Here is a 115,343-nt window from a genome sequence, read left to right on the forward strand (position 1 = left end):
CCTGGTCGCCATTATCTAACCCGGCCGACACATAGGCGTATTCTGAATCCTGAAATTGAATTTCGATATCTCGGATATTCAGTGAATCACCTTCCATCACCCAAATGCTTTCATTACTGCGAATATAATCGCGTTTCACTTTTACGACCTCATCAAGCGCTTTACCTTGTATTTTTGTTTCTACAAAAGACCCTATGATCAATCTTGGTAATTCTTCATTTCCGGGTTCTATAGCCATAGGGTCTTCAACTGCTACTAATACCCTTGCCATACGGGTTTGATCTTCAAGTGAGCCTAGCATTTTGAACAGACTCCCGTTCCTATATTCATCTTCTTCCCAGGCAGTTCTGCTTCTGACCTGAACCGGTGCGCCGTCTCCATTTTCTTCAAAATTAAGCCAACGCAGTTTATTTAAAGGAACCCCCGCTTCAACCCAATATGTGTCGACTCCTGCCAGTTGCCCTAAGTTTTCCCCCGGTGAAACCAATGATCCGGTATTTACATATTGATCCAGGATATAGGCATTGAAAGGAGCACGAATGGTAGTTCTTTCAAGGTTTAATTTTGTCTGATTGACAGTTGCCTGAGCCGACTCAACCTGTGCACGGGTTGCTAATAGCTGTGGCTGTCGTAATACCAGAGCACGGTTAGCCTCAGACAAAGTATCGTCCAGTAATGCATATTCTCTTTTAGCTGCTTCCTGTAACCCCATCTCACGCTGAAGGGCTGATCTTGCCTGCTGTAGCTGACTCCTTGCCTGCATGAGTTCATTCACATAATCAGTGGAATCGATCTGTAGTAAGATTTCCCCTTTCTTCACAAAACTGCCCGGTACAAAATTTGGGGATCGATAAATAACCTCACCTTCTACGCGGGCCCCTAACATAACCTCCTGTGAAGGCTGAATCGTACCTGTTGCTGTGATAGTTGGTTTAAACGTTCCCTTTTCAACTACTTCCACCTGAACCAGCATGGCACTTTCCTTTGCAATCCCAGATCGCTCAGCTTCAGGCTCTGTTGAAAAGATAAGCCCCAATATTGCACCCGACCCAATTAATATTGAAACAGAAATGATAAGTGTCTTTTTCCAACCCATAGAATTTTTGATTTTTCTTGGTATGCCTTTAAATAACTTGAGACCTTTCTAAAGCGTTCAGGAGAGCGTGTAAAATCCTTTAATCAACTATGAATCACAGGCGCTTACTTTCGATCCTGATTAATTTATCTTTCCTTCACATCCATAAAAGATATTCAACCACAAAAAATTTTCCGCTAACAAAAAAGCGCTTCCAATGATCGACAACATCAAGATTGCCCAGCAAGCTCCCATGAAACATATGCGCCATTTTATGGCTGAACTTGAACTGGATGAGGATAACTTCGAGTTCTATGGTAAATATACAGGCAAGATCCGCCTTAATGTCCTGGAGAAGTTCAAAGATCGTCCTGATGGCAAACTTATCCTTGTAACAGCTATTACTCCTACACCCGCAGGAGAGGGTAAAACACTCACCTCCATAGGGCTTAGTCAGGGGCTGCAAAAACTTGGAAAAAGATCATTGGTAGCATTACGAGAACCATCTCTTGGTCCTGTTTTCGGTATCAAGGGTGGAGCTGCCGGTGGGGGGTACTCACAGGTCATTCCAATGGAGCGCATAAATCTTCACTTTAATGGGGATATTCACGCAATCGGCACGGCCCATAACCTTCTTACCGCCATGCTCGATAATCACATATTCAAAGGAAATGAGTTGGATATTGATGTCACAAGCCCTCTCTGGAATAGAGCCATGGATATGAATGATCGTGCTCTCCGCCAGATCGTGGTTGGTTTGGGAGGTAGGGTTAACGGCATCCCAAGAGAATCAGCATTTATGATCACTGCTGCTTCTGAAGTTATGGCCATACTTTCATTGGCAACTTCCCGAAGTGATCTAAAAGAACGGTTAGGAAACATAGTAGTTGGATATAACAGAGCAGGAGAATCTGTTAAAGCTAAGGACCTCGGAGCACATGAAGCTATGGCAGTAGTTCTGAACGAAGCCATTATGCCTAACCTGGTTCAAACCCTCGAACATGTGCCGGCTCTTATCCATGGAGGACCATTTGCCAATATTGCTCATGGTACCAGCAGCATCATTGCTAATAAGATCGGTTTAAAACTTGCCGATTATGTGGTTACCGAGGCCGGTTTCGGGGCTGACCTTGGGGCCGAAAAATTCTTCGACATTGTAGCTCGCACCTCTGACATATGGCCATCTGCAGTAGTGCTGGTGGCTACCGTTAAAGCACTTAAATATCATGGGGGTGTTACCGTTGAAGAAGCCAAGGAAAGTGGAAAACACATCAAAGAAATCCGGAAAGGATTAGAGAATCTGGCTGTTCACGTCAAAAACATGAAAAAATTCAAAACTCCGGTCGTGGTTGGTATTAATAAATTCGTGGGCGATACTGCCGAGGAGATCAAAATCATCAAAGATTTCTGCGACAAGCTTGGTGTTGCATGTGAAGCACATAACGGATTCGAAAAAGGAGGTGATGGGGTCACAGTCCTTGCCAACGAAATCGTTAAACAAGCGGAACTTAACAAAGAACCTGAAAAAGTAATGTTATACGATACTCAGCAACCCATAGAAGAGAAAATTGAAACAATAGCGAAAGAGATCTATAACGCAGATGGCGTTTACTTTGAAAAGAAAGCCCTTAAGAATCTCGCCCATTTCAAGAAACTTGGATATGGAAAGCTCCCTGTTTGTATAGCAAAAACTCAATCATCCATTTCTGATAATCCACTCCTAAAAGGTGCCCCAAAAGGATTCACCCTTACTGTGACGGATATTCAACTTTCAGCCGGAGCCGGTTTTTTGGTTATCATTTGCGGAAACATGATGCTGATGCCCGGACTGCCTAAAATTCCAGCAGCGGTCAATATGACTGTAAATGACGAAGGAGTGATCTCAGGACTGTTTTAAAAACAAAAGGCCCCAAATAACTCCGGGGCCTTTTTCTATACCTATAATTATATATTCAGTTTTAACCGATCTCTAGATTACTGTGATCTCCTACATCCACCTTCCCTTTTACATTTTTCAGGTTTGTGTGTGCTCCTACAGTTGACTCGGATAACTCAGAGCTTGAAATGTTTGCATGATCACGAACAATGGAGTTCTCGACCCTGGAACCTTCGATCACTGTATCATTTTCTATACTTACTTTTGGTCCCACCGTACTGTTCCTGATCTGAACTCCTTTGCCTATGTAAACCGGGGGAATGATCGTTGAACCGGGGTATTTGCTCTCATCAATACCATTAAATTCTTTTTCAGTGATTATACCGGTCGTTTCAAGCCAGGCAGGCAGTGTTCCGCAATCCAGCCATTCATCAACCGTCGCGGTCTTAAAGACCTTGCCGTCTTTTATCATCTTATCGAGTGCATCGGTCAGGAAGTACTCACCGCCCGGACCTTTCATATCGTTATCAATAACCCATTCGATCTGCTTTTTAAAATAGCCTCCATCTTTAAAGTAATACACTCCGATGATCGCAAGATCAGAAATGAATTCCTTCGGTTTTTCAACAAAACCCGTGATGGTATCACCCTCATGGGTCGCCACTCCAAAACGGGAGGGATCTTCCACTTTTTTCAACCAGATCACGCTATCAGCATCTCCCAGGTCAAATGCTTTTTCACTGTCAAAGATAGTATCCGCAAAAGCGATGATCACTTCTCCATCCAAATGCTCCTTTGCACAGGCAACAGCATGAGCTGTCCCAAGGGCCTCTTCCTGTACTTCAAAAATAGCTTTCGCATTATGGCGCTTGCTCATATCACGAAGAGGTTGCTTGATATCTTCGCCAAAATCCGGCCCTAAAATATATACGATCTCACTAATGTCTCGATCTAAAGTGCGGTTAAAGGTTTCTACAATGCGCTCCACGATCATGGTGCCGGCAACTGGCAGCAGAGGTTTTGGAACGGTATGAGAATGTGGTCGGACTCTGGTACCCCGACCGGCCATTGGGATAATTAATTTCATATATTTCTCTTCGTTTTATTGAAACATTTACATTGAATGCGCGGTGAATATACCAAGCTTATAAACCGATTTCGAATATTGGTTTATTTCATAACTTGTACCAACATCACTCGGCTATTAATTTTAAAATAACCCACATACATTGAACTGGTATTACACCTCTCTTAATGTCGGCGCCCTAATTCTCTGTGCGATCTTTTTACGGTACATTATTTACAGAATGCAATTCTTTTTGCATGCCTACCAACAAGTTGGTTATAAGAACAATGAATTCTGGCAATGGATGAAAGACCATTGGGAGGAAAAAGTATTACCTCCTTCTCTTTCAATGCTAATGATCCTTCTATTTATCCTTGTTATTGGAGGAACCTGGCTGCTTGAATACCTTACTTACACTTCTGTATGCGTGATCGTTTTTGTGCTGACCCTCTTTTGGTTCGGTTCAATTAAAAACTATAAAGCTGAAAAAGTTAAGAAGCCACTGGTCTTCACTCCCCGCGTATACCGGTTAATGCTTCCCTTTCTGATCCTTACCATATTATTCCCTCTTTATTTTTCATACATGGCGTTTACTGGGCTAATGCCATTTACTCATCAAACGGTACCCGCATATTTTGCCGGTGTTCTTAATTTTGACCTGACTATCTTAGTTGCAGGATGGGCTTTTGGTGCAATGTTGGTTCCATTTTTTATCCTGTTGTCAGGTTTTTTTACCCGGCCTGTTGAAACGTACATCCAGAATGGATTTAAAAAGCTTGCCCGAAAAAAACTGGCATCCATGCCCGATCTAAAGGTCATCGCTATTACCGGCAGCTATGGAAAAACGAGTACAAAGTTCATGATCAGGGATCTTCTAAAGGAGCGATACAATGTTTGTTCTACTCCCGGAAGTTATAACACCCCCATGGGAATTTGTAAAGTGATCAACAATGACCTACAAGCCAATCATCAGATTCTGATCCTTGAAATGGGTGCCCGTTATCAGGGTAATATTCAGGAACTCTGTAATATTGCCAAACCTGATATATCAGTTGTTACTAATGTTGGGGTTGCACACCTGGAAACCTTCGGCTCACAAGATGTAATTGCAAAAGAAAAGGGCACATTAGTAGACAATTTGGGAGAAGAAGGTATCGCCGTTCTTAATGCTGATGACCCTCGTGTTTCAAAAATGGGCAGCAACAGGTCTGACATAAAAAGGATCATGGTTGGCTTGGATCATGGCCATATTAAAGCTACCGATATCCGATATAATACCTCAGGAATGACCTTTAATGTTTCATTGGGAGAAGAGACCGAATCATTCCAAACAAAACTTCTGGGAGCACATAATGCACAAAACCTGCTTTTAGCTATCGGGATCGGACATCATTTTGGCCTGAGATTAAAGACCATGGCTATAGCAACAAGTAAAATTGAACCTGTCGAACATCGCCTCGAGTTAAAACAAAACGGTGACCTTACAATTATTGACGACGCTTTCAATTCCAATCCTGTTGGTGCAAAAAATGCAGTTGAGATCCTTAGTCAATTTGACAGTGGTAAACGAATTATCATCACTCCGGGCATGATCGAGTTAGGTGATATCGAAGAGGAAGAAAACTTTAAATTCGGACAGGCTATAGGGAAAGCAAATCTCGACTTGGTGATTCTGGTAGGGGAAGTAAGGGTTAAACCCATTCAGGAAGGTATTAGATCTGAGGACTCAGCATCCCTGAACGTCAGGGTTGTGAATAGTCTTTTCGAGGCTAACGAACTCATTCGAAAAGTAGCCCAACCTGGAGATGTGATACTCTATGAAAATGATCTGCCTGACGTGTATAATGAATAATTAGTCAAACACTGCGTAACGATCGAACCTTATCACTCAAAACGGACGGCATCTGCCGGCTGTATCTGTGATGCTCGATGAGCCGGGTACCAACTTGCCAACACACTCAGCATTAAACTGACCGCCAGTACAAGAATTACATCCAGCGAATTGATCTGAACCGGATAGGCATCTATAATAAAAGCAGAGGACAGCTTAACTATTCCAAATTTCATCTGTAGCCAACTGATCAGCAATCCAACTGAGCCTCCAATTCCACAGCCTATCACTCCTATGTATAAGCCTTGTTTTCTAAAGATGGATTTGATGCCAGCCTTGCTATAGCCCATTGACATAAGGATACCAATATCCCGCTGTTTTTGTATGACGATCATTGTTAACGACCCAATGATATTTAAGACCGCCACTATCACAATTAGAATAAGGACCACAAAAGAACCCCATTTTTCCAAATACATTACATCATACAATGGCTTCTGAAGATCGTACCAGGTAGAGATCTTATACTCCGGACCTAACATCTCAGAAACCTTTGACTTAACAGCCTCCGCTTCTTCATTATCTGTTAGCTTGATATCCAGTCCGGATATCTCATTCCTGACTTTAAACAATCGTTTTGCTGCTTCAATATCTACAAAAACTTTGGGACCGCCGGCGATCTGCTGAAGATAGTATGCTCCCCGCAGGTCAAATCTATATGTTTGAGGAACAGTGATCTGAGTCAGTGCATTTTTCATACCCGCTGCACTAAGTAATGCCAGGTCATCACCAATGTTTATTCGAAGTCTATTCTTTAATTCTTCATGCACAATGATTCCCGGTGTCCGGTCACGAACACTGACATCAAAAACCCCTGTAGTTACACTGTTTTCAATATCTACCAACTGAAAAAATACATCCCTTTCCACCCCTTTAACATCCACCACCTCGTTTTGAACCCCATCCATGGCAAGCAATGCCTTACCTTCAACATAAGGCGAAATGATCCGTACTTCAGGGAGAGAACGGATCTCCTCCATCATTTCCTTGTTCTGTGCGAAGGTTGATGCTCCTGAAGCTTCAATCCTCAGATCAGGATCGTATGACAATAAAAAGCTTTTGATAACATCAAAAAAACCATTGAACACGGATAAAACCACGATCAGCAATGCCGTACCAATGGTAATTCCTGTAATACTGATAAACGTAAGGGTGGAGATCAGAGATATATGTTTACGAGAAAACAGATACCGCCTTGCTATAAATCCAGATTTATTCATGACCACAAAATATAGAAACAAGCAATTGAAAGCACTTTAAATGGGCTCATACATTTGATAAACTTTTAGTATCTTTTATGCCCTTTCAAATCCAATAACGGTGATGAGTTCAACACTTACAAAAGAAATTATTTCTTCTATATCAGACGGCTCTCATGGAGATCCGTTCTCGGTTTTAGGGTTACATGATGAAAAAATTGATGGTAAGAACAAGCTGGTGCTCCGTACATTCAGGCCTGAAGCAAAAACAGTAACGGCTCTCATTGGTAAAAAATCGTACGAATTGGATCGGGTGTCTGACGAGGGGCTTTTCGAGCGAGTTTTTTCCCGCCGAAAAAATCGCTTCAGTTATGATCTTAAGATCGACCCATATGAGGGTGAAACCTTTACAATTACTGATGCATATCAGTTTAATTCGTTGATCAGTGACTTCGACCTTCAACTTTGGGGTGAGGGCAATCACAACCAAGCCTACGAGTTTATGGGTTCTCATCCACGCACTATTGATGGTGTCAATGGAACTCATTTTGTTGTTACAGCGCCCAGTGCAACTCGTGTTAGCGTGATAGGGGAATTCAATAGCTGGGATGGTCGCGTTCATCGTATGAGAAAGTTTCATGACCAGGGCCTTTGGGAGATCTTTATCCCCCATGTCCAGGCCGGTGATTATTACAAATATGAAATTAAAAGCCCGGTTCAAGACCCACCACTCAAGAAGGCTGACCCTTTTGCTTTTTATTCGGAATTACGTCCGGGAACAGCCTCAATTGTCACAGAAATTGATAGCTATGAATGGAATGATGATGAGTGGCTAGAATCAAGGCCTGATCGACAGGCTCTTGATCAACCAATTTCTATCTATGAAATGCACCTTGGCTCCTGGAAACGTAAAGTTGGTGAAGACCCGGGCTTCCTAAATTATCGGGAAACAGCTGATCAACTGGTGCCTTACCTGAAAGATCTTGGTTATACCCATGTTGAGCTTATGCCGGTAGCTGAACACCCATATGACCCCTCCTGGGGATATCAGATCACTGGCTACTTTGCACCAACCAGTCGCTTTGGCAAACCTGAAGACTTTATGTATTTCGTGGACAAGTGTCATCAGGCAGGTATTGGTGTATTAGTTGACTGGGTTCCGGCTCATTTTGCAAAAGACGATCACGGACTTCGTCGCTTCGACGGTACCGGGCTTTTCGAGCATGATGATCCCAGGAAAGGTGAACATAAAGACTGGGGAACCTGTATTTTCAACTACGGTCGAACAGAAGTTCAAAACTTCTTAGTTTCCAACGCCGTTTATTGGTGTGATAAATTTCACATTGATGGGTTGCGTGTTGATGCCGTTGCCTCTATGCTTTATCTGGATTATTCAAAAGATGAAGGAGAGTGGGTTCCTAACAAATATGGTGGAAGGGAAAATATTGAAGCGATCAATTTTCTGAGAAAATTCAATGATACCGTTCATCATCACTTTCCGGGTGTTGTCACTTTTGCTGAGGAATCAACATCATGGGGTGGAGTGTCACGACCAACTGAGACCGGAGGTCTTGGTTTTGATTTCAAATGGAATATGGGATGGATGAATGACACCCTTACCTACATTGAAAAGGACCCTATCTTCCGAAAATACCATCAGGACCAACTGACCTTTTCATTGATCTATGCTTTTTCAGAGCACTTCACACTGCCATTTTCGCACGATGAAGTCGTTCACATGAAACAATCCATGCTCTCAAAAATGCCCGGAGACGACTGGCAAAAGTTTGCTAACCTGAGGTTGTTATATACTTATATGTACGCACACCCCGGAAAAAACCTTCTCTTTATGGGGTGTGAATTCGGACAATGGTCTGAATGGAGTGAATCACGTTCACTTGACTGGCATTTACTGGAATGGGAAAAGCATAAGGGATTACAACTACTTGTTAAGGACCTCAACAATTTAAATACAGCCGAAAAGCCCCTTCACGAATTGGACTTCGACTGGCGAGGCTTTGAGTGGATTGATGTCAGTGATGCAGATAACAGTATAATTTCATTCATAAGACGTGCTGAAGATCCGGATGACTTTCTTATCATCATTCTCAATTTTACCCCAACTGTACACTACGGTTATAAAGTGGGTGTGCCACATGCCGGAGAGTATGAGGTGCTCATCAATAGCGATTCTGAATTTTATGGTGGCAGTAATGCCGGGGATAATAAAATTCATGGTGAATGGGGTGAATGGCATGGTCAAAAAGCAAACATTTCAATTACAATACCACCTCTCGCAGGTGTAATTTTAAAACCAAAGAGTTAGATATTTCATGAGGTTTCCACGCTCTTGCGGAACATTGGTACACCCGACATCTTTTCCAGGAAAATATGGAATGGGTGATTTTGGATTTGAAGCCCGCACTTTCATTGATTTCTTAGAACGAACAGATCAAACCATCTGGCAGGTATTACCTTTAACCCCCACCGGTTACGGTAATTCTCCCTATGCCAGCTACTCAGCTTTTGCAGGTAATGTATACTTGATCAGCCCTGATCTGCTTCATAAAAAAGGACTCCTGACCAAAGAGGAGGTCAATGCGATCGAATTACCTTCCAGGACCGAAGCCGATTATGAAACTTCCTTCCAAAATAAGGACAAGGTTTATAAGCTTGCCTCGGATCGTTTTTATGAAAAGATGAGCAAAGTGGAAGAGAAAGCTTTTAATGCTTTTAAAAAACAAAACAAGCATTGGCTGGATGATTACGTTCTTTTCATGGCCTGCTCCCTTCACTATAATAAACAACCATGGAATACGTGGGATAAGGATATAGCCCAAAGAAAACCAAATGCCTTAAAAGCCTATCGTAAAAAATTCAAAGAACAAATAGATTTTCAGTTTTGGTTGCAGTACGAGTTCTACAACCAATGGATCGCGCTTAAAGAATATGCCAATAACCGAAATATCAGAGTTGTCGGTGATATTCCTATCTTTGTGGACCACAACAGTGCTGATGTATGGGCTAATCCTCAGTATTTTGAGGTGGACAAAAACGGAGATCGGCAATTGGTTGCCGGCGTTCCACCGGATTATTTCAGTAAAACCGGACAGCTATGGGGAAACCCTCTTTATAAATGGGATGAGCTTGAAAAGGATGGCTTTTCCTGGTGGGTAGATCGCTTTAAGCATATGTTTGAAGCCTGCGATGCTATCCGTGTAGACCATTTCCGGGGCTTTGATGCCTATTGGGAGGTAAAAGCCAGCGAAAAGACCGCTGAAAAAGGTGAATGGGTGAAAGGTCCCGGTGAAAAACTCTTTGATAAGATATTAGATAAATGTGGTGAACTGCCCATCATAGCTGAAGATCTTGGATTTGTTACCGAAGGAGTCGAGAAATTGAGGGATAAGTATAATTTCCCCGGCATGAAGATCATACAGTTCGCTTTCGATTCAGACTCAACTAACAGCTTCCTGCCACATAATTATTCTCAAAACAGCGTCGCTTATTCTGGCACTCACGATAACGATACTGCCATTGGGTGGTATAATTCTGCCGATGAGGCTGAACAGCATCGAGCGAGAACCTATACCCGCTCAGATGGCAAAAATATCCATTGGGAATTCATTCGGTTGGGCATGTTGTCTGTATCTGATCAGGCAATTTTTCCCCTTCAGGATTACATGGGGCTGGATGACACGCACCGCATGAATATTCCCGGTACATCTTCCGGTAATTGGCTTTGGAGATACACTCCTGACATGTTAGAGGCCGTTGATGAAGATCACATTCGGCATCTCATTGAGCTAAGTAACAGGAACATTAACCGAGATAAATAAGTATAGTATTGCCTGATTTCATATACAGGTAGTGTTTTTGTATATTTCAGGCTTACATATTTCAACTAATTTATGGCATTTACACTCAAAAATTTACCCTACAGAACTGAAAAACCCAGAATGAAAGGCCTTACACTGGCTCTTGATAAAGGTTATAGCGTAAGGCAAGCTGAAGATCTTGTTGAAACAAGTTCTAATTACATTGATGTAGTTAAACTTGGATGGGGAACATCATATGTAACCCAAAATCTAGAAGAAAAGATCGCTGTTTATCAAAATGCCGATATCCCGGTTTATTTTGGGGGCACACTTTTTGAAGCCTATTTGCTCAGAGACCAACTTGATGCTTATGTGAAGCTTATGGAAAGGTATAACATATCTCACGTTGAAGTCTCAAACGGCACCATCTGGCTTTCTGATGATAGAAAACAATCTATCATCCGGGAATTAAGTAAAGATTTTACGGTCTATTCAGAAGTTGGAAGTAAAAACCCTAATGAGATCATCCCTCCTTACAAATGGGTAAAAGTAATCAACGAAGAGTTGAATGCCGGAGCAGAAAAAGTAATTTGTGAAGCTCGCGAGAGTGGAACAGTGGGTGTTTTTCGGCCAAACGGGGAAGTTCGTTCAGGTTTGATCGAGGAGATCACAGATCAGATCTCTCAGGACAAGCTCATTTTTGAGGCTCCTCAAAAAGAACAACAAGTTTGGTTCATCCGTAAATTTGGAAGCAATGTTAACCTCGGAAATATCGTACCTGCTGATGTAATTGCAGTGGAAACATTACGACTCGGGTTACGAGGCGATACCCTTCTGGATTTCTATTCATTGGATGATGACGAAGGCTTAAACCAGGTAATAAAAGACAATAATACAATCTCTAACAAAGAGTAATCACTGAGAGTATATATTTATGAAAATTCTATACGTTGCAGCAGAAATTTCTCCATTTGCACGCATGACCTATACAGCAGACCTGCTTAGGTTCTTGCCTGCATCACTTCAAGACAAGGGATTTGAAATTCGGATCCTTCTCCCCAAATACGGTACTATCAATGACAGGAGAAACCGTCTGCATGAGGTGATCCGGCTTTCCGGTATTGAAGTTGAAGTAGGGGATAAAGTTGAAACCATGAAGATCAAAGTGGCCAGCATTCCAAATGCCAAGCTTCAGGTTTATTTCCTGGATAACGACACTTATTTCAAAAGAAAAGGGCTTTTCAGAAAACCCGATTCTGAAGAATTTTACGAAGATAATGATGAACGTCTGGCCTTCTACAATAAAGGAGTCCTGGAAACAGTTATTAAGCTCGGTTGGCAGCCGGATATCATCCACTGCCATGACTGGCCTGCAGGGTTGACTCCGTTGTTGGTAAAAACCCTGTACAAAGATGAAAAGATCTTCAAAGACACTAAGATCGTTTACAATCTGCATCATCCTATCAACGAAGGTGATTCAGATTCTGCGAGAGTTTTGGAACTTCTTGGATTACCGGCCGATACAGATATTGACAACCTGACTGAAGAAGGAAAGGTAGACCTATTAAAACTAGGCCTTAAATACAGCGATCATGTCGTAACCGGAAACTATCTGAAAGATGAGTTCGATGATGTCTTTAAAGAGCTTGGTATTAAACCGGAAAAAATTCAGGGATCTCCTGAAGATGTATCCGACAAGTTTGCTGAGTATTACCGCACGATTTCTGACGCAGAATAACAGAAAGAGAACTTTTTAAATATTTTCTTAATGACAACACACAATAAGGGTTTTGTTTCCTTATACATTTCGCTGTTAACCTTAATTTTAGTTTTTAACGGATGCGAAGACCCCGGCAGTGTAGGAAGTGGCTTTATTAATGAGCCCTCTATTGTAACAGATACACTGACACTAAACGATACCGCTACCGAAAATTTTGTAGGATACACCGGGAATTTTGGCTTGTTCAGCATTGGCAGCTATTCTGATCCATTATTTGGTGATCTTAGTACGGTTGGTTTAGTAAAACCAGTTCGAACGGTTGAGATTCCGGATAGTATTGATATTGTAGGTGACAATTTTTCTATGAAGCTTGAAATTCAGCTTGATAGCCTCAACACCTATGGTGATACGCTTTCCACGTCTGAGTTTTCTATTTATGAGATCTCGGATATATGGAGAGGAAATGAGATCAAAACAGATTCTGAAGTGGCATATAATTCAGCCTCACCAATTGGTTCATTCACCATAGGTCAGGAAAAGAATATAATTGTTGACCTGGATGAAACCTGGAAGGATCAGTATTACACTTATTTCAGTAGTACTGAAACGGATGCCGATTCAACCTATCGATACGAATTTCATGGATTGGCCATTGTACCTCAGAACAACACCAATAAGATCTCATTCGTTAGTTCCTCTGCCAGCCAGTTCCTCCTCCTTAGCCCGGATGAGTCAGATACGGTCAGCGTTGGTTTAAATAACTGGGCATACCTATTGGATAGAAATGGAGGATCATCCACTGTTGAAACAACATCGCTACATACTACGCTTGAGGAAGTCATGAGAATAGATCTTCCACTCCAAACACTGAAGGCCGAATACAGCAACAAAAATATTTTAAATGCCCGGTTGTTGATACAGGAAAATACCGACGAATTGAACAGCACCCTGGCCACCAATCATGACCGCCCGGATATTAATTTATTAAACCTGCATCTCGGTACTGAATTTGACGAATCGTATGAATATCAGCTTACACAGCCTGAATTCAATGCTTTCAGAGATTCTGTTGAAACCGACACTTACAATAGTAACATAACACTCTTCCTGAACAACGTTTTTTATGGCAGTGAAGACACTAACGAAATTTATGTCGGTATAGGCTCTCTGTCGGGCGTTATTCGGTCCACACAGGTTTACAACGGAAACGCCTCTGAAGCATTCCGCCCAAAACTAATTATCTCATACATAGTGAATGAATAAATTGAAATTACGCACATATTTCACTTCGATATTTGTATTACTGTTCGTTCTAAGCAGCAACACTTTTGCACAAAGTGATGAAAGCAGCATAAGCAAAAGCGGCTCCTTTTATTCTTTGTTTGGAATTGGGTTTCCTGTAGAAACAAACACATCACGTGAATTAAGCATGGGTATTTCAGGAATCTCCCTGGATAATACCCAATCCAATGGTCTGCATAACCCTGCCTTGTGGGGAACCAACACTTTTTCCACTGCCTCAACCGGTTTCAGTTTTTCAAAGATCCTGTCAAAAGACAATACTGCTGAAAGCAAGAATACTGCACTTCAGGCCGGTTATTTGCAGCTTACCTTTCCCATTTATCGGGAAAAGCTTGGTATTTCAGCCTCAATGTATCCGGTAACCCGATCAAACTACCGTTTTTTCAGTACCAGCAGCTTATTAAACGAGCAAAACCAAACCATAGATTATGCCTCTGATGCTTATGGCACGGGTGGTATAAATAAATTTGAAATAGGATTTGGATGGAGTATCAATAAAAATTTCTCCATTGGTTACGCTCCATCTCTCGTGTTTTTATCTCAAAATAATTCACGTGAACTCTTTTTTGATGATGGATCTTTTACGACCAATGTGATAGACTCCAAAATAACCGGGTCAGACTTTAGTCATAAATTTGGCCTTCTTGCTTCGATACCAACTATTTTTAGTTCCGAAGATAGATTGAGTTTCGGTGCTACTGCAATCCTTCCGGTAGAAATTGATACCGAAGAGGCTGTTTTAAGCACGAGACGGGTTAACAATCAGGTTCAGGAAGTTACTCTTGATGAGAATATCGGTGGCGGAGCTAAGTTGCCATTGGAACTGAACACAGGCTTTACTTACTACCCAAGTACTTTTGTAAATGTATCTTTAGAAGGTAAATTTCAGCAATGGAGTGAAACAGATTCAAATCTGAACACAACCAATGAGACCTTCGAACTTTCTGATCGTTACAAATTGGGGCTGGGCACCGAGTATCATGCCTATAGAACCAATTCAGATAGCTTTTTCTCTAATTTCAGATACAATGCAGGTGTAGCCTACGACTCAGGTCACCTCAAAACCGACCAAGAAAATATTAATACGCTTTGGTTTTCTGCCGGTTTAGGAATAATTTCACCGTTCTCTAATTCCACCATAGATCTAAGTGCCCGTTACGGTTTGAGAGGAACCACGGCTAATGATCTTATTCAGGAAAGAATTTGGTCTTTCAATATCTCTGTGAACCTGACTGAACTCATGTTTTTCAGACCTAAATTGAATTAATTATTCCTCTATTATAATAAATAAACACTCTGATTAGTTTTATTAACTAACAGCTTTAATTACAGTTAAGAAAAATGAAACAATTAATTACGCTTTTAGGGATTCTCTTTGTCAGTTCTCCTATCATTAATGCACAGGCTGAATGCCAGTCTGAACCACCAAGTGGTTTATCTCCCTTGGCAGCCTATTCTATCTTTTATGAAAATTATCGCGCCGGTGACTATGAGTTCGCTCTCGATTACGGTCGGTGGATGGCTTGTGCAAAACCCGAAACATTGGAGGGTAATCCTCGCTTCAGCCTGAAAACGCAGTACGAGCGTCTTGTCAAGATCTACGACGAGGTTGGAAGAAGCAAGGAAGATCCTACCATCAAGGCGGCTTATATTGACACAGCTGAAACCCTGTTGAATGAGAGTATCGAAATGTTTGGCGACAACCCGGAAGATAAGTTTGATCTTGTTTTTGACAGGGGGCGTTTCTATCAACAAAATTATAACATCATTGACGGGGGCCTTAAAAAAGCCTATAGCGACTATGAAATGCTATTTGAGATCGATCCCGAGAGAGCTGCTAAAATGGGTAATGGTTATTACCTGAGACAAGCGCTTAATTTTGTTGTTGATGAAGGACGTAAGGAAGATGCTCAAAACCTGATCGACACTGTAAAACCATTGGTAAGCGGCGAATTGGTCAGCTTCCTTGATGAAAAGCAGCAGGACATCCTGGGTTCACCACAGGAACAGGTTGCTTATTTTGAACCAATAGTTGAGGAGGATCCTAATAACCTGGATGCCTGGAAAGCACTTGAAGGAGCTTATGAAAGCCTGGATCAACGAGATAAGCTGAATGAAGTTAAAGTTAAGATTAATGAGCTGGAGCCTACATATGAAAGTGCTTACAGCCTTGCTGAATTCGACCGTAGTAATGCCAACTACTCTGAGGCGATCACGTTTTACGAGCAAGCTTTGGAAAGAGCTGAAACTGATGAACAACGTAAGGATGTTTACCTGAGACTCGCTGATATGAACATCAACATTGAAAATCTTCAGGCAGCTAAGCGTTATGTACAGCAAGCCCTTCAGATAGATCCTAACGATGGTAATTCTATCATTAAAATGGCCACAATTTACGGTGCTGCAGTTACTAAATGTACTCAGGGCAGAAAGCTTGAAGCCGCCGATAAGGTAGTTTACTGGGTGGTTATTGATTACCTGAATAAAGCGAAACGTGTAGATCCAACCGTTGCGGGCACTGTAAACCAACAGCTTTCAACCTATCAGGAAGTAACCCCAAACTCTGAAGACAAATTCTTTACACTCAACCTTGAGGACGGAGATACAATAAGGGTAGACGGTTCATTAATGGACTGCTATAGCTGGATCAATGAATCGACTACCGTTCGTTAATTTGGTATCATTAAAAACATTTGTATCTTTTCTCATCCACTAAGATTTTGGTGCGGATCATAAAATCCGCACCATTTTTTCTCTCCCTCCTATCTAATTATTAAAACAATTCTGGTTTTCACTTCGATATCGGGAGAAGTTCATAACAATTCGCATCAATTATATGGCACGGAAAAAGAATTATAAGAACCGTAACAAGAATCGTAATAACCGCGGTAATAAAAATAGTAATGTCTTTATTCCAAAGTTTAACTGGAAAAGTAACCAGGGGGTTGCTGGCAGATATGCGGGAGTATTAGAGATTAACTCTAAAGGCTGGGGTTTTATCCGTAAGCTTGATTACGAATTTACTTATCAGCCTCAGGATCCATTTTTGAAACCTGATGAGGTTAAAGAACTGGAATTACGTCCCGGCCTTGTGTTGGAAGGAGAGTTTGAAGAGGATAACAAAGGTCATAAACATGTTTCCTCTGTTGATGTTATTAATGGAAGGCCTGTAGAAGCCTGGAAAAAATCCAGTAGGTTTGAAAGGCAGATCCCGATCATGCCGGTCGATTGGATCAAATTAGGCTTTCAGCCTGACGACGTTGAAATGCGTGTGATCGATCTGGTTGCACCAATTGGAAAAGGTCAGCGCTCTTTGATAGTTGCCCCTCCAAGAACCGGTAAGACTGTGCTTCTTAAAAAGATCGCCAAATCACTTACCGACAACTATGACGATATTCATGTCAGTGTTCTATTAGTGGATGAACGGCCCGAGGAAGTTACTGACTTCATCAGGACTACACAGGCTGAAGTTTTTGCTTCCTCAAACGACAAGAATACTCAAAGCCACATACGTATTACGGAAATGGCTCTTGGTTATGCCAAAAGAAAAGCGGAGATGGGAGAGGATGCCGTTCTACTGATAGACTCCCTCACACGGCTTGGCCGAGCTTACAACGCCGTTCAAACAAACAGCGGAAGAACCTTATCAGGTGGACTCGATATCAGGGCACTTGAAATACCCAAGAAGATCTTTGGTTCAGCCCGAAAAATTGAAGGCGGTGGTTCACTCACTATTATTGCGACCTGTTTGATAGAGACCAACTCTAGAATGGATGACCTAATCTTTGAAGAGTTCAAAGGAACCGGTAACATGGAATTGGTTCTAGACCGTGAGCTTGCTAATGACCGTATTTACCCTGCGATCAATATTCAGGCATCTGGTACACGAAATGAACATAAGTTCATTACTGATTCACTTGAAGAGCGTAATATGGTGAGGCGTTACCTGCTCAAAAAGTCACCTAAAGAATCCATGTTGGGCTTGCTGAAAGTACTCAAGAATACTGACAGCAATCAGGAGCTGTTAAATCAAATTGCAGCTTTAGCCTGATCGAAATAGGTATCTTTCTAAATTACCGGGAGGGATGGGTCAATTTCTTTGGCCCAGCCCTTCATACCTCCTTTAAGGCTGATCACATTCTTAAAACCGGCATCTATAAGCTTTTTGCACGCATCCATGCTGGTATTTCCGGAGCGGCACATTACAATTAGTTCATCGTTTTTGTGATCACTTATCTCATTCAATCTATTATCCAGTTCATCATAGGGAATATGATGCCCACCAATATTTGATACCAGGTATTCGTGGTAATCTCTTACATCTAACAAGAAAAAAGAGTCACCATTTTCCTTCTTTTGGTTAAGATCTTGAACTGTGATCATTTTCATTGACATTATTCTGCTGTATATCGGTCTAATTTGAATTGTTGGCCTAAATATAATTTCTTTGCTTCCTCATCTTCGGCAAGAACATCAGCTGAACCTTCCATCAGTATCCTACCTTCAAACATAAGATATGCCCGGTCAGTGATCGCAAGAGTTTCATGTACGTTGTGATCAGTGATAAGAATCCCAATATTCTGATGTCTCAGTCCTGATACAATTTGCTGAATGTCCTCCACTGCGATCGGGTCAACTCCTGCAAAAGGCTCATCCAAAAGAATGAATTTTGGATCTGTTACAAGTGCTCTGGCGATTTCACATCTACGGCGTTCTCCACCTGAAAGGCTGTATCCTTTACTATTTACAACTTTATGAAGGCCAAATTCCTCAACCAACTTATCAACTTTTATGTCGATCTGTTTTTGAGGTATTGACAGAAATTGTAAGACAGATTCCAGATTCTCACGAACAGTGAGGTTTCTGAAAACACTTGCCTCCTGTGCCAGATATCCAATACCCATACGTGCCCTTTTATACATGGGCATTCTGGTAAGGTTTTTATCATTTAAAAAGATCTTGCCCCTGTTTGGCCTTACCAGCCCAACCATCATATAGAAGGTCGTTGTCTTGCCTGCACCATTTGGACCAAGCAGCCCAACCACCTCTCCCTGTTTCACCCTTATAGAGACCTCATCTACAACCGTGCGCTTCTTATAGCGCTTTACCAAGCCCTGGCTATGCAGTGTAAGTTCCGGTTGTGTATCTGTACTCATATGATAGATCTATGCAACAGAAAGTGAATTCAAAATAGATTCAAAGATCGGTTTTCCATCTTCTGAACCAAGCAGTTTTTCCATGGCACGTTCAGGATGTGGCATCATGCCCAGTACATTACGTTCTTTATTGACAATTCCGGCTATATGGTCAACGGAACCGTTGAAATTAGCATCTTTTGTCAATTCTCCATTTTCGTCACAATAACGAAATAGGATCTGGTCATTGTCCTGAAGTGATTTTAGTCCGTCTTGTTCAATAAAGTAATTTCCTTCTCCATGAGAGACCGGGATATCCAGAACCTGACCTTTTTGAAGCCCAGAGGTAAAAATGCTGTCTGTTGTTTCCGTGCGGATATATACGTTCTTGCAAACGAACTTGAGTTTTTCGTTATGCATCATTGCACCGGGGATCAGTCCTGCTTCAAGCAAGATCTGAAACCCATTACAGATACCCATAACAGGTCCCCCATTTTCAGCAAACTTGACGACCTCCTGCATAACAGGGGAGAATCTTGCTATAGCGCCGGATCGCAGATAATCACCGTATGAAAATCCTCCGGGTACGATCAGGAAGTCAATTCCGGATAGATCGGTATCTTTATGCCAAAGAAATTTAACATTAGAGTTCATCACGTGCTTCAGGGCATGATAGGCATCGTGATCACAGTTCGATCCGGGAAATACTAATACGCCAAATGTGGCCATTTTTCTATCCTTTTATTTCAGTAACTAGTTGAATTTCTTTTAGCACGCTGTCAATTTTAAGGCATTCTTCAAATTCACCTTCATGGACAGTTGCCTTGCCGTCATTATGTACTTTCCAGGTCATTTCTTCCGCTTTAGCTAAACCACATCCGGTGGCTTTCATAAGCTGTGAGATAACCTCATCAAAAGTATGAATGTCATCATCGTATAAAATGAGTCGCCATGGTGTGTTTATAGCTTCCTCAACATCGGTTTCTTCCTTTGTTTCAGCATCATAATCAACACCTTCTTCGCTCATCAAAATATCATTGATATGTTTTTGAGCAAGGAGATCCATGATCAGGATTCGATCGTAATTTCGAAATCTTCCATAACCTCATTTGCCAGTAACTGAGTGCAGGCCGATTCAACAATTTCCTTTGCCGTTGCTTCATCTTTGGCGTCCACATCAAGCTCTATGAATTTTCCTATACGAACCTGCTGGACTTCATTCAATCCAAGATTTTGCAGAGCGTGATGAGCGGCTTTTCCTTTAGGGTCTAAAATTGACGGACGGAGCGTCACATTTACTTTCGCTTTGTACATAGTTGGGCTTCGTTTTAAATGAGTTCCAAAGTTAACCTTTCTGTGACTTAGCTGCTAACTTGTCTTTTAGAATCTAGAACTCTGTATTTGAAAATTTCAACGAATTAATTTTGACGGTACTTCATTTTAATTTTTTTAAAATCACATCCTTCATTTCACGTGTACTCATCTCATCCGCATTCAACCAATGGATAAAACTCCAGCGCTTGTACCAGGTCATTTGTCGCTTGGCATATCTGCGGGTACTTGTCTTTATCTTTTCTATGGCTTTATCAAGTGACCATTCTCCTTCGATGTATTTTATGATCTCCTGATAGCCAACCGTATTCAACGACTGAAGATCTTTGGAATGTCCGGTTTTCAAAATGGATCTTACTTCCTCAACCAACCCCTTTTCGATCATTTGATCCACCCGACTATTGATCCGCTGATATATCTTTTGCCTCGGCCATTTCAACCCGAATACGATCGTATTCTCATCAGGTTTGATCTCACCCCGCTTATGAAAACTGGAAAATGGTTTTCCGGTTTGCATCCAGACATCTAGCGCCCGAATGATCCGTTGCCGATTCATGCCATCCATCTTTTTAAGATATTCAGGATCAATTTCCTTTAGCATATCATAAAGCGATTCGAGCCCCTCATTTTCAATTCTCTCATTCAATTTTGTGATGTTCTCCTGATCGGCTTCCGGCATTTCGTTAAAAGGCTGGATCAGGCTTTGAATATGAAGGGTGCTACCCCCAACAAAGATTACATGTTCAGCATCCTGAAGTACTTGCTGTTGCCAATTTTCAGCTCTTCGCTGAAAATCCATCGCATTGTCTTCCTCTTCCAGGTTTAAAAGCGAGATATTAAAATGCTTCACTCTTTGCAGCTCTTCAGAGTCAGGTTTTGCTGTTCCAATATCTATATGTTTATAACATTGTCTTGAATCAGCAGAAATAATTGACGTTCCTAATTCCTCAGCAAGCTGAATGGAAAGATCAGTTTTACCGGCTGCTGTAGGACCTAAAAGTATGATTCTCAAAATGAAGAAAAGTTAAAATGTAATCGTGAAAAACTGTTTTGGCATCATAAGGTAAAAACTAAAAGGCGGTTACACCATTCTGGTCTAGATCTGAACCAACCGTCAAAAATCATACCTTAAAGAAATGCGGTGGGTAAAACCCAGATCACTCGTGGAACCAGAAAAACTTGCAAAACCATAATCCAGCACAAAACGGGATACTTTCAAACCCATGCCAAGTGTTGGAGAAACTGAAAAACCTGAAACTGGATCAGTTATGAAATCCGTTAACCCGGCACGAAGCGCAATCAAGTTTTTATACGACAATTCGGCTCCGACATGTGGCTCGATACTCATTTTTCCAATATTGAAGTAATAAGCCTGTCTGTTCTCAAAATACAGGTCAGTATCTACTGCAGCAGTTAAAGTAAGATCCATTCCAACATCTATCGGCCTTGCTGCTCCAATAGTTAACGACGGTAGCACATATTCATTTTGTCCGGTAGGAAGGGTTGCACCAAGACTGTCAAATTGAGCTTCATAATCCCCAAAAGCCTTTTCATCAACATTCCACATTTTCTGCATAGTGGTTATATCTCTTAAAGAAACACCCAGGTCTGCTATTTTGGTTTTGTATTTGATTCCAACATCCAAACTATATCCCCAAGCCTGTGCAAAAGGACCTAACTGATGATGTATGATCTTGGCTGAAGTGCCAATTGACAAATTCTCTGTTCTTTGTATAGCATAAGAAAGAAAAAATGCCATATCTGCCGCGCTGAATCGGGTAATATGATCTTCAACATTGCCTCTCGGCTGATCCCGTTCACGGTCCCATGCATTCAATGTATTTGCAATGTTATCAACGCCCTGCCTAAAAAAACTAATGGAGATGACGCCCTCAGAATGCTTCAATGGTAAAGCTGCTGAGCCATAATCATATCCTACAATGCCACTGAATCGCTCAGCATGCATATACATGATCTGGGGTGATTCAATACCTGCTAAACCGGCCACATTCCAGTATGCTGCCGTCACATCCTCAGCTAAACCAACGTGTGCACTACCCATTCCCAATGCCCTGGCACCGCTCCCGGTAGACAAAAAATCGTTGCCGTACTTAGCCTGAGCCGTTTGTGCAAATACAACGGGCGATAAAAGCATGAACAAAAAGAGCCCTGAAAAAATGCGGTTCATAAATTGAGTGAGAATTAGGAAATTGCAGCCTTGCTAAAACGATAAAATCAGTGACTTGACGGAGGTGAAATTTGCACTTTCTGCGGTTGCAGAGAGAGTGAGTATTTCTTAGTATAAGCACACCTCAATGAAAGGGCAATATCGGATAAAAAAGGCCCTTAAACCACTTTAAAACTTGTGTATATGAAATTTTCCGTATCGAGTAATGAACTGAACAAAGGACTTTCGGCCGTTATTGGAGCCGTTCCTTCAAAAGCTACTTTGCCTATCCTTGAAACCATCCTTTTTGAGTGTGAAGACGGAAAGCTTAAACTTACCGCGACAGACTTAGAAATCTCTATCATTGAGTATATCAAAGCTGATATTGAAGAGGAGGGGGCTGTAGCCATTCCTGCAAGGCGATTGCTTGAAACCCTTCGTCAACTGCCAAATATTCCAGTCTTTTTTGAAGTTGATGACCGTAAGAATATCAACTTCCGCACCGACAAAGGTACCTATAAGCTGGTAGGGGATGATGCCGATGAATTCCCTGAAGTTCCAACCCTCGATGATGGAACTGTTATCAGTACCACCGCCGACCTAATGCACAACGCCATACACAAAACACTATTTGCCGTTTCAAGTGATGACCTCAGGCCGGCCATGATGGGGGTTTACTTCCAGATCGGAACTGATGAAAGCAAGTTTGTGGCAACTGACGGGCACCGACTGGTTAAATACACCAATCGGGATATTACTGCTGAAAAAGATGTTAATTTCATTGTCCCGGATAAGGCTTTAAGCCTCATTCAAAAAACCATAGAAGGGGATGACTGCGAGCTGACGGTAACTGAAGACCATGCGCGTTTCAAGAGTGGCAATACCATTGTCATCACTCGATTGATCAATGAGCAGTATCCTAATTACGATTCCGTTATACCCAGAGACAATGACAAGTTTCTGACGATCAGTAAAGATCAAATGCTTTCAACTGTAAAGCGTGTATCTATTTTCTCGAGCACTACAACCCGACAGATAAGGCTTCAGCTTGGGTCAGACAAACTGACCATCAGGGCCGAAGATCTTGATATGAGCAGTGAAGCCAAAGAGACTATTGAGTGTGAATATTCCAATGATGAAATGGAGATCGGTTTCAACGCAAAATATTTAGGAGATGTACTGAGCAACATAGATGATGAGGAAGTTACATTTGAGTTTTCTTCACCAAACCGCGCCGGTATCGTGAAGCCATCCGAAGAAAATGAGAACGAAGATATCCTAATGCTTGTGATGCCGGTTATGCTCAACAGCTATGCTTGATGAGTCAGATCATAACCCTTACAACTGATTTCGGTTTACAAGACCATTATGTGAGTGCCATGAAGGCCGTCATGCTCGGAATCGCTCCGGATGTACGTTTTGTTGATGTATCTCACGAAATCCCGCCACAAGACATTATGGCCGGAGCATGGGTGGTAAAAAACACGGCTTTTCTTTATCCTCCCGGAACCGTACATCTGGTTGTGGTAGATCCCGGTGTTGGTACCTCCCGGCATCCCATTGCCCTGAAGATCAAGGATCAATATTTTGTAGGCCCGGATAATGGCATCTTTTCATTACTATTCAAGGAATACGATTATGATGCCTACAAACTAAATAATTCATCCTTTTGGCGGCAAGGCGTCTCGAACACCTTTCATGGCCGAGATATTTTTGCTCCTGTTTCAGCGCATCTCAGCGCAGGCATACCATTAGATGAGATCGGCGAACCCATTGATGAACTTGTTACTTATCATTGGGCTGTTCCAATTGCCGATAAAGACGGTCTGCAGGGCTGGGTGGTTCATATTGATAGATTTGGAAATCTCATCACAAATATTTCTGAAAAACTGATCGATGACCATCTCAAAAGGAAAACCGTAAAGATCTATGTTGGAAACACCATGCTTAACAAGGTTGTATCTACCTTTGGTGATGTAGAAGAGGGAGAGCCTGCTGCTTTCATAGGCTCCTCCGGTATGTTGGAAATTGGGATCAACAAAGGAAATGCTGCGCGCATGCTAAGTGTTGACAAGGGGGCTCAGATCTCGATCGTGCTCCAAAAATAACCGTTATGTAATTTCAGTTTCATAGTGTTTTACAAAGCAACTGAAACACTATGAAGTCCTTAGCGTATCCTCAGTAAAAATCTCCTATTATGAAGTTAGAATTACGCTCACCCAAAGATGAACGCGCCAGTATTCACGTACCAGATGAAGCGGCTCAGCTATCTAAGCCATTCAATGGCACCATTGTATCTAAAGAAGGGGATGAATATAAGATCAAAAACAATATTATTGATCTGCTGGGTGAAGAACCGGAGTTTACCTCCATTGCTCAAAGTACCAACCATTGGAAACTAACGGCTGCTATTTATGAGGATATTTGGCGCAAACGATCCCTGTCATTGTTATCCGGTGAAGATTTTCCGATTGAAAAGGAACATGAACTTCTTATTGACTGGACAGCACCAAAAGAAGATGGCTGGTATCTCGACCTTGGTTGTTCCACAGCCCTTTATGGAAGAGCCCTGAAAGCTGCTCAGAAAAAGGCGAATATCGTAGCACTCGATTTTTCATACCAAATGCTGGAGGAAGCTCGACTAAAAGCGGAAGCTGATGAAACAGATATGTATTTTCTGCGTGCCGATGGTCGGGAATTACCCTTTTTCTCCAATACCTTTGATGGAATTGTTATGGGGGGAACCCTTAATGAACTCACTGAAGCCCTCAAGGTTCTATATGAAGCTAAACGTGTTTTAAAACAAGATGGGGTTTTCTTCATGATGCACCTCATAAGATCAGAAGCCTGGTACGGTCGTTTACTTCAAGAGTCCGCATCGCTTGGCGGTATTAAATTCTGGTCAGTGGATGAAAGTAACAAATTGTTCAATCAGGCAGGCTTTAAAGTGGAAGAGCAAATGATAAAAGGGATCGTTTGCTTTACAAAATTACAACCGGCATAGCGAAAGGTTGGTAATTAAATGTTGATAGTTAATTCGCTTATTATCGTATTCAACATGTAGTCATTATTTTGGAAATCTTAATCTTTTCAGATTTCCATTTCTCTTACATTATTACGGTACAAACCTTTATGGCGGGGTAAAAATAATTTTACTTCCGGGGATATATCAGCACATATAGTCATAACTAATTCCATTCGACATGAACGTTCAAGGGCAGGGGCAAAAATTTCCATATAAACTTTTCTTTTTTATCTATTCTGGACTTACTGTTTTTTTCATCATCATCTATTTTACCAGTCAGTTGATGGATATAGATATTGAGAAATTCACTGCAGATCCTATCACAACCTTCGATTCTCATCCCTTTGTTGGGGTCGTTTCTAATTTAGGCGCTCTTTTATGGTGTACGGCTGCTGTAGTATGCCTTTTTTCATACCTGATCCTAAGAAAAAAAATTAGCAGCAAGTCAGCTTCTTTCATGCTTTGGTCAGGCTTGTTAACTACCATGCTGCTATTTGATGATCTGTTCATGTTCCACGATTACCTGGCCATAACACACCTGAATATTGAACAAACCACAGTTTATATACTCTATCTTATCCTCGCGATCACCTGGTTTATCTACTTTTTTGATGAGATCAGATCTAACGACTTTTTGATATTACTGCTAGCCGGTTTTTTTCTTGGTTTATCAGTGGTTGGTGATTTCATTTTGCCTCAGGAAGGAATTGCTAATATGTTTGAAGATGCCAGTAAATTCTTTGGGATCGTAACATGGACTACTTACTTCATAAGAATATGCCGCTATAAATTCAATCAATTAGAGTACACAGTAGAATAAAATAGCACACCTTCAATTCCTTAAGACTTTCACCTTTTGAAAGGTATTCAGTAGTCCTGAATTACTTTGACTGGTATATAACGTATCTGTACCCCCAAAGGAAAACTTGATATCAGGGGTCTCTGTTTGTTCATTTAACACATTGCCATGTTTGTCTATAAGCATGACCACCAATGGGTTTTCTTTCATTTTGAGGTTTTGATAAAATTGAACCAATACAGACCCATTATTCAAACAATGCAGACCGGATAACCAGGAGGCTGAACCGTAGATCTCCATCATCTTTGTCGGATTAGATGACATTTTGTGCTTTTCCATTCCTGAAAACAGGTCTGTATCGATCCTAACCTCATTGAAATTATCTCCATTAAGGTCGAAGTAAAAAAGCTTTAGAAGCATGGCATGGCTCGCAACGATCTTATCCTGACAAACTACCGCATACGAAGACTCAGCTAATGTGAGCGGCTGCATACCATATTCTGATGGATCGACCGGTAGTTGAAAAAATGCTTTTTCCACTTCCATAGTTAACGGATCAAACAAGTGCAGTAAATAATGGTCATCGGGAGTGGTCATACCACCAATCAGCAATACCATTCCGTTTGGCAACATCTTTAAGCCATTTAAGCGCGGAATACCCGTATCTGTTACAGTTTGAACCTTTCCCGTAGCGTCAAACTTCGAGACTCTACCTTTGAATTCTGAAACGAGATATTCACCTGTTGATAATTTTACGACAGAGGTTGGTTTCTCGAGATCCCCCGGACCTCTTCCATATCTCCCAAAGTAGGTCAAAAGCTTTCCCTCTTTATCATAGACCAATACCCGGTGAGTTTCCTGATCTACGACCAATATTTCATTTCCACTTCTTTCCTGAAATCTTGGCAAGCCTAAGATCACCTCATTATTTTCCTCTAAGATGAGTGTATCAGTAATTTCAAAAAATTGCCCGTAAAGATCATTTAACGACAGTAAAAAAATTACTAATACCGTTAAGAACGCTCGGCTCATAGGTTTGGATACTTAGGGTTTTCAAAGAATCTAACCTGCATCCTTTATAAATCAAAATAGCAACCTGCCTGAAAGACAGGACCTCTTACATCTGATCCGGTGCCGATATGCCCAGAATGCCCAATCCATTTCTAAGCACCTGAGCAGTAGCTTTAGCTAATTCTGTTCGTGCATGAGCCAGCTCTTCGTCTTCACCTAATATTCTGCAATCATGATAGAAGGAGGTAAAGGCTGAGGCCAGTTCATTAAGGAATGTGATCACATGGTGTGGTTCACGAAGTCTGGCTGCATTGCCAATGGTCTCTGGAAACTTCAGCATAGTTTTAATAAGTGTTATTTCACTTGGGTGCTCCAGCAAGCTCAGATCAGCCTTCCCATCAAAGTCATATTCTTCCGTTACTTTTCTGAGAATACTTGAGATACGGGCATGAGCATATTGCAGATAAAACACCGGATTCTTTTCGCCGGCTTCCTTTGCCTGGGCAATATCGAATTCGAGGTGAGTATTTGGAGAGCGCATCAGGAAGAAAAAGCGGGTTACATCAGCTCCTACTTCATCCATGAGATCATCCAGAGTCACAAAATTAGCCTTTCTTGTACTCATCTTGAACGGCTTTCCATCTTTCACCAATGTAACAAACTGGTAGACGACCACGTCAACTTTATCAGGATCGTACCCTAGGGATTTTATCCCACTCAGAACATCCGGATAGGTGGCGATATGATCGGCACCAAACACATCCACACACAAGTCATAACCACGATCCAGTTTGTTAGCATGATATGCAATATCAGGGAGCCTGTAGGTAGGTTCACCTGAACTTTTAACCAAAACTGTGTCTTTATCCTTGCCAAAAGCTGTGGTCTTGAACCAAACAGCTCCGTCTTCATCGTAAGCCAGATCGAGATCTCTCAGCTTTTGAATGGTCTCTTCGATCTTACCATCCTCATACAAGCTGTGCTCATTGAAATACGAATCCATTTTGATATTCATTCGCTTCAGGGTAGCACTGATATCTGCAAATATCTCCTCTTCCGCTTTTTCCTTGAATGGTTTCTCATCTTCAGCATTAAGCAGTCCATCCCCCTTATCATCAAGCAGAGCTTTGGCAATATCCTTGATGTACTCTCCTTCATAACCCCCTTCCGGGAAATTAGATTCTTTACCCAAAAGCTCATAATATCGCGCACGAACGCTTTCTCCCAATACCCGCATTTGCCGTCCGGCATCGTTGAAGTAGTATTCCCGGTCCACATCAGCCCCAGTCCATTCAAGTAATCGCGCCACAGTATCACCAAGAACGGCATTACGTCCGTGGCCGACTGTCAATGGTCCGGTTGGGTTTGCACTCACAAATTCGATCAGAACTTTTTTCCCATCGTTGGAATCCGTTTTGCCAAAAGCCTTACCACTTTTCAAGATCTCGTTCAATTCATCAAACAGATAACCTTCTGAGTATCTGAAGTTGATGAAGCCCGGGCCGGCAATTTCAACCGCTGAGATCCTTTTATCATCATATTCCAGGGCATCCACGATCCGTTGCGCTATAGCCCTAGGATTGTTTCTAAGGGGTTTGGCAAGCATCATGGCTACATTTGAAGAAGCATCACCATGCTCAGGCTGATTTGGTGCCTCAATTCGAATTTCAGGTTTCTCTTTCAGGTCAAATTGTTTCAGGGACTTGCTGATGATATCAGCTAAATATTCTTTCATGGTAAATCAAGTTTCTAATTTGTTCAAAGATAAGGCAAAATCAGACTATGAATCAGCTTCCTTTAAAAACTTTGTGACATAAAAAAAGGGGCTACATTCCTGAAGCCCCTATAAATGCAAGATGACCGGATCAGTTCATGTGTTGATCCACGAGAGCTTTGAATTCTTCAAATGTGCGAGGATTCCTCTCAATTTTTTCGCCATTGATAAAATAAGTTGGGGTTGAATTCACATTAAGTCGCATACCTTGCCTTTTATCAGCCATAACAATTCGTTGCATATCGGCTGAATTCAAGTCTGCCCTGAATTTTTCAATATCAAGATCCAGACTGTTTGCATACCCAATGAACATTGATTCAGCATTTCCACGTGACCATTGTTCCTGACCGGCAAAGATCATGTCATGCATTTCCTGGTATTTACCCTGGGCTCGTGCCGCTTCTGCTGCCCGTGATGCCAGCTGCGCGTATTCATGCATATTAAGTGGAAAGTGCTTGGTGGTCAGCACCAATTCATCACCATAGGCCGCTTTCAGTTGTTCTTCAATAGGAACGTAATACTTACAGGCCGGGCATTGATAGTCACTGTATTTTACGATCTCAACTTTTGCTTCCGAACTATTGCTGTTTTGAGCCATCAGCGGCCCGCTAAACATCACTGCAAAAATGGTAAGTAAAAAAAGTCCTCTTTTCATGTCCTTATCCTTCTTTTCTATATAAATTTACTTTATCAAAATGTCGTTTCAAGATAACATTCATTTTCTCAATTATCTGTGGAATTTGATCAACATTGTTTCCTGTTCCAAAAGATAAACGTATGAACTCCCTCGCTTCTTGTTCACTTTTTCCCAAAGCCATCATAGTTCTATTTGGTCTTTCGGAACCGACCTGACAAGCACTACCTGTTGAAAGCGCCAAACCCGCCTGATTGCACTCCAACATTAAGTATTGCCCCTCTATACCGGGAAATCGTAACCCCAGGATATTGGGTACACTTTTGTTCCTGTCACCTGCAAACTTCACATCAAACTCCATTTTTTTCAGCTCATTGATCAGCTCATTTCTAAAGCTTTTTATGCGTTTCTGTTCCGATTCTTTATTTAAATGGATGAGTTTTGCTGCCGTCGCAAATGCGGCAATGGCAGGAACATCATCGGTTCCCTGCCTTATCACACCTGTTTTATCAGGATTTGGTATAACAGATTTACGGTCTGCAGTTGGATCGATCCAAACTGCACCCACACCTTTTGGGCCATAAATTTTATGAGAGGAAACAGTGATGGCATCAATATTTAACACCTGGATATCCAGATCCAGTCGGCCATAACTTTGTACGCAGTCACTATGAAAAAGAATATCATATTCATCCAATAAAGCGCCAATTTTTTTAATATCCTGAACGACTCCTATTTCTGAATTAACATGTTGGATGGAAACTAAAACTGTTTCTTCCCTGATCGACCTTTTAAGCTCTTCAATATCTATAATGCCTCTTTCATCAGTAGAAAGCCGGGTTACCTCATACCCATCTTCCTCTAATTTCAGATATACATTCTCAACCGAAGAATGTTCAACCTGAGTCGTGATAACATGACCACCTTTTGATGATGCCCTAAGCAGAGAGGAGATCGCAAGGTAATTACCTTCCGAAGCTCCTGATGTGAAGAAAATATCTTGCGGTCTCGCATTAATTGTTGAAGCAATGGTCTTAGCCGAAGCGTCCAGGATTTGTTTAGCTGCTGAACCTTCATCATGTAAACTGTTCGCGTTGCCAAAATAGTGTTTGGCTACATTCACATACACTTCCAACGCCTCGTCGCTGATCTGAGTTGTAGCCGCGTGGTCCAAATAGATCATCTATGATCGCTCTTGAGATTAAAATCAGGTATCTTCATCTACCTCAAAAATAGTCAAATAAAACGCCCTAATCATAACAATGAATAAACTTGAGCTCGCGAACATACTTAAAAAAGCCTTTATCGAAGATATTGGTATGGGGGATTTAACCTCGGAGTCGATCTTTTCTTCAGACGAAACAGGTACGGGTGTTTATACTGCAAAGTCGGAGGGCGTACTGTCAGGACTTCAGTCTATCGAGACAGGTTATGGGTTTTTAGACCAAAACATTAAGGCAACCTTATTCAAGTACGACGGAGATGTTGTAAAAAAGGGTGATAAGATCTGTGAGGTCAATGGATCCATCCGAAACCTTTTGACCGGTGAACGGGTGATATTAAATCTTATACAGCACCTTAGTGGTATTGCAACCTCAACAAATGAAGTGATCAGGCTTCTTGGTGATCCATCCATATCTGTCACTGATACACGCAAGACCCTGCCCGGGCTCAGAGCGCTACAGAAGTATGCCGTACGTTGTGGCGGGGGAAAGAACCACCGCTTCAGGTTAGACGATGGTGTGATCATAAAGGATAACCATATAAAAGCAGCAGGGTCTATAACAAAAGCAGTGCGATCTGTAAGAGATCATTGTGGCCACATGGTTCGGATTGAAGTGGAAACTGAAACTCGGTCACAGGTAGAAGAGGCCGTGGCCGCCCAGGCAGATGTTATCATGCTTGATAATCGCTCTCCGAATCAGGTAAAAGAATTAAGAAAGCTTATTCCTGATAATATCATAATTGAAGTTTCAGGTGGTATCACACCACAAAATATCGCTGGTTATAAAAACTGTGGTGCAAATGTGATCTCTCTTGGCTGGCTTACCCATTCGGTGAAAGCCCTCGATATCAGTTTTAATCTAGAGTAAAAGCCTGTTCACCTTAATCAAATTCAGCAAATATTTTTATACCTTTGTCCCTGATCAAAATTAAATTATTTGCGAAACACACGTTGTTTTCAAATATCTGAACATTTATGGAAGTATTAGACCTGTTAGAGATCGAATCAGAAGTTTCCCTGCCAAAGCGTTACAGTGAATTATCTGTAGCTGAAATGGAAATCAGGGTAAAAGAGATCAAAGCTAAATTCGGAGAGAAGCTGTTCATTCCCGGGCATCATTATCAGAAGGATGAAGTGATACAGTTCTCAGATGCCCGTGGCGATTCCCTGAAACTCGCTCGAATTTGCTCTACAATGGCAGATGCTGAATACATCGTCTTTTGCGGCGTACATTTCATGGCAGAAACGGCTGATATGCTTACACAGGCTGATCAAAAAGTGATCCTTCCGGACTTGCGCGCCGGTTGCTCTATGGCAGACATGGCAGATATTGATCAGACTGAAGCCGGATGGGTTAAAATGCAGGACATTTGGGGAGATTCAATCATACCCTTAACCTACGTTAACTCGACAGCTGCCATTAAAGGATTTGTTGGCAAACATGGTGGCGCCACGGTAACCTCTTCTAATGCAAAAAAAATGCTGGAATGGGCTTTCACTCAAAAAGAACGGATCCTTTTCTTACCAGATCAGCATCTTGGCAGAAATACCTCCTATGACCTCGGTATTCCATTGGATCAAATGGCCATTTATGATCCATTGACCAAATCTTTTGACTGTGAAGGAATTCTCGAGAATGTAAAGGTGATCCTATGGAAAGGTCATTGTTCGGTTCATGAAAAATTTAATGTGAAGCATATTGATAACCTTCGGAAACAAGATCCGGATTTTAAGGTCCTGGTTCACCCGGAATGTACTTTTGATGTTGTTCAGGCTTCAGACCTCAATGGCTCAACCAGCTTTATAATAAACACTATCAAAAAAGCCCCTGCCGGTTCCAAATGGGCTGTTGGAACTGAGATGAATCTGGTAAACCGACTGGCTCAGGAGCATCCAGATAAAAAGATCATTTCTCTGAATCCTTTTATGTGTCCTTGCCTGACCATGAACCGAATAGACCTTCAACATTTGTTATGGTCTTTGGAAAAACTGGAAGAGGGTGAGGTGGTAAATCACATAACCGTGCCAAATGAAATTACAGAATATGCTGTACTGGCTCTGAATCGTATGCTTGAGCGTTCTTAATGAAAGTGGTGAGATAGAGCTTTGCACTTTCTTTCCGGAACATCATATCATACTCACAGTACATCTTTTTCACTAGCTATGCCTTAAACCTTCTCTCAATTTTTAGTACATTCAGGAAACGCAATTCTATGATGAGTAAATCACTTACATTTTTTCTTTTTATTGCATCTTTATTACCGGCTATTTCCTTTGCACAAGACCGTCAGGTTGGTGCCGATAATTCATTGTTGCCGGAGATCAATCCTCAGGATATTGAGATACGCAGCGAGTTCAAGGCACGTTTCCCAGGATTAAGACGTCAGCCTATCCTTGGTTTTAACCCTAAACCGCGTGTATTTCAGATAGATCCTGATCGGATCCCATTTATTGAAACCCGAGAGGAGGCCGTCGCGGATATCTCTGTAACCCAACTAGGCAGGCCTGAGCCCCCTTTAAGAAACATTTTACTAGACCCCCAACGCATGAATGGCTATGTTCGTGCTGCAGTTGGCAGTTATCTATCGCCTGATGTGAATGCCTATGGTTATTACGCTCTTGATGAAAGCAGTGCGGTAAGTGGAAATATGAATATGCGAGGCTCAAAAGGACACCTTGATGGGCCTGAAAGTTCTTTCCGCTATCTTGATGCCAGTGCCGGTTATATCAACAAGCTGCAAAACGGTCTGAGGCTATCCGTGGATATTGGAGCCCTAAGCGACTTTAATGACCTCTATAATATCAGTGATCAAGCCATTCAGGGGCAGATCGGAGAAACGGCTTCTAAGGACTATCAGGGCTTCAATGGTCAGCTACGACTTCAAAAAATCAGAAATACATTGAATGGTTGGGAAATGACTTTAGGTGGGAATGTATTCAATACCACGCTTGATGCGGGTTCAACAACACTCGGTGGAGACACAGATGAGGCGATTGGTCACCTGTCATTTTCATATTACTGGCCCGGACAAAAGATCTACGAAACTTTTAAAATAACCGGAAACCTTGAGTCTGCCACTTATTCTTCTGACACCTTTGATTCTGAAACCTGGGTAAATGCTGAAGCAGCTCTCACCTACGAAAGGTTATTCAACTTCTCTACAAGGATCAAAGCCACGGGTGGGGTCAGTTACATTACGGATGCATTTGAAAGTAAGGTCTTGCTAAGTCCTGAAATTGAGATCAAGCATCATTTGAATGAGCGATTATCTGTAACAGGAACCGCTTTTGGGAGGCCTGATCTGAAAACTTTACAAGAACATCATCAGTACAACCGTTTTCTTTCTACAGATAATTTACTCAGGTATTCCTATGATATTGGAACAGGGGCTGAAGCAAACTTTCAGCTTTTTGGTGGTAATAGGATCTTCGGTGGTGTAAATTATACTCACACACAAAATTATGCTTACTACCAACACACACTTTTGCCCCCCAATGATACCCCCGGATTTTATTCTTTGAATTATGGGGACACGAACATATTCGAGATCTACGCCGGTGCAAATCAACAATTAGTGCCCGAAAAATTCTGGGCCAGTGCCAAAGTTTACGCGAGAAGTCCAAAACTATCAGCCGGTGGAAATATACCATATGAAGAAAAACTTGGCCTTGAAGGTGCTATATCCTTTAAACCGGTCAAAGAACTTACATTAAATGGATGGGCAGAATATCTTGGAGATCGCCAATCTCCTGAAACAGGCACTGAATTAAAAGCATTTGCATTACTTAACGCAGGTGCCGAATATCAGGTAAATGACAAAATTGGCGTTTTTGCCAAATTATTAAATATCACAGGACAAGAATACGAAGTTTGGAACGGCTATCAGGAACGCCCTTTTCAGATCTTTGGAGGTATAACCATAAAACTTTAATCTCTTATGACGGATAAATTTTTAGAGGCATTGGGCATTGTAATACGGGATCAGATAATAATGAAGAACTCTGTTGAGATAGATGGGCTGGGTACATTCAAACCGGTTCACCATAATCAAAAGCAGGAAAAGCGGGCTGATGGATCTAACGTTATGCTGCCTCCAAAAGATACTGTTGAATTCACATCCGCTAAGAAGGGGTAAGCTATGCATATAGATCATTCAAAACTTATAGAGCTGCTAGTTGAAACTTCCGGCATCGAGAAAGAGAAAGTTGAGGATCAGCTTGCTGATCTTGTAGAAGAGATCAACGAAGCTATTGAAGAAGGTGAAGCTTATGAAGTGGATGGCTTTGGTGTATTCAGTGCCATCGGAAATAATGTAGTATTTATACCTGCTGATGAACTAGCCACAGAGATAAACTATAAATATGTGGGAATGGAAGCCATCGAAATGGATGATGCAACCGATTCTGTGGATGAACCCGATGCCCAAGACGAGGACGATCCATTTGCCGGTTTGCTTGAAGAGGAACCTGTTGGTGCCTCAACCGTAGAGCAGGAACCCGAAAATGATGAAACGGATCCTCCCTTTAGTATTGAAGATGGGGATCAGAATGAACCGGAAGAAGAACCGGAAGAAAAACCCGGTCCTGATAAATGGGGTATCGATACCTATAAAGGTGAAGGAGATGAAGGAATGTTCTCCGGTTTACTTGGTGATGCTCCCAAAGAAGAAAGTGAACAGGAAGAAGAACATTTTAAAGCCGTCTTTGATCAGGAAGATGATGGCGATGAGGACCTGGAACGTATTTCAGAGATCGAACGCGAACTTTCCGGGGATATCAATGAGGAAGATGAGTCAAAAGCAGATGAAGATGATGTCGATCCTTTTGCTGCACTTGCTGAAGAAGAGGGTGAGGAAAAAGAAGATGAAAAAGATCTCGAAAAAGCCCTTGGGTCTGCAATTTCAGATGACGATGAAGACGAAGACCTGGAAGAAGCTCTTTCTTCATCAATAAGTGAAGATTCAGGTGAGGATGAGGACGAACCCGTACCGGTGATCAAGAACATAACATCTGAGACACCTGAGAAGAAAAAAGAACCTAAAGATGAAAAGGAAAAGAAACGCAAACCCTTCAAGCGCCCTCAAAAGGCAAATGAAACCGGCTCTCAATCAGCTGCACTTCTTATCATCATTATAATTACTGTTCTTGGCGGTGGGATCTATGGCCTGGGATACTTTGGATTCGTCAACATTCCGGGAATTACTCCGGCAGAAATTCCTGCAACCACTCAAACAACACCACCTGCTCCCGGCCCTGAAGTTACAGAATCATTGCAGGATCAAAATGAGTCAGCCCAAGATCCAAATACTGATACAGCCTTAAATGAACCTTCTCAGAACGATTCACCGAATCAGGATCAGGGTACTGAGCAAACAATGACGGAAACGGAACAAGGATCCGAAACTCAAGTATCAGAAACACAAGAGGTTGTTGAACAGATCCCTGCCGGAGAAACCTCCTATGGATTAACCGGCTCGGTCAATGATGGCGCAAACAATGGTTATACGATCGTTCTATACTCACTGACCAATGAAGATAATGCCCGCGCCAAGGTCTCTGAACTTTCAGACCAGGGTTATCGTGTTCTACTGGCCTCAATACCACACCAACAATATGGAATGCTTTGGAGAGTTAGCATAGGACAATTTGAGACCATGCGTGATGCAGCTCTTGCAGCTCAGGATCTCGGCGATCCTTACACAGACAACTATTTCGTAACCCAAATTCAATAAATCAAAAGATCATCTACATGCACCCTTTATTGATATTTTTGCAGGATACCACTGCAGTTGACTCCCTGATGGCTATGCAGGAAGAAACTACCTCATTTTTCGAGCTCCTTGTTGAAGGTGGCGTTTTAATGATCCCTATTGCCATTCTTTTTATGATCGGCATGTATGTTATTGTTGAACGATGGCGAGCCTTAAATCGCTCACATGTGGACCCGGATAAGTTTTTGGGGACCATCGAAAATATGCTCAAATCCGGCAAAGGTGGGGCGAAGAATGCTATGGATTATTGTGATGAATTCAACAAGCCTATTTCCCGAATTATTAAAGCCGGTATTCGCCGCCTCGGCAGACCCATTCGCGATATTGAAGATGCTATTGACAATGCCGGAAAGAAAGAGATCTTTTTCCTGGAAAAACGCATGAACTGGCTCGCAACTATAGCCGGTGTAGCCCCGCTTCTTGGTTTTACAGGAACTGTTACAGGTATGATCGAAGCTTTTATGGATATTCAATCACTTCAGGGTAACGTTAACCCGAGTGCGCTTGCAGGTGGTATCTGGGAAGCCTTGATCACTACTGCAGCAGGGCTTATTGTAGGGTTGATCGCCTATGGTTTTTATAATTTCCTTTTGGGCAAGATCAACCGGTCAATATTTGAACTGGAAAATGCATCGGCAGACTTTCTGGATCTACTGCAATCACCGGCCAAAAAAGAAAATAACTGATCATGTCACGCGATTTCAGAAGAGGAGATAAACGCTTACCACCCCTGTCATTGTTCTCACAATCGTCATTGACAGATATTGTGTTATTACTGCTTATTTTCTTCCTTTTAACATCTTCTTTTGTGACCAATTTCGGGATACGTGTTGAGGTGCCAAAAGCTGAAAGCAGTGCGGCTACTGAAACACAATTTATATCCGTAGCTGTAACCAAGAATGGTGAATTCTATGTGGATGGTAGTTTAACCGCACGAGGCTCTCTTGCTACTGCTATCAGAAACGCACGAAATAATAAGCCACAGGGAACCGTTGTACTAAGAGCTGACAAGGATGCTAAAGTTGATGACGCCGTGAGGGTGATGAATATCAGCAAGGCATTGAATCTCAAGATTATTATGGCTACCGAACAAGGATCCTGACCATTATGGGCCGCTACAAATTCACCGAAGATGATCGTTTTGCCTTAAGGGTAACCCTTGGGGTAAATGCTATCCTTCTGATATTCTCTTTAATCTATACTTTTGATATGAATGCCAATGTTCGGCCTTCGTACATTGAGGTAGAATTTGGGGAATTCAGAACAGGTCAGCTTGCCGAATATTCTGAAGTGCAAAACGAAGAAGTGGCTCAGCGACCAAACCCTTCAGAAGTAGAGCCCGATGAACCGGTTGAAGAAGTTGTAGAGCCGGAAGTTACCCCACAGACAACCACTGAAGAAGATACGAAGCCTGTTGATCTGCCTGACCAGGTTGAGGAGGTTGTAGAGGAGGAGGTAACCACCCCGGACACTGAGAAGATCGACCCCACCCAACAAGAAACACAACCACAGGAAGAAGAAGTAGAAATCCCACCGGTTGCTCAGGAAAATGAAACTACCACAGAGGGTGCCGATCAAAGCGGTGATGTGGATGGTGCCACCGGAGACATGCAGTCCGATCAGGGAATTGGCAATGATGAGGAAAAATCCTCACCCTACGAATTAAGCTGGGAAGGTGAAATTGACCGTTCCCCCATGGTTCAGCCACTTCCTGAAAACTCAACCAATTCTGAGGCAGTCATTACCGTTAGATTTGAGGTACGCCCTGACGGTACCGTAGGTCGTATAATCCCACTTCGTAAAATGAACCCTGAATTGGAACGTGAAGTAATGAGTACCCTCCGATCATGGAGATTTTCAAGACTCCCCGGAGGAGTCCCTCAACAAACGCAATGGGGAACCATCACTTTCCGTTTCGTGGTCCAATAATCCTATATCGTTATGAAGCGTTCGATCTTAATATTGCCTGCCTTGATCCTTTTAAGTGTCGCGTGTACAACCGGACAATCCATTGATGAAGCTGATTATATTACGGTTTTACCCGATCAAGTTGAGGTGATGAACAAAACATCAAACTCGGTGACCCTAAAGATGTTAAATTCCTGTGGCTCTGCCTGCTGGGACAATCTTCAGGAATTAATTGAGCAGAATGAAAACACCTTTGAGATCAAGACCATTGCCGAGGTAACCTCAGAAATTTGCACCGAGCAATGTGTTCCTTATGAAAGGGAATACACGATAGAAATTCCTGTTCCCGGTGATTACACCTTCCAATTCATTCACCGTGACAGCGTATATGAGACACAGACCCTCAGCTTTCCTTAAGGCTCAGTGTTATACTATTTATTCTTTGCTATCCGTTTTTGAGTCCTCTGAACCATGATCGACATCTTTACTACCGTTATTTAAGCCTGAGCGAACATGCAGATCGCGCTGTGGGAATGGGATCTCAATATCATATTCAGCAAACTTTCGTACGATAGCTTGATTTAAAGCATTTTGCACTGAATATCTTTTCTTGACATCCGGTATCCAGACCAACAACTTCATATCCCAGGCAGAATCCCCAAAGCTCCGTAAATGAACATCATGTTCAGGGTACTTTAGCACATCCTCACTTTCTTCAGCTACTTCATTCAAGGCTTTTAGCACCTTATCGAGATCAGATGAATAGGATACACCTACATCAATACTTAATCGATAGGTAGTATCTCCATGTGAAAAATTTATGACGTCCTTGGAAACAAATTCTGAATTTGGGACAATGATAGAGATATTATCAAGTGTTTTTACTTTGGTTGAACGGATATTGATCTCTTGAATATCACCCTCAATATTATTTACCGAAACACGATCTCCTACGCTGATCGGCCTCTCAAATAAAACGATCAGGCCTGAAATAAAATTTGAGGTGATATTTTGAAGTCCAAAACCGATACCAACTGACAGAAAACCAAAGATCACTGCCAGGCCCGTCATATTAATGCCAAGGAACTGGAAGGAGATAAAGACCCCGATCACTACCACAACATATTGTGACATTCGGGATAAGGTATATCTAAGCCCACTATCCTTTACAAACTTGGGCAGGATCCTGTTATTAAGCATTCTTTTTACAAAAGAAGCCAAAAAAGAAAACCCGATCAGAAGCAGAATGAATACGATCAGCTTCAAGAAAGTGACTGGGGTATTTTGAATAGTAAATAATTGCACCTGCAGCAGATCCCAGACATAATCAAACGTATCACCAATAGAGTAATCGGATGGGTTTGGTATGTTGAGTGCCGAATCTGCGGAAATGATATCATTGGCACTGTCAGCCGTCAGTGAATCGACCTGTGGTGTTGAAGTAGGCAATTGAAAATTATTCATGTAACCAAGATAACAGTTTTGTAAGGATTATCGAACAGGACCTCTTTTTAAAAAATATCCATGACGTTTTTGGAATATTAAAATAAAATTATTTATATCTGCTTATAAATCGAGGTACAAAATAAAGAGTCATGAGAAATATATTAATAGTTGCTGCTATCACTATGCTTATGTTTACGGGTTGCAGGATCTTTCAACCCAAACCTATTTCCATTAGCCAATCTGATCTGAAGAGTTATCCTAACCTTATTCAGGCCTCGCCAGATTACTATCTTGAGTTCATTGGGCTAAAAAATTTCACAGCACAGCAGATCGTGGATACGATGAGGGTACGCCAAGGGGATTCAATTACCGGTGCTCGCGTATTGAATGCTTGCAGTGCAGTTATGCAACATGACCTTGGGTTCGAATACTCATCAACAACCTACGTTCGTCCTAATTATGGCTATATCACATTGATAGAAAACAAGACAGATTATGGAATCATTGAAAAAGAACTTCCGGTTGATTCAATGGATACCATAAGTGAATGGAATATTCCGGGAAAGGACCTTCACGACTTTGCCAATCAGAATGCTTTAGCTTTTTATCTGCAATTCTTACGTACTGATGGACGCAAACTGTCTATGAAGTATAAAATGGTTTATAATAAATTCGCAGATGATGATGAAAAAACATTTACTGACGGATTGCTCGATCATATCAATGGCTTAGATATGGATTCTGCTTTACCTCGAGCAAGAAATATATTAAGTAAAGATGCCAACCTGGTTAATAGATATTGGGCCCTATTAATTTTAATGCGAACTGAACCTACCGATGAGGATTTAAAATTAATTTTTGATCAATATTACTATGACAATAACAGTCTAAAGAATTTCACCTCTTACGTATTACGAGAAACACTGAAATTACGACCGGATTTCGACTGGAAATATGTTACTGAACCGGTTAAAAACCTGATAAGTGGTTCTGCTATTTGGGATTATGATACCATCCTTCAATACCTGACTGATTTTAATTTCCCCTCAAATCTGAGTCATGAGATCCTTGATCACCGGTCTCCCATACTACATGATTATTTGAATGCACATGAGTCTGACATGAGTAAACGCGCGTTTAATTTTTTGCAAAATATCAGTGAAGAAGATCTGAGTAATAAAAAAGAGGCCAACCAATGGCTGACCTCTCAATATCTTTCAGCTCAATAATTAATTAACTGTATTAGCTAACTAACCCTGATCGGTTCCGACGCGGAGCGTACGGAACCAGGTCGGTCTTCGTTTTATCACTCAGGTTTGAGCGATTTTTTTTTGTTATACCTAAGCCCAATACCTGTAGACCTGATTGTCTAATATTCAGTTTACAGCTGTTATGAAGTAGAGTTACCACACACTCTGTGGGGAACCAACCCTAACCGAAACTACTTCAGGCTCTCTTTGGGTGCCTGCCAGATCTCATTGTTGTAGTCATTGATAGTTCGGTCACTGGAGAATTTACCGATATTGGCCGTATTGATAATAGCCTTACGGTTCCACTCTTCCTGGTCCTTGAAAGCTTCAGATACTTCATCCTGCTTTTGAACATACGCTTCATAATCAGCCATCACCATAAAGTAATCGCCCTCATGGAGCAGAGCATTAATGATCGGCTCAAACAGAGCTTTGTCTCCGTTACTGAAGAACCCATCACGGATCTGATCAACGGCTTGCTTCAGTTCAGGATTGGCATTGTAATAATCCCAAGGATTATAACCTTCTCTTCTAACTTGTTCGATCTCTTCTTCCTCCAAACCAAAGATGAATATATTATCATCTCCAACTTCTTCCCTGATCTCAACATTGGCACCGTCAAGAGTACCAATCGTGAGGGCTCCATTCAGGGCAAACTTCATATTACCGGTACCTGAAGCTTCCATACCGGCGGTTGAGATCTGCTCTGATAAGTTAGCTGCCGGTATCAATTTCTCAGCCAGTGTTACGCTATAATTTTGCAGGAATACGCACTTCAGCTTTTTATTGACATCCGGGTCGTTGTTCACAACCTCAGCAATACTGTTAATGAGCTTGATGTGCAGTTTTGCCATTGTATATCCGGGAGCGGCTTTACCGGCGAATATGACCGTTCTGGGTGATATGTCCGTATCCGGATTTTCCTTAAGGCGATTATACATGGTGATCACATGAAGGGCTGCCATCAGCTGGCGCTTGTATTCATGTATCCGCTTGATCTGAATGTCGAACATAGAATTAGGGTCGACGTCCAGGTCATTATTTTCCTTTATATAATCAGCCAGTCGCTTTTTGTTTTCAAGTTTTATCTCGGCAAATTGCTTGCGGAATTTTTCATCCTCAGCATATTCATTGATCTTTTTGAGCTCATCTAGATCCGTAACCCAGTCTTCCCCGATCTTTTCAGAGATCAAACCTGAGAGCGCCGGGTTACATTGCTTCAACCATCTTCGTGGTGTGATACCGTTGGTCTTATTGGTGAATTTATCCGGGTACATCTCTGCAAAATCCTTGAACATCGATTGTTTTAACAAGCGAGAGTGCATAGCTGCTACCCCGTTTACTTTTCTTGCCCCCACAATACCAAGGTGAGCCATATGTACTACAGGGTGCTCTCCTTCACTTACAATACTCATTCGGTTCTGAAGGTTCTTATCATCTCCCAATTTGACTTTTACATCATCCAGAAACCGTCGATTGATCTCATAAATAATATTAAGATGACGTGGCAACAGATTCCTGACCAGTGACACCGGCCACTTTTCCAGGGCTTCCGGTAATAAGGTATGGTTGGTATAGGCCATTGAGCGAACTGTTATATCCCAAGCTTTTTCCCAGTCCATATGTTCCTCATCAAGCAAATGGCGCATTAATTCAGGAATAGCCAGGTTTGGATGCGTATCGTTACACTGAATGGACACCTTGTCCGGAAACTTAGTAAAATCATTATACTGTTTTTTGAACCTACGGATGATATCCTGCATCGATGCTGAAACAAGGAAATATTCCTGCTTCAATCTGAGCTCTTGACCTACAAATACCTTATCGTTTGGATACAACACCCTTGATATGTTTTGCTCTAACTGGTTATCCCGAACCGCATCAATATATTGGCCTTGATTAAAACTCTTAAGGTCAATGGCTGAAGATGACTCAGCTTTCCAAAGTCGCAGATAATTAACGATCCCATTATCATAGCCGGGTATAGGTGTATCATAAGCAACGGCTTTCACTCGATGTGTATTTTCCCAGTTGTAATGGGTTTTCCCATTGCTGGATTTTACCATGCCCTGATTTCCGTAGAACTCCACCGGATATTGAACCTTAGGGCGAACCGTATCCCAGGGGTTTCCATATTTCAACCAAAGGTCAGGACGTTCAACTTGATAACCGTCCTGAATTTTTTGATAAAAGATGCCATAGTCATAGCGAATTCCATGGCCAATAGCCGGAATTCCCAAGGTTGCCATGGAATCAAGAAAACAGGCGGCAAGGCGGCCAAGGCCTCCGTTCCCAAGGCCTGCGTCCCATTCTTGATCACGGATGTCTTCATAAGACAGGTCTAGCTCATCCAGGGCTTCAGCTACCAGATCACGGACATTCAGGTTTACCAACATATTGTCCAGGAGCCGGCCTATCAGATATTCCATTGATAGATAGTACACCCGCTTCGCATCTGTCTTATAATAGTGCTGCTGGGTTTTAAGGAGCCGGTCATTCAACCGATCCATGATGGTTAGGGTTACACTCTTATAGCGATCCCAGTTGGTCGTAGAATATTCATCCTTCGCCAATGTATGGCGGAGATGTAGTTTGATATCTTCACGAAGGGAATCCTTATCCATTCCCGAGCGAGTATTAATGCTAGTTGATTCTTTCTTACTCATAATTTCTAGTGTGATCTAAATATTCCTTTTTAATAATCGAAAGTTGATGAATGAGCCTGTCTATTCAGTTATATCAGTTCTATAAGACAGAGTCCGATTTTTCTGTAACAACAACTTTCAGATGTCATCCTTCCTTTAAATAAATTCCTTGGTCCGGCTCAAATTTTGGTCTGGTTATATTAGCCGGAAAACCGAGCTTATGAAACGATTCGTACGCATTAATTGCAACAAAATCCTGTTCAAAAACCCCAAAAACACTGGAACCGCTTCCACTCATACTGGCATACTCGGCGCCGAATTCATAGAATTGATCTTTTATATTTCCAACGAGATGTAATCGGGGGAATACGACTTTTTCAAGTTCATTCATCAGAAGATATCGCCACTCTTCAGGCTGCTCTTCCAAAAGTACATTCTTCAATGAGAATTCCGGTTCAGGGTTTGGTTCACAAAATTGATAGGCTTGCTCCGTGTTGCTCTCAATATTTGGATATACGGTAACTATATAGGCATCCGGTTGAATATCAAGTGGCTCGATCTCATCTCCCAAACCGGTAGCAAAGCCGGCTTTACCCTTAATAAAAAAAGGTACATCCGCCCCGATCTGCTTACCAAGCCTGATGAGGTCATCCTGAGTAAGCCCAAGATTTGCGATCTTGTTCATCATTCGTAAAGTCGTGGCTGCATTACTGCTACCGCCTCCAAGGCCGGCACCCGTAGGTATGTTCTTTTCCACTTTGATATTGTACTCATCCTTTAATCCTGCTTCCTGCTGCAGTAGTTTAACTGCTTTTACGATCAGATTTGAATCATCCACGGGAATTTTTGGATCACTCATTTCCAAATGCATACGACCGGGCTTAACCTCAAAACGATCGTTCCACTCTATGAAGCAAAATCCCGTTTCAATTGCATGATATCCATTTTCAAGTTTCTCAAGTACGTTCAATCCAAGATTGATCTTACCGTACGAATTAGAGATCCAAAGTTCAGCCATTCTTTAAAAAATCGTTTTTATGTTTCATCATATAATTAAAAGCAGCATCATGGTCATTTGGAATATCTCCGTTCAGTATGGCCTCTTTTACGGCATCTTTTACATCACCCACGGTCCTGCTTGGTTCAATATTTAAGGCCTCCATGATCTCCTCACCGGATAATGGGTTCTTCCATTTTCTTATGCGATCTTTTTCTTCGACTTCTTTGATCCGCCTTTCTACAAAGTCGAAATTCTGTTGATACTTCTCCTGCTTGTATTCATTTTTAGTGGTGATGTCTGCCCGACATAATTTCATAAGGTCATCAATATCATCACCGGCCTCATAAATTAACCTGCGTATAGCGGAATCCGAAACCTCATCCGATACCAAAGCGATAGGCCTGAGGTGCAAGCGCACCAATTTACGTACATACCGCATTCGCTCATCCAATGGAAGCCCAAGCCGACGAAATATGCGCTTGGTCCATTTGGCACCCAATGCATCGTGGCCGTGAAAGGTCCACCCGGCTTTGGGATGAAATCTTTGTGTGGGTGGCTTGGCAATATCGTGCATGATGGCCGCCCATCTTAACCACAGGTCTGCACCAAGTTCAATCACGTTGTCCAGTACTTTTAAAGTATGCCAGAAATTGTCCTTATGACGAACTCCTTTGATCTCTTTTACACCATGCAAGTCATGCATTTCCGGGAAAAACTCTTTTAGTAAACCGGTTTTGAATAGCATAGTAAATCCTAGAGAGGGGTGATCACTCAGTATGATCTTATTCAGCTCATCAATGATCCTTTCTTTTGAAATGATATTGATCCTGCCGGCCATTTCGGTGATCGCATTGAAGGTTTCCTCCTCTATCCTGAAATCAAGCTGAGAGGCAAAACGAATGGCTCTCATCATTCTAAGCGGATCATCACTGAATGTTTGGTGCGGATCGATCGGGGTTTTGATCTTATTATTTTCCAGGTCTTCCATACCGTCAAATGGATCGATCAGCTCACCAAAATTTTCTTCGTTCAGCGACCAGGACATGGCATTGATAGTCAGGTCTCGCCTCAGTTGATCGTCTTCAAGGGTTCCATCTTCCACGATCGGTTTTCTGGAGTCCCTTCGGTAGCTTTCCTTTCGGGCACCCACAAACTCCAATTCAAGATCCCCGGTTTTGACCTGAGCAGTACCAAACTGCTTATATACGGCCAAAGATGAACTTTTTATCTTTTTGGAAACAAGGGTAGCTAACTTTATTCCGGAACCGACTGTAACAAAGTCGATGTCCATTGCTCCTTCTTTTAGACGGTTCAGATAATGATCACGAACATAACCGCCGACTACATAGACCGGATAATCCAGTTCCTCAGCAGCCTGACTTATGATCTTAAAAACTTTTTGGTGCGACGTTGGTATGTTATTCATATGTTTCAAAGCATCTCAAAGATAGGAATGTTAGGCGTTGCTTTCAGAGGTTTACTGAGATATTTTATTAGCCAGGATCATTCTATAATTTATTAATGTATATGCATCATCTTTTTTCGGGTTTATTCTTTGTACTATTGTTTACCGCTTGTGCGTCATCAAACTCATCTACCTATAATGAACCTAAGAAGAAACCGATACCTTTTGTGCCTCCAGGCAAAGAGTTAGGTGATACCTGGGATGAAGCGGTAAAATACGATTATGAGATGGATATTTTTGTAACACCGGAATACATAGCTTATCCATTGAAGGGTACCCGATGGTTACTATCTACCTTACAAAACAATTTTCAGGCTCAGGTTTGTAAAGGTGGTGATCCCAGAATAATATTCAGGTTTGTTATTTCTCCCAATGGTCAGTTAATTGGTGTTCACCCTATTGGGAATAAAAGCCTTGAGTGCTTGAGCCATGTAAGTGACTCAGTAATTAAAACGAAATTTTATCCAGCAGAACATAACGGTGAAAATGTCTATATGCTTTTGTCTGCGACTGTCAATGACCGCCGTTAACTACAATCATTCATTAACGACCAATTATTATGGGTAATACAACCACATGGGTTATAGCAACAAATGGAACTAAATATGCCAGTGAAGCGGTAAAATATGCCGCTGAGCTATATCGTGACCTGAGAATAGAACCTAAGATCTACATATTGGTTGTGGCGACTGATGATGATGCTGTAGACCAGGCAAAAGCTATCCTTGAGATGGCAAAATTTACGTTCGAGGATATTGCAGGGAAGGAGGGAGCCTTAACAACCATGGTTGAGACCGGTGAACCTGGCGAGGTTATAATCCAACAGATGAAATCGCTGAATGGGGATCATTTGTTTATCGGAGGTTCTGACTTTAAGTGGGACATAAACTCTGATGACGAAGGGGGCATCAGTAATTATATCATTGAAAATATATCTGGCGGTATTACCCTTATAAAGTAAGTTGGTTCAATTTCCCTTGAATATAGGCGCTTCATTAAATCGGGTTTTGATAGCGTATTTTTGTTCTACTGCTTTCCCATTTAGTATTGCCGGTTGCCATCTGTCCATATTTTCAATCAATCTGACAAACATTTTTGTAAAATCTTTAGACGGACTTTTTACAGCCTCTATATCTTTTATCAGACCATCCGTGCCTATCACATAAGTCATGACTACATCTCCATAAATGCCATCTTGTAAAGCATTTATAGGGTACCGTGTGTTCATTCGAATATAATTCATCAATCCATCTTTACCGCCCGGGTATTTCGCATATGTATCCGGTTCCGGGTATTGTTCGGACCTATATTCTACCGGTGACTTAATTTCCACATAGGGGTAGTTATCATTCTGTTTTTGAATTTTTGGTTCGGTAGATGCACACCCGCTCATTAAAATAATTGCTGTACAAATAGTTAAAAATCGCATGTCCTAAAATTGGTTTGTTTTAATGCTCCATTCAATTTCTGATTCCCTCACTGAATAACTAACTAAGGATTTCTATCAATCTTTAAAAGTGAATTACATACAATATTCATATACGCTTCTATTTTTAATAGTATAAGGAAAGAGGGCCTTATGGAAGCTCATTTATATTTAGAAGCCAGGTTACCCATGCTGGGGTCGGCCACCGACTTCACCTATAAATGGTGTGTCAACATGGGGTTAAGTCGGGATGACGCTGCTAGAATGGCGTTAGCAACAGATGAGATCCTTACTGATATATTGCTGCATGGTTACAAGCATGAATCCGGTTACATCGAGATCTGGTTTCAATACACCTTTTCTGAGATTGAAATTACCATTCAGGAAAAAGGAGAACCATTTGATCCGGAAAAATACGTCTATGATCCTGAAAAAGCCCTGAAAGAACATAATTTTGAGGGCGCCGCCTTAAGATCGGTTCAAAGGATGACGGATCAGTTTTTATTCCTCAATCGGGGTAAAGACGGCAAAGAATTCCGGTTGGTTAAACAGTTTAGGTCATCCCATATCAAGGACCTGTTACCGAAACACCTGAATCCCGAAGACCTTGATGAACCTGAACCTGATTGCGACTACCTCCTTACTCCGGCTACTTCAGAAGATGCTGAGGATATTGCCAAGCTTATTTACAGATCATACAGTTATACCTACACAAAGGAAGATCTCTATTTCCCCAAAAGGATCGAAACGGCTATAAAACACGAATACAAGTTCGGTACCATAGTTCGAACAGAAGGCGGTGGGCCTGCAGGGTACTTTGCGGTCATAAAAAGCACTGATTCGTTGATTGGCGAGGTCGGTGAAGCAGTGGTCTCACCAAATCACCGTGGTAGGGGGCTCATGACCAAAATGATGAAAGAACTTATCAAAATGAGTAAACAAAGAGGGTTAATGGGTTTATTTGGAATGGCTTCAACCTTTCACATTATTAGCCAAAAAGTAAATGATAAGTATGGGTTCAAGAGTACGGCACTTATCATCTCTAAATCACCCCAAAAGCTGTATAAGGGCATGGCTAACCAGGCGTCTCAGGTCGTAAGTGTTGTCATGGACTTCCTTCCTCTCACAAAATTATGGAGAAAACCTGTTGTTATACCAAAAGCCTACAAAGAAATTCTTAGTGATATCTATGCTCAATTCACCGGGCAGAGGAAATCAATAAGTTCAAACAAACCACCTGTGACAGATTCTGACCAAACCGACCTTGGCCTCACTATTAATTATGAAACCCAAAATGTTCTGATAACCGTTAAGCAGTATGGTAAAACCTTTGAGACAAGTTACATGAGGTTATATCGAAGTATAGACGAGCTTGATCTCAATGCTATCTACATTGATCTGCCACTGAACAGCCCTAGAATAAATGCGGCTATTGAATGGCTGAAAGCACAGGGATTTATTTTCAGTGGATTAATGCCCCTATTTCATCAGGAACATGACCATATGCGGATGCAAAAGTTAATGATAGAAACGGATTTTGATAAAATTAACACCTATACAGAGTTAGCCGGTAAACTGAAATCACTCATCAAAAAGGAGTATGATGCAGTACAAGAAAGATAAAAATAGAATTGAAGTAGAATTGCCGGGTGATTTCAACCTGAACGCTGTGCGACTGATCAGCGAGCAACTAGGTGACCGAAAACACTTACGTATCGATCTATCCAAAGCACACTTCGTGAATTCTAAAGCGATCATCTTTTTGCACAAACTCATGTTCAGTGAAAAACAGATAAACGTGAGGCTTAAAGATCCACCAAAATTATTTTTTGAACTGCTTCAAACTCTTGGATTGCACAACGAATGGAATTTGGATGAAATTGTTGAACCCTAAATTACCCTCAAATGGAACAAAAAAAGGATATACAAATTACCCGGCTTAATCTTGCGTTTCCGGTCTGGGATCAGATATTTACGGTTCACCCACTTGTAATTGTAGGTACTGTAGAACCGGATTCCTCCCATGACTTTGCTCCCAAACATATGGCATTTCCTCTCGGGTGGAAAAACTATTTTGGATTCGTATGTACTCCAAATCATTCAACTTACCAGAATATAAAACGAACCGGTGAGTTCACGGTTACCTATCCAAAACCTGATCAGCTGGTATTGACCAGTCTGACAGCTTCCCCCCGCTGCGAGGATAATACAAAGCCTGAGTTAAACAGCATGGATACATTTTCTGCTACTGAGGTTGATGGACACTTCATTAAGAACGGTTACATTTTCCTGGAATGTAAACTGGAACGGTTTGTAGATGGTTTTGGTGAGAACAGTCTCATTCTGGGAGAAATCATTGCTGCTCATGCACAAAATGATTTCATTCGTAAACCCTCACAACCGGATGGTGAAAAATTGCGACAAAACCCTCAGTTGGTTTATGTATCTCCGGGCCGCTATGCTACTATCGAAGATACCCGGGCTTTTCCTTTCCCAAAAAATTTTAAAAAGTAGGTCATGGAAAAAACCACTCTCCATATCAACGAAATTGACCTTGACTCAGGTTATCGCGATTACTTCCTCAGTATCTTAATGAAACTGGTAAAGACGGAAACCCCGCCGGCAAATTCTGTAGCTCACAAAGCGTTATTTTCAATTCTGGAGAAGGAGCTTGAAAAGCTCGGTCTTGTCGTATCATTATACAACGGAATTAAAAGTGGAGGACAATTATTTGCCCGGCCCAAAGCACAAAACTCGTCGTGCTATCAATTGCTGCTTGGACATATCGATACTGTTTGGCCTGCAGGTACTATTCAGAAAATGCCTTTTAGCAAAGATAAAAATACGCTAACCGGTCCCGGTATTTACGATATGAAAGCCGGCATTGCTATGATAATGACGGCGTTAAAGATCATCAATGATGATAACCGGCTAAAACCGTCTGTGACACCTATCCTCTTTCTGAATTCGGATGAAGAGAGCGGCAGCAGGGAGTCGGCCTCACGAATCAGGTTATTGGCACGGGCTATGAACCGAGTGTTTGTACTTGAGCCATCGTTGGACCCGGACGGCAAGATCAAAACCAGACGAAAGGGCGTTGGACATTTTGAAGTCATCATCAAAGGAATCTCATCTCATGCCGGCATTGAGCCTGAAAAAGGAAGAAGTGCCATATTGGAATTGTCTTACCTCATTCAAAAACTTCATCTGTTGAATGATCCTGATAATGGGATCTCCGTTAACGTTGGCACCATTGATGGCGGCATAAGTACCAACGTGGTGGCGCCGGAAAGCCGGGCCTCGGTGGATGTACGGGTTAAAACCAAAGCTGATGCCAAACGACTTTCCGAAGAGATCACTTCCATGGAGTCTGATACCGAAGGGGTGACTCTGGAGATCAAGGGTGGGTTTCGCCGGCCACCATTGGTGCAGAATAAAAGAAACAGGGCATTATGGCATGCGGTAAAAGAGATCGGCCACCACCTTGGTTTGGAACTGACCGAAGGAACATCTGGCGGAGGTTCTGACGGCAGCTACACGAGTTTGTATACTGCTACCTTAGATGGGTTGGGAGCTGTAGGCGATGGGGCCCATAGCCCTACGGAACGGATATTTCTCAATGAGACTCTGGAAAGAATACCTCTTTTAGTGAATTTACTGCTTCTTCCACCTTTAAGAGATACAGTGTGAGGTCAGGAATTATTCAAGGACAGAACCTTGAATAATTCCGGTAGTGGATCCATAAGAGCATAGTATAAGCCGGTATTTTTGAATTCATATGGATGTTCACTATTTGATTTAAAGAATTCTTTAATGGCGGATTTGGTCAGCACAAAGTGAGTATCCCTATATTCAGGTGCTGAAACTTTCTCTCCTAAAGCACTTTGGTATGCCAGGTATGGAAAGTTGATGCCTGCTACCAGGGAACCTAGAAGGGTGGTCCAGTATCGGGCATTGAAATCAATCAGTTTATAGGTCTTATCCCGTTCATCATAACGGAAATCCAGGTGGCAAATTCCAGACCAGTTCAACTTACTGATTATCTTCTCGATCTGATCCAAGAATTCTGACCTATGGAGCAGTTCAATACCCGGGGAGTAACGAAGGTCCTGCAGAATAAATCCTTTTTGAATAGTGTAAGCAAGGATCTTTCCATCCTTACAAAATAAACTACAGTCAATATCATATCCGGGAATATACTCCTGAAGGAAATAATCCTTTGAACTGAGTTCGTTCTCTTTAAGATAATGAACCATTTCTTCCCTGCTTTGAAAGATATTGACGAATAATGCATCAGTATCTCCACCCCGGTCCCAGACCGGTTTAAAAAGCACGGGGAAAGTCAATTCATCCGGGAGATCAGCCTCTAGATTTGTTGGAATAGGCCAGATCTTAGCATATGGCATATCATTCGTCTCAAGCCATTCATTCAGGTCATTCTTCATGACCATTTTATGGAAGGTCTTCAGGTCAGCAAGATGTGGGATGTTTATAGCTGCCTTTAGTTTATCATTATACTTAATAACAAACTCAACTGATTTCTCATCAATAGGAATAAGGACTTCGGAACCCGTGTCATTGATAATACGGGTCAGGTTTTCAAGTCGTTCCTGATCAGCTTCTCCCTGTATAAGCTGAAATGAGTTCAGGTACCGGCTGAATCTGGTTGTGGTTTTTTTATTCGCTGCATAATGAATGGATATACCCGGGATCTGCCCCAAACAACGTATGACCGGTAGGCCTAAGTTCACCTCACCCCCAAATAATAAAACCGAATGATCTGCCTTACTCAAAATACCTTCATTCTAAATAATCGTCTGTGCTTTACTTATGATTTAATATTTATAAATCTCATCATTTCCCATCTCTAATGCAATTCACTAATAATTATATTCATTTAATGTCAATACACGGTTTGAAGAATCCTATTAAACTGCCATATTAAGCATATGGAGCAACAAAGGTCTGATAATTCCAAACTGATAAAAATAGCCGCTCTGTTGGTCATCGGGGTGTTGGTGGTCTATATAATGATAGAGGCCCAATTCATCTTATTACCTTTGGTTTGGGCAGCTTTTATCGCCCTTTTGATCCTTCCTTTGACCGAAAGACTCGAAGTGATCAAATTCCCCCGCTGGCTGGCCATCATTACGGTATTGACTCTCGTTACCACGATCATAAGTGTAATATTATATTTGTTATCCATTCAGGTGGCCGGGTTGCTTGGAGACATTCCTGCAGTAACCGGAAAAGTAGATACATGGATAGCAGATCTACAGCATTTTCTTGAAATACGGATTGGCATTTCTCACGAATTGTTAACAAGACAAGCCACCAACTCCATTTCACAGATCATCAATACCGGACTTACGGAGCTTAGAAATTCATTATTTTCTGTATTCAGACTGCTAACCGTTATCAGTGTGATCCCTTTATATATTTTCTTTATGCTGTACTATCGGGATAATTTTTATCGTGGATCTCTTCAACTTTTTATCAACTATCACGACCAGACCCGGTCATTGTTCAACAAGATCATTAAAGTGGCTCAACAATATTTAAGAGGGTTGATGCTTGTCACACTCATAGTTGGTGTTTTATTCTATGGTGTTCTGACCATTTTGAACATTAAATACGCCTTTTTCTTTGCTGTTTTACTAGCCACTTTTAACCTGATACCATATATCGGTGTATTTATTTCATCACTACTTGTAGTTCTATACTCGATAACTACGTCTGATTCCATGTTTTATCCATTAGCTATTTTAATTTCATTATGGCTTATTCAACTGTTAGAAAACAACCTTCTCACCCCATATGTGGTTGGTTCTCAAGTTAAGATCAATCCACTTGCTGCTCTTATTGCTGTATTTATAGGAGCAATGATCTGGGGTGTATCGGGTATGATCCTCTTTATACCTTTGGTCGGAGTTCTAAAAGTGGTACTGGACGAATTCGAAGAGTTAAAGCCATATACACTATTTTTAGGCAAATAATGATGACATATGGTTTGGATTCAAAACTTAATTCACGTGTTGTATAAACTGCTTAGGACATTTTTTATTTACTATCATTTAATAATTGAATAATGAAAAACACTCTCTTTTTATCACTTTTTCTTTTCATACCGATCTTAATTTTGTTTTCCTGTGACTCTGAAAACCAATTTTCACTTAGCACACCTGAAATTATAACCACAGGTTATCAATTTACAGAAGGCCCGCACTGGCTTGAAGATAGAAGCCTGATATTCAGTGATATTCCGGCTAATAAGGTCTATCGATGGCAGCCGGGATCTGAAGAAACGTCCATATTCATAGATTCCTCCGGTCGTTCAAATGGCATAGAAGGAATGCCAGGTGGTACTATAATTCTAACCCAGCATGACGGCAGGGTTTCCATGTTTTTGGAAAATGGCACATTGGAGTCCATTGCCTCTACTTATCAGGGAATGAGGCTGAACAGCCCGAATGATCTAGCCATTAGATCTGACTCGTTGATCTACTTTACAGATCCACCCTTTGGTGTCTCTGATGAGGATCAAGAACTTAGTTTTGCCGGTATTTATAGAATAGAAAAGAACGGTGAGTTAACATTACTTTATGATCAGCTTTCTCTTCCCAACGGGATCACTTTTTCTCCTGATGAATCTCACTTATATGTAAGTGATTCTGAAACCGGAAATATTATTCGTTTTGAAGTCCTTGAAGATGGAGCCCTTACCAATGACGTGGTCTTTGCCAACATTGGAAAACCTGGCGATAAGGGTGCAGCCGATGGCATGATAACCGATTCCGAAGGCCGGCTTTACACAACAGGACCCAATGGGTTGACCGTTTTTGATGCGGAAGGAAATCAGCTGGCTAATGTAAGTTTTGATGAGCAAATTACAAATGTTGAGTGGGGTAGTGACCAAACAATACTATATATAACCGGTGCCAATTCTGTTTATAAAGTGATTGTTAATAATCCCTGAATTATATTATTAATTTTCAGTAATAAGTATTTCAGTTATATATTCTTCCTTTTCTATAACCTTGTCTATCTTTGGATATGGGCTTAACGAGATCAATTCGATGGTATAATCCGATAGAGATGTCATTTTGGGTTCCACATACGTATTAAGCTCTGTTTGAAGGTCATTTAACTGGATAATTACCCGTCCATTACCGGCCCAAAAACAAGTTGCTCCCTCCGGACAACGGGAGTCTTCCAATAGCTCTTCAAATGTAACACTCAGATCCGCGTCCTGAAATTCCAAAGTTTGACCCAATTTTATTTTAAAGGGATTACCGATCTCAGGACTAACTGCCGTTATTGAATTTTGACAACTCACTATCAATAGGGGTAGTAGAATTAAGCTAATTATGGTTTTCATAAGAGATATTGTAAGTAATAGGGCCGCAGTTATTTATGTGACCTGTTAAGGTGATGTGTCAACGGTGTATAACTGCGTAATATTATATAATTCCGATCTATGATACATAGTTTTTCCGAAATAAGGGTGAACACCAATCAACACCTCTTTATTTAGACCCCCTCTAAAAGCCAACATATTCACAAAGTATTCACATGTATAGCCTACAGTAAATATTAGTTCATGGGGCAAGCCTCCGGAACCACACCTGAAGCGTCAGTTTATAAAATTAGTCTGATCGCGGTCTAGCCTATTTTCGATTGGCGGTTCAATCTTTATTGGAACTAATAAATCGAATTAGCTATGAAAAAAATCATCCTTTTATTCACCTGTCTATTCATGACCAATGTTACATTTGCTCAGGTAGGTCATGTTATGCAAGGAGTTGGCGCCTTCAATATGTCCATGGGTGGTGCCGCAACGGGACAATCTCTTGATATCTCAGGGGCTTTACAGTGGAACCCTGCAGCCATTTCCAGTTTTGATCAGCAAATATTGAAAGTTGATGTCGGAATTTTCTTTTCGTCACCTCAACTGAACAGTACTGTACCTGAATTTGATCAAAATGGGCAGCCAACCGGCAATTTTTACAGTGGTACGACCCCTGACGATCGTGGAATATCACCTATGCCTGCTATTGGTTACGTTTGGGCATCTGACAAAAGTAGACATTCATTTGGGTTTTCTGTCTTTGGAATCAGTGGTTTTGGCGTAACCTTTCCTGAAAACATGTCCAACCCGATCAATATGCCTCAAAACATGGGGGGCTTTGGTCACATAGAATCCGATTATATGTTGTTGCAAACAGGATTAACTTATGCCTATCAATTATCTGAAAAGTTATCTGTTGGTGTAGAACCTAATTTTAGTGTATCAGCACTCGAATTGGCTCCAAATCCAACCGCATCACCAACGGCTGCCGGTTATCCTTCAACAAACAGGTCAACAGCAACCGGTTATGGAGCACAGGTTGGCTTGTTCTTTGATTCAGGAACCGGATTTAAATCAGGTGTTTCCTATAAAACTGCTGTTCACTTCAGTGATTTTGAATTTGATAACACCTACCTCGACGGCTCAACCTCAAGCAATTCCTTCAATATGGATTATCCATCCATATTCTCCGTGGGTGTTGGTTATTCTGCAGATATCCTGGATCTGGCTCTGGATTACCGATTTGTGAATTACGAGAATACAGATGGATTCTCTGAATCGGGCTGGACCAATACTGCATCTGTAGCCGGTTTTGGATGGAAAAATATTTCTGTTATCTCAGCCGGACTTCAGTATAAAGGCTTTAACAATCTACCTTTGCGACTGGGATATACCTATTCCAGCAACCCGATCGATGAAGAGTTAACTTTTTTCAATATCCCTGCTACTGCTGTGATAGCTAACGCATTTCAGGTTGGAGCCGGTTACAATATTGGAAATAAGCTAAACTTTGATATCGTATACCATCGCGGAATGAGTGCAGGTCAAACAACCGGACCGGTCCTCAACCCTCAATTTGCTCAACAATATCCAAATGGGGCAATTCCCGGAAGTGAGATCAGTTATGATATGAACACCGACCTAATTATGCTTGGTTTTAAATATCTCTTTAACAGTAAATAAATTGAACCATATTTATTTAAGGCATCTTGGTTATTCCAAGATGCCTTTTTTGTTTAATAAACATCCTAAATCCGTTGGATATTGAATCATCCTTTCCCCTATTTTAGACACTGTTGTTAGTAATCTTAATAATACTTTTTGTGACCTTAGATCTGTTTGAGCCTACGGCCGTCACCCAGAAAGAACGGGTGAATAATGCTATGGGGGAGGAATTACCTCCTCACGACCCCGGCGTATATACCATGTACGATCGACACGATCAGGTCATGTATGTGGGTAAAGCCAAGGACCTGCAACAACGTATCACATCCTATCGTTACTCCAAGTCTAAAAAAACTCAACGGATGATCGCTCATCTTGAAAGGGTTTCATATGAAGTATGTAATTCTGAAACAGATGCGATACTGCTTGAAAATCTACTGATCCGTTCACTCCGGCCACCCTTCAATCACACCAACAAAAAACCGGAGACCTACTACTATATTTCCACAGCGCGCCGGGGATATAATCGGGAGTTCCGACTTTCCATGCGAGTTTTGGATGACTACCCGAATGTATACGGCTGTTTTAAAGGGCATCTTAAAACTCGCAAGGGACTTGGCGCCATGCTAAAATTGTTGTATGTCATAAACCGCCCCATCCGAAGTGCCACCTATTTACCGAGTCAATTACTGAATAGGATCACCCCTCAAAAATTTCAGATCAAATTGGATACACAAACCGGTGTATTGGTTGATCAGTTCTTGAAGGGCAGCTCAGGGTTACTGGCTGATGAACTTGAAGAACAGGTGATGGGAATACGGTTCAAGGACCGGTTCACCGAAAATTATTTCGATAACGAGCTGGAGCAACTTCGCATGTTTTACACCCTTGGTCCTAATCGCAATTATCGAATTAAGAAAGAACTTGAATTGGATTCGGTGTTGATCGATCAGGATGAGATAGATGACCTGATGGCGTTGATGGGTTGACTTTTCATTGGTATAAGTTGTGTATGCTTTATTGCTCCGACGCAGAGCGATCGGAGCAAGTGTGTGTTTTTAGTTGATTAAATTCAACTTGCTCCAACACTGAGTGTGGGACTATATCGACTCGCTCCACACGCTCTGCGTAGGAGCGAAACATACCTTTGTTTAACCCTACATGTTAGCTGTTTACCCCAGTTCCACCCAGTTCATATAATCACTTAGCTCGCCTCTTTTATCTGTGTTCTTACCGGTTTTGGTTTGAACCGATTCAGGATATTCATCTGGGAATATAAATATGGCACCCAATAAGATCTCATGTTTTGGGATGCCAAAGTACTTTAATACTTTGGGTTTTCTTAAGCACCCGCCGGAAGACCAGTATGCATTGATACCATTTTCTGTAGCAGCCAATAGAAGGTTTTGAATAGCTGCACCGGTTGCAGCAATGTGTTCCATATTCTTCACATTCGGATAGTATTTACGTCCTTTTCTACGACTATCTTCCGGTATCCAGGTTCCAAGTATCAATGCATCGGCAGCAGCTAGCATCTGCTTGATCCCGTCACTTGATTTGACCGGTTTTTCATCGGTCAGTGCCTCAAGTAACGACCTGCAACCTCTGCCATCTATTGCATGAAATCGCCATGGCTCTGCTCCATTCAATCCTTTTGACCTCTGTTTCTCAGGACTTTCATAATGAAAGGGAGCCTGTGCTGCAAGTTCGATGAGTTGCTCTACCTTTGACTTGAAATCATCCCCTTTTGTAACCGGTAAAGGTGATTCAGGATTAGCTCTCAACTTCAGGGTCTTGCGGGCACGAATAGCTTCTTCGGTATTCATTCAGGTTTTATTTGGTTCGATTTACTAATAAGAAGATAAGGAAGAAATCATTATTCAAACACCAGAACGAAATACCCAACATGGAGTTAAGAAGTATGAATTACTTGGATCTTGGATGTTCCGTGTTGGTTATTGGGTATTCAATCTAACCCACACCAATTAATCAAGAATATAGTTCTTCGCCACCTGTTTGTATTCTTTAACTTCCTGTTCCACCCAGGCCTCATCTTTACCAAATTCACGAGCTATAAGTCGGCCAACGACCGGGGCCATTTCCAGGCTGGCTTTGGCATCCAGTAATAATGCACGGGTTCGGCGGGAAAGTACATCTTCAATGGTTTGTGCCATTTCATTTCGAACAGCCCAGATAACTTCCGCTTTCAGGTAGGGCAGATCAGGGTGAAGTCTATCACCCAGTTCAGGCTCTTCCTCTATAAGTTTTTCCAGGGCTACTTTATCAGATCCATACACATATAGGTGGTTATTTCTATCCACATTTTTCAGCCAACCATGAATTCTAAGTTCTTTTGTCGGTGTTTCCTTCACATCAAGCCCGGCAACCATCGCGGCCTGATCGATGGTATCTTCCGCCATTTTCCTATAAGTGGTCCATTTACCCCCGGCAATGGTCACCAAACCCGATTCTGATACCTGAATATGGTGACTTCTAGAAATTTCAGAGGTATTCTTAGCATCCGCCGGGCTCACAAGTGGCCTGATACCGGCAAACACACTTTTTACATCCTTTCTTTCGGGATCTTTGGTCAGATACTGAGCCGCATGTCGTAATACGAATTCGATCTCCTCTTCCAGGGCAATTGGCTCAAGGGTGGCTTTATCTACCGAGGTATCCGTTGTTCCCACTATCACTTTATCATGCCATGGAACCGCGAATAATACTCGTCCATCATCAGTATGGGGTACCATAATGGCCGAGTCACCCGGTAAAAACTCCTTATCCAATATAATATGAATGCCCTGTGCATACTGAATGATCTTAGTGTGGCCTTCCTCATCCATTTCAAGGATATCATCAGAAAAGATACCGGTAGCATTAACAATCACCCGGGCATTGACTTCCATATTTTCCCCGTTCAGCATATCACGAACCATTACTCCTTCGATCAGGTTCTGGCCATTTTTCTTCAGTCCTGTCACCTTCATATAGTTAAGCGGGAGTCCGCCTTCATCATACATGGTCTGTGCCAAATTTATTGACAGCCTTGAATCGTCAAACTGCCCATCATAGTATATAACACCGCCTCGTAATCCTTCCGGTTCCAGGGTTGGTATCTTCTCAAGTGTTTTTTCCTTTGATAGATTCTTTGATTTATTGATACCCAATTTACCTGCAAGGGCATCGTACACCTTCATTCCCACTCCATAAAATGGCCCATTCCACCACTCATAACTTGGAACTATGAATGACTGATGACTCACCAGGTGTGGGGCATTCTGAATCAATAACCCCCGTTCATGCAGAGCTTCGATCACCAGGGAAACGTCACCTTGTTGAAGGTATCTGACACCGCCATGTACAAGTTTTGTACTTCGGCTCGAGGTTCCCTTTGCAAAATCATGCATTTCGAGCAATAATGTCTTGTATCCACGTGAAGCAGCATCTACCCCCACTCCTAACCCGGTTGCACCTCCACCAATAACCACTACATCCCAATAATCATTGAAATTTTTAACTTTTTCGACGATCTCAGACCTGTTCATTTCTGCTCCCTTTTATCAGATTAATCGACAAAGGTAATATGCTATAAATAGGTTTGAATTGGAAACGGGCCAATCCAACATGTTTCACATATCAACCTAAAACCTTCTGATATGATTTCTTACCAACATTATGGATCCGTTTTCCACGATCGAAATCGAAAACACCGCAAATATTTCTTGGTATATCAATAAGATGATCCGGTTTATACATTTTTATCATCATCTCGGTTAGCCGGTCTTGTGTAAAACTGAAGGTACTATCCATCAGTTCAATCAAAGAGAAGGATTCTTCCCTGGCAGGAAGCTCAGCTTTAGATTTGGTCTTATTGTTTGATTTCATGGATTCGGGCAACATCTTATCGAACCATTTTTGCACTTCTTCAAATCTGCCGGGTTCATTATCCGGTACTTTATCGAATTTTGGGTCCGGTTTACCATTTAGGTTAACGGCAACTATTATTGCGTCCTCTTGTTTAGTCACCAGATCAACAGGAAGGGGATTAAGCACACCTCCATCTACCAATACCATTCCGTCCTCAACAACAGGCACGAAAAATCCGGGAATTGATACTGAAGCCCGGAGTGCTTTATACAGATCCCCCTTGGTAAAATGGACCTCTTTGTGATGGCGCATATCAGTTGCCACCGCAGTAAAAGGTATATCAAAGTCTTCAATTTGTTCATGCCCGGTTACTTCAATATGTTTTGCGAAGAGTTTTTCACCTTTTACGAATCCCTGCTTAGCAAAGGTAAAGTCGAGAAGGTCAAACACTCTTTTTTTAGTAAGACTAAATATCCATTCTTTATACTCCGGCAAGTGCCCTGCCGCATATATTCCACCAACAACAGCGCCCATCGAACAACCAATAACCTCCACGATCTCATAACCGGCTTTTTCAAGTTCTTCTATTACTGCGATATGGGCAATACCTCTTGCACCACCACTTCCAAGTACCAAATGAACTTTCTTACTCATCTTACTTTACACTCTGTTGTGTTTTCTGCAATTCTAATCAATTCCCAATAGGGCGGTGTATATCCCTTTTCTTGTTTAAAACTTTCAGCTCTTTCACGCACTTTTTGTTTCAATGATTCGTGCCGGCTGATAAATGCATCACTTTTTGCCGCCTCAAGTGCACTCATTCCTTCCGGAACCGGACCTACCCTGCCAACCCAATTCAATACCTTGCTATAGGCTTTGGCAATTCGAACCACAGGCAGCATCCAAATCTTATATTCAATCTCTTCTCCCTTTTCAGCACAAGCAAGCATCGCATCGATCACAGAATTATATAAATGATCTTCAAATAATGCATTCATATCCCGCCACTCTCCAACAACTGAAAGCTGAGGGTCGTATTCCAGGTCTGATGGCATTTGAGTCACAAAATGTTCTACCCCAAAGGTATTCATCACCTTAACCACTCCATCTGATGAAATAGTTGACTCTGCAGACCAAAGTTGCACATTAAATTGCCTATAGGCATAGGAGCCCACTTCAGAGCAAAACATTTCTTCATGATCATAAAAATCCATCCTGAAATCATATGGTATATGTCGGCTAAGGGCTTCCTCATACATATAGGTTGCTGCTTTATGCGGTAGCATCGGATCATCCAGTAACTGGGGCAGATCATATCTCGGCCTCAACACCATAAACCTCAGTTTTCTATCATTTATATACTCTTCAGCGGTTGCAATATCCACCCCACGCTCAATGTGGGCCTCTATCAAATAGGGTTTATTAGTTTTCTCATCCACATATATAAGTGCCACATGCGAGAAATTTCCCGGATAATCATTCCCCCTTGAAATCAATGCTGATACTTCAGCTCCGCCCCTTGAAACCAGCAGGTCGCCACTATGTACTTTAATTCCTAATATTTCAATTGATGGTGTTAACGAAGATTCATCCTGAACATAAATGACCGGATCAATTTCAGATTGCGACTGAAGCAATACTTCTTCCACTGCTGCACGCATTCCATATAATGATCTATAGAGTGCTTCACGCGTTTCTCTTTTTTCGATATCCCAACTCGCCGATTCTTCTTTGATGAGCTTTCTCCCATTATTATACAATGTCGCTAATTCAAGGTGTCCACTATCTAAAGCAGCAATATAGGGGGCCACATTAAAAAAAGACTCTAACAGTAACTTTAATCTCGGATCAGTAGGGCCAAAGTTTTCTTCTTCAAGGGCATTCAGAAGTTTTTCGATCGAATTGACTCCTTTTGCAATAGAGTCTGAGACAGATGCTTCTTTATCGGATTTAGCCGTGTTGAAATTGATCTCGAGCTGTTCCCATCGTTCATCCTGATCCCATATAAACGGGGTTTCATTGGGATGGCTTTGGATCGTTGTTGATGGATCAAAAGGAATCATCAATATGCCATAGAGCATTAGGATCCCTGAAAAAATATAGATCAATTTTTTATTCATACCTCAAAGAAAAGAAAGTCGCTAATGCCTTCCTAACCTTATATTTGCACTACCTGAAACAGTTTTTCAAAATACCCTCTTTAACCTCTGTCAGATCTGTAACCGTACTAAATTTATGAGCTGAATTACCTAATACAAATAACGGAACTTTATTTCTGGTATGGGTTTTTACTGAAAGATCTTCAAGATTCCCATGATCACTGCTAATAACCAATGTATCTGAACTTCTCATATTGTTGATTATATGGAGCAGAAATTCATCCAGGGGCTGCAAAACCTGTAAAGCATCGTTCATTTTCTGGCTATGGCCGGCTTTGTCAGTCAGATAATATTCATATAAAAGCAGATCATAATCAGGTACAATATCAAGAAGGCGCTTTGCTGCATCAGTCGGAGTAATTTTTGGTATATCAATACCCAGTTTATCTCTCCATGCGTTTTGTACGATCTCTGCCGTAAGTGCCGTTTCATTTAAAACATCGTCTGTGGAATTCAGCTTTAAACCTGAACTCTTTGTCATCAAAGTGGTACAACTCCAGCGGTTTCTTTTTTTTGCGTGTTCAAAAAAGATCGGGGGATATGCATTCATGAAATATGGTTTCTTATCCATTTCCTTCACAGCATGGAACACACTTTCTTTTTTTAAAAAGGGTTTGATTCCGGAGTGAGGAAAGGGTCCAAAATGTTTACCAATTTCCTTTGCAGCGTTTCGACCGGTGAATAGTGCTGTTTGCCCTGTTCCACTTTGTGGTAATCCATCTACTCCAAGATTGGCATCTATCGGTTGAAAAAGCCTGTCTTTTTCAACTTTGGGTTCAGCAGTTGAGTTGAAATGGCCATCGGTCAGAACTTCAAATGACTCATATCTATTTTCATAGAATGGGTTTTCAGAGGATCCATCCCCTAGACCAACACCATCTATAAATAAAAATATCACTGACATTATTTCTCCAAAATAATTGTCACCGGTCCATCATTTTCCAGTTTAACACTCATCATAGCTCCAAATTCACCGGTTTGAATATCAAGTTCAGTATTTGCCTTAAACCATTCTATCATATCCTCATACATCGGTTCAGCCTTTTCAGGTCTGGCAGCTTCAATGAAACTTGGCCGTGTTCCCTTATCGGAATTAGCATATAAAGTAAACTGTGAAACCAACAAGATACCACCCTTCACATCCTGTACCGACCGGTTCATTTTACCCTCATCATCCTCAAAGATCCTGAGCTTCGAAATCTTTTTACAGATCCATTCCATTTGTTGTTTCGTATCGTCTTTATGGATACCGATCAAAACTAAAAGCCCCTGATCAATAGCACCGGTGATCTCATTATCTACCATAACCGAAGATGAACTAACGCGCTGAATCACTGCTTTCATAAACTGTGGAAATGTGGATTACTATGTGGATTACTCATTGACAAAAGTTGGATAACTAAAAAGAGCCATAATTGTGAACATGATTCCACAATCTTACAAGGCTATCAACATTCAAAAAGAATAACTTTTGATGTTAACAGTTATCAGACCTTTTTTATGTATAAAGTATATAAGATTGTGAATAATTTTATAACACCGGGTTTAAGATACTGTTTTATATGATCGAGTTATAAACAAATCTATCCACATTTAATCTAACGATCCGGTAAAATTCGGGATAAAAAAGTTATCCACTTATCCACAGTCTCTACTACTATAACTAAACTATATAAATCTCATACCTATTGTCTCTTTTAGTGTGGAAAAGAATCAGAAAAAGTTCTTAAAACACTCTCAGATTCCTTCTATATTTGTGAGTCATGAATAAGCAATATCCCATAGGAAAACTTTCGTTCACAGAGGATCATTCACCTGATGATCGTGAAACATGGATCGATGATATTGCTTTACTTCCTGAACGGATCCGTGATGAGATCCATGGATGTTCTGATGATATTCTTTTGATCCCTTATCGAGAAGGTGGCTGGACAATCAGAGAAGTGATCACTCATTTGCTGGACTCTCATAGCAATGGTATAATCAGAATAAAGTTGGCTCTTACTGAAAATGAACCGGTCATCAAGCCATATGACCAGAATGCCTGTGTACATATCGAAGAACAGTTTGGAATACCTCTTGAATTGACGCTTCAGATGTTGGAAGATACTCATGAAAAAATGATCCGCATCTATGAAAGCCTGAATGAAGAACAGTGGAAGCGTACTTATATAAATCCTGAAGCAGGTCCTTTTTCACTGGCAAAATCAGCAGCATTATATGCATGGCATTCAAATCATCATTTAGAACACATACGACTAGTAACAAAACACGAAAAATCTTAGCGATCAATGTCTGATAAAAAACAAATGACCTATAAAGACTCCGGAGTTGATATAAAAGCCGGTGAAGAAATGGTTGAATCCATTAAAGGTGTGGTAAAAGATACCCATGGACCTGAAGTACTCTCTAATATTGGAGGATTTGGGGGATTTTTCAGACCGGATCTCGGCTCATATAAGAAGCCTGTGTTCGTAAGTTCTGTGGATGGTGTGGGTACCAAGCTTATTGTGGCTTTTAAAGCAGGCAGATATGATACCGTAGGGCAGGATCTTGTCAATCACTGCGTGAATGATATTGCAGTTTGTGGAGCCAAGCCATTGTTCTTTCTGGACTATTTTTCCACGGGAAAACTCGAGCAACATGTTGGTGTTGATGTGGTTAAAGGGTTTGCCAAAGCTTGTAAAGAAAACGGAGTTGCATTGATCGGTGGAGAAACCGCAGAAATGCCTGATATCTATGATGAGGGAGAATTCGATCTGGCCGGTACCATTGTAGGGATCGTTGATGAAGAAAAAGTGATCAATGGTTCTGAAATTAAAAAAGGGGATGTACTTCTTGGATTCAAAAGTTCAGGATTACATACAAACGGATATTCACTGGCTCGAAAAGTATTGTTCAGCAAATACAAAGTTGAAAACTATGTGGAAGATCTAGGCAGCACGGTTGGAGATGAACTGCTAAAAGTACACAGATCTTATTTGCCACTGATCACAGAACTTAAAGAATTGGATGGGGTAAATGGGTTCTCACATATTACCGGGGGAGGAATAATTGGAAACACCAAACGTATCCTTCCGGAAGGACTTAAACTTGATATCAATTGGGATGGTTGGAAGCGACCACCGGTGTATGATCTGATCCAGAACATTGGTAATGTGCCAGAAGACGATATGCAAGCAACATTTAATCTTGGTGTTGGGTTAATTGTGGTGGTTTCTGAGGATGAAGCTGATGCTGTGAAAAATAAAGCTAAAGAGTTGGGTGAAGAAGTTATAGTAGTTGGGGGAGTGGTATAATTTTAAGTTTTCAAAGAGCAGCTTTGAATTATAAAATACGACTACTTGATCAGTTCGTTTTCTGTAGTAATACTTTTCTTTCACCTGCCAGTCTTATTTTGGTTTAATGGAAAATGAAACTCAGTCCGATCAAACTCAAAATGATCTCTCAGGTTTAACCACCGGTAAGCTGTTGATCATGTCGGTGGTCTCTGCCAATATCTATCTTTTCATTTCCCTGCTTATCATCAAATACTGGCATGAAGGTTGGCTGGTTGATCTTTTCAATAGTAACTTTTCCGTATTGTATCAGATGGGATTCGGTGCCGGGGCCGGAGTACTGGCTTCAGCCATTATTTATGTGATCATCAATCTGCCACCGGTATCAAATGTACTTTCTGATTTTTCCGTTTTCAAAGCTCTCTCAAAGGCTCGCTTCTCCCTTTTTGATAAAACTCAGATCTCAATTTTTGCCGGAGCCGGTGAAGAAATTCTTTTCAGAGGAGCTATTCAACCGCTTTTGGGAAATATATTTACCTCTATCATTTTCATTGGTATTCACGGTTACTTTAAGTTTATGACAACCGGCCATGTCCTGTTTGGTATCATGATGTTCGGGCTTAGTTTAATGCTTGGTTTTTTAGCAGCTGAAATTGGCCTGTTTGCTGCCATGGTAGCTCATGCTTTGTATGATCTTATCATGCTCATTTTGATCCAAAAGAAGTAAAGAAACCTTTCTTTTGATGCTACCTGAGTCCTGGTTTGTTGGTTCTTATCTGTAAAATATTTTTAAACAGGATGCATTCTGCCATAGGTTAACACTATATATAATCTTTATAAATTTAATAATATCAAATGATTATAAAATAGCCTATCGATGATGGGGTTTTTCTTTTCTCGTTGGTCTATTGAGGTTTAGCATCCATTTAGCTAACTAGCGTGACTTCCATATCTGGATATTTTTAGATGTGCACAAACTAACCCTAACTTAAATTCACGCTATATGAAAAACTTCTACAAACACGCGTTATCTTTAGTATTGTCGCTGTTTGTTCTTTCTGCAAGTGCTTATGCACAGTTTACAGTGACCGGTACGATCACTGATGCTGAAAGCAATGAACCCTTGTTTGGTGTTACCATCCTGAATGTAGATTCAGGCGGTGGTGCGGCTACAAACATTGATGGTGAGTTCTCTTTGGAAGTACAAGGAGAATCAGCTACCCTTCGAATAACCTATGTAGGTTATATAACCAGAACCATTGAGGTCAACAGAGATGGCAACTCAGTGGTTGAACTTGATATTGAGTTGAGTCCGGATATTTCCCGGCTTGATGAGATCGTTGTTTCCGGTCTTGCTTCAAACGTGAAGCGAAGTAACCTGGCAAATGCTGTTAGTACGGTATCTGCTGAGGAATTAGCCGGTACAACCGTGAACGAATCCGTTGACGGAGCTTTATCCGGTAAACTTCCCGGTGTTAATATCGTAGCCAGTGGCGGTGCGCCAGGCGGTGGTAGCAATGTTCAGTTGCGCGGTATCTCAACACTTGGTGCAGGTTCATCTCAGCCACTATATGTTATTGATGGTATCTATGTCGATAACTCAGTTATCTCAACAGGCCGTTCTTCAGTAAGTGGTGCCGGTGGAGCAAGTCAGGATGGTGTTGCCAGCCGTGTTTCGGATCTAAACCCGGAAGACATCGAATCTATTGAGGTTCTTAAAGGCCCATCTGCTGCCGCTATCTATGGTAGCCGTGCGAATGCGGGTGTGATCATCATCACAACCAAAAAAGGTAAAGCCGGAGATACCAGAGTAAGTATCAAGCAAGATGTTGGTTTTGCTACGGCATTGAATTTGCTTGGATTTGATAAGTGGAGTGAAGATAAGATCAATCTCCTTTACAGTGGAGCCAGCCTTACAGAAGAATTGGCAAAATTCCAGCAAAACGGAAATCTTCTGGATTATGAAGAAGAAATGTATGGTGAGACCGGTTTACTTACCAACACCCAGATAAGTGCATCCGGTGGTAGTGATAAAACTCAATTCTATTTAAGTGCCGGTCTTCAGGATGAAGAAGGTATTATTAAGAATACAGGGTTTAACAGAAATAATATTCGGCTGAATGTAGATCATTCGATCAATAATAAAATTTCTGTTTCATCTACCTCGAACTTTATAAGAACTGATTCAGATCGTGGATTTACCGGAAACCAGAATGGAACCGGTGGTAGTATTGGATACAATATTGCATATGTTCCAAGCTATGCTGATCTGAGACCTGATGAAAATGGTGTGTATCCGAATAACCCATATTTTGCAGAAAACCCGTACGCTCTGCGCGATCATGCGGTTAACAATCAGATCGTAAACCGATTCCTTCAAAGTCTTAGACTGGAAGCCCAGCTTTATTCTGATGACAATAGCTTCCTGAGTTTCAATACGCAAGTGGGTTTTGATTACCTGAATGCTAACTCTGAAGTGTATTTCCCTGAGTGGTTTCAATCACAGCAGGCAAGTGCTACGCCGGGTGATGTGATCCATGGTAAACAGGATAACTTCAACTTGAATATGCAGGCTTTTCTGGTTCACAATCTTGATGTAGAAGGATTTAACTTTAGTACACAGTTAGGTTATACTCGCATCTATGAAGAATCTAATCGTCTGTTGAACAGAGGTAGAGGATTGGCACCGGGACAAACAAACTTGAATCAAGCTCAGGTTCAGTCTGTATTCGGGCAAACATTCCAGGAAGTTTCTGAAATTGGATTGGTTGCTCAGGAAGAGATCAACTGGGAAGATAAGCTGATCGGTACAGTAGGTGTTCGTTTTGATAAATCAACACTAAATGCCAATCAAAATGAATTCTATGCCTTTCCAAAGGCTTCGCTTGCCGCTAACCTGACCAACTTTGGTTTCTGGAATATCGATCAGATCGACCAGTTTAAGTTGAGAACGGCCTATGGTGAAACAGGGGGGAAAGCCTCTTTTGGTTCTACCTTTGAAGCACTTGGCGGTGTAAACATTGGCGGAAACCTGGGTTCTGTTATTTCAACAAGAGCTATCGATCCTAACCTGAAACCTGAAACAGCCAGTGAGATCGAATTTGGTGCAGATATCAGTGCTTTCCAGGGCAAGATCGGTTTGGAAGCTACTTACTATATCAAAGAAGTACGTGACCTGATCCTTGATCAAAGTCCTCCGGCTTCTACAGGTATCAGTGCCATTGCAACCAATGCGGCTGATCTTGAGAACAAAGGTATAGAGCTTACTTTAACGACATCTCCTGTTCGTACAGCTAATTTGTCTTGGCTCACCAAATTATTGTACTGGAAGAATGATTCAGAGATCACAAGATTGGATATTCCTTCCTATGAAACAGGTGGGTTTGGGCTTTCACTTGGTCAGTATCTGATACGTGAAGGATTTTCACCTACTACCATTGTTGGTAATCCACAGGATCCGGGTCTAACCTTTTATGGTGATGCTCAGCCTGACTTCCAGATGTCCTGGTATAATGAACTTAACTTCCTTGCCAACTTTGAATTTAGTTTCCTCTTTCAATACAGCAAAGGAGCTGACAACATTGACCTGACAAGATTCCTGCTTGATGGTGGTGGAAACACACCGGATTGGAGTGATGATTCTGATGGTGATGGTACACCAAACGGACTCGATCGTGGTCCTTTTAATCCTAGTCGGTTTGTTGACGATGCAACTTACCTGAAACTAAGAGAAGTTGGATTCTACTATACCGTACCAACAAATTTAGTGGAAGATCTGGGTGTTGAAAGAATCAGATTGGGAGTATCAGGTAAGAATCTTCTCCTTTTCTCCGATTATAACAGTTACGATCCTGAAGTATCCAACTTTGGTGCTCAACCTGTAGCTCAATCGGTAGAGGTTACTCCTTATCCGAGTTCAAGAAGAGTATTCTTTCACATAAACCTCGACTTTTAAGAATGATTATCATGAAAAACATTAAACATTACATATTTAGTACGACTGTTGTACTGTTGTCGGTCTTTATGATGACAGGTTGTAATTTGACAGAGGTTGACGAGGTTTTAGATCCGAACAACCCATCTGTTGCAGGTGTGTTGCAAGATGCATCTCGTGGTGAACTCCAGAATATGGTAACAGGCCTTGAAGCCCGTCACCGTAATTATGTAGATAATGCCACTGAACTTTATGGTTCATTTGGCCGTGAAGTCTGGGCATTTTTTGAATCAGACCCACGATTTACCATTGACTGGTTAGGGCAGGAAGGCATCACTCCATATCCAAATTTCTTTGGATCAGGTGGAGTTTATAATACTCCTTACCAAACCATTAAACAGGCCAATCTCCTTATTGGAGCCGCATCAAATACAAGCAGCGTTACGGAAGCAGAAGCTAATGCCATATTGGGTTTTGCTAAAACGATCAAAGCGTTTCAGTATTTGATCCCACTTCAAGGGCAATACCAAAATGGTATTCGCATTGATGTGGATGAGCCATTAAATCCGGGACCATTTCTTAGTTATGATGATGCTCTGACTGAGATCCTGAATCTTTTGGATGAAGCTTATGGTGACCTGAACAGTGCATCTTCTACATTGCCTTTTAACTTAACAAATGGTTTTGGTGAATATGGATTCAATTCAGTTGCCGGCCTACAACAAGTTAACCGTGCAATTAAGGCGCGTGCTTCTATTTACGCAGAAGACTGGACCGGAGCATTAGATGCGTTGGATAATTCCTTCATGGATCTAACATCAGGGGAAGCCAGTATGAACGTTGGTGTTTACCATGTGTATGGAAACCCACCGGATGCATTTAATCCATTATTCTACCCTTTAGATGCAAATACTAACCAGATCATGGTGGTTCATCCTTCAATGATCGATGATGCAGAAGCTGGTGACCAGCGTGTTGCCAATAAATTCTATCAGCGTACTGATCCGGTATCAAATGCCAATATTCCGGAAGATGCGGAATATCAGGATGCGAGATGGACAAGCAACACATCACCGATACCATACCTGAGAAATGAGGAATTGATCCTTATTTATGCTGAAGCATTAGCTCAGAGAAATCAGGGAACGGATATTGCCGATGCTGAAGCGGCGGTAAATTTGATCCGAGATACATGGGGTCTACCACCGGTTGCTCTGGCCAATACACAAGAAGTAATTGATCAGGTGTTGTTTGAGCGACGTTATTCTCTCTGGGCTGAAGGAGGTCACCGCTGGATAGATGCCAGAAGATATGATCGTCTCAATGAGATCGACGCCCGTTATGGCACCGTCTTTACTCAGTTGGAACGACCAACCAGTGAAACGAACTGGGAAAACAACAACTAAGGAAGATCAATCTTTCCATTTACTAAAAAGGCTGTGTTGTTGAACACAGCCTTTTTTATTTGTATAGGATTTTTAAAACGTCAGTTTTTGATGATGGGCAATCGGATCTGGCTTGGATACTGTTTTGAGTGATGGACTTTATTGTTGGCGACCACCCCTTCAGATTCATCATAATTATTGCCACCTGTATTAAGGTTTCGGGCAAATCGAGGAAAGTTACTGCTCGATATTTCCACGCGTATACGATGTCCTTTTTTGAAATAATTACTGGTAACCATTGGAGTCAGATCTACTTTATATATTTCTCCTTTTTCCATGAATACTTCCTTGTCATACCCTTCTCTATAGCGAACACGCTGAATGGTTTCGTCTAAATTATAGGCTGTTCCATCAGGGTACACATCAATGAGCTTAATTGTGAAGTCAGTATCTTTGACGTCAGAAGAAACATATAGAGTGGTTTCAATTGAACCGCTTACCTCAGTTCCCTTTTCTAACGGATCGGTAGTATAAACTAAAATATCATGGCGTGTTTCCATCGCTTGTTGATCCATGGCTCCTCCCTGAACGGCATTTCCGGTGCAACAAACATTTCCACCATGTGAAGGAACAGGATTCATGGGATCGTAAACAAAGGAATCCGGTATATCGGTTTGGGCTGGAAGATCGGTTGAAAGAACGCCATCACCATACAAACTATTTGCATTTCCATTGCTGTGTAAATAGTAGGATGTCATTACAGCATTTTTAGGAGGCCACACATCTGAGCTTTTCCATTCATTAGAGCCCATGGTATAGTATTGTACTTTGGGAGTGTTTTCGAAGAATCCTGTTTCTTCACCTTTCAGCCAAAAATCAAACCAATCATAAATTTGTTGGTCATAATTTAAGCGGGCATCACCTACACTGCGTTCACCGACAATAGTATTTTCCGTAGCTCGTGTATAGCCGCAATGCAAAGTGGGGGCAATAACCAAATACTGATTGTCTCTGATATGTTTCTCTGAGGCATTTTCTCTCACATGATTGTAAAGGGCAATATTAGGGCTTGATGAAACATCGTACCAGGAGACGAACCAGAAACTAGGAACACCAAAATCCATATTATCATGATACAAACCACCCTCATACCATTCCGGATCATTGGGTTTTCGGCGAACCATTTTATCAAAGATCTCTTTTTTACCATTAATATTTTTAAGTATGTCCTGAATGGGTAAGTGAGCCAGTGCTTCAGACATATCTATTGGAGGGTTTTCTGGTGCCAGATCATAAAACCTTGAAATGCGGATCAGGTCTTCCTGAGTAGCGCCTTCAGGGATGCGGGGTTTAAATTTATCATGTTCAACACCGTATAGCCATGCAAAAAAGAGTAATTGTTCTGCTCCTCCACGATACCAGTTTCCTTGTTCGTAAATATCTCCAATACGCCCCACACCGGCGCCATAACCTTGCGGAACCATGGCTGCATGAGAAGGATGATCCAAAGCCGCAACCGCCATCTGCCATTCCGCCGTTGAGGAGCAGCCTAAGGTTCCCACTTTTCCGTTACTCCAGTCCTGATCAGACATCCATGAGAAGGCATCATAGCCATCGGTAAGCGGTACACCTAAAATATCCCATTCTCCTTCAGAGAAATATCGCCCACGTTCATTCTGTACAACATAGGCATAACCTCTTTTAACGGCCTCCAAAGCGCTCCTGGCGGTTCGTGTTCGTTGTTCCCCATCTCCCCAGGTATTAAAATTATAAGGGGTACGGGAAAAAATAACAGGCACTTTACCTTCCGTTTTTGGACGGTAAATATCGGTTGCCAACCGGACCCCATCGCGCATTGGCATCATAACTTTTTGATCAACTATGGCGACCTTTTCAAGTTCCTCGAAGACATTACTATCCTGAGCAAATGCGTTGACGGATAAGACAAAGGTGAGAATTAAAAGAAGGGATATAGATAAGCGTTTCATAATGAAGAGATTAATTAGTAGGACAAGCGCAATGTACTTTATTTGTACTACTAATAAACTCTCCGTTACAACTATTTATAAAACACCTTTAAAAGTTATAACGATGCTTTCTGATTATAGGCTTTAAAATGTCATCCAGTCCGTTTGTTTTGATCTCAAACATGGTTGCTAAATATTGCCCAAGTTGTCCTTTAGGAAAACCTTTTCTCGAAAACCATTCCAGATAGTGAACGGGCAGATTAGTGATATACCGGTCTTTGTATTGACCAAAAGGCATCTTAGCCTGTACCATTTTGATGAGGAAAGTTGAGTCGTACACCGGGGTGATTTAATTGTTCAAATGTGAAATGTGAAGGTATTGAGTGAAAGTTGCATCACAAAATGAAATGTAGTAAATAAGACACTTTAAGATCGACTAATATGAAATTAACCGGGATAACTTCATGCAGGCAAGCTGGGTAGCGGCTCTTTCTCTTTTTCTCTTCTTTATTGGATATCGATATTATTCAAAATTTCTGGCCGAAAAGATCTATAAACTTAATCCGAATTATATGACTCCGGCTCATGAATTTCAGGATGATGTGGATTATGTACCGGCCAATAAATTTGTTCTGTTAGGTCATCACTTTACATCCATTGCCGGGGCAGCACCTATTGTGGGTCCGGCAATTGCGGTATACTGGGGATGGCTTCCTGCAATGCTCTGGGTTGTTTTTGGGACGATCTTAGCGGCCGGGGTTCATGATTTTGGTACATTAGTGTTATCTGTTCGTAATAAGGGACAATCCGTTGGTACTCTTGCAAATAAGCTGGTTGGCCACAGAGCTAAATTGCTATTCCTATTTATAATTTTGATACTGGTTCTAATGGTAAATGCTGTGTTTGCCTGGGTTATTTCAAATCTCTTCATCAACTTTCCGGCTACGGTCTTATCGATCTTTATTCAAATTCCTCTGGCAATATGGATAGGAGTTAGGGCATATCGCAAAAGCGGCAACATGGTGGTACCGTCTATTGTGGTTTTATTTGTGATGTATTTCACAGCTATTATTGCGAGTTATGTGCCGGTGCTTCAGATCGATCTCGTTCAATATTTTGGTGGAGCCGAAACAGTTCTGATATTTGGTCTGACCGGTATAGAGATGGCCTTTTTTGTTTGGATCATGGTACTGATGGTCTATGTTTATTTTGCCTCTACCTTACCCGTTTGGAAATTATTGCAACCAAGAGACCTGATCAATGCCTATCAGCTGGTTTTGGGATTATTGATCCTGTATCTGGGATTGTTTGTGAGTAATCCTGAAATTACTGCCCCGGTTACGAATGTTGAAGCTACTGATGTAAGCTGGTTTCCCTTGTTGTTTATTACGATCGCATGCGGGGCAATATCTGGTTTTCATGGATTGGTATCATCAGGCACCACTGCTAAACAATTGGATAAGGAAACGGATGCCAGATTTGTTGGATATCTGGGGGCTATCGGAGAAGGATCTTTGGCCTTGATCACCATTGTAGCTGTTGTAACCTATTTTAATACAACAGGTGATTTCACTAATGTATATCATTCTTTTTCTGAAGCAGGGGCTGTGGGTTTGAATATTTTTGTGGAAGGAGCAGCTCAGCTTGCAACGGCCTTGTTGATACCGCTTGAAGCTGCCAAGACCATCATCGCTGTGATCGTGATCAGTTTTGCTGCTACCACCCTGGATACTTCAGTTCGGTTGATGAGATATATTTTGAATGAGTTAGGTGAGGAGTACAATGTTAGGCCGTTAACCAAGGTGCACACATCCACATTGATCGCTGTGGGGGCAAGTGCGGCGTTGGTACTGTTGCCTGAAGGACCCAGAGGACTTGGTTCCGGTGGATATTTACTTTGGCCATTATTTGGAACTTCCAATCAACTGCTGGCCGGTATAAGTTTGCTCTTAGTGACTATTTGGCTGAAACGGCAGGGAAGGGCGATCGTCTATACGTTAATTCCTATGATATTCTTAATGGCCATGACCTTATGGGCTATGACTGAACAGGTGATCTTTGATTGGTCGGGGTATAGTGGTAATGAAGCCAATCTGTTGTTATTCATCTTTGGTGCCATCATTCTTGGTTTTACCATCTGGATCATTTTGGAAGCAATATTATTGATACGAAAAGATCGGTAACTACTCGTCTTTATAATATTCTATGAAGCGTTGCTCATCATCTGATTTACCGATCAGAATAATGTCACTTTCTGGCGGAATTGGAATATTGGGATCAGGATTTATATTCTGTTTGCCATCAACTTGAAAAGCTATAACATTACAACCGGTCTTATTGCGGATGTCCATTTCGACCAGGGTTTTGCCAATGATCTTTTCGGGAGTTTCAAGGCTGAATACATTTAGCCCCTGAGCAACCATTATTATATCATTCTCCTCAAAAATATTAAAAATAGCATTGGCACCCATCGCTGCATAACTCATAACAAAATCGGCCCCGGCGCGGTGCAGAGTGTTTACATTTCGCTCAAGGGTTGATCTAGAAACTATATGGATATTTGGCCTCAAGCTTCTGCAGTAAATCGTAAGGTATATATTTACGTCATCCTGATTCGTGGTGATGATAACATTTGGGGCATCCTCAATCCCGGCTTTTTTTAGCGTTTCAAGGTCAGCCGCATCGCCTAATATGAAATCCTCAGAATCAAGAACACGATCCGGGTTCTTATCTATGATCTTATATCTGATATTTCTTTGTTTTAAATGGCGAGCAGTAGCCCTTCCAACTCTTCCTGCACCGATAATGATCAGAGGTTCATCGCTTATCCCATATATACCAAAGAGTTCATCATATTTCCTGAGCTGGTCAACAGTTCCGGCAAGTACAAGGACACTGTGTGAATGTATCTCCAGATCTGGATGGGCACTTGCAAAATCACCCCTTTCCCATATACCAACCACATTGATCCCAAACAATTCTCGAATTTTACTTTCCTTTAGTGTCTTACCTACAAGTGGTGTGTCAAAGGTTGTAGCTTCAGCAATGATCAGTTCTCCAAAGCGACCCACAGTATGTACCCGAGCATCCTGCCCAAGCGTTCTGCGCGAAAGAGCCCGACCCAAAATATTTCCCATATGCAGCACATGGTCACTTCCGGCTAACTTTAAGACATCCATAGATTCATAAGAATTAGCAGAGGAGATGATCTTAACGTTTTCTGATAACTCGCGTATAGTATGCGCAATATTTGAGTTGAACATATCCGATCCCCCCGTGTAAACCATGGCTGCATGTTCAACTCTCATTTTCCGGAAGGTATCCGGATCATCCGGTTCACCCACCACAACCCGATAGCCCTGATCATATAGGTCCAGGGCTTTATCAAGTTCATCTACCAATAATGCATATTCGTGACCATACTGATCAAGTTTACGTATGAGTGATCGGGTGATAGCATCAAAGCTTGTAATGATGATATGGCCGCTGGTGCCTTCAGGCAGTTCCCGTGGGGCTCGGGCTCTATGCTGAGCTTCCATCCAGGGAGCGTAAAAGAATTCAATAAAAGTGAAAGGCAGCATGATCAAAAGTGAGATGACCCCGGATCCCAGTACTACGATAGAAAATATTCGCCCAAGATCGGATTGGAAAGTAATATCCCCAAAACCAAGAGTGGTCATTGTGGTCAGGGTCCAGTAAAACCCGGTTACCCATGAATGATCCTGACCTTCCATTGCCATGATCTCGTGAAATAGAATACCATATAGAATGATCATTGCGATCAGGATCAACACAAAACGAACAAGCCGTTTTATATTGGTCTTGGTATTTCGATTGGCAACAAAATAGCTTAGCTGAGACGTAAAGAATTTCATAATGGAATATGAGGGTTAGCTTATTGAAATGAAATATCTTTAGGTGTTTTGTTAAGAAAAAACAGAATTAAAAAATTATTGGCCCGGGTATTCATTTCTCTATGGATGGAATGTATCTTATTGCATTAAACTAAAGAGTAACTTTAAGCTCATCTTATGTTGCATGTACTATTCTGAAGAAGACTGGCTGAATTGGATGGATCAACTCGCTGAAAATGATTATGTGATCGTTGATGATTTCATCGGTGATGAGATGTTTACCGGTATTATGGATTTCTTTCATGAAATGGAATCGGCCGATAAACTTAAAAAAGCGGGTATTGGTGCTCAGCAGGATTTTCAGTTAAAAGCCGAGATCCGGGGTGATTTTATTTACTGGCTAGAAGAAGAAAGAGATGTAGCGTTAAGTTCTTTTTTTGAGCTTAAAGATGAATTAATGCAAAATATTAAAAGATTTTGCTACCTGAGCCTGTCCGGGTCAGAATTCCATATCGCCAAATACCCTGCCGGATCATTTTATCACCGGCATCTAGATCAATTTCATGAAAGAACAAACCGGCAGATCACGGTTCTTATTTACCTGAATAATGATTGGAAGAAGGGAGACGGAGGAGAACTAGTTATATATAAAGATAAACAAGAAATGATTGTTGAGCCGATCGCTAAGCGCCTTTTGCTATTCAAAAGTGATGTGATTGAGCATGAGGTACTAACGACAAACGTGCCAAGATATAGTTTGACGGGATGGCTTTTACACCAACCGGCAGGTATCGGTTTTTTACTTGGTTGATGGCAATACCGTAACAATTTCTTAACGGGTGTACATTTTCTATTAATACAGTACATTAGTACCATTGTATATGTAAATCCCAGCATCTAAATCCCGGTATTGTGGCTGATAAAACAATTCTTGTCGTCGATGATGAAAAAGACCTTCTGGATCTCATTGAATACAACCTGAAAAAAGAAGGCTTTAATGTTTTAAAAGCCGAAAATGGTGAGGAAGGCATTGAGAAAGCTAAAGAGTTTCACCCCGACCTGGTTTTAATGGATATTATGATGCCAAAGATGGATGGGATGGAAGCTGTAGAGAAAATGCGGAAAGATGATGAACTTAAGTCAATTCCGATCATATTTTTAACTGCCCGAAGTGATGAAAAGACGGAAGTAGAGGGTCTTAATAAGGGGGGAGATGATTATATAACCAAACCTATCAGTACAACAAAACTGATCTCAAGGATCAAAGCGGTACTTCGACGATTTGATGAAACGGAAGAGGAAGTCAACCGCCTGGAGGTACATGATCTTATTATCGATAAAGACAGATATATAGTAACTCGTGGTGATGAAGAATTCCAGCTGCCCCGGAAGGAGTTTGAACTGCTTTATTATTTGGCAAGCCGGAAAGGAAAGGTCAGAGATCGTCAAACATTACTAAATAAAGTTTGGGGAGACAATATTTATGTGGTTGACCGAACCGTTGATGTACATGTCAGAAAGATCCGTGAAAAACTGGGTGACCATTACATTGAAACCATTAAAGGAGTTGGATACAGATTTAAGGAATGAGTCAATCCACAAAGACAAATAAAGGGATCTACAGACTCGGTATACGCATAGGTTTATTAGTATCTTTGATATCTGCCGGGGGGTTATTTTTGATCTCATGGCTGGGATTTGATATAGGTGCTTCCAGTGCATTAAAACTTTCTCTGGTTTCTGCATTACTGGTTTTTGTGGTGAGTTATATAGTGACATTCATTCTTACCGGAAAAAGGATCGAGATACTTGAAAGATTATTCAAGAATATTTCTCGGAAGCGATTCATTGAATACACTGATATCCCACATAGTAAACATGACGAACTGGATTATCTTATTAAACAGGGGGTTAAATCAAGTCGAACTACTGAACGTGAGATCCAGCGTTTGAATCGTATTGAGAATTACCGCAAGGAATTCATTGGTGATATTTCTCATGAGTTAAAGACCCCCATCTTTGCCATTCAGGGTTTTATTGAAACTTTGCTAAATGGTGCCCTTGAAGATGAAGAAGTGAACCGGGACTTCCTCAGAAAAGCCATGAGGAACGTAAACCGTCTGATCTATCTGACCAAAGATCTCATGGAGATATCCAAACTTGAAACCGGAGAGTTAAAGTCCGAGATCGAGGAGGTATACCTATTTGAGATACTTAATGATATCATTGAGAGCTTGAATTACAAAGCCGAAAAAGAAGGTATAAAACTAATTGTGAATGATTTTGATCGAAATATTCAAGTCAAAGCGGATAAGAATCAACTTAAGCAGGTTTTAATAAACCTTATTGAGAACGGCATCAAATACAATGTTCCAAAGGGTAAGGTGGAGGTAACGGTATTCACAAAACCGAAGCAACAGGAGCGTGTTTTTCTATCCGTCAGGGATACTGGGATAGGGATCGATGAAAAAGATATTCCAAGGGTAACTGAAAGGTTCTTTAGGGTCGATAAATCAAGATCTCGTGAAAGAGGTGGCACGGGACTAGGCTTGGCCATTGTAAAACATATCATGGAAGCTCATGGTGAAAAGTTCTCTATAGAAAGTGAACCCAATAAAGGGACCACATTCACAATCAGCCTCAGAAGAGCTGATATGGTACAGGTTTGATCAATAATATCTTACCTTCTTTGATCATTTTATAATTTAAAAAAACACATTATGATCTACGCAGTTATAATGGCCGGGGGATCGGGCACACGATTTTGGCCTAGAAGCACTAAAGAATTACCTAAACAATTTCTTCCCTTATTTGGTGAGGGGACAATGATTCAGAATACAGCCAAACGGGTCGAGTCTTTGATCCCTCAGGAAAGAATCATGGTTGTTACCAATGATAGCTATGTAGATATCGTCAAAGATCAACTTCCCTCAGTTCCGGATGAAAATATAATTGGTGAACCGGTTGCAAAAAATACAGCTCCATGTGTAGCCATTGCTGCCCAGTTATTATATAAAAAAGACCCTGATGCTGTAATGGTCGTGTTACCGGCAGATCATCATATAGAACAACCTGAGGCCTTTAAGGGATATCTAACATCTGCCATAGAAAAGGCTAAGCAAGGAAAAAATTTGGTAACAATCGGCATTGAGCCGGATAGGCCGGAAACGGGTTATGGCTATATTCAGGGTGAGACATCTTTAGTTGAAAAAATAAGTGGTAAGGAGGTGTATTCCGTTAAAGCGTTTAAAGAAAAGCCAGATGCTGAAACAGCTAAAGAGTTTCTTAATAATGGTAATTATTACTGGAACAGCGGAATGTTTATCTGGAGTGCTAAAACCATATTGGATGAATTTGAAAAACACCTGCCTGATATGTACCAATTGGTAACTAAAGCGAATGAGGGTCTTTTTGAAAGCAAGCATAAAGATTCAATTGATCAGTTCTATCATTCATGTGAGTCAATCTCCATCGATTATGGGATCATGGAACACGCAAAAGATGTTTTCGTAGTTCCGGGCGAATTCGGATGGAATGACGTTGGAAGCTGGACAGCCATATATGACCTTGGTGAAAAAGATGGGTCAGGTAATGTGATCAATACCTCAAACTCTACATTCAGTGATACCAAAAACAGTTACGTTTATTCAGAAAGTGGAAAAATGATATCTATGGTTGGACTGGATAATGTGGCAGTAGTTGTAACTGATAATGCCATTCTAGTATGTAACCTGGATAAAGCTCAAAACGTTAAGGACATTGTAGAACAACTGAAAGCAGATAATAAACTTCATAAGTACCTATGATCTAAAGGTGTATTACCTGCTGATCATATGCCAGTTTGATATGGTTTGGTAACTTCTTGTTTGTTGGCTCGTGATCAACATAACTGTTCATATGTATGAGATAAGCTTCAGGTATGCCTAATTTTTCTATGATCTCAACAGCCTGAGGAATGGTCAAATGAGTGGGGTGTTCCGGTTCCCAGCGCAAAGCTCCGAGGACCAAGATTTTGGATCCTTTTATCTTTTCAAGTGTAGAATCCGGTATTTCCTTAACATCTGTTATATATGAGAAATCATTTAACCTGTAACCATAAACATCGGTCATTCCATGTTTTACCGGCAGGGTCTTGATATCTATATCTCCTAAAGTAAAAGAGTCCTCAGCTTCTATTAATTTTAAAGAAGTTGAACCGGGGTATTTGTTTTCCCCAAACATATAATCAAATCTCTTCTGTACTGATTCTATACATTTTTTCGAAGCATATGCAGGTATAGGTGATTCATTGATATACGAGTAGATCCTTAAATCATCCAAACCTGCTACATGGTCCATATGTTCGTGCGTAATTAAAAGCTGATCCAATTTCTGTAACTTCGCCTGAATACTTTGTAGCCTGAATTCAGGACCGGCATCAATAAGTATGGATTGTCCTTTATGTTGTATCCAGGCAGAACACCTGGTTCGATAGTTCCTTGGATCATGGAAAAGCTTGTCACTTCTGAAACCACCGGCAACGGGTACCCCCATGGAAGTTCCAGTACCTAAGAATGTTACTTTCATTCTAATTCAAAATCTTCCTGGGTTTCTGTTGGCGTTACCTGTAATTGATCCCATAATTCTTCCAGTTTACGTCTTACAGCAGGTTTGATATATACGCCGGCTAGATCGATCTCGCCTAGTACTCTACCCATGGTTCCCAATTGCGACTCAATGGGTTTGTTTTTATTTACAACTACCAATTTTTGTCCTTCAATAATACATTCATCTCCTCTGAAGGATCCTCTTTCTTTCCTTAGGGTATACCCTGCCTGTTCAAGTATTTGTTCCAGCTCAAGAAGTAACTTATCTGGTTTCAAAATGATACTCCCAATGTTATTGTATGTCCTGAAAGGTCATAATCTAATCTTTCTTCATCAATATCATATGAATCATAAATGTAATCATATCCTAAACTTAAGTTTTTGCCGAATAAAAGATTATAAAAATTAATTCTCGCACTTCCATTTAAACCAAAAACACTGCCCCCTAAAAACCCACCACTCGCAGAACTGAAGCCATAGGAAGTCAAAAACTCACCGGTGATATTAAATTTGGATTGATTTATAATTGCTGCTGTAAGTCCAGCACCCGCGCTAAGTGAAGTTTGAGAAAACTCTTCATTGATATCATCATTTCGAACGGAGATAAGCCTGCTGTCCAATTTAACAGGTATACCTGCTTTAAAACTTTGATTATTAATTATATAGAATGGGTTTTTAAAGTTTAGGTTTAAACTAAAATATTTGGTTTCGTTTAATCCTGTTAATGAGTTTCCCAGTCCTACATTTATATTGAAACCAAGTGATTCGTAGGCTAAATAAGCAGCTTCACCATTAAATGTTAAGGGAGTAAATAAAGGGTCATTGTTAATATTTGAGCCCTCGTAACTGAAGTCTATAAATTGAACGCCGGCTCTAACGTAGGGCGAATAGATATTTCCAAAGTTTGTACGGTTATCTGTTCCGACTGAAAACATTTGTGCCTGGGAAGATATAGGCAAAAATGAAATGGCTAATAAAACAAAAAGGGTTAATTTAAATTTATTCATTTTGGAATGATTTAGATTCTTTCAACAGTTTAATCAATACCTAACTAAATAATTAATTGGATATGAAAATAATATCAATCTTAATAACTCTGTTTTTGGGAATAAGCATGAATACAGTTAATGATAGCATCTTTGATTATAAGATGAAGGATATTGATGGCAAAGAAGTTTCCTTGGATAAATATAAAGGCAAAGTAATTCTAGTTGTCAATGTTGCATCTAAATGTGGATATACCCCACAATATGAAGGCTTACAGAACCTTTACGAAAAGTATAAGGATGATGGCCTGGTAATTCTTGGTTTTCCTGCTAATAATTTTAATGGGCAAGAACCCGGATCTGATGAAGAGATCAAGCAATTTTGTACTCTGAATTATGGGGTTGAGTTTCCAATGTTTTCAAAAGTTTCAGTAAAAGGGGATGATCAGTCAGGGTTATTTAAATATCTGACTCAAGCACAGAACCCGGACTTTACCGGAGAAATAAAATGGAATTTCGAAAAATTTCTAATCGATAAAGATGGAGACCTGATCAGAAGATTCAGGAGTAATGTCGAACCCGAAAGTAAAGAGATCGTTACTGCTGTATCTGAGGCACTTTAAAAATAATAAGCAACACTTTACGGAACTGAGGAATACGCGGTATATGGTATTCCTCTTTTTTTGAATTGTTTTCAAAAAATCTTGACATCGAAGTACAATGGTCCGTATATTTAGTGCTCTCTCAAAAAGGTCCGGTAGTTCAGTTGGTTAGAACGCCTGCCTGTCACGCAGGAGGTCGAGGGTTCGAGTCCCTTCCGGATCGCAAACTAAAGCTTTCAACGATAGTTGAAGGCTTTTTTTGTTTAAGGAAAGTTTTTAAATACATAGACAGTACCTGCCGTTAATTCGTAATTATAGTAGAGAGAACACGAATTTCTTATCTTAAATGTTGTAGCAGGTATTTAATAAGCTATAAACTAATAAAAAACAGTAAGTAATGGATCATATTAATCCTAAATACGATGTCATTGTAGTTGGTGGCGGGCATGCAGGAAGTGAAGCGGCCGGTGCAGCTGCACAAATGGGTGCAAAAACACTTTTAATTACAATGAACCTGGAGGCGATTGCTAAAATGTCATGCAATCCGGCTATGGGCGGTGTTGCCAAAGGACAATTAGTAAGAGAGATCGATGCTTTGGGTGGGCTCTCAGGTATAGTGAGTGATGAGACCGGTGTGCAGTTCAGGATGTTAAATCTTAGCAAAGGGCCTGCTATGTGGAGCCCAAGGTGCCAGAGCGACCGTATGCTATATGCTCAAAAGATGAGGGAGAAACTTGAGGAAAAGGAGAACCTCTTTTTCAGACAAGATAATGTGGTCGACCTTATTGTTTCCGATGACGGTAAAAAGATCGATGGTGTGATCACGCAAACGGGTCAAAGGTTTTATTCACATAGTGTCATTCTTACCAGTGGTACTTTCTTAAACGGGTTGATCCATATTGGAGAAACCCAGTTTGGAGGAGGGCGTTCGGGCGAGCGCGCATCTGTAGGTATATCTGCAGCTTTGGAAGATCTTGGTTTTGAAGTTGGTCGTTTGAAAACTGGTACACCTCCCAGGATCGATGGCAGAACCGTAGATTATTCAAAACTTGAGGTTCAATATGGTGATGAAGATCCATCCGGCTTCTCTTTTTTAACTGAATCACTTCCATCACTTGACGAACAGCTTACCTGTTGGATAGGGTATACGAATGACAAGGTACATGATGTCTTGAGAACGGGATTCGATCGGAGCCCAATGTTCAATGGGCGTATAAAATCTATTGGACCGAGATATTGTCCAAGTATAGAAGATAAGATCGATCGATTTGCAGACAAAGAAAGACACCAGTTATTCCTGGAGCCTGAGGGATGGAATACCTATGAAATGTATCTCAACGGATTTTCCACTTCACTGCCTGAAGATGTGCAATATCAAGCACTTCGCACTATACCTGGGTTTGAAGAGGTGATCATGATCCGCCCCGGATATGCTATAGAGTATGATTATTTTCCTCCACATCAGATACGACGATCCTTAGAGACAAAATTAGTTGATGGGTTATATTTTGCAGGACAAATTAATGGTACCACTGGTTACGAAGAAGCTGCTTGTCAAGGTTTGATGGCCGGTATCAATGCGGCTTTAAATGTCAAGGGTAAGGAGCCGTTGATCCTTCAAAGGTCTGAAGCTTATATAGGGGTGCTTATTGATGACCTAATTAACAAAGGCACTGAGGAGCCTTACCGTATGTTCACTTCAAGAGCTGAACATAGAATATTGCTTAGGCAGGACAACGCAGACCTTCGTTTGACCGAAATTGGGCATAAGATCGGCTTAGCTTCTGAGGATAGGTTAAATAGAATGCTTGTCAAAAAGAATGCAATTGATGAGCTTGACACCTTGATCAAAGATTATACAGTTAGACCGGAGCAAATGGATCCCATGCTTAAGATCAAAGAGAGCTCTCTTATGTCTCAACCCATGAAAGCTGAGAAGATCCTTCTTCGCCCGGAAGTATCCTTGCATGATATGATGGAATATGATTCTGAACTTAAAGAAGAGATCTATTCTATCTCGAGTGACAATAAGGTGCTTGAACAGATCGAGATCCAGATAAAGTATGCGGGCTACATAGAAAAGGAATTCGAAATGGTCAGGGAGCTTGAGAAACAGGAAAATATGGAGATCCCGGAACGGATCGAATACTCTAATATTAAAAGCCTTTCCACGGAAGGAGCGCAAAAACTCTCAAAGATAAAGCCCGAAACGATCGGTCAGGCCAGCAGAATCAGTGGCGTTTCAGCCAGTGATGTATCAGTATTAATGGTTTACCTTAAAAATTAAAACGGGGTGTTTCACGTGAAACATGAGGTGGAGTTTGAGAAATTTAATGGTTTTGATTTAGCAACGAGTTTACTTCAAGATCATGCTGATAAATTAAGAGAGTATGTGGATCAGTTGTTGTGGTGGAATGAAAGGGTAAACCTCGTGAGTAGGGATGTTTCACGTGAAACCATTGTTGAGCATGTCCGGCATTCTTTAATGCTTGCTAGTTCTGAGCTATATAAACGGTCGGACATAATTTATGATGCGGGAACCGGTGGCGGCTTGCCGGGAATACCATTGGCGATCATAAATGAGAATAAAGGGGTGATACTAAATGACATTGTGTCTAAAAAGACCATGGCTTGCAAGCAAATGATTTTGAAGCTTAAATTGAAGAACTGCAATGTGTTTAAGGGATCGGTAGCTGAGATCGAGATGGATGAGGGCTCATGTGTAGTGTCAAAACATGCATTCAAGATAAATGATCTGATGAGTATGATTGGTGAAAAGCCATGGTTGGGTGTCCTTCTCCTAAAAGGCGAGGATGAAGTTGAACATGAGCTTGAGGGTATCGAACAGCCATTAAAAATAAATGTATTATCGTTAGAACAGAAGAACTATCCGTTTTATGCCGGTAAGGCGTTAGTTGAAATAACAAGACTTTAGGTATGAATAGCTCTGAAAGAAGACTCAAATTGATGTTGCTTTTGCAGCAACCGGGAAAAAATAAAACAGTTAATGAGCTGGCAGAGCATTTTGGGGTAAGCAGGCGTACTATATTCAGGGATTTCAATGCTTTAGAAGAGATAAATGTACCTGTGACCTGGGATCGGTACTCAGGATATGGTTTGATAGAAGGTTATAAGATCCCACCGTTGATGTTTACATCCAAAGAGCTCGCAACCATCATGGTTGGGCTTAATTTTGTCAAGTCTCAAGTTGATGAAGGTTTGGTGGAAGATGCAAAAGGGGTAGAGGTAAAAATTAAGAATGTTCTGCCCGACGAATTGAGAGATTTTATGGTATCGCTTGAAGGCAGGACCATCGTGGATCCATATTTGAAATTCGGTGGAAAGAAAAAGAAAGGGGGGAACTGGTATTTGATCAGCAGTGCCATCGCTCAGCAAAAAAGGATGCAGTTTAAGTACACGACAAAAAGCGGTGAAACCGGAACCCGAAAAATCGACCCATATATTTTGGTTTTTTATGAAGATCACTGGAATGTGATAGGGCGTTCTCACCTAAGAGGGGAAAGCAGGAATTTTATTCTGGAAAATATCGAGGAAGTAAAAATACTGGAAGAAAATTACACCTTAAAAGGTGAAATCGACGTAGAGCGCCTTATTTACGCCTCTGACGACATATCGGAATCGATAATACTGGAAGTCGAAAAAGATGAGTTAGGGCGCTTAGAGGCTAATTTACCGGCTAAAATAATTACGAAAGAACCCATTAATTCAAAAAAAATTAAGGTGTCCTTCAAATTTGATAATTTGCCATTTATCAATGAATGGTTACTACAGTTTGGGAAGAAAGTGAATGTATTGGCCCCGGGTTCTTTGATAGAAAAAAGAAAGGGACTTCTTCGCGAAATGTTAGGGGCCTGAAAAAATAATGAAACCTGATCAGGTTATCTGTTTATGATCTGGTTAAGATTATCTATCCTGATTTTCACTTTCCCTTTCAAAACGTTTTCGTAATGTCACCGGTTTTCCGGAATCTTTTTTCCTGCGTATTCTCATATTTATCATTTCAACGAAAAGAGAGAAGAATACAGCAAAGTAGATATACCCTTTAGGCACATGAAACTCGAAAGCCTCTATCATTAGCATAAAGCCGATCAGTATAAGAAAGGATAATGCAAGAACTTCGAGTGTTGGGTGCTTCTTTATGAAATCGCTGATAGAGTTTGCAAACCCGATCATTACAATGATTGAAATTATGACGGCAATGATCATTAACAATAATTCTTCAGTAAGCCCAATAGCAGTTAGAATACTGTCAAATGAAAAGATAAGATCGAGGGCAACTATTTGAAAAATTACCTGTCCAAAAGTAGACAGTTTCTTTTTTCCTTTTTCATCATGCTGTCCTTCCATTTTGTGATGAATTTCAACGGTGCTCTTAAAGATCAAAAAGGTTCCACCTGTGAATAGGATCAGGTCTCTAATACTGAACTCATACTCAAGTAATGTAAATAAGGGTTGAGTGAAACCAATGATCCAGCTGATGCTCAGAAGCATTGCTATTCTAAATATCAGGGCCAGGACCAAACCGGTGATGCGAGCTTTATTTTGTTTCTCACTTGGCAGTTTATTCGATACAATGGATATGAATATGATATTATCTATACCAAGTACGATCTCGAGAAAGGTAAGTGTAAGTAATGCAACCCAGCTTTCAGGGTTAAGGAAGATTTCCATGTTTTATTGGATTTTATTAAAACGAGATCAATTAAAAGAACATCATCAAAAACAATAACATCAGCAAATAAAAAAGGGCTTCAGAAATGAAGCCCTTTATAGAATAATTAATGTTGTTTAGGTAAAGAGGTTTGGTTTAATCCTCATCTTCCTCTTCACCTTCACCTTCTTCCTCGTTAACTACCCGAGTTATTGCTGCAATAGCACCGTCAGAATCTAGGCGCATAATTCGGACGCCTTGTGTGTTTCTTCCCATGGTGCGAATTCCGCCACAATTCATACGGATCACTTTGCCTTTCTCAGTGATGATCATCAAGTCATCCTGATCAGTAACTTCTTTCAAAGCGATCAGGCTTCCGGTTTTAGGAGTTATCTTTAATGTAATCACTCCTTTACCACCTCTTGATTGTTCACGGTAATCATCCACAAGCGATCGTTTACCATATCCATTTTCTGACATAGCCAATACGGTTGCTTCATGTGCATTACGGATAACGACCATATCAACGATCTCACCATCTTTGCTGAGGTTCATACCTTTAACTCCGGATGTGTTACGTCCCATATCACGAACTTCTTCTTCATGGAACCTGATAGCACGGCCATTTTTATTCGCAAGAATAACCTGACTATCACCATCCGTAAGTTCAGCACCAAGAAGACTATCACCATCCTTTATGTTGATAGCTATAATACCGTCTCTTCTTGGCCGGCTGTAGGCCTCAAGAGTTGTTTTCTTAACAAGACCATCTTTAGTGGCCATGATGATCGAATGATTATTAATATACTCTTCGTCATCAAGTGTTTTAACAGGTACGAAGGCCTTAATTTGATCATCTTTATCGATATCGATAAGATTTACAATAGCACGACCTCTTGCCAGGCGCCCGCCTTCAGGAATTTCGTATACTTTGAGCCAGTAACACATTCCTTTTTCAGTAAAGAAAAGAATGTAATTATGTGTGGTGGCTACAAATAAATGTTCTACATATTCCTCATCACGCGTAGTAGTACCTTTCATGCCTTTACCGCCACGTCGTTGTCGGCGATATCCACTAACAGGCATTCGTTTGATGAAACCTTTATTGGAGATGGTTACAACCACATCCTCATTGGCGATCATATCTTCAATGTTGAAATCTTCAGCTGAATGAACAACTTGCGTTCTTCTTTCATCGCCATATCGTTTTTTGAGATCGGCAAGCTCTTCCTTAATAATCGCAGTTTGTTTATCCCGATTAGATAAAATTTCACGATAGTCAGCGATCTTATCTATGATCTCACGATACTCACCGTCAATTTTTTCTCTTTCGAGTCCGGTTAGTTTCTGCAGACGCATATCCAGAATGGCCTTTGCCTGTATATCTGTCAAGGCGAATTTCTTCCGCAGTTCAATATTTGCTTCATTAGGACTATTAGATGCCCGAATTGTTTTGATAACCTCATCGAGATTATCCAGTGCTATCTTAAGTCCTTCTAAAATATGAGCCCTGGCTTCTGCTTGATCCAGGTCATATATAGTTCGTCGGATAATGATATCAACACGGTGCTCAACAAAATGATAGATGAGCTCCTTGAGATTCATTACTTTTGGCCGCCCTTTAACAAGAGCAAGATTAATGATACCAAAAGTGGTCTGCATCTGGGTATATTTGTACAGTTGATTCAGTACAACACCTGCATTGGCAGAACGCTTTAAAATAATAACGATCCTGATACCCTCACGGTCAGATTCATCTCTTACTTCTGAGATCTCTGTGATCTTTTCATCATTAACAAGACCAGCGATCTTTTGGATAAGAGTACTTTTGTTAACCTGATACGGGATCTCAGTAATTACGATCTGTTCACGATTACCGCGCAACTCTTCAGTGTTGGCTCGAGCACGAAGGGTTACTTTTCCGCGACCTGTTTCGTAGGCCTCTTTAACACCCTCGTAACCATAAATGATGCCGGCAGTTGGGAAATCAGGCGCAGTTATATGCTTCATTAACTGCTTGATCTCAATATCCGGATCATCAATGTAGGCCTGAACCCCATCAATAACTTCTGACATATTATGGGGAGCCATATTTGTGGCCATACCCACAGCAATACCGGAAGAACCATTTATCAGTAGGTTTGGAAGCATACTTGGGAGAACGGTCGGTTCCTCAAGGGTATCATCAAAGTTCGGTGAAAAATCTACCGTATCTTTGTTGATATCGGCCAACATTTCCTCGGAAAGCCGGTCCATACGAACTTCCGTATAACGCATGGCGGCCGCACTGTCACCATCGATAGATCCAAAGTTACCCTGCCCATCGGCTAGAGGGTATCTAAGTGAGAAATCCTGAACCATCCGTACGATGGAGTCATAAACAGCACTATCACCATGAGGGTGATACTTACCTAAAACCTCACCTACAATACGGGCACTTTTCTTATAATTTCTGTTATGAAGCATGCCAAGATCGTTCATACCATACAAAATGCGGCGGTGAACCGGTTTTAATCCGTCGCGAACGTCTGGAAGGGCACGTGAAACAATCACCGACATCGAATAATCGATGTATGACGATTGCATTTCGTCTTCAATAGTTATTGGAATAATTTTTTCTCTGGCCATAAATCAGCTATAAAAGTCAGTTAAATTCTTATTGAATTATATATTGTTTAGATGTCGATGTTGGCGTATTTGGCATTTCGCTCAATAAACTCACGCCTTGGCTCAACGTCTCCGCCCATAAGGGTTGAAAAGAGTTTATCGGCACCGGCCGCACTTTCAACATTTACTTGTTGAAGTGTTCTGGTTTCAGGGTCCATAGTAGTTTCCCAAAGCTGTTCCGGGTTCATTTCACCAAGACCCTTATATCTTGAGACATCAAATTTTCTGCGCCCTTTCTTCAATTCTTTAACCAGTTTATCCCTGGTTTCATCATCCCAGGCATATTCAATGTCTTTTCCAACAGTGATCCTGTATAGGGGAGGTGTGGCGATATAAACGAATCCGTTTTCGATCAAAGGCCGCATATATCGGTAGAAAAAGGTCAGTAGTAGCGTGCGAATGTGGGAGCCGTCCACATCGGCATCTGTCATTACGATGATCTTGTGATAACGTAGTTTATCAACATCAAAATCCTCATCACCATGACCAACACCGGTACCCAGTGCAGTGATCATAGCTTGAATCTCTTTGTTCTCGAGAATTCGGTTGATCTTAGCTTTCTCTACATTTAGGATCTTACCTCTTAATGGCAGGATAGCCTGGAAACTTCTGTTTCGACCCATTTTTGCAGAACCACCGGCAGAGTCACCCTCTACAAGGTAGATCTCACTGTGTTCCGGATCCTTAATGGAGCAATCTGCAAGTTTACCCGGCAGGCCACCACCGCTCATAACACTCTTGCGTTGCACAAGTTGACGTGCTTTTCGGGCAGCTTCTCTTGCTTCAGCCGCAAGTACAACTTTTTCAATTACTTTTTTAGCAGCTTTTGGATTCTGTTCCAGGTATTCATTAAGCTGATCATAAACAACAACCTCAACGGCACTTTGAACTTCTGAGTTACCAAGTTTGGTTTTGGTCTGCCCCTCAAATTGAGGCTCAGCAACCTTAACACTTAATACGGCCGTCATTCCTTCACGGAAGTCTTCTCCGGAAATGGAGATCTTGCTGTTAGATTTGATCAGATTATTTTTCTCAGCATACGATTTCAGAGAACGTGTCAGAGCCCGTCTGAAACCTGAGACATGTGTACCGCCTTCTTTGGTGTTAATGTTATTCACATAAGAATGTACATTCTCAGAAAATGAACTGTTGTAGGAGATCGCGATCTCAACCGGCACATCGTCAACTTCGCCGGTTATGTGAATAGGTGTGTCAAGCATGGACTCCCTGTGTTCATCGAGGAAATCCACAAAATCTTTTACACCGCCCTCATAGTGATAGATCTCTTTTTGCAGATCCTCATCCTCTTCACGCTCATCGACCAATTCGATGGTGATCTCAGGATTCAGAAAAGCGAGTTCACGCATGCGTTCCGCAATAATATCGAACTTGAACTCAGTGGTTTGGGTAAAGATCTCCGGATCAGGCATAAAAGAGATCTTAGTACCTGTCTCTTTAGTTTTACCTGCAACAGATAACGGGGTTTTGGTGGTTCCTTTCTCAAAACCCATTACATGGATCTCTCCATCACGATGGATCTCAGCCCTGAACCAGGAAGCCAGGGCATTCACACAACTTACACCCACACCGTGCAAACCACCGGAAACCTTATAAGTATCTTTATCAAATTTACCTCCGGCGTGGAGTTTGGTAAGTACGACCTCAACAGCCGGGATACCGAGCTTATCATGAGTATCGACAGGAATACCACGACCATTATCGAAAATGGTCATCGAGCCGTCTTTATTAATAGTAACATTTATATAGTCGCAATAACCGGCAAGAGCTTCATCAATTGAATTATCTACAACCTCATTGATAAGGTGGTGAAGTCCGCGCTGTCCGGTGTCCCCGATATACATAGAAGGACGCTTTCTAACCGCTTCCAGCCCCTCCAAAACCTGTATGTTCGAAGCCTTGTAGTCAGATCCTTGTTTTTTTGCCATAATTTATGGAGTGATAGCTTTGTAAGATGAGTTGATTGATGGCAGAAAATAGAGCTTACACAGGCAAAATCAAAAAAAGGTGAGGTATTTGTTCAAATTAATAGAGGAGGGCGTTCTGGGGTGAAATTCAGAGCTATTAAAACGGTGCTAATTGTGGAAAATTCGGAAAAATGTGGATAAATCAAATTTTCGTATTCAAAATCATTGAACTTTGATGTTTATAGCTCTATCTTTGGTGTCTATTTTCATTATGAATTAACCGAAAAGAACGATGTCGCGAAAAGACGATATTACAGGCAAAGGAGCTTTGAACGGATACCGTTCATCTAAGTCGAATAATAAAACGAAACACCGCTTTCAGTTGAACTTGCAAAAGCGACGATTTTATGTTCCTGAAGAAGATAAGTGGGTAACACTTAAGGTTTCTGCTAAAACTGTGAGAACAATAAACAAGAAAGGAATTTCTGCGGTACTTAAAGAGGCGCGGAAAAATGGAACTCTTATAAAAGAAGTATAATACCATGGCAAAAGGAAACAGAGTTCAGGTGATCTTAGAGTGTACCGAAAAACCCGGTTCATCTCGCTATGTTACGACTAAAAACCGAAGAACCACTACTGATCGACTTGAACTGAAAAAATATAATCCGGTTCTTCGTAAGCATACTGTTCACAAAGAAATTAAATAACCAGAAGAGACATGGCTAAGAAGCAAGCATTCGGACAAGACGCATTACAAGCGAAAGCAGCACATCGCAAGATGGCAAAGGTTATTATTTCTACCAAGAATGATAAAGGCAAATATGCCTACAAAGAAGTAATGATGGATCAGGACGATGTAAAGGAATACATTCAGAACAACAGATCCTGATACCCTTTGCGGAAGATTTTATAAGGTTACACAATTATGATTGTGTAACCTTTTTTTTTGGTTATTTTTAAATTAAAACTTCGCAGAATGAGTATACAAGACAAGATCATATCGGATATCAAAGAAGCCATGAAGGCTAAAGAACAGGACAAGCTTAGAGTCCTTCGTTCATTGAAAGCCAAACTCATGGAAAAAGAGATCAGTGAAAGGAAAGGCGGAGAAGCTAAACTTTCAGATGATCAAGCGGTGGAAGTTCTTATGAAAGCTGCCAAACAGCGAAAAGAATCCATTGAACAGTTTGAAGAGGGCGGAAGAGATGACCTGGCTGATAATGAGAAAATGGAACTTAAGATCATTGAAGAGTACTTGCCTGAAATGATGTCGGAAGATGAGGTGCGTGACGTCGTTAAAGAAAAGATCGAACAGTTAGGCGCTTCCGGCATGCAAGACATGGGTAAGGTCATGGGGCCGCTTATGGGGCAATTAAAAGGTAAAGCTGATGGCTCCGTTGTTAGTAAGGTAGTGAAAGAAGAATTAGGAGGGTGATCCATAGATGTTGATCCTTGATCTGATTATTGCTATTCCTGTTCTGTATTTTGCCTATAAAGGTGCGGTAAATGGGTTGATCAAGGAAGTCCTCAATATTGTTGGGATCATATTGGCTGTTTTTATCACATTCAATTACCTCGATATGTTTACAGGCCTGATAGGGCCAATGTTTGAGGAGGGTGCTTCTTATGTTCCATTCATATCCGGCACCATTCTATTTATAGGAACCCTGGGAATTGTGGCGGCCATAGCCTACGGAACCAAGGAGCTTTTAAAAGCTATCAAACTCAGTTCAGTCAACCGGATCCTGGGGGCAACATTTGGTATCCTGAAAAGCAGTATTATTGTCAGCACGATCCTATTACTGTTATCCGGTTTCAATATTCCTGCAGAAGAAACCCGTAAAGAATCCTATTTATATCCTTTTATTATTTATGTAGCTCCATTCGCTTACGATTCAGTGGCCATGATATATCCGGGTGCTGAAACCTATTCCGAAACACTCAAAGAAAATGTGGGAAGCTACAACCCACTTGAAAACATTCCATTTTTAAACGATAACTAACCATAATGTCATTTAAACCGGTTGAAGAACAATTAGAGATCATCCGCAGAGGAACAGTTGAAATTGTTCCTGAAAACGAACTCATTGAAAAATTAAAACGATCAAAAAAGAATAATAAACCACTAAAGATAAAACTTGGGGTTGATCCGACCCGCCCTGATCTTCATTTGGGTCATTCTGTTATTCTCAGGAAAATGAGACAATTCCAGGATCTTGGCCATGAAGTCATATTGATCATAGGTGGGTTTACGGCTATGATCGGTGATCCAACCGGACAGAATAAAACACGCCCTCCACTTACCTTAGAGGAGGTAAACGAGAATGCAGAAACCTATATTGATCAGGCCAAACGTATACTTGATGAAGACAAACTCACCCTGACCAATAACTACGACTGGCTGGGTGAAATGGACTTTATGGACGTCATTAAGCTTTCTTCTAAGCTCACGGTTGCCAGAATGATAGAGAGAGATGACTTCTCGAAACGATTTGAGAACAATGAGCCCATTTCGCTGCATGAGTTTTTGTATCCGCTGGCGCAGGGGCAAGACTCAGTACACCTAAAGTCAGATGTGGAATTGGGAGGAACAGATCAGAAATTCAACTTACTGGTTGGTCGCCAGCTTCAAAAAGAAGATGGACAGGAACCACAGGTTTGCCTGATGATGCCTTTATTGGTTGGAACTGATGGTTCAGCAAAAATGTCTAAATCTTATGACAATTATATAGGTATTAATGAGGAGCCAAACGAAATGTATGGCAAGTCTTTATCTATTCCGGATGATCTCATCTATACCTATTATGAATTGGTGACGGATATCAAAACGGATGACCTGCCGGCCATAAAGGCAAAAATTGAGAAGGATCCGCGAAACGGAAAACATGATCTGGCTTTCACCATAGTACGAATGTATCATGGAGAAGAAGCGGCAAAAGCAGCTAAAGAGCATTTTGAGAAAACAGTGATCAATAAAGAAGTACCCGATGACGCACCAACGTTCAGTTTTCCGGTTGGTGAGGAAATCAGACTCCTGGATATTGTGGCTGAAACAGGCTTTTCACCAAGTAATGGTGAAACAAAACGCATGATCAAACAGGGCGGAATCAGCGTGAATGACAAAAAGATCACGGATAAGAATTATTCGATCACCTTCAAAGAAGGGGATGAGTTTACCCTTAAAGTTGGAAAGAGAAATTTTGGAATCATAAAAGGGAATTAGACAAAGAATTGGTAAAAATAAGTTCATACAACGTAAACGGAATTAGAGCCGCTCACCGAAAAGGATTTGTTGACTGGGTGGAGGACAGCAGACCGGATATCATTTGTATTCAGGAGCTGAGGGCAACGGAAAAACAGATCCCTAAAGATATTAAAGAGCTTGAATATCAGGAATTCTATCATGTAGCAGAGAAAAAAGGCTACTCTGGGGTTGCGATCTATAGTAAAGAAGAACCGATTCAGGTTGAAACAGGAATCGGTGTGGACTGGATAGATGCAGAGGGCCGAATAATAATGGCTGAGTATGATTCATTCAGAGTGTTCAGTGTTTATGCTCCAAGTGGAACAACCGGTGATGTCAGGCAAGACATGAAAATGGATTTTCTGGAAAAATTCATTCAATTTGGCGAACAGTATACCAATGACAATAAACCTTCGGTCTTTTGCGGAGATTTTAATATTTGCCACACAGAAATTGATATTCATAACCCCGACAAACAGCATAAAACGTCAGGTTTTTTACCTGAGGAGCGACAATGGGTGAGTGATTTTCTGGAAAAAGGGTATGAAGATGTATTTCGAAAGCTTCATCCGGATAAAAAGGACTTGTATAGCTGGTGGAGCTACAGAGCGGCATCAAAAGAACGAAACAAAGGCTGGAGAATTGATTATCATTTGGCGACTCCTACATTATCTGAAGTTGCTGTTGAGGCAGAGATCGAAAAAAAATGGGATCTGTCAGATCATGCACCGGTAAGTATCAGGTATGATATCTAACAAATAAACCGGGCCGAACTAAGGTTTTTGATCTCGGCCAAAATTGAGCAAAATATGGGCACACACTTTAAAGGCGATAAAGAAGATATAAGAACGCTAAACGCCTTCATTAAACTGACACGAGCCAGTGAGAGTGTGAACGGACGACTTGCCCGACATCTGTCAGATGCGAATTTAACCGTGACTCAATTTGGTGCATTAGAGGCATTATTACATCTTGGTCCATTGAATCAAAGAGAACTGGGCCAAAAACTGCTAAAAAGCGGCGGTAACATCACTCTGGTGATCGATAACCTTCTTAAAAATGGATTGGTGGAAAAGGTCACTGACCCCAATGACCGGCGAGCGGTCATTATCAGCCTGACAAAGAAAGGGAGAGAATTCATTGAAGACCTGTTTCCTCAACACCTTGAAAGAATAAAAGAAGAGTTCTCTGTGCTGACTTCTGAGGAAAAAGATCAGTTGGCGTTAATATGTAAGAAGCTAGGGGTAGGACAAGAAGTGTAGCTTCAATGCGTATTTAGCTTTCAAAGAAATTTCTTATTTAGGAGGTTAAATCAAGTAAACGGAGGTACAATGCGTTTAAATAAGCCATTAATACTGCTTTTTGTTTTAGCTATTATGTTTGGTTGTACAAAAGAAGCAGAAATAGATGATAAAAATACAGAACGAAGATTCGTTGTACAGGAAGAGTTAAGAATAGGTACTGAGAGTGGTAATGAAGACTATATGTTTGGGGACATTAAAGATATTGCCATCGGAACAAAGGGAAGAATATTTGTAGCTGATCAACAAGGTCCTATCGTGAAAATGTATGATAAAGAAGGGAAATTTATTAGGAATGTTGGCAGAGAAGGGCGAGGCCCCGGTGAGTATACAGGAATAAGTGGAATGAAAACATTTCAGGATGGAAGGGTAGCTATATGGAATGTTGGGCTTACCAATATTAATGTGTTTAGTCCCGAAGGGGAATACTTGGAAACACATTTCGTTAATTCTACTCTAAATGCACCGGATCTGTTTGAAGTTGGAAAAAAGGGAGAATTCTATGTTAAAACTACTATAAACAGGGATCGTAATAAGCCAAACTTACATTTTGCGTGGCTTAGAGTTTCTTCAAGAGGCAAGGTAGTAGATACTTTGGAAGTTCCAAGAGATGAGGTTGACCGTCCATTAACATTCGTTCTATTTTCTGCACAGGGAAGTGTACACTCATTTATTAGATGGCCTAGAAGTACAATTAGCTCAGAAGGTTATGTTGTTTATGCAGAAGATAATAACAAGTATGAGATTAAGTTTTTAAACGAGGAAAGGGCTGAAAAAGGGATAATTTGGGAGATTGAACCCGTAACATTGCTATCGGAAGAAAAAGAGCAATGGGAAGCTTGGACAGACTATTATTCTGCAAGAGGGGCAGAAAATGTTTTACCTGAACATAAGCCGGTTCTCAAACAAATATATACAGATAGAAATGGAAGAATTTGGATCTGGAAATATGTTAAAGCTGAATATACAGAAATGAATATGGGAATTGGCTATGGTCCCGAAAGCAACTGGTGGGAACCCCCAACCTTCGATATTTTTAAACCGGACGGGAGTTATTACGGTACGGTTGAGCTACCACTTAATGCGAATTTCAAAGATGCAAAAGGAAACACAGTGGTGGCTGTTCTAACGGGTGATATGGGGGAGGAATATGTATCTCGTTTTAGTCTTAGTGAAGTTGATTAACCTATAACCCATATTTAGACTTTTGTATAGAATGCTATAAATTATTAAGAAAAGAGGACAGGTTTGTTTATAAATTTTCAAATTGATACGAAACAACAGTCAAAAGAGCAGAAGCTTATCAATGTTTTATTAACCCTGGCAACTGGCGTTCTAACACTCATATTTCCGAATTTTCTTTATCTGATAGCAGGTGGTTATTTGATCGCACTTGGTCTCATGTTCATGATGTTCAGATTTCCCGGTGCAATAACGGCCCTTCCTTTCGTATCGGGTATACTTATTTTCATATTTCCTGAGTTGATCCCTTTTACGTTTGCCGGATTTTTAGGACTATTTGGTCTGTTGATGTTATTCGGACTTTCATTTAGTGTACTTGGGATCATGACACTGATCATAGCGGTGCTTATCGTCATGAATCCGGATTCAGTGGCTTATTTCATAGCTTTCTTTATGTTAACCTATGCGGCTTCAAACCTTATTCAATTTTATAATCAATGGAAGAATAAAGGACCCAAAGAGAAGAGCGATGGGGAGATCATCATTGAATGATGAGCTTTTAATGGGATAGAAATTATTTTATCTGAAGGCAGCCCTGAAATTCTAATCTTTGATAGATTCGTAGATGAAATAAGGCGGTATGTTTTTCCAACAAAATTCAGTGGTGAAATTACCGAATGCTTCAGTGAGGGGGTCTTTAAGGTGGCCTGATGTTTGATACGCTAAAAAAGAACCTTCCTGTCTTAGTACATCTTTGGTTTTATTAAGGATATCCATCTTCATATCCCAGTTGAAAAAAGAAAAAGGAATGCCTGAAATTACATGATCCACATTTCCAACTAATTCCTCCGGGAGTAAGGTTAAAATATCTTCAACCGTTTGATGAAAAACAGTTAACCGGTCATCATCGATACTGCTAAGCAGATCATAAAAATTATCATTGGTCTCAAAGACAAAAAGCCTGGCTTCAGGGTGCATTTTTTTTAAAAAATGTTTAGTGAAAACCCCGGTCCCACCACCGTATTCAACGATAACATCAGTGTTGGGAAAGTCTATGTATTTACAGAGCTGGCGAACGCAGTATTTTGAAGAGGGAGTGATAGAAGCAACATCTTTATCAGATGCAAATGATTTCAAAAACTCGATCGTACCTTTCATGTGGTGGTAATTTGTATAATAGTTGAGGGTTAATGCGTCATTCTACAAAAAATGAATAACCATTAACCAACTAAAGTTCATCTTCTAATTTTGCAATTTGGTCACGTATACGGGCAGCTTCTTCAAATTCCATGTTTTTGGCTGCATGATACATGGTTTCACGTAAATGGTCTAACAGCTTGTCCTTGCTTTCAAAGGTAACTTCCTTCATGGCAGGACTTGCTTTGTACTGTATGCCTTCATCAGCAACTCTAATGACTTCAAGGGCTTCTTCTTCAGGTTCTTCATCTTTTCTGGCAAAGTCAAAACTCTGACTGGAGATCAAACCTGGATCAACAAGGGGTTTTAATTCCTTTTTGATGGTTTCAGGAGTAATACCGTGTTTTTCGTTGTATTCTTCCTGTATTTTTCGCCGCCTGCGGGTTTCTTTGACCACTTTATCAATACTGTTTGTGATCTTATCAGCATATAGGATGGCTTTACCACCCACATTTCTGGCTGCACGACCGACGATCTGAAACAATGATGTCTCAGACCTTAAAAAGCCTTCTTTATCTGCATCCATAATGGCTACCAGGCTAAGTTCAGGAATATCGATTCCTTCACGTAGCAGGTTAATACCAACAAGTACGTCAAAGTCGCCGCGCCTGAATTTATACAAAACTTCGATTCTTTCAAGGGCATTTAATTCACTATGCATGTATGCCGCTTTGATATTGAGGTTCTTCAGATACTCACTAAGCTCTTCACTGAGCCGTTTTGTCAGGGTGATTACCAATACCCGTTCTTTTTTAGCAACCTTTTCACGTATCTCGCCAAGGAGATCATCCACCTGATTGCCCAGTGGGCGGATCTCAATTTCAGGTTCCATCAAACCTGTAGGGCGTATGATCTGCTCTGCATAGACCCCTCCGGACTTTTCAAGTTCATAGTCACTTGGTGTTGCACTTACAAAAATTACCTGGTTGACCAATTCTTCCCACTCATCAAATGTTAGAGGCCGGTTATCGAGGGCAGAGGGGAGGCGGAAGCCATGCTCAACTAATTCCACCTTCCTTGACCGGTCTCCCCCATACATGGCAGAGATCTGAGGTATGGTTTGATGACTTTCATCCACAACAACGAGATAATCATCCGGGAAATAATCCAAAAGACAATATGGGCGTTCCCCGGGTTTACGGGCACTTAAATACCGGGAATAGTTCTCAATGCCCGAACAGTATCCGATCTCCTGGATCATTTCAATATCAAAAAGAGTGCGCTGTTCAATGCGTTTGGCTTCAAGAAATTTCTCCTCATCGATCAATACTTTTTTACGCCACTCCAACTCTTCGCGGATCTGTTCAATTGCTGTTTCAAGCCGTGACTTTGAGGTTACATAATGAGAGGCCGGATATACCCTGAATTCGTTGACATTTTCAATGATGGTGCCGTCATTTACATCAAAAAGCTGAAGGGACTCAATTTCGTCACCCCATTGTGTGATCCTCAATCCTTCATCTGAATATGCCGGGTATACATCGATCACATCTCCACGAACCCTGAATGTACCGCGTTTAAAATCCAGGTCATTTCTGTTATAATGAAGATCGACCAGATCGTAAAGAATAGTATTACGGGGAATCTCCTGACCAACATTCAAGTTCAGGATCAGCTTTTCATATTCTGAAGGTGAGCCAATTCCATAGATGCAGCTAACCGATGACACGATAATCACATCCCGGCGCCCTGAAAGCAGCGAACTGGTTGCCCGTAACCTTAAGCGTTGAATTTCCTCATTAATGGATAGGTCTTTTTCAATATACTTATCCTGAGTTGAGAGGTAAGCTTCCGGCTGGTAGTAATCGTAGTATGAAATAAAGAATTCAACACGATTTTCAGGGAAGAAATCACTGAGCTCACGATATAGCTGAGCAGCCAACGTTTTGTTGTGGCTCATGACCAGAGTGGGGCGCTCAACATTTTCAATCGTATTGGCTATGGTTCTGGTCTTTCCTGAGCCGGTAATTCCAAGTAAGGTCTGGAATTTATCTCCGGCCTCGATGCCTTCTGTCAATTCAGCAATGGCAGCAGGTTGGTCGCCGGCGGGTTTGTAAGGGGAGTGTAGTTTAAATTGAGCCATAAATAGCTTTTAAAGGTACAAACTGTAACGTAACTTAGGAAACGATAATATTGAATAATTAACTCATCATTACTGGTATTAAGCACAAAACAGGATAAATGTTGTTTCATTCCTTTAGCTTGCAGTAAATAGAAATTAGACATGTTTTTTAGTGAGTTATAAGATCACTATTCAGCCATTACTCAAAATACAAATAACTAGCACCCATGTCCCACAGACATAAAGAATTAGAATCGCCCCGAAAACGAATCGATGAAATTGATGAACAGATACTGGACTTGCTTGCGGAGCGGGGTGATATCGTCCGGGATGTCATCAAAAGAAAGGTAGAGAACCAGCTTCCTGTTTTTGTGCCAAAGCGTGAGGATGAAAAATCAAGGGCATTCAAAGATCTTGCTAAATCGAAAGGCATAGATCCGAACTGGGCAGAGGATTTTCTTCGAATGATCATGACAGCTTCAAGAGCCACTCAGTCTCAGGAAAAATTTCCGATCGCCACCAAAGAGCCACAACATATACTGTTTATTGGTGGTGAGGGAGGAATGGGTAGCCTGTATAAGCGGATAGCAAGTCAAACCGGTCACATTACCTATTCTATTGATAAAGGAAACTGGTACGAACTTGAAGAGATCGCTCCAAAACTGGATATGGTGATTATAACCGTTCCCATCAAAGTCACTGAAAGTGTGATCGATCGACTCAGCGGCCGGTTAAAAAAGGAGACGATTCTTGCTGATTTCACAAGTAACAAATCGGCCCCGATCAAGGCTATGTTGGCGGCACATGAAGGACCTGTAGTGGGCTTGCACCCTATGCACGGACCGGATGTACAGAATCTATCTAAGCAGCTCATGGTTTTTTGTGGGGCTCGTGAAGCAGATAAAGCAAGTTGGTTTATCGATCAATGTGAATTGTGGGGCATGCGGGTCATAGAAGCAGACCCTGAAAAACATGACCATGTTATGCACCTGGTACAGGGTCTCCGTCACTATGTGGCTCTTTTGCATGGGTCATTCATGGAAGAATATGATCTTAAGCCGACTGATATGCTTGACTATTCGTCTCCGATATACCGTGCCGAATTGATGATGACGGGGCGGATATTTGCTCAGGATGCAGAATTATACGCCGATATCGTTTTTGCCAATAAAGAGCGCCGGGACCTTTTATTGAAATTTTTTGAACATCATCAAAAACTCGCAAAATTAGTCGAAGAAAATGACAGAGAAGGGTTTGTAAGGCAATTTGAAGGAGTGACTGATTTCTTCGGAAAGTTTGCTACCCAAGCACTTGAGGAGAGTGGTTATCTGATAAACCGCTTAGCCGATCGTTTTGCATAAATAAAGCATGATTGGTTTTGATTTATGATATTGTAGGGACTAACGGTAATAAATATCTTATTAATGAAAAATATACAGCTTACACTCACATTGCTTATTTCTTTGAGTGTGATGGTTATGGCACAGGCCCAGGAAACCATCACACTGAATGAGATCAGTTCCGAAATTCAATATAAAACGAATGAACCTGCAAAGACCTATTACAAACTAAATGAGGAATACCTGTCAGAGAAATCCTTGAAAAAAGGGACGGTCTTTCAGTTTTCTATAGATGCAGAAAGAACACAGGAATTTGAAGTAACCAGAGTCTCAGAATATTATCCAGGTTACATATCGGTTATTGCTAAAGAAAAAAGCGGTGATCAGGGGGTCATGAGCTTTACGTACCATGATGGCGGGATAAATGGCTTGCTACATGTGAATCACGTTGAAAGCCTGTCATTATCATTTGATAAAAGCAGAAATGAGAATTTCATTCAGCCTTCTGCAGAGCAAGGGTCTGACAGAATTGCTTGTGGCTTACATAATAACTCAGAAGAGTTTGTAGCTCCACTCTATGACTTTATATCCAGTGATGGGTTAAGATCAAAAACGGCTGAACAAAACAGTCAGTACCAACCGGCCTTAATTTCGGCTTCCATTGATGACAGTGTAACTATTGATTTGATGCTGGTGTATACCAATGCAGCAAGAGATTGGGCGGCTGATCAAACCTCATATCGTGATATTTTTGAGGTGATGTCTCAGGCTATGACACTTTCACAAACAGCCCTGGATAACAGCAACACGGGTATTAAACTTCGTTTAGTTCATTCGTATAGAACAAGTTATGACGAAGTCAACGACGGAGTGGAATCGGGTGTAAGATTACGAAGGTTGACACAGGATGACAGTGATCCCGTATTTGAAGACCCCGACAATGAATATGGTGGGTATATGGAAGAGGTACATGATCTGCGAGATCAATATGGTGCAGATATTGTGTCGTTAGTAGCAAGAATTGTGGATACAGGGGGGCTTGGATGGAGGCTGAGCAGCACCGGTGGCAATCCACAATTTGGCTTCAATCTGAACCGAGTGCAACAGATCGCTTCCGGTTATACCCTAATTCATGAGATCGGGCATAATATGGGCAATACACACGCAAGAACACAAAATGATGCTGCCTCATCTGAAGCGGGAGGGTTATTTCACTATTCAGTGGGCTATCAGGATCAGACCAATAATTTTCATACAGTGATGGCGTATTCGGATGGTTTAAGTCAGGCTCCAATATTTTCCAGCCCGGATCTGACCTGGCTGGGGTTTCCAACCGGTACAAATAATAGCAGAACTCCTGAAAATAATGCTCTGAGTATGCGTGAGATCAAAAAAACGATCTCAGGATATCGAAATACCACGCAAGATTCTCCGGTTGCAGCACTATCAACAGAACAGATAGAAGTAAATCTCAATCAAGAGGATGAATTATTGGTATCAGTAGATATTTCAAATACCGGCATCAGTAATCTCATGTGGGATGTTGATTTTGATTTTCCGGGCTCTTCCGTTGCAAAACAGTCTAAGCAACAGGATCGAATAGAGATCGAAGCGGTAGATACGGGGCACTTGACAACCTTGCCTTTTAACTACTCAATAAACTCACCGGGTAGCAGAAGTAAGGTTAATACAAACGAATTGATCTATGAAACCTCATTTGAAGCAGGAGAGAATTTTTCTTCAGGAACATTTTTAGGGCAAAACCAATGGAGGTCCCTGAACGGTACGGAATTTTCGATTTCCACATCCAATCCTAACACCGGTAGTCAGAATTTGAGTGTGCCATACTCTGAAGGGAATACAAAATTTATAGCTTCCCCATTTTTCGGTTACCGACTATTTGGAAATTATGAGGTAACGATCAACTTTTCTATTACCGGATCAAGTACTCTTAGTGAAACCTTTGATTTTTATATAAACGATGGCAAAACAGGGGCAATGTCGGCCGGTGTGATAATAAGTGAAGGAGGAATATTCCTGGCGGACCTGAATGAAAGCGGTGAGAGGTCATTTTATGGAATATATGGATCAGTAACCCCTGATGAATATCATGAACTGAAGATCATCTATAATACTGACAACCAAACCATAGATTATTATTTTGATGGAAGTTTATTAGCCTCTAACAGCTATTTGAGTGGGTTCACCCCCGGTGTAGTACAGGTGCTTCATAGAAACGAATTTATCGGAACGGCTATCAACGTTGATGACATCAGGGTAGAACAGATGGAATCTCCCTACAGCTGGTTAGCGGCATTAGACCCGAGTGGGGTCGTTTTTAATAATGGTACAGGACAGATCGACCTTGAGTTTAATTCCATGGGGTTAAGCTCTGGAACCTATGAGACGATCATGAAGGTCAAAACCAATGATCCTGTTAATCCAATTATTGAGGTACCAATAACCTTGAATGTTGGAGTTGAAGTATCCAATGAAGTAGATGACAGGCCTGTAAAGATGGAGTTAGCTCAAAATTATCCTAACCCGTTTAACCCAACTACTACGATCAGTTATAATTTGACTGAGCCACAAACAGTGAATATAGAAGTGTTCAATATTCAGGGGCAAAAAGTAGCAACCTTGTTAAATAATGAGCGTGTCAGTGCCGGGACACATAACGTGGTGTTCGATGCCTCAACTCTATCAAGTGGAATTTATATCTATCAGTTAAAAGCAGGTTCACAAACATTAACCAAGCAAATGGTTTTGATAAAATAGTATGAAATCACAGAATGGATATTTGTTGCTGTTTGTATTTGTCTTCACTGTAATTCTTAATGGTTGTGCTGATAGTGGAGAAAAGTCTTCGAAAGAAGTTGAATCAGAGCAGGTTGTACAAAAGTTTAATGTAAGCCTGGATCTTTCCGGAATATCTGAATTAAGTGAGGGAGACACCCTCTCTATTATGAAAAATGAGACGGACGAACGGTATCATTTGGTCATTAGAAGAGTTCAGGAAACTTTTCCCGGAATAATGTCAATATCAGCTAATGTTGAAGATAAAGACACCGGGTTAGCCACTCTTATTTACCGTGATGGTCACCTATCAGGATTTATGGATATGTATAAGTCAAATATTCGATGGGAGGTCAACTATGATAGTGTTAAAAATTCCTACTATTTAACAGAAATTGACCCTGAAGACATTGATGAAATGGAGGGGGGAGAAGCATTAACTCCTCCTAATGAACAGTATTAATTCAGTGTTTCATCCGGCTAAATCGTAATGCTCCTATCATCCAATTTGGTAAGTTCTTTCGTGGGTCACGTTTGGTCATATCAATATACCAACCAAATTTTTTCATGATCGGCACCTTGTGTGTTTCCACGAACTCTATCAGAGTTCCATCCGGGTCTTCCACATAGGTAAACCGACCGGCAGCTTCCCCCATGTCAAAGCTGTTTGCGGAGTCAACGGTAAAAGGAAAACCTTCAGCTTTGAGGTCATCTTTAAGTGCGTCCATACCTTGAATATCAAAACACAGGTGAATGAATCCAAGGTCACCCCAGTAACGGTCCTTATAGATCTTTTTGGGTTCACGATCTTTAACTTCAACTAATTCAATTTCTGTGGGACCAAACATTCGGCTGAAACCACCTTCCCTGGTTTGAGAATGACGTAATAAGACCCTTCTAACATTAAGGTCTCCACCCGGTAAGCCATTAAGGTCCTTGAATATACCGGTTTTATCATACACTACTTCATCATACCCAAGTACATTTGAATACAGTTTTTGAGCTGATTCAATATCTGTAGAACCGATAACAGCCCCAACAACGCCGCCGGTTGTTTTTGGTGTCTTATGTTTGAAAAACTCTTCACCTTTAACTACTTGCCAGATATTGCCGTAAAGGTCTTTGAGAAAGAAGTTCAGATCGCCGGATGGATTTTCTTCAAGCGGTGTGACTATATCAAGCCCTGAAGATCTCATCTCATTATATGTTTTCTCAACATCGATCGATTTTATTTTCCCGTAATTGATGCCCAGATCCCCAAGAAGGATATCAAAATCTGCAGGTTGAGGCTTTCGGCTGGTGTATTGCCAGATCTCAAAACCACCACCGCCTTTCATATTGAGCGTTAAAATAGCTGTACGGTCATGGGGCTTTCCACCGGTATAAGGTAGCATCAACTCAGCCGTGGCTTCATCCTCAAACACCTTAATATCCATTCCAAAATGTTTCCGGTACCAATCGGTAGCCTTATGGACATCGGGGATACCAATTCCAATTTGCTGAATGCCTGAGATGACTTTTTCCATACTTTGGGACGTTCCTGAATGAGATAATCAGTGATTATTTTAGAGTAAACTAAAATTCAGGAGGTAATTTATTTAATGAATAGTTGATTGTAATGATACAAAGAAAGGTAAGCTTTTCTTTGTAGGCGAAAAATTATTATTAGAATGAGTGAAAGGATTTTACAAGGAAGAAACAGATCTAAGAAAATTCTTGAATTCATCTGTGTCATATTTAGCCATTCCCTGATGTTCCATAATGATCTCTCCCTTCGGTGATATCACATATGTGGTAGGTACCACAGAGCTGTCGTAAACTCTTGGTTTAGCTATGACCGAATAAACCGGAAAAGTGAACTCCTTTCTTTTTACAAAATCCCAGGCCTTTTGAGGATCCTGATCAAGCGAAGCCATGACAAATACTATGTCATCATTATCCTTAATATCATTATATAATCGTTGAATATTCGGCATTTCTGCGATACATGGAGGACACCAAGTGGCCCAAAGGTTCATAAAAATGGTTTTGCCCTCAAACTCAGATAAATAAATTTGCTTACCGTCAATGGTAAGAAGTGGCATGTTATATTCAGCACGCTGGCCATGCATGATGGAAGTATCTGTATCCGGTTGTAGAATGCCGGTATAAAGAAGAACACTTTGTATTCGTCCAATTACTTCTGTGTGATATCCACTGGCATATAAAGCGGCACCGATCAGGATTATGAATATCCATTGGGTGATCTCTTTCTTGAAGGACGACCCCTTCTTGTTTGTTCTCTCTGTACTCATGCTTTGAATATCGTGTTTTTAATACGTTCTTGACCGGTTGTTATAACCAATTGAATGACCACTGAGGTCAGATAAAAGTAGCGATCTGATCCAGTGATTTTTTTGAAATGTCAGGGACCTGAACATTATCTTCAGGATAACCGACCACGAGTAATAGAAATGGTTTTTCATGAGAAGGCCTGTCCATGATCTCATTCAGAAAACCCATTGGGCTGGGAGTGTGAGTAAGTGTAGCTAAGCCGGATTCATGAAGGGCTGTTATCAAAATACCGGTGGCAATACCAACCGATTCCTTCACATAATAATGCTTTTCCTTTTTGCCGTTTTCATCAAAACTGTAATTTTGAGCAAAGATCCCGATCAAATACGGGGCCTTTTCAAGGAAAGGCTTTTTCTCGTCTGTGCCAAAAGGTTGAAGGTCTTCCAGCCAATCTTCCGGTGCCCGACGGTTGTAAAACTCATGCTCTTCTTTTTCAGCTTCTATCCGGATCTTTTTCTTCTTTTCGGGGTCACTCACCACCACAAAATGCCAGGGTTGCTTGTTAGCACCGTTGGGTGCCGTACCGGCAGCAAGCAGACAATTTTCAATGATCTTCTGGGGAACCGGTCGATCTGAAAAATTCCGAACCGTTCGCCGACGTTTCATGTGTTTATAAAATTCAGAAGATCGCTTCTTCATTTCTTCCACTGGACGTTCTTCAAAATCAGAATGGGGAACAAAAATGGGAGCTCGCATGGCTACTTATTTATTTGATTTTAGGCCTTAAGTAAAGTCTGTTCTCATGGACTTTTAAACTACTTTACACCAGACCCTTTAGCAAGCCACTAAGGATGAACTTCAACTTTCAAGCGTCCTGCTTTAACCATAGGATCGTTTTCAGCAAATTCTCTGGCCTGTTCAATTGTGGCTACATTATAAACAGAAAAACCGCGGATATCGCTTTGTCCACCACTTGGTCCGTTCAAGTTAATGATCCCTTGTTCGTACAAACTACCTAAATAGGACAGGTGCTCTTCTTGCAACTTCATGGCTTTTTCCTGAGACTGACTTCTATTTTCTCCACTTTTAAGAAATACGATGAAATATTTTTGCATGGTCATTTTCTCACCGGCCCATTCATATTCAAATGTCTCGGGCTGAGCCACGGAATCCGCTACCTGTGCAAAGGATATTTGTGATGATAGTATGATCGCAGTGATGAATGATAATATTTTCATAATGGAAAGATTTGTTGAACAGAACTTTGGAGGTTAATATATGATTCGAAGCTTAAATATGAACCATCATTTAAGTATTTAAGAACAAGGAGTGTTGGGGTTTAACAATTGAGTAAATCGATCATAATATGTATTTACTCAATGAGTAAAGAAGGTGGTTTTTACATTATCATTGTTGTAATTATTTGACAGTAAAATCATATATAAAAGATCTATGCTGAATAAAATTAAGAAGGTTTTAAAGAAGTTAAAGGCTTGGGAGCCATCTTTTGATCCCTCAAAATTTAACGACGATATTGCCATGAAAACGGAATGGACACCACTGAAAAGGGGAGGCTCTAACTTTGGTACTCATAAACTGATTCAGGCCGATCATAGCAGAGTTGAATTTAAGGCCACAATGGGGGCAAAAATATTCAGCTTGATCTTTCTCTTGGTAGGTGTCGGTATTCCCGTCTTTATTGGGATGGAGACATATAGATCTTACGGGAGCTTTTTCAGATCGGATTTTTTCTTTATTGGTTTAATTGCCACCATATTCTTCGCAGCAGGTAGCTGGATGTATTATAGCTTTTCGAAACCAGTAATCTTCGATAAAACAAAAGGGATGTTTTGGAAAGGCTGGAAAGCTCCCAAGCGATACCTTGAGATGGGAGATAATGAAAGCAGCAGTCGAATCGGGAATATTTATGCCCTTCAGATCATCCCTGAACTGGTTCGAAGCGACAATAAAAATTACGTTAGTTATGAGCTGAATTTGGTATTAAGAGATGGATCTCGAATGAATGTAGTTGATCATGGAGATCTGGTAAGTCTTCGGGAAGATGCCAGGCGTGTAGCAGAGTTTTTAGGTGTTCTGATCTGGGACACAGTTGCTCTGACATCAAGGGAATCAGACTAACACTATCAGGTAGGTGTCAAAATACCGTTAAAGATGTTTGACTTAAAATCGTATATATGATTCAGGATCTATATGTGTGCCGTCTTTTATGATCTCAAAATGCAAGTGAACTCCCGTGGAGGTTCCTGTATTTCCGGCACGACCAACTTCCTGTCCCTTTTTGACAGTGTCGCCTTCTTTAACGGATACCTTACTCATATGTGCATAAACGGTCTCGTAGCCATCTCCATGCTTAATACGAACCATTTTACCATATCCACGTCCGGTTCCTGCCTTTACAACCACGCCTGATTCAGCCGCTACAATTTTATCACGCAGGCTGGCTTTAAGGTCAACGCCTTGATGCACGCTTCTCCATCGCGGACCAAAAGCTGATGTCACGTAGGTACTACCCAAAGGTTCTGTAAAATTAACAGATGAGTTTCGAATCAATGGTGGGAGTTCACGGTCAGGTTTACGCCCTTTATTTTTGGGTTTGTTCCAGGGGATGCCGATCGAAATTCCGACTGAAAAAGAAACAGGACTGAAGTCAAATGATCGAAATGCTGGCGCTTCATTAAATCTGCGTTGAGGAATGATATTGGAGGGTGAATTATACGTACGGGTCACTTCAGCTTGTAGCCGTACAAAATTAAGCAGATAATATTTAATACCTGCAGTAAAAGCACCCGTGATATTCTTCTCACCACCGGAAGTACCCGTCCAAATTGGTGCTCCATTCTGATCCGTAGACCTCATGGTAATATCCCAGATACGGCCGGTTTTAACACCCCCGTAAACTCCAAATTTCGGCCATTGTAAACCGATGGTACCACCAAGATTGACCTGATTGAAATTTATTGGGCCACCAATAAATAATTCTTGCTGATCATTAACCAAAAACTCGGTTTTCCCTGCAATGTATAGTCTGTATAACAAATACCGTTCAAGTTCTATCTCGAACATCCCTTTTGATACGCCATCAATATCAACCGGGTAACTGTCATTGGGAACATAACTTAGTCCGACATTCTTAATATTATATCCGGCGGATAATCTCCAATCCTGCCCCATTACGGAACTGTTTGCCAATAAACATAAAAACCCAATGATAAGTAAAGGTTTTTTCATTTAACCGTGGAATAGAAGGGATTAAAACAAAAATTTTGCATTACAATTACTGATCAATATAGCTTCTGTTATCCAAAAAAGTGAGCCATTCCAATTGCTCTGAAATGCGTTCCTTATAACGAGCTCTTAGGTTTGAATGTTCTAAAAAGTAGATGAGCTCATTTGCCACGCTGAATTCACCTATAAACGCAGTTCTGTGAATGGCTTTTTCAATTATATCAAACCAATCCGGAGAAATAGTTTTATCCTCTAACAGCCGGATATAAAGAAGTACCCTCTCATATTTTTTAAGTTCCAGGGCTTTTTCCAATGTCAGTAATTTATTGGGCGTGTTCATCTTCAGATAATCATATTCATCAACTAAATTATCGGAGTACCTTTGATCGAGCAGAAAATCCCATTGTGTACTGTCTTGGCGCAACTCCATTGTAAACTTAAAATTTTGTGCAGTAGAGTTGGAAATATCCTCACTGAATTTGCTCAGATATTGAGTCGCTTGCTCATATCCTTGTGCCATAAAAAGTGCATCAGCGTACATTACGTTAAGGTTCAGGAGGGAGTCTGAATCAATATTGTGCCTTATAACCAGGTCCGGTTTGCCCATTTTTAACTTAGAACGGATCCATTCCGCTTTGACCAATGCATTATCCGAGAAGGTTTCAAACAAATCATTAAGTACCTGGTAGGCAATTACCGTATCCTCAGAAGCCATCAGAAAATTATAATTATCCCAAAGCTTTAATTCTTTTGAAATAGAATGTGGACAATCTTTTTGGAAGAGGGAGCGCTGAGCAAAGATGAATTCAGAGATCAGTTTGTCAACAGAATCTAGATCCGTTTCATTTAAGGTATCATGCCACCCATTAACCAGTTCATCAAATGAGGAGGCGAATGTATTTTTAAAGGTAGCTGATTGGTAAGCCTGTTTAAAATGATCAAGAGGATAATTGTTTAGCAGATATTCAACGAAAGATCCTGTCGTGGTATAGCTTATAGACCCGGCGCTACTATAAAAACCCGTGAACGATAACGCTGAGTTCATTTCTTTTGCATCGGGTAAGGGGCTTTCTGCGGCTACTATCTGATGAAGTGTTGAGTGGGGTGAGGCATCCTTGGCTATTCCTTCAGCCAGGCCTTCAATAAGACCGATACTCCAGCTCCCATTAAACAAATAATTCCCAAATTGTTTTGATATCACATGTACCAACTCATGTTTAAGAACTCGGTCCAATTGTTGTTTGGCTATATGGAGCTGATCTTGCTCCAGCCAGATGGGCACATAGCTCGTGAATTTAGCCCCGGTGATCTTCTTTTTTTGCCAGGCATGAGAATAAAGATAGGATTCTATTTTTCGTCCTTTCGGCCAATCGATATCTAACTGAGTTGTGATCTGCTGAAAATGAAACTCATGACGGTTTGCCCAATATCGTACTTCAGATTCTGTATAGAACTCTCTGTCATAAAAAAGGTCAAAATGTTCGGTTTTATGAACACCTCCAAGTTCATTTTGAATGGTTTCTGTTGGACTTATGATACCGGCATTATCAAGGTTTAGATAACTGAAGATCAGGCTAATGACAATGAAGCCGGATAACAATTTGGCATTGAGCGTCTTATTCCAGTCAACTGAGATCCATAAAAGGATGATCCAAAGCAGGGTGATAAATCTAAAGCACAGAAAGGAGCCGGTAAGGGTTACTGTTTCATCGTAAATGGGCCCCGGCCATATCCCCCAGATGTGATTGTAGAAATACACTTGCGGTAAAGTGAAAAACTCTATCAATAAAGTACCAACAGCACAAAAGAGAAGAATAAAACCAACGAGATATTTAGGATAAGGCAGGTTCAATTTACGTACGAATCGCCCGATCGCTGACCCTAAAAAGACACTCGGTATAGGGATGAAAATCCAGAAGGCAATTCCATCGATGGTTAAACAACCTGAAATCAAAGCAAAAATAAAAAGCGGTATGCAGGCGAGGTATAGTATTCCAAGAACCTGAAGACTGTAATGATGGTCTTTTTTTGATAGTGGTGATGTTGATCGCATTCCAGCCCAGAAACACCCGATAGTGCCGGCTAGCATTGCCGATTCAAAATGTAGGTCCCGCAAGAGTGGTATAGGTAGTAAGGCCACTCCTATTAAAACGGGAAGTAAATATCGGAGTGCTTTTTTCAATAGTTGTGATATAAATTGATCGGGTTCAGCAGTAAGTTAGGAAAACAGAATGATTGGAAGTAAAGTATCTTAAAAAGTTAAAGCGAATAGGTTAGGCCTGTCCTTGTAAACCTGCCCAATAGACCCACCAGATGATTAAGAGTTGGAGGGGTAATCGAAATAGCAGAGCCCATACAAAAGGAGAGAATCCCCGGTGCTTATGGTATTTACGAAACATTTCTACATTTGCAGGAAATACAGTAAGCAATAGTAGTATCAAACCCCAGGCAGCATAAGGCTGAGCAAAAGGAAGCATCAACCCAATTCCACCGATGATCTCAAAAAAGCCACTTATCAATACTAAAGGTTTATGCCAGGGCAGGTAATCCGGCATGATCCTCATAAAAAATTCTGGCTTAACAAAGTGCATGATGCCTGCAAGAATGAATAGTGAGCCGATCAGGTAGCGGTGCAGTGAGGTATCAAAAAGTGTATCCATAAAATGAACGTTAATATGAGAAGATGTTGAGGTGTCAAAAGATCAGAATTTTAACACCACAACAGCATAACAGGATTGTACACAAACACCAATTATTTCTTAAACATCGTGCTTAGTACAAACCATATATTCTCTTTACGCTCGGCAAGTCTACGGGTGAAGTAAGGAAGCCAGTCTGTTCCAAAAGGTACATATATACGGGTTTTATACCCTTCTTCAGTAAGCTGAACCATTGTTTCTTCTCTCAGGCCATACAGCATCTGAAATTCGAACCGGTCTTTAGAAATTTCGTTTTCTGTTGTGTATTCTTTGATCCAGTTTACAAGCTCATCATCGTGTGTCCCAAATCGCGGAAAATCGGTACTAGCTAGCAAAACCTTTGACTGCTCTTTGAACGCTTCACGGATGTCAGGCATATTCTGCAGTGCAATTTTAGCCGGTTCTTTATATGCTCCTTTAACCAAACGGATATCGGCATTCATGCCGGCTAACTCATCGATATCATCTTTGCTGCGATAAAGCATAGACTGAATTACAGTCCCAACATGCTTGCCATATTTTTCATGGGCCTCTTTAAAGATATCGATCGTGACCTGTGTATTGTCAGAACTTTCCATATCTATACGAACAAATTGATCGTGTTTCTGGGCCACATCCAGTAAACGGAATAAGTTATCCCGGCAAAAACCTTCATCGATATCGAGCCCCATCATGGTTAGTTTGATGGAAATACTACTGTCGAGGTCATGTTCTTTAATGCCGTCTAAAAGCTTGATATAGGAATCGACCGTATCGGTAGCGGTTTGCCTGTCTTTCACATTCTCGCCCAAGAGGTCGAGTGTGAGTTTTAAATCTTTATTATTAAGCTCTTTGGCTTTGGGAATTGACTCAGTAAATGATTCACCGGCAACAAATCGTTTTGCAAAAATGAAAGGTAACTTCATAAAACTCCAAAATGGTTAGGCGAAAAAGTTAAACAATAATATAGACTCAATCATTACTGATAGTGTAACTATCCGAAAAATTATTCGTGTAACAATCACATGTTCAAACAAATGGATAATATTATGAGCGGAGAAAAAAGATTTATATGGAGCCTGACAGTCTCTTGGCTGATCGTAGGGGCATTGCTATTACTGGCAGTGCAAACCGGACTGGCCCAATCAACAAATGATGTATACAG

109 protein-coding genes and 1 tRNA gene (2 of these 110 running past the window's edge) are annotated in these 115,343 nt (G+C 41.1%); 64 read left to right on the forward strand and 46 right to left on the reverse strand.

Annotated features, from left to right (window positions below; translation table 11 throughout):
• Nucleotides 1-1,096 carry the 5' portion of an efflux RND transporter periplasmic adaptor subunit gene (locus AC13FX_RS04035; RefSeq protein ID WP_482879194.1) on the reverse strand. 95 nt of this gene lie to the left of the window's left edge, so the window shows 1,096 of its 1,191 coding nt (coding positions 1-1,096); its start codon is at nucleotides 1,094-1,096; the stop codon falls past the left edge of the window.
• Between the two features lie 196 nt (nucleotides 1,097-1,292).
• Between AC13FX_RS04035 and AC13FX_RS04040 the strand changes: the two genes are divergently transcribed.
• On the forward strand, nucleotides 1,293-2,972 hold the full coding sequence (locus tag AC13FX_RS04040; RefSeq protein ID WP_482879195.1) for a formate--tetrahydrofolate ligase: 1,680 nt from the start codon (nucleotides 1,293-1,295) through the stop codon (nucleotides 2,970-2,972).
• Nucleotides 2,973-3,033: 61 nt separating this feature from the next.
• Here AC13FX_RS04040 and AC13FX_RS04045 read toward each other — a convergent pair whose 3' ends face one another.
• On the reverse strand, nucleotides 3,034-4,038 hold the full coding sequence (locus AC13FX_RS04045; protein WP_482879196.1) for a sugar phosphate nucleotidyltransferase: 1,005 nt from the start codon (nucleotides 4,036-4,038) through the stop codon (nucleotides 3,034-3,036).
• 220 nt (nucleotides 4,039-4,258) lie between these two features.
• Here AC13FX_RS04045 and AC13FX_RS04050 point away from each other — a divergent pair, with 220 nt between their 5' ends.
• A complete protein-coding gene (locus tag AC13FX_RS04050; RefSeq protein ID WP_482879197.1) occupies nucleotides 4,259-5,869 on the forward strand; it encodes a UDP-N-acetylmuramoyl-tripeptide--D-alanyl-D-alanine ligase in 1,611 nt (536 codons plus the stop codon).
• A gap of 32 nt (nucleotides 5,870-5,901) precedes the next feature.
• On the opposite strand, the gene AC13FX_RS04055 is transcribed toward AC13FX_RS04050, so the two are convergent.
• Nucleotides 5,902-7,128, reverse strand: a complete 1,227-nt coding sequence (locus AC13FX_RS04055) for an FtsX-like permease family protein (RefSeq protein WP_482879198.1) — start codon at nucleotides 7,126-7,128, stop codon at nucleotides 5,902-5,904.
• A gap of 103 nt (nucleotides 7,129-7,231) precedes the next feature.
• Here AC13FX_RS04055 and glgB point away from each other — a divergent pair, with 103 nt between their 5' ends.
• The 8 genes from glgB (at nucleotide 7,232) to rho (ending at nucleotide 17,998) form a co-directional block, all read left to right on the forward strand.
• Nucleotides 7,232-9,433, forward strand: coding sequence for a 1,4-alpha-glucan branching protein GlgB (gene glgB, locus AC13FX_RS04060; RefSeq protein WP_482879199.1), 2,202 nt, complete (start codon nucleotides 7,232-7,234; stop codon nucleotides 9,431-9,433).
• A 7-nt stretch (nucleotides 9,434-9,440) separates the two neighbouring features.
• A complete protein-coding gene (gene malQ, locus AC13FX_RS04065; RefSeq protein ID WP_482879200.1) occupies nucleotides 9,441-10,946 on the forward strand; it encodes a 4-alpha-glucanotransferase in 1,506 nt (501 codons plus the stop codon).
• A gap of 72 nt (nucleotides 10,947-11,018) precedes the next feature.
• Nucleotides 11,019-11,840 carry a phosphosulfolactate synthase gene (locus tag AC13FX_RS04070; RefSeq protein WP_482879201.1) on the forward strand — a complete coding sequence of 274 codons (822 nt, stop codon included), beginning with the start codon at nucleotides 11,019-11,021 and terminating at the stop codon, nucleotides 11,838-11,840.
• A gap of 19 nt (nucleotides 11,841-11,859) precedes the next feature.
• Nucleotides 11,860-12,663: a glycogen/starch synthase gene (locus AC13FX_RS04075; RefSeq protein WP_482879202.1), complete on the forward strand. Its 804-nt coding sequence runs from the start codon at nucleotides 11,860-11,862 to the stop codon at nucleotides 12,661-12,663.
• 30 nt (nucleotides 12,664-12,693) lie between these two features.
• Complete coding sequence (locus AC13FX_RS04080) at nucleotides 12,694-13,908, forward strand: hypothetical protein (RefSeq protein WP_482879203.1); 1,215 nt, start codon at nucleotides 12,694-12,696, stop codon at nucleotides 13,906-13,908.
• The gene (locus tag AC13FX_RS04085) at nucleotides 13,901-15,214 is read left to right on the forward strand and encodes a hypothetical protein (RefSeq protein WP_482879204.1); all 1,314 of its coding nucleotides are present in this window, start codon (nucleotides 13,901-13,903) and stop codon (nucleotides 15,212-15,214) included. Before AC13FX_RS04080 ends, AC13FX_RS04085 begins: the two co-directional genes overlap by 8 nt.
• A 74-nt stretch (nucleotides 15,215-15,288) precedes the next feature.
• Complete coding sequence (locus tag AC13FX_RS04090; protein WP_482879205.1) at nucleotides 15,289-16,620, forward strand: hypothetical protein; 1,332 nt, start codon at nucleotides 15,289-15,291, stop codon at nucleotides 16,618-16,620.
• Nucleotides 16,621-16,783: 163 nt separating this feature from the next.
• On the forward strand, nucleotides 16,784-17,998 hold the full coding sequence (gene rho, locus AC13FX_RS04095; protein WP_482879206.1) for a transcription termination factor Rho: 1,215 nt from the start codon (nucleotides 16,784-16,786) through the stop codon (nucleotides 17,996-17,998).
• A gap of 17 nt (nucleotides 17,999-18,015) precedes the next feature.
• On the opposite strand, the gene AC13FX_RS04100 is transcribed toward rho, so the two are convergent.
• The 7 genes from AC13FX_RS04100 to AC13FX_RS04130 all read right to left on the reverse strand — a co-directional run bounded on the left by AC13FX_RS04100 (nucleotide 18,016) and on the right by AC13FX_RS04130 (nucleotide 22,569).
• Nucleotides 18,016-18,336 carry a rhodanese-like domain-containing protein gene (locus AC13FX_RS04100; protein WP_482879207.1) on the reverse strand — a complete coding sequence of 107 codons (321 nt, stop codon included), beginning with the start codon at nucleotides 18,334-18,336 and terminating at the stop codon, nucleotides 18,016-18,018.
• A 5-nt stretch (nucleotides 18,337-18,341) separates the two neighbouring features.
• Nucleotides 18,342-19,103, reverse strand: a complete 762-nt coding sequence (gene lptB, locus AC13FX_RS04105) for an LPS export ABC transporter ATP-binding protein (RefSeq protein ID WP_482879208.1) — start codon at nucleotides 19,101-19,103, stop codon at nucleotides 18,342-18,344.
• A 9-nt stretch (nucleotides 19,104-19,112) separates the two neighbouring features.
• Complete coding sequence (gene purQ / locus AC13FX_RS04110; protein WP_482879209.1) at nucleotides 19,113-19,811, reverse strand: phosphoribosylformylglycinamidine synthase subunit PurQ; 699 nt, start codon at nucleotides 19,809-19,811, stop codon at nucleotides 19,113-19,115.
• A 4-nt stretch (nucleotides 19,812-19,815) separates the two neighbouring features.
• Nucleotides 19,816-20,148, reverse strand: coding sequence for an ATP-dependent Clp protease adaptor ClpS (locus tag AC13FX_RS04115; RefSeq protein WP_482879210.1), 333 nt, complete (start codon nucleotides 20,146-20,148; stop codon nucleotides 19,816-19,818).
• 2 nt (nucleotides 20,149-20,150) lie between these two features.
• Entirely contained in the window at nucleotides 20,151-20,396 is a 246-nt protein-coding gene (gene purS, locus AC13FX_RS04120; RefSeq protein WP_482879211.1) for a phosphoribosylformylglycinamidine synthase subunit PurS, read from the reverse strand.
• Between the two features lie 121 nt (nucleotides 20,397-20,517).
• Nucleotides 20,518-21,426, reverse strand: coding sequence for a tRNA (adenosine(37)-N6)-dimethylallyltransferase MiaA (gene miaA / locus AC13FX_RS04125; protein ID WP_482879212.1), 909 nt, complete (start codon nucleotides 21,424-21,426; stop codon nucleotides 20,518-20,520).
• A gap of 102 nt (nucleotides 21,427-21,528) precedes the next feature.
• Nucleotides 21,529-22,569 carry a PorV/PorQ family protein gene (locus AC13FX_RS04130; protein WP_482879213.1) on the reverse strand — a complete coding sequence of 347 codons (1,041 nt, stop codon included), beginning with the start codon at nucleotides 22,567-22,569 and terminating at the stop codon, nucleotides 21,529-21,531.
• A gap of 216 nt (nucleotides 22,570-22,785) precedes the next feature.
• Here AC13FX_RS04130 and dnaN point away from each other — a divergent pair, with 216 nt between their 5' ends.
• The 4 genes from dnaN (at nucleotide 22,786) to AC13FX_RS04150 (ending at nucleotide 26,426) form a co-directional block, all read left to right on the forward strand.
• On the forward strand, nucleotides 22,786-23,901 hold the full coding sequence (gene dnaN, locus AC13FX_RS04135; RefSeq protein ID WP_482879215.1) for a DNA polymerase III subunit beta: 1,116 nt from the start codon (nucleotides 22,786-22,788) through the stop codon (nucleotides 23,899-23,901).
• On the forward strand, nucleotides 23,901-24,689 hold the full coding sequence (locus AC13FX_RS04140; RefSeq protein WP_482879216.1) for an SAM hydrolase/SAM-dependent halogenase family protein: 789 nt from the start codon (nucleotides 23,901-23,903) through the stop codon (nucleotides 24,687-24,689). The genes dnaN and AC13FX_RS04140 overlap by 1 nt, the downstream gene beginning before the upstream one ends.
• A gap of 89 nt (nucleotides 24,690-24,778) precedes the next feature.
• Entirely contained in the window at nucleotides 24,779-25,585 is an 807-nt protein-coding gene (locus AC13FX_RS04145) for a class I SAM-dependent methyltransferase (RefSeq protein WP_482879218.1), read from the forward strand.
• Between the two features lie 199 nt (nucleotides 25,586-25,784).
• On the forward strand, nucleotides 25,785-26,426 hold the full coding sequence (locus AC13FX_RS04150) for a hypothetical protein (protein WP_482879220.1): 642 nt from the start codon (nucleotides 25,785-25,787) through the stop codon (nucleotides 26,424-26,426).
• 12 nt (nucleotides 26,427-26,438) lie between these two features.
• Here the strand turns inward: AC13FX_RS04150 and AC13FX_RS04155 are convergent, their stop codons facing one another.
• The 4 genes from AC13FX_RS04155 to AC13FX_RS04170 form a co-directional block, all read right to left on the reverse strand.
• On the reverse strand, nucleotides 26,439-27,437 hold the full coding sequence (locus tag AC13FX_RS04155) for a YncE family protein (RefSeq protein ID WP_482879221.1): 999 nt from the start codon (nucleotides 27,435-27,437) through the stop codon (nucleotides 26,439-26,441).
• An 85-nt stretch (nucleotides 27,438-27,522) separates the two neighbouring features.
• Nucleotides 27,523-29,151, reverse strand: a complete 1,629-nt coding sequence (gene argS / locus AC13FX_RS04160) for an arginine--tRNA ligase (protein WP_482879222.1) — start codon at nucleotides 29,149-29,151, stop codon at nucleotides 27,523-27,525.
• A gap of 130 nt (nucleotides 29,152-29,281) precedes the next feature.
• Nucleotides 29,282-29,845: a DsbA family protein gene (locus AC13FX_RS04165; RefSeq protein WP_482879223.1), complete on the reverse strand. Its 564-nt coding sequence runs from the start codon at nucleotides 29,843-29,845 to the stop codon at nucleotides 29,282-29,284.
• Between the two features lie 4 nt (nucleotides 29,846-29,849).
• A complete protein-coding gene (locus AC13FX_RS04170) occupies nucleotides 29,850-31,007 on the reverse strand; it encodes an IscS subfamily cysteine desulfurase (protein WP_482879224.1) in 1,158 nt (385 codons plus the stop codon).
• A 79-nt stretch (nucleotides 31,008-31,086) separates the two neighbouring features.
• On the opposite strand from AC13FX_RS04170, the gene nadC reads away from it, so the two are divergent.
• From nadC to AC13FX_RS04215, 9 genes are all read left to right on the forward strand, one after another.
• The gene (nadC, locus tag AC13FX_RS04175) at nucleotides 31,087-31,917 is read left to right on the forward strand and encodes a carboxylating nicotinate-nucleotide diphosphorylase (protein WP_482879225.1); all 831 of its coding nucleotides are present in this window, start codon (nucleotides 31,087-31,089) and stop codon (nucleotides 31,915-31,917) included.
• 107 nt (nucleotides 31,918-32,024) lie between these two features.
• Nucleotides 32,025-33,134 (forward strand): quinolinate synthase NadA, encoded by a 1,110-nt coding sequence (nadA, locus tag AC13FX_RS04180; protein ID WP_482879226.1) that lies wholly within the window; start codon nucleotides 32,025-32,027, stop codon nucleotides 33,132-33,134.
• 128 nt (nucleotides 33,135-33,262) lie between these two features.
• A complete protein-coding gene (locus AC13FX_RS04185) occupies nucleotides 33,263-34,981 on the forward strand; it encodes a TonB-dependent receptor (RefSeq protein ID WP_482879227.1) in 1,719 nt (572 codons plus the stop codon).
• A 6-nt stretch (nucleotides 34,982-34,987) separates the two neighbouring features.
• The gene (locus AC13FX_RS04190) at nucleotides 34,988-35,185 is read left to right on the forward strand and encodes an HU family DNA-binding protein (protein ID WP_482879228.1); all 198 of its coding nucleotides are present in this window, start codon (nucleotides 34,988-34,990) and stop codon (nucleotides 35,183-35,185) included.
• Between the two features lie 3 nt (nucleotides 35,186-35,188).
• Complete coding sequence (locus AC13FX_RS04195) at nucleotides 35,189-36,781, forward strand: SPOR domain-containing protein (protein ID WP_482879229.1); 1,593 nt, start codon at nucleotides 35,189-35,191, stop codon at nucleotides 36,779-36,781.
• A gap of 17 nt (nucleotides 36,782-36,798) precedes the next feature.
• On the forward strand, nucleotides 36,799-37,506 hold the full coding sequence (locus AC13FX_RS04200; RefSeq protein ID WP_482879230.1) for a MotA/TolQ/ExbB proton channel family protein: 708 nt from the start codon (nucleotides 36,799-36,801) through the stop codon (nucleotides 37,504-37,506).
• 2 nt (nucleotides 37,507-37,508) lie between these two features.
• Nucleotides 37,509-37,922 carry an ExbD/TolR family protein gene (locus tag AC13FX_RS04205; RefSeq protein ID WP_482879231.1) on the forward strand — a complete coding sequence of 138 codons (414 nt, stop codon included), beginning with the start codon at nucleotides 37,509-37,511 and terminating at the stop codon, nucleotides 37,920-37,922.
• Nucleotides 37,923-37,927: 5 nt separating this feature from the next.
• Nucleotides 37,928-38,749: an energy transducer TonB family protein gene (locus AC13FX_RS04210; protein ID WP_482879232.1), complete on the forward strand. Its 822-nt coding sequence runs from the start codon at nucleotides 37,928-37,930 to the stop codon at nucleotides 38,747-38,749.
• 12 nt (nucleotides 38,750-38,761) lie between these two features.
• Nucleotides 38,762-39,145 (forward strand): hypothetical protein, encoded by a 384-nt coding sequence (locus tag AC13FX_RS04215; protein ID WP_482879233.1) that lies wholly within the window; start codon nucleotides 38,762-38,764, stop codon nucleotides 39,143-39,145.
• An 18-nt stretch (nucleotides 39,146-39,163) separates the two neighbouring features.
• Here the strand turns inward: AC13FX_RS04215 and AC13FX_RS04220 are convergent, their stop codons facing one another.
• On the reverse strand, nucleotides 39,164-40,192 hold the full coding sequence (locus tag AC13FX_RS04220) for a mechanosensitive ion channel family protein (protein ID WP_482879234.1): 1,029 nt from the start codon (nucleotides 40,190-40,192) through the stop codon (nucleotides 39,164-39,166).
• A gap of 131 nt (nucleotides 40,193-40,323) precedes the next feature.
• Between AC13FX_RS04220 and AC13FX_RS04225 the strand changes: the two genes are divergently transcribed.
• Nucleotides 40,324-41,403, forward strand: coding sequence for a hypothetical protein (locus AC13FX_RS04225; RefSeq protein ID WP_482879235.1), 1,080 nt, complete (start codon nucleotides 40,324-40,326; stop codon nucleotides 41,401-41,403).
• A 212-nt stretch (nucleotides 41,404-41,615) separates the two neighbouring features.
• Here AC13FX_RS04225 and AC13FX_RS04230 read toward each other — a convergent pair whose 3' ends face one another.
• The 3 genes from AC13FX_RS04230 to AC13FX_RS04240 form a co-directional block, all read right to left on the reverse strand.
• Nucleotides 41,616-44,090: a glycogen/starch/alpha-glucan phosphorylase gene (locus AC13FX_RS04230; protein WP_482879236.1), complete on the reverse strand. Its 2,475-nt coding sequence runs from the start codon at nucleotides 44,088-44,090 to the stop codon at nucleotides 41,616-41,618.
• 124 nt (nucleotides 44,091-44,214) lie between these two features.
• Entirely contained in the window at nucleotides 44,215-45,087 is an 873-nt protein-coding gene (ispE, locus tag AC13FX_RS04235) for a 4-(cytidine 5'-diphospho)-2-C-methyl-D-erythritol kinase (protein WP_482879238.1), read from the reverse strand.
• Nucleotides 45,080-46,495 (reverse strand): CCA tRNA nucleotidyltransferase, encoded by a 1,416-nt coding sequence (locus tag AC13FX_RS04240; protein WP_482879239.1) that lies wholly within the window; start codon nucleotides 46,493-46,495, stop codon nucleotides 45,080-45,082. Before AC13FX_RS04240 ends, ispE begins: the two co-directional genes overlap by 8 nt.
• Nucleotides 46,496-46,596: 101 nt before the next feature.
• Here AC13FX_RS04240 and AC13FX_RS04245 point away from each other — a divergent pair, with 101 nt between their 5' ends.
• Nucleotides 46,597-47,064 carry a hypothetical protein gene (locus AC13FX_RS04245; protein WP_482879240.1) on the forward strand — a complete coding sequence of 156 codons (468 nt, stop codon included), beginning with the start codon at nucleotides 46,597-46,599 and terminating at the stop codon, nucleotides 47,062-47,064.
• A 29-nt stretch (nucleotides 47,065-47,093) separates the two neighbouring features.
• Nucleotides 47,094-47,495 carry a universal stress protein gene (locus AC13FX_RS04250; RefSeq protein ID WP_482879242.1) on the forward strand — a complete coding sequence of 134 codons (402 nt, stop codon included), beginning with the start codon at nucleotides 47,094-47,096 and terminating at the stop codon, nucleotides 47,493-47,495.
• A gap of 6 nt (nucleotides 47,496-47,501) precedes the next feature.
• On the opposite strand, the gene AC13FX_RS04255 is transcribed toward AC13FX_RS04250, so the two are convergent.
• Nucleotides 47,502-47,963, reverse strand: coding sequence for an energy transducer TonB (locus tag AC13FX_RS04255; RefSeq protein ID WP_482879243.1), 462 nt, complete (start codon nucleotides 47,961-47,963; stop codon nucleotides 47,502-47,504).
• A 150-nt stretch (nucleotides 47,964-48,113) separates the two neighbouring features.
• On the opposite strand from AC13FX_RS04255, the gene AC13FX_RS04260 reads away from it, so the two are divergent.
• Genes AC13FX_RS04260 through AC13FX_RS04275 form a run of 4 tightly spaced genes read left to right on the forward strand, consistent with a single transcriptional unit; the run spans nucleotide 48,114 to nucleotide 51,650 of the window.
• Nucleotides 48,114-49,583: a GNAT family N-acetyltransferase gene (locus AC13FX_RS04260; RefSeq protein ID WP_482879244.1), complete on the forward strand. Its 1,470-nt coding sequence runs from the start codon at nucleotides 48,114-48,116 to the stop codon at nucleotides 49,581-49,583.
• Nucleotides 49,561-49,854, forward strand: coding sequence for an STAS domain-containing protein (locus tag AC13FX_RS04265; protein ID WP_482879245.1), 294 nt, complete (start codon nucleotides 49,561-49,563; stop codon nucleotides 49,852-49,854). Before AC13FX_RS04260 ends, AC13FX_RS04265 begins: the two co-directional genes overlap by 23 nt.
• A gap of 11 nt (nucleotides 49,855-49,865) precedes the next feature.
• The gene (locus AC13FX_RS04270) at nucleotides 49,866-50,474 is read left to right on the forward strand and encodes a flavin reductase (protein ID WP_482879246.1); all 609 of its coding nucleotides are present in this window, start codon (nucleotides 49,866-49,868) and stop codon (nucleotides 50,472-50,474) included.
• 3 nt (nucleotides 50,475-50,477) lie between these two features.
• Nucleotides 50,478-51,650, forward strand: a complete 1,173-nt coding sequence (locus AC13FX_RS04275; RefSeq protein ID WP_482879247.1) for a M20/M25/M40 family metallo-hydrolase — start codon at nucleotides 50,478-50,480, stop codon at nucleotides 51,648-51,650.
• Between the two features lie 2 nt (nucleotides 51,651-51,652).
• On the opposite strand, the gene AC13FX_RS04280 is transcribed toward AC13FX_RS04275, so the two are convergent.
• A complete protein-coding gene (locus tag AC13FX_RS04280; protein WP_482879248.1) occupies nucleotides 51,653-52,753 on the reverse strand; it encodes an ATP-grasp domain-containing protein in 1,101 nt (366 codons plus the stop codon).
• A 156-nt stretch (nucleotides 52,754-52,909) separates the two neighbouring features.
• On the opposite strand from AC13FX_RS04280, the gene AC13FX_RS04285 reads away from it, so the two are divergent.
• Complete coding sequence (locus AC13FX_RS04285) at nucleotides 52,910-53,956, forward strand: AI-2E family transporter (protein WP_482879249.1); 1,047 nt, start codon at nucleotides 52,910-52,912, stop codon at nucleotides 53,954-53,956.
• A gap of 143 nt (nucleotides 53,957-54,099) precedes the next feature.
• Nucleotides 54,100-54,936, forward strand: a complete 837-nt coding sequence (locus tag AC13FX_RS04290; RefSeq protein WP_482879250.1) for an SMP-30/gluconolactonase/LRE family protein — start codon at nucleotides 54,100-54,102, stop codon at nucleotides 54,934-54,936.
• Nucleotides 54,937-54,945: 9 nt separating this feature from the next.
• Here AC13FX_RS04290 and AC13FX_RS04295 read toward each other — a convergent pair whose 3' ends face one another.
• The gene (locus AC13FX_RS04295) at nucleotides 54,946-55,221 is read right to left on the reverse strand and encodes a hypothetical protein (protein ID WP_482879252.1); all 276 of its coding nucleotides are present in this window, start codon (nucleotides 55,219-55,221) and stop codon (nucleotides 54,946-54,948) included.
• 459 nt (nucleotides 55,222-55,680) lie between these two features.
• Between AC13FX_RS04295 and AC13FX_RS04300 the strand changes: the two genes are divergently transcribed.
• Both AC13FX_RS04300 and AC13FX_RS04305 read left to right on the forward strand, forming a co-directional pair.
• On the forward strand, nucleotides 55,681-56,991 hold the full coding sequence (locus AC13FX_RS04300; protein WP_482879253.1) for an OmpP1/FadL family transporter: 1,311 nt from the start codon (nucleotides 55,681-55,683) through the stop codon (nucleotides 56,989-56,991).
• Nucleotides 56,992-57,131: 140 nt separating this feature from the next.
• Nucleotides 57,132-57,962 (forward strand): nucleotide excision repair endonuclease, encoded by an 831-nt coding sequence (locus tag AC13FX_RS04305; RefSeq protein WP_482879254.1) that lies wholly within the window; start codon nucleotides 57,132-57,134, stop codon nucleotides 57,960-57,962.
• Between the two features lie 183 nt (nucleotides 57,963-58,145).
• Here AC13FX_RS04305 and AC13FX_RS04310 read toward each other — a convergent pair whose 3' ends face one another.
• The 6 genes from AC13FX_RS04310 to dtd form a co-directional block, all read right to left on the reverse strand.
• Nucleotides 58,146-58,799 (reverse strand): nitroreductase family protein, encoded by a 654-nt coding sequence (locus AC13FX_RS04310; RefSeq protein WP_482879255.1) that lies wholly within the window; start codon nucleotides 58,797-58,799, stop codon nucleotides 58,146-58,148.
• Between the two features lie 159 nt (nucleotides 58,800-58,958).
• On the reverse strand, nucleotides 58,959-60,521 hold the full coding sequence (locus AC13FX_RS04315) for a glycerol-3-phosphate dehydrogenase/oxidase (RefSeq protein ID WP_482879256.1): 1,563 nt from the start codon (nucleotides 60,519-60,521) through the stop codon (nucleotides 58,959-58,961).
• A 91-nt stretch (nucleotides 60,522-60,612) separates the two neighbouring features.
• Complete coding sequence (locus AC13FX_RS04320) at nucleotides 60,613-61,497, reverse strand: patatin-like phospholipase family protein (protein ID WP_482879257.1); 885 nt, start codon at nucleotides 61,495-61,497, stop codon at nucleotides 60,613-60,615.
• Nucleotides 61,494-62,963 carry a YiiX/YebB-like N1pC/P60 family cysteine hydrolase gene (locus AC13FX_RS04325; protein ID WP_482879259.1) on the reverse strand — a complete coding sequence of 490 codons (1,470 nt, stop codon included), beginning with the start codon at nucleotides 62,961-62,963 and terminating at the stop codon, nucleotides 61,494-61,496. Before AC13FX_RS04325 ends, AC13FX_RS04320 begins: the two co-directional genes overlap by 4 nt.
• Before the next feature lie 49 nt (nucleotides 62,964-63,012).
• The gene (locus tag AC13FX_RS04330) at nucleotides 63,013-63,906 is read right to left on the reverse strand and encodes a hypothetical protein (RefSeq protein WP_482879260.1); all 894 of its coding nucleotides are present in this window, start codon (nucleotides 63,904-63,906) and stop codon (nucleotides 63,013-63,015) included.
• Nucleotides 63,906-64,346, reverse strand: coding sequence for a D-aminoacyl-tRNA deacylase (gene dtd / locus AC13FX_RS04335; RefSeq protein WP_482879261.1), 441 nt, complete (start codon nucleotides 64,344-64,346; stop codon nucleotides 63,906-63,908). Before dtd ends, AC13FX_RS04330 begins: the two co-directional genes overlap by 1 nt.
• Before the next feature lie 419 nt (nucleotides 64,347-64,765).
• On the opposite strand from dtd, the gene AC13FX_RS04340 reads away from it, so the two are divergent.
• The 5 genes from AC13FX_RS04340 (at nucleotide 64,766) to AC13FX_RS04360 (ending at nucleotide 71,620) form a co-directional block, all read left to right on the forward strand.
• On the forward strand, nucleotides 64,766-65,287 hold the full coding sequence (locus tag AC13FX_RS04340) for a YfiT family bacillithiol transferase (RefSeq protein ID WP_482879262.1): 522 nt from the start codon (nucleotides 64,766-64,768) through the stop codon (nucleotides 65,285-65,287).
• Nucleotides 65,288-65,311: 24 nt separating this feature from the next.
• The gene (gene purM / locus AC13FX_RS04345) at nucleotides 65,312-66,301 is read left to right on the forward strand and encodes a phosphoribosylformylglycinamidine cyclo-ligase (protein WP_482879372.1); all 990 of its coding nucleotides are present in this window, start codon (nucleotides 65,312-65,314) and stop codon (nucleotides 66,299-66,301) included.
• Between the two features lie 106 nt (nucleotides 66,302-66,407).
• A complete protein-coding gene (locus tag AC13FX_RS04350) occupies nucleotides 66,408-67,007 on the forward strand; it encodes a CPBP family intramembrane glutamic endopeptidase (RefSeq protein ID WP_482879263.1) in 600 nt (199 codons plus the stop codon).
• A gap of 276 nt (nucleotides 67,008-67,283) precedes the next feature.
• Nucleotides 67,284-70,235 (forward strand): SusC/RagA family TonB-linked outer membrane protein, encoded by a 2,952-nt coding sequence (locus AC13FX_RS04355; RefSeq protein ID WP_482879264.1) that lies wholly within the window; start codon nucleotides 67,284-67,286, stop codon nucleotides 70,233-70,235.
• An 11-nt stretch (nucleotides 70,236-70,246) separates the two neighbouring features.
• The gene (locus AC13FX_RS04360; protein ID WP_482879265.1) at nucleotides 70,247-71,620 is read left to right on the forward strand and encodes a RagB/SusD family nutrient uptake outer membrane protein; all 1,374 of its coding nucleotides are present in this window, start codon (nucleotides 70,247-70,249) and stop codon (nucleotides 71,618-71,620) included.
• A gap of 80 nt (nucleotides 71,621-71,700) precedes the next feature.
• On the opposite strand, the gene AC13FX_RS04365 is transcribed toward AC13FX_RS04360, so the two are convergent.
• Both AC13FX_RS04365 and AC13FX_RS04370 read right to left on the reverse strand, forming a co-directional pair.
• Nucleotides 71,701-73,587 (reverse strand): CocE/NonD family hydrolase, encoded by a 1,887-nt coding sequence (locus tag AC13FX_RS04365; protein WP_482879266.1) that lies wholly within the window; start codon nucleotides 73,585-73,587, stop codon nucleotides 71,701-71,703.
• 88 nt (nucleotides 73,588-73,675) lie between these two features.
• Nucleotides 73,676-73,906: a DUF3820 family protein gene (locus tag AC13FX_RS04370; RefSeq protein WP_482879267.1), complete on the reverse strand. Its 231-nt coding sequence runs from the start codon at nucleotides 73,904-73,906 to the stop codon at nucleotides 73,676-73,678.
• A gap of 124 nt (nucleotides 73,907-74,030) precedes the next feature.
• On the opposite strand from AC13FX_RS04370, the gene AC13FX_RS04375 reads away from it, so the two are divergent.
• Complete coding sequence (locus AC13FX_RS04375) at nucleotides 74,031-75,749, forward strand: carbon starvation CstA family protein (protein WP_482879268.1); 1,719 nt, start codon at nucleotides 74,031-74,033, stop codon at nucleotides 75,747-75,749.
• Here AC13FX_RS04375 and AC13FX_RS04380 read toward each other — a convergent pair whose 3' ends face one another.
• Nucleotides 75,750-77,441, reverse strand: coding sequence for a potassium channel family protein (locus AC13FX_RS04380; protein ID WP_482879269.1), 1,692 nt, complete (start codon nucleotides 77,439-77,441; stop codon nucleotides 75,750-75,752).
• Nucleotides 77,442-77,604: 163 nt separating this feature from the next.
• On the opposite strand from AC13FX_RS04380, the gene AC13FX_RS04385 reads away from it, so the two are divergent.
• The 4 genes from AC13FX_RS04385 (at nucleotide 77,605) to AC13FX_RS04400 (ending at nucleotide 81,226) form a co-directional block, all read left to right on the forward strand.
• On the forward strand, nucleotides 77,605-78,231 hold the full coding sequence (locus tag AC13FX_RS04385) for a 2OG-Fe(II) oxygenase (RefSeq protein WP_482879270.1): 627 nt from the start codon (nucleotides 77,605-77,607) through the stop codon (nucleotides 78,229-78,231).
• Nucleotides 78,232-78,332: 101 nt separating this feature from the next.
• Nucleotides 78,333-79,010, forward strand: a complete 678-nt coding sequence (locus AC13FX_RS04390) for a response regulator transcription factor (RefSeq protein WP_482879271.1) — start codon at nucleotides 78,333-78,335, stop codon at nucleotides 79,008-79,010.
• Nucleotides 79,007-80,089 (forward strand): sensor histidine kinase, encoded by a 1,083-nt coding sequence (locus AC13FX_RS04395; RefSeq protein WP_482879272.1) that lies wholly within the window; start codon nucleotides 79,007-79,009, stop codon nucleotides 80,087-80,089. The genes AC13FX_RS04390 and AC13FX_RS04395 overlap by 4 nt, the downstream gene beginning before the upstream one ends.
• A gap of 51 nt (nucleotides 80,090-80,140) precedes the next feature.
• Nucleotides 80,141-81,226, forward strand: a complete 1,086-nt coding sequence (locus AC13FX_RS04400) for a mannose-1-phosphate guanylyltransferase (protein WP_482879273.1) — start codon at nucleotides 80,141-80,143, stop codon at nucleotides 81,224-81,226.
• A 1-nt stretch (nucleotide 81,227) separates the two neighbouring features.
• Here the strand turns inward: AC13FX_RS04400 and AC13FX_RS04405 are convergent, their stop codons facing one another.
• The 3 genes from AC13FX_RS04405 to AC13FX_RS04415 are packed head-to-tail and all read right to left on the reverse strand — an operon-like array spanning nucleotide 81,228 to nucleotide 83,013.
• A complete protein-coding gene (locus AC13FX_RS04405; protein WP_482879274.1) occupies nucleotides 81,228-81,986 on the reverse strand; it encodes an MBL fold metallo-hydrolase in 759 nt (252 codons plus the stop codon).
• Nucleotides 81,983-82,282 (reverse strand): hypothetical protein, encoded by a 300-nt coding sequence (locus tag AC13FX_RS04410; protein ID WP_482879275.1) that lies wholly within the window; start codon nucleotides 82,280-82,282, stop codon nucleotides 81,983-81,985. Before AC13FX_RS04410 ends, AC13FX_RS04405 begins: the two co-directional genes overlap by 4 nt.
• Nucleotides 82,279-83,013 carry a hypothetical protein gene (locus AC13FX_RS04415; protein ID WP_482879276.1) on the reverse strand — a complete coding sequence of 245 codons (735 nt, stop codon included), beginning with the start codon at nucleotides 83,011-83,013 and terminating at the stop codon, nucleotides 82,279-82,281. Before AC13FX_RS04415 ends, AC13FX_RS04410 begins: the two co-directional genes overlap by 4 nt.
• Nucleotides 83,014-83,075: 62 nt before the next feature.
• Between AC13FX_RS04415 and AC13FX_RS04420 the strand changes: the two genes are divergently transcribed.
• The 5 genes from AC13FX_RS04420 (at nucleotide 83,076) to AC13FX_RS04440 (ending at nucleotide 87,470) form a co-directional block, all read left to right on the forward strand.
• The gene (locus AC13FX_RS04420; protein ID WP_482879277.1) at nucleotides 83,076-83,615 is read left to right on the forward strand and encodes a glutathione peroxidase; all 540 of its coding nucleotides are present in this window, start codon (nucleotides 83,076-83,078) and stop codon (nucleotides 83,613-83,615) included.
• Between the two features lie 128 nt (nucleotides 83,616-83,743).
• Nucleotides 83,744-83,817, forward strand: a tRNA-Asp gene (locus tag AC13FX_RS04425).
• Nucleotides 83,818-83,991: 174 nt separating this feature from the next.
• Nucleotides 83,992-85,881 carry a tRNA uridine-5-carboxymethylaminomethyl(34) synthesis enzyme MnmG gene (gene mnmG, locus AC13FX_RS04430; protein WP_482879278.1) on the forward strand — a complete coding sequence of 630 codons (1,890 nt, stop codon included), beginning with the start codon at nucleotides 83,992-83,994 and terminating at the stop codon, nucleotides 85,879-85,881.
• Between the two features lie 15 nt (nucleotides 85,882-85,896).
• Nucleotides 85,897-86,529, forward strand: a complete 633-nt coding sequence (locus AC13FX_RS04435; RefSeq protein ID WP_482879279.1) for a 16S rRNA (guanine(527)-N(7))-methyltransferase RsmG — start codon at nucleotides 85,897-85,899, stop codon at nucleotides 86,527-86,529.
• Nucleotides 86,530-86,531: 2 nt separating this feature from the next.
• Entirely contained in the window at nucleotides 86,532-87,470 is a 939-nt protein-coding gene (locus AC13FX_RS04440) for a helix-turn-helix transcriptional regulator (protein ID WP_482879281.1), read from the forward strand.
• A 48-nt stretch (nucleotides 87,471-87,518) separates the two neighbouring features.
• On the opposite strand, the gene AC13FX_RS04445 is transcribed toward AC13FX_RS04440, so the two are convergent.
• From AC13FX_RS04445 to gyrB, 3 genes are all read right to left on the reverse strand, one after another.
• Nucleotides 87,519-88,286: a TerC family protein gene (locus tag AC13FX_RS04445; RefSeq protein WP_482879282.1), complete on the reverse strand. Its 768-nt coding sequence runs from the start codon at nucleotides 88,284-88,286 to the stop codon at nucleotides 87,519-87,521.
• A 136-nt stretch (nucleotides 88,287-88,422) separates the two neighbouring features.
• On the reverse strand, nucleotides 88,423-90,894 hold the full coding sequence (gene gyrA / locus AC13FX_RS04450) for a DNA gyrase subunit A (protein ID WP_482879283.1): 2,472 nt from the start codon (nucleotides 90,892-90,894) through the stop codon (nucleotides 88,423-88,425).
• A gap of 47 nt (nucleotides 90,895-90,941) precedes the next feature.
• Nucleotides 90,942-92,879 (reverse strand): DNA topoisomerase (ATP-hydrolyzing) subunit B, encoded by a 1,938-nt coding sequence (gyrB, locus tag AC13FX_RS04455; protein ID WP_482879284.1) that lies wholly within the window; start codon nucleotides 92,877-92,879, stop codon nucleotides 90,942-90,944.
• A gap of 271 nt (nucleotides 92,880-93,150) precedes the next feature.
• On the opposite strand from gyrB, the gene rpmB reads away from it, so the two are divergent.
• The 10 genes from rpmB (at nucleotide 93,151) to AC13FX_RS04505 (ending at nucleotide 99,137) form a co-directional block, all read left to right on the forward strand.
• Complete coding sequence (gene rpmB / locus AC13FX_RS04460; protein ID WP_103664282.1) at nucleotides 93,151-93,396, forward strand: 50S ribosomal protein L28; 246 nt, start codon at nucleotides 93,151-93,153, stop codon at nucleotides 93,394-93,396.
• Nucleotides 93,397-93,400: 4 nt separating this feature from the next.
• Complete coding sequence (gene rpmG / locus AC13FX_RS04465) at nucleotides 93,401-93,565, forward strand: 50S ribosomal protein L33 (protein WP_103664281.1); 165 nt, start codon at nucleotides 93,401-93,403, stop codon at nucleotides 93,563-93,565.
• 11 nt (nucleotides 93,566-93,576) lie between these two features.
• Nucleotides 93,577-93,747, forward strand: coding sequence for a DUF4295 family protein (locus tag AC13FX_RS04470; protein ID WP_103664280.1), 171 nt, complete (start codon nucleotides 93,577-93,579; stop codon nucleotides 93,745-93,747).
• An 87-nt stretch (nucleotides 93,748-93,834) separates the two neighbouring features.
• Nucleotides 93,835-94,293 carry a GatB/YqeY domain-containing protein gene (locus AC13FX_RS04475; protein WP_482879285.1) on the forward strand — a complete coding sequence of 153 codons (459 nt, stop codon included), beginning with the start codon at nucleotides 93,835-93,837 and terminating at the stop codon, nucleotides 94,291-94,293.
• A gap of 7 nt (nucleotides 94,294-94,300) precedes the next feature.
• Nucleotides 94,301-94,861 (forward strand): CvpA family protein, encoded by a 561-nt coding sequence (locus tag AC13FX_RS04480; protein ID WP_482879287.1) that lies wholly within the window; start codon nucleotides 94,301-94,303, stop codon nucleotides 94,859-94,861.
• Nucleotides 94,862-94,866: 5 nt separating this feature from the next.
• Nucleotides 94,867-96,081, forward strand: coding sequence for a tyrosine--tRNA ligase (gene tyrS, locus AC13FX_RS04485; RefSeq protein WP_482879289.1), 1,215 nt, complete (start codon nucleotides 94,867-94,869; stop codon nucleotides 96,079-96,081).
• An 8-nt stretch (nucleotides 96,082-96,089) separates the two neighbouring features.
• Nucleotides 96,090-96,857 (forward strand): exodeoxyribonuclease III, encoded by a 768-nt coding sequence (locus AC13FX_RS04490; protein WP_482879290.1) that lies wholly within the window; start codon nucleotides 96,090-96,092, stop codon nucleotides 96,855-96,857.
• A gap of 54 nt (nucleotides 96,858-96,911) precedes the next feature.
• Nucleotides 96,912-97,364: a MarR family winged helix-turn-helix transcriptional regulator gene (locus AC13FX_RS04495; protein WP_482879292.1), complete on the forward strand. Its 453-nt coding sequence runs from the start codon at nucleotides 96,912-96,914 to the stop codon at nucleotides 97,362-97,364.
• Nucleotides 97,365-97,433: 69 nt separating this feature from the next.
• Nucleotides 97,434-98,588 carry a 6-bladed beta-propeller gene (locus AC13FX_RS04500; protein ID WP_482879293.1) on the forward strand — a complete coding sequence of 385 codons (1,155 nt, stop codon included), beginning with the start codon at nucleotides 97,434-97,436 and terminating at the stop codon, nucleotides 98,586-98,588.
• Between the two features lie 63 nt (nucleotides 98,589-98,651).
• Nucleotides 98,652-99,137, forward strand: a complete 486-nt coding sequence (locus AC13FX_RS04505) for a hypothetical protein (protein WP_482879294.1) — start codon at nucleotides 98,652-98,654, stop codon at nucleotides 99,135-99,137.
• Nucleotides 99,138-99,188: 51 nt separating this feature from the next.
• Here AC13FX_RS04505 and AC13FX_RS04510 read toward each other — a convergent pair whose 3' ends face one another.
• Together AC13FX_RS04510 and uvrB are read right to left on the reverse strand one after the other, a co-directional pair.
• Nucleotides 99,189-99,743: a class I SAM-dependent methyltransferase gene (locus AC13FX_RS04510; RefSeq protein WP_482879295.1), complete on the reverse strand. Its 555-nt coding sequence runs from the start codon at nucleotides 99,741-99,743 to the stop codon at nucleotides 99,189-99,191.
• 70 nt (nucleotides 99,744-99,813) lie between these two features.
• Nucleotides 99,814-101,865, reverse strand: a complete 2,052-nt coding sequence (gene uvrB / locus AC13FX_RS04515) for an excinuclease ABC subunit UvrB (protein ID WP_482879296.1) — start codon at nucleotides 101,863-101,865, stop codon at nucleotides 99,814-99,816.
• 206 nt (nucleotides 101,866-102,071) lie between these two features.
• Between uvrB and tyrA the strand changes: the two genes are divergently transcribed.
• The 3 genes from tyrA to AC13FX_RS04530 all read left to right on the forward strand — a co-directional run bounded on the left by tyrA (nucleotide 102,072) and on the right by AC13FX_RS04530 (nucleotide 106,443).
• Nucleotides 102,072-103,205: a bifunctional chorismate mutase/prephenate dehydrogenase gene (gene tyrA / locus AC13FX_RS04520; RefSeq protein WP_482879297.1), complete on the forward strand. Its 1,134-nt coding sequence runs from the start codon at nucleotides 102,072-102,074 to the stop codon at nucleotides 103,203-103,205.
• Nucleotides 103,206-103,268: 63 nt separating this feature from the next.
• A complete protein-coding gene (locus AC13FX_RS04525; protein WP_482879298.1) occupies nucleotides 103,269-105,962 on the forward strand; it encodes a zinc-dependent metalloprotease in 2,694 nt (897 codons plus the stop codon).
• 1 nt (nucleotide 105,963) lies between these two features.
• Nucleotides 105,964-106,443 (forward strand): hypothetical protein, encoded by a 480-nt coding sequence (locus AC13FX_RS04530; RefSeq protein ID WP_482879299.1) that lies wholly within the window; start codon nucleotides 105,964-105,966, stop codon nucleotides 106,441-106,443.
• Between the two features lies 1 nt (nucleotide 106,444).
• Here the strand turns inward: AC13FX_RS04530 and AC13FX_RS04535 are convergent, their stop codons facing one another.
• The 4 genes from AC13FX_RS04535 to AC13FX_RS04550 form a co-directional block, all read right to left on the reverse strand.
• The gene (locus AC13FX_RS04535) at nucleotides 106,445-107,506 is read right to left on the reverse strand and encodes a VOC family protein (RefSeq protein ID WP_482879300.1); all 1,062 of its coding nucleotides are present in this window, start codon (nucleotides 107,504-107,506) and stop codon (nucleotides 106,445-106,447) included.
• A gap of 159 nt (nucleotides 107,507-107,665) precedes the next feature.
• The gene (locus tag AC13FX_RS04540; protein WP_482879301.1) at nucleotides 107,666-108,274 is read right to left on the reverse strand and encodes a TlpA family protein disulfide reductase; all 609 of its coding nucleotides are present in this window, start codon (nucleotides 108,272-108,274) and stop codon (nucleotides 107,666-107,668) included.
• A 67-nt stretch (nucleotides 108,275-108,341) separates the two neighbouring features.
• Nucleotides 108,342-109,010, reverse strand: a complete 669-nt coding sequence (locus tag AC13FX_RS04545) for a nitroreductase family protein (protein ID WP_482879302.1) — start codon at nucleotides 109,008-109,010, stop codon at nucleotides 108,342-108,344.
• 89 nt (nucleotides 109,011-109,099) lie between these two features.
• Nucleotides 109,100-109,492 (reverse strand): YciI family protein, encoded by a 393-nt coding sequence (locus tag AC13FX_RS04550; RefSeq protein WP_482879303.1) that lies wholly within the window; start codon nucleotides 109,490-109,492, stop codon nucleotides 109,100-109,102.
• Between the two features lie 214 nt (nucleotides 109,493-109,706).
• On the opposite strand from AC13FX_RS04550, the gene AC13FX_RS04555 reads away from it, so the two are divergent.
• Nucleotides 109,707-110,393, forward strand: coding sequence for a hypothetical protein (locus AC13FX_RS04555; RefSeq protein WP_482879304.1), 687 nt, complete (start codon nucleotides 109,707-109,709; stop codon nucleotides 110,391-110,393).
• Between the two features lie 42 nt (nucleotides 110,394-110,435).
• On the opposite strand, the gene AC13FX_RS04560 is transcribed toward AC13FX_RS04555, so the two are convergent.
• From AC13FX_RS04560 to AC13FX_RS04575, 4 genes are all read right to left on the reverse strand, one after another.
• Complete coding sequence (locus AC13FX_RS04560) at nucleotides 110,436-111,503, reverse strand: M23 family metallopeptidase (RefSeq protein WP_482879305.1); 1,068 nt, start codon at nucleotides 111,501-111,503, stop codon at nucleotides 110,436-110,438.
• Between the two features lie 46 nt (nucleotides 111,504-111,549).
• Nucleotides 111,550-113,553, reverse strand: coding sequence for a hypothetical protein (locus tag AC13FX_RS04565; RefSeq protein ID WP_482879306.1), 2,004 nt, complete (start codon nucleotides 113,551-113,553; stop codon nucleotides 111,550-111,552).
• 220 nt (nucleotides 113,554-113,773) lie between these two features.
• Complete coding sequence (locus tag AC13FX_RS04570; protein WP_482879307.1) at nucleotides 113,774-114,160, reverse strand: DoxX family protein; 387 nt, start codon at nucleotides 114,158-114,160, stop codon at nucleotides 113,774-113,776.
• A 92-nt stretch (nucleotides 114,161-114,252) separates the two neighbouring features.
• Nucleotides 114,253-115,104: a proline dehydrogenase family protein gene (locus tag AC13FX_RS04575; RefSeq protein ID WP_482879308.1), complete on the reverse strand. Its 852-nt coding sequence runs from the start codon at nucleotides 115,102-115,104 to the stop codon at nucleotides 114,253-114,255.
• 123 nt (nucleotides 115,105-115,227) lie between these two features.
• Between AC13FX_RS04575 and AC13FX_RS04580 the strand changes: the two genes are divergently transcribed.
• A protein-coding gene (locus tag AC13FX_RS04580; protein ID WP_482879309.1) for a DUF4097 family beta strand repeat-containing protein crosses the window boundary here: on the forward strand, nucleotides 115,228-115,343 show its 5' portion. The gene runs 829 nt beyond the window's last position; the window shows 116 of its 945 coding nt (coding positions 1-116); its start codon is at nucleotides 115,228-115,230; its stop codon lies off the right edge, out of view.

This window comes from Gracilimonas sp. B-17 (assembly GCF_056857935.1).

Bases quoted from the DNA above. Each gene is read 5' to 3' on its own strand.
- AC13FX_RS04040 (WP_482879195.1), top strand. From the start codon at position 1,293: ATGATCGACAACATCAAGATTGCCCAGCAAGCTCCCATGAAACATATG.
- AC13FX_RS04045 (WP_482879196.1), bottom strand. From the start codon at position 4,038: ATGAAATTAATTATCCCAATGGCCGGTCGGGGTACCAGAGTCCGACCA.
- AC13FX_RS04050 (WP_482879197.1), top strand. From the start codon at position 4,259: ATGCAATTCTTTTTGCATGCCTACCAACAAGTTGGTTATAAGAACAAT.
- AC13FX_RS04055 (WP_482879198.1), bottom strand. From the start codon at position 7,128: ATGAATAAATCTGGATTTATAGCAAGGCGGTATCTGTTTTCTCGTAAA.
- glgB (WP_482879199.1), top strand. From the start codon at position 7,232: ATGAGTTCAACACTTACAAAAGAAATTATTTCTTCTATATCAGACGGC.
- malQ (WP_482879200.1), top strand. From the start codon at position 9,441: ATGAGGTTTCCACGCTCTTGCGGAACATTGGTACACCCGACATCTTTT.
- AC13FX_RS04070 (WP_482879201.1), top strand. From the start codon at position 11,019: ATGGCATTTACACTCAAAAATTTACCCTACAGAACTGAAAAACCCAGA.
- AC13FX_RS04075 (WP_482879202.1), top strand. From the start codon at position 11,860: ATGAAAATTCTATACGTTGCAGCAGAAATTTCTCCATTTGCACGCATG.
- AC13FX_RS04080 (WP_482879203.1), top strand. From the start codon at position 12,694: ATGACAACACACAATAAGGGTTTTGTTTCCTTATACATTTCGCTGTTA.
- AC13FX_RS04085 (WP_482879204.1), top strand. From the start codon at position 13,901: ATGAATAAATTGAAATTACGCACATATTTCACTTCGATATTTGTATTA.
- AC13FX_RS04090 (WP_482879205.1), top strand. From the start codon at position 15,289: ATGAAACAATTAATTACGCTTTTAGGGATTCTCTTTGTCAGTTCTCCT.
- rho (WP_482879206.1), top strand. From the start codon at position 16,784: ATGGCACGGAAAAAGAATTATAAGAACCGTAACAAGAATCGTAATAAC.
- AC13FX_RS04100 (WP_482879207.1), bottom strand. From the start codon at position 18,336: ATGAAAATGATCACAGTTCAAGATCTTAACCAAAAGAAGGAAAATGGT.
- lptB (WP_482879208.1), bottom strand. From the start codon at position 19,103: ATGAGTACAGATACACAACCGGAACTTACACTGCATAGCCAGGGCTTG.
- purQ (WP_482879209.1), bottom strand. From the start codon at position 19,811: ATGGCCACATTTGGCGTATTAGTATTTCCCGGATCGAACTGTGATCAC.
- AC13FX_RS04115 (WP_482879210.1), bottom strand. From the start codon at position 20,148: ATGGATCTCCTTGCTCAAAAACATATCAATGATATTTTGATGAGCGAA.
- purS (WP_482879211.1), bottom strand. From the start codon at position 20,396: ATGTACAAAGCGAAAGTAAATGTGACGCTCCGTCCGTCAATTTTAGAC.
- AC13FX_RS04130 (WP_482879213.1), bottom strand. From the start codon at position 22,569: ATGCTTTTATCGCCCGTTGTATTTGCACAAACGGCTCAGGCTAAGTAC.
- dnaN (WP_482879215.1), top strand. From the start codon at position 22,786: ATGAAATTTTCCGTATCGAGTAATGAACTGAACAAAGGACTTTCGGCC.
- AC13FX_RS04140 (WP_482879216.1), top strand. From the start codon at position 23,901: ATGAGTCAGATCATAACCCTTACAACTGATTTCGGTTTACAAGACCAT.
- AC13FX_RS04145 (WP_482879218.1), top strand. From the start codon at position 24,779: ATGAAGTTAGAATTACGCTCACCCAAAGATGAACGCGCCAGTATTCAC.
- AC13FX_RS04150 (WP_482879220.1), top strand. From the start codon at position 25,785: ATGAACGTTCAAGGGCAGGGGCAAAAATTTCCATATAAACTTTTCTTT.
- AC13FX_RS04155 (WP_482879221.1), bottom strand. From the start codon at position 27,437: ATGAGCCGAGCGTTCTTAACGGTATTAGTAATTTTTTTACTGTCGTTA.
- argS (WP_482879222.1), bottom strand. From the start codon at position 29,151: ATGAAAGAATATTTAGCTGATATCATCAGCAAGTCCCTGAAACAATTT.
- AC13FX_RS04165 (WP_482879223.1), bottom strand. From the start codon at position 29,845: ATGAAAAGAGGACTTTTTTTACTTACCATTTTTGCAGTGATGTTTAGC.
- AC13FX_RS04170 (WP_482879224.1), bottom strand. From the start codon at position 31,007: ATGATCTATTTGGACCACGCGGCTACAACTCAGATCAGCGACGAGGCG.
- nadC (WP_482879225.1), top strand. From the start codon at position 31,087: ATGAATAAACTTGAGCTCGCGAACATACTTAAAAAAGCCTTTATCGAA.
- nadA (WP_482879226.1), top strand. From the start codon at position 32,025: ATGGAAGTATTAGACCTGTTAGAGATCGAATCAGAAGTTTCCCTGCCA.
- AC13FX_RS04185 (WP_482879227.1), top strand. From the start codon at position 33,263: ATGATGAGTAAATCACTTACATTTTTTCTTTTTATTGCATCTTTATTA.
- AC13FX_RS04190 (WP_482879228.1), top strand. From the start codon at position 34,988: ATGACGGATAAATTTTTAGAGGCATTGGGCATTGTAATACGGGATCAG.
- AC13FX_RS04195 (WP_482879229.1), top strand. From the start codon at position 35,189: ATGCATATAGATCATTCAAAACTTATAGAGCTGCTAGTTGAAACTTCC.
- AC13FX_RS04200 (WP_482879230.1), top strand. From the start codon at position 36,799: ATGCACCCTTTATTGATATTTTTGCAGGATACCACTGCAGTTGACTCC.
- AC13FX_RS04205 (WP_482879231.1), top strand. From the start codon at position 37,509: ATGTCACGCGATTTCAGAAGAGGAGATAAACGCTTACCACCCCTGTCA.
- AC13FX_RS04210 (WP_482879232.1), top strand. From the start codon at position 37,928: ATGGGCCGCTACAAATTCACCGAAGATGATCGTTTTGCCTTAAGGGTA.
- AC13FX_RS04215 (WP_482879233.1), top strand. From the start codon at position 38,762: ATGAAGCGTTCGATCTTAATATTGCCTGCCTTGATCCTTTTAAGTGTC.
- AC13FX_RS04220 (WP_482879234.1), bottom strand. From the start codon at position 40,192: ATGAATAATTTTCAATTGCCTACTTCAACACCACAGGTCGATTCACTG.
- AC13FX_RS04225 (WP_482879235.1), top strand. From the start codon at position 40,324: ATGAGAAATATATTAATAGTTGCTGCTATCACTATGCTTATGTTTACG.
- AC13FX_RS04230 (WP_482879236.1), bottom strand. From the start codon at position 44,090: ATGAGTAAGAAAGAATCAACTAGCATTAATACTCGCTCGGGAATGGAT.
- ispE (WP_482879238.1), bottom strand. From the start codon at position 45,087: ATGGCTGAACTTTGGATCTCTAATTCGTACGGTAAGATCAATCTTGGA.
- AC13FX_RS04240 (WP_482879239.1), bottom strand. From the start codon at position 46,495: ATGAATAACATACCAACGTCGCACCAAAAAGTTTTTAAGATCATAAGT.
- AC13FX_RS04245 (WP_482879240.1), top strand. From the start codon at position 46,597: ATGCATCATCTTTTTTCGGGTTTATTCTTTGTACTATTGTTTACCGCT.
- AC13FX_RS04250 (WP_482879242.1), top strand. From the start codon at position 47,094: ATGGGTAATACAACCACATGGGTTATAGCAACAAATGGAACTAAATAT.
- AC13FX_RS04255 (WP_482879243.1), bottom strand. From the start codon at position 47,963: ATGCGATTTTTAACTATTTGTACAGCAATTATTTTAATGAGCGGGTGT.
- AC13FX_RS04260 (WP_482879244.1), top strand. From the start codon at position 48,114: ATGGAAGCTCATTTATATTTAGAAGCCAGGTTACCCATGCTGGGGTCG.
- AC13FX_RS04265 (WP_482879245.1), top strand. From the start codon at position 49,561: ATGATGCAGTACAAGAAAGATAAAAATAGAATTGAAGTAGAATTGCCG.
- AC13FX_RS04270 (WP_482879246.1), top strand. From the start codon at position 49,866: ATGGAACAAAAAAAGGATATACAAATTACCCGGCTTAATCTTGCGTTT.
- AC13FX_RS04275 (WP_482879247.1), top strand. From the start codon at position 50,478: ATGGAAAAAACCACTCTCCATATCAACGAAATTGACCTTGACTCAGGT.
- AC13FX_RS04285 (WP_482879249.1), top strand. From the start codon at position 52,910: ATGGAGCAACAAAGGTCTGATAATTCCAAACTGATAAAAATAGCCGCT.
- AC13FX_RS04300 (WP_482879253.1), top strand. From the start codon at position 55,681: ATGAAAAAAATCATCCTTTTATTCACCTGTCTATTCATGACCAATGTT.
- AC13FX_RS04310 (WP_482879255.1), bottom strand. From the start codon at position 58,799: ATGAATACCGAAGAAGCTATTCGTGCCCGCAAGACCCTGAAGTTGAGA.
- AC13FX_RS04315 (WP_482879256.1), bottom strand. From the start codon at position 60,521: ATGAACAGGTCTGAGATCGTCGAAAAAGTTAAAAATTTCAATGATTAT.
- AC13FX_RS04320 (WP_482879257.1), bottom strand. From the start codon at position 61,497: ATGAGTAAGAAAGTTCATTTGGTACTTGGAAGTGGTGGTGCAAGAGGT.
- AC13FX_RS04325 (WP_482879259.1), bottom strand. From the start codon at position 62,963: ATGAATAAAAAATTGATCTATATTTTTTCAGGGATCCTAATGCTCTAT.
- AC13FX_RS04330 (WP_482879260.1), bottom strand. From the start codon at position 63,906: ATGTCAGTGATATTTTTATTTATAGATGGTGTTGGTCTAGGGGATGGA.
- dtd (WP_482879261.1), bottom strand. From the start codon at position 64,346: ATGAAAGCAGTGATTCAGCGCGTTAGTTCATCTTCGGTTATGGTAGAT.
- AC13FX_RS04340 (WP_482879262.1), top strand. From the start codon at position 64,766: ATGAATAAGCAATATCCCATAGGAAAACTTTCGTTCACAGAGGATCAT.
- purM (WP_482879372.1), top strand. From the start codon at position 65,312: ATGACCTATAAAGACTCCGGAGTTGATATAAAAGCCGGTGAAGAAATG.
- AC13FX_RS04350 (WP_482879263.1), top strand. From the start codon at position 66,408: ATGGAAAATGAAACTCAGTCCGATCAAACTCAAAATGATCTCTCAGGT.
- AC13FX_RS04355 (WP_482879264.1), top strand. From the start codon at position 67,284: ATGAAAAACTTCTACAAACACGCGTTATCTTTAGTATTGTCGCTGTTT.
- AC13FX_RS04360 (WP_482879265.1), top strand. From the start codon at position 70,247: ATGAAAAACATTAAACATTACATATTTAGTACGACTGTTGTACTGTTG.
- AC13FX_RS04365 (WP_482879266.1), bottom strand. From the start codon at position 73,587: ATGAAACGCTTATCTATATCCCTTCTTTTAATTCTCACCTTTGTCTTA.
- AC13FX_RS04375 (WP_482879268.1), top strand. From the start codon at position 74,031: ATGCAGGCAAGCTGGGTAGCGGCTCTTTCTCTTTTTCTCTTCTTTATT.
- AC13FX_RS04380 (WP_482879269.1), bottom strand. From the start codon at position 77,441: ATGAAATTCTTTACGTCTCAGCTAAGCTATTTTGTTGCCAATCGAAAT.
- AC13FX_RS04385 (WP_482879270.1), top strand. From the start codon at position 77,605: ATGTACTATTCTGAAGAAGACTGGCTGAATTGGATGGATCAACTCGCT.
- AC13FX_RS04395 (WP_482879272.1), top strand. From the start codon at position 79,007: ATGAGTCAATCCACAAAGACAAATAAAGGGATCTACAGACTCGGTATA.
- AC13FX_RS04400 (WP_482879273.1), top strand. From the start codon at position 80,141: ATGATCTACGCAGTTATAATGGCCGGGGGATCGGGCACACGATTTTGG.
- AC13FX_RS04405 (WP_482879274.1), bottom strand. From the start codon at position 81,986: ATGAAAGTAACATTCTTAGGTACTGGAACTTCCATGGGGGTACCCGTT.
- AC13FX_RS04415 (WP_482879276.1), bottom strand. From the start codon at position 83,013: ATGAATAAATTTAAATTAACCCTTTTTGTTTTATTAGCCATTTCATTT.
- AC13FX_RS04420 (WP_482879277.1), top strand. From the start codon at position 83,076: ATGAAAATAATATCAATCTTAATAACTCTGTTTTTGGGAATAAGCATG.
- mnmG (WP_482879278.1), top strand. From the start codon at position 83,992: ATGGATCATATTAATCCTAAATACGATGTCATTGTAGTTGGTGGCGGG.
- AC13FX_RS04440 (WP_482879281.1), top strand. From the start codon at position 86,532: ATGAATAGCTCTGAAAGAAGACTCAAATTGATGTTGCTTTTGCAGCAA.
- AC13FX_RS04445 (WP_482879282.1), bottom strand. From the start codon at position 88,286: ATGGAAATCTTCCTTAACCCTGAAAGCTGGGTTGCATTACTTACACTT.
- gyrA (WP_482879283.1), bottom strand. From the start codon at position 90,894: ATGGCCAGAGAAAAAATTATTCCAATAACTATTGAAGACGAAATGCAA.
- gyrB (WP_482879284.1), bottom strand. From the start codon at position 92,879: ATGGCAAAAAAACAAGGATCTGACTACAAGGCTTCGAACATACAGGTT.
- rpmB (WP_103664282.1), top strand. From the start codon at position 93,151: ATGTCGCGAAAAGACGATATTACAGGCAAAGGAGCTTTGAACGGATAC.
- rpmG (WP_103664281.1), top strand. From the start codon at position 93,401: ATGGCAAAAGGAAACAGAGTTCAGGTGATCTTAGAGTGTACCGAAAAA.
- AC13FX_RS04470 (WP_103664280.1), top strand. From the start codon at position 93,577: ATGGCTAAGAAGCAAGCATTCGGACAAGACGCATTACAAGCGAAAGCA.
- AC13FX_RS04475 (WP_482879285.1), top strand. From the start codon at position 93,835: ATGAGTATACAAGACAAGATCATATCGGATATCAAAGAAGCCATGAAG.
- AC13FX_RS04480 (WP_482879287.1), top strand. From the start codon at position 94,301: ATGTTGATCCTTGATCTGATTATTGCTATTCCTGTTCTGTATTTTGCC.
- tyrS (WP_482879289.1), top strand. From the start codon at position 94,867: ATGTCATTTAAACCGGTTGAAGAACAATTAGAGATCATCCGCAGAGGA.
- AC13FX_RS04495 (WP_482879292.1), top strand. From the start codon at position 96,912: ATGGGCACACACTTTAAAGGCGATAAAGAAGATATAAGAACGCTAAAC.
- AC13FX_RS04500 (WP_482879293.1), top strand. From the start codon at position 97,434: ATGCGTTTAAATAAGCCATTAATACTGCTTTTTGTTTTAGCTATTATG.
- AC13FX_RS04510 (WP_482879295.1), bottom strand. From the start codon at position 99,743: ATGAAAGGTACGATCGAGTTTTTGAAATCATTTGCATCTGATAAAGAT.
- uvrB (WP_482879296.1), bottom strand. From the start codon at position 101,865: ATGGCTCAATTTAAACTACACTCCCCTTACAAACCCGCCGGCGACCAA.
- tyrA (WP_482879297.1), top strand. From the start codon at position 102,072: ATGTCCCACAGACATAAAGAATTAGAATCGCCCCGAAAACGAATCGAT.
- AC13FX_RS04525 (WP_482879298.1), top strand. From the start codon at position 103,269: ATGAAAAATATACAGCTTACACTCACATTGCTTATTTCTTTGAGTGTG.
- AC13FX_RS04530 (WP_482879299.1), top strand. From the start codon at position 105,964: ATGAAATCACAGAATGGATATTTGTTGCTGTTTGTATTTGTCTTCACT.
- AC13FX_RS04535 (WP_482879300.1), bottom strand. From the start codon at position 107,506: ATGGAAAAAGTCATCTCAGGCATTCAGCAAATTGGAATTGGTATCCCC.
- AC13FX_RS04540 (WP_482879301.1), bottom strand. From the start codon at position 108,274: ATGAGTACAGAGAGAACAAACAAGAAGGGGTCGTCCTTCAAGAAAGAG.
- AC13FX_RS04545 (WP_482879302.1), bottom strand. From the start codon at position 109,010: ATGCGAGCTCCCATTTTTGTTCCCCATTCTGATTTTGAAGAACGTCCA.
- AC13FX_RS04550 (WP_482879303.1), bottom strand. From the start codon at position 109,492: ATGAAAATATTATCATTCATCACTGCGATCATACTATCATCACAAATA.
- AC13FX_RS04555 (WP_482879304.1), top strand. From the start codon at position 109,707: ATGCTGAATAAAATTAAGAAGGTTTTAAAGAAGTTAAAGGCTTGGGAG.
- AC13FX_RS04560 (WP_482879305.1), bottom strand. From the start codon at position 111,503: ATGAAAAAACCTTTACTTATCATTGGGTTTTTATGTTTATTGGCAAAC.
- AC13FX_RS04565 (WP_482879306.1), bottom strand. From the start codon at position 113,553: ATGCGATCAACATCACCACTATCAAAAAAAGACCATCATTACAGTCTT.
- AC13FX_RS04570 (WP_482879307.1), bottom strand. From the start codon at position 114,160: ATGGATACACTTTTTGATACCTCACTGCACCGCTACCTGATCGGCTCA.
- AC13FX_RS04575 (WP_482879308.1), bottom strand. From the start codon at position 115,104: ATGAAGTTACCTTTCATTTTTGCAAAACGATTTGTTGCCGGTGAATCA.